This window comes from Rahnella victoriana (assembly GCF_021276285.1).
Lineage (GTDB): Bacteria > Pseudomonadota > Gammaproteobacteria > Enterobacterales > Enterobacteriaceae > Rahnella > Rahnella victoriana.
The window spans coordinates 346,028-461,370 of record NZ_CP089920.1; the positions used below are offsets into that span (position 1 = coordinate 346,028).

The 115,343-nt window shown below is 52.1% G+C and carries 97 protein-coding genes and 2 pseudogenes (1 of these 99 cut by a window edge); 43 read left to right on the top strand and 56 right to left on the bottom strand.

Translation table 11 applies throughout. From position 1 onward, the window contains the following. Nucleotides 1-16: 16 nt before the first annotated feature. Nucleotides 17-274, top strand: a complete 258-nt coding sequence (locus tag J9880_RS22935) for a biofilm development regulator YmgB/AriR family protein (protein ID WP_095925358.1) — start codon at nt 17-19, stop codon at nt 272-274. A 110-nt stretch (nt 275-384) separates the two neighbouring features. Here J9880_RS22935 and J9880_RS22940 read toward each other — a convergent pair whose 3' ends face one another. Beyond that, nucleotides 385-1,626, bottom strand: a complete 1,242-nt coding sequence (locus J9880_RS22940; RefSeq protein WP_232770895.1) for a diguanylate phosphodiesterase — start codon at nt 1,624-1,626, stop codon at nt 385-387. 196 nt (nt 1,627-1,822) lie between these two features. Here J9880_RS22940 and tehB point away from each other — a divergent pair, with 196 nt between their 5' ends. Together tehB and J9880_RS22950 are read left to right on the top strand one after the other, a co-directional pair. After that, nucleotides 1,823-2,422 carry a tellurite resistance methyltransferase TehB gene (gene tehB / locus J9880_RS22945; RefSeq protein ID WP_232770896.1) on the top strand — a complete coding sequence of 200 codons (600 nt, stop codon included), beginning with the start codon at nt 1,823-1,825 and terminating at the stop codon, nt 2,420-2,422. A gap of 82 nt (nt 2,423-2,504) precedes the next feature. Beyond that, nucleotides 2,505-2,777, top strand: coding sequence for a DUF883 family protein (locus J9880_RS22950; protein ID WP_232770897.1), 273 nt, complete (start codon nt 2,505-2,507; stop codon nt 2,775-2,777). 51 nt (nt 2,778-2,828) lie between these two features. Here J9880_RS22950 and J9880_RS22955 read toward each other — a convergent pair whose 3' ends face one another. Beyond that, entirely contained in the window at nt 2,829-3,026 is a 198-nt protein-coding gene (locus J9880_RS22955; protein ID WP_095925362.1) for a hypothetical protein, read from the bottom strand. 160 nt (nt 3,027-3,186) lie between these two features. On the opposite strand from J9880_RS22955, the gene J9880_RS22960 reads away from it, so the two are divergent. Continuing rightward, nucleotides 3,187-5,586, top strand: coding sequence for a phosphoketolase family protein (locus tag J9880_RS22960; RefSeq protein WP_232770898.1), 2,400 nt, complete (start codon nt 3,187-3,189; stop codon nt 5,584-5,586). Between the two features lie 124 nt (nt 5,587-5,710). On the opposite strand, the gene J9880_RS22965 is transcribed toward J9880_RS22960, so the two are convergent. Next, complete coding sequence (locus J9880_RS22965) at nt 5,711-6,142, bottom strand: OsmC family protein (protein ID WP_095925364.1); 432 nt, start codon at nt 6,140-6,142, stop codon at nt 5,711-5,713. 135 nt (nt 6,143-6,277) lie between these two features. On the opposite strand from J9880_RS22965, the gene J9880_RS22970 reads away from it, so the two are divergent. The 3 genes from J9880_RS22970 (at nt 6,278) to J9880_RS22980 (ending at nt 7,413) form a co-directional block, all read left to right on the top strand. Continuing rightward, a complete protein-coding gene (locus J9880_RS22970; RefSeq protein ID WP_131694342.1) occupies nt 6,278-6,457 on the top strand; it encodes a DUF2158 domain-containing protein in 180 nt (59 codons plus the stop codon). Nucleotides 6,458-6,582: 125 nt separating this feature from the next. Further along, entirely contained in the window at nt 6,583-6,918 is a 336-nt protein-coding gene (locus J9880_RS22975; protein ID WP_232770899.1) for a nuclear transport factor 2 family protein, read from the top strand. A gap of 135 nt (nt 6,919-7,053) precedes the next feature. After that, a complete protein-coding gene (locus tag J9880_RS22980) occupies nt 7,054-7,413 on the top strand; it encodes an outer membrane protein assembly factor BamD (protein WP_131694344.1) in 360 nt (119 codons plus the stop codon). A gap of 71 nt (nt 7,414-7,484) precedes the next feature. Here J9880_RS22980 and metQ read toward each other — a convergent pair whose 3' ends face one another. The 3 genes from metQ to J9880_RS22995 form a co-directional block, all read right to left on the bottom strand. Then, entirely contained in the window at nt 7,485-8,297 is an 813-nt protein-coding gene (metQ, locus tag J9880_RS22985) for a methionine ABC transporter substrate-binding lipoprotein MetQ (RefSeq protein WP_232770900.1), read from the bottom strand. A 237-nt stretch (nt 8,298-8,534) separates the two neighbouring features. After that, a complete protein-coding gene (locus J9880_RS22990; protein WP_131694345.1) occupies nt 8,535-9,746 on the bottom strand; it encodes an MFS transporter in 1,212 nt (403 codons plus the stop codon). A gap of 423 nt (nt 9,747-10,169) precedes the next feature. Next, entirely contained in the window at nt 10,170-10,505 is a 336-nt protein-coding gene (locus tag J9880_RS22995) for a DMT family transporter (protein ID WP_095925370.1), read from the bottom strand. A 281-nt stretch (nt 10,506-10,786) separates the two neighbouring features. Here J9880_RS22995 and J9880_RS23000 point away from each other — a divergent pair, with 281 nt between their 5' ends. Next, nucleotides 10,787-11,089, top strand: a complete 303-nt coding sequence (locus J9880_RS23000; protein WP_095925371.1) for a hypothetical protein — start codon at nt 10,787-10,789, stop codon at nt 11,087-11,089. After that, nucleotides 11,070-12,299: a type III PLP-dependent enzyme domain-containing protein gene (locus J9880_RS23005; RefSeq protein WP_232770901.1), complete on the top strand. Its 1,230-nt coding sequence runs from the start codon at nt 11,070-11,072 to the stop codon at nt 12,297-12,299. The genes J9880_RS23000 and J9880_RS23005 overlap by 20 nt, the downstream gene beginning before the upstream one ends. On the opposite strand, the pseudogene J9880_RS23010 reads toward J9880_RS23005, so the two are convergent. From J9880_RS23010 to J9880_RS23035, 6 genes and pseudogenes are all read right to left on the bottom strand, one after another. After that, nucleotides 12,260-12,745: pseudogene (locus J9880_RS23010) on the bottom strand (4'-phosphopantetheinyl transferase family protein); the annotation flags it as partial. The gene J9880_RS23005 and the pseudogene J9880_RS23010 overlap by 40 nt on opposite strands. Beyond that, nucleotides 12,672-13,985: a sensor histidine kinase gene (locus J9880_RS23015; protein WP_095925391.1), complete on the bottom strand. Its 1,314-nt coding sequence runs from the start codon at nt 13,983-13,985 to the stop codon at nt 12,672-12,674. The gene J9880_RS23015 and the pseudogene J9880_RS23010, both read right to left, overlap by 74 nt. Further along, complete coding sequence (locus J9880_RS23020) at nt 13,978-15,390, bottom strand: sigma-54-dependent transcriptional regulator (protein WP_095925392.1); 1,413 nt, start codon at nt 15,388-15,390, stop codon at nt 13,978-13,980. The genes J9880_RS23015 and J9880_RS23020 overlap by 8 nt, the downstream gene beginning before the upstream one ends. A 47-nt stretch (nt 15,391-15,437) precedes the next feature. After that, nucleotides 15,438-17,867: an ABC transporter permease gene (locus J9880_RS23025; protein ID WP_095925393.1), complete on the bottom strand. Its 2,430-nt coding sequence runs from the start codon at nt 17,865-17,867 to the stop codon at nt 15,438-15,440. 1 nt (nt 17,868) lies between these two features. Next, complete coding sequence (locus tag J9880_RS23030) at nt 17,869-18,585, bottom strand: ABC transporter ATP-binding protein (RefSeq protein ID WP_037033254.1); 717 nt, start codon at nt 18,583-18,585, stop codon at nt 17,869-17,871. A 58-nt stretch (nt 18,586-18,643) separates the two neighbouring features. Next, nucleotides 18,644-19,894: an efflux RND transporter periplasmic adaptor subunit gene (locus J9880_RS23035; protein WP_095925394.1), complete on the bottom strand. Its 1,251-nt coding sequence runs from the start codon at nt 19,892-19,894 to the stop codon at nt 18,644-18,646. A 431-nt stretch (nt 19,895-20,325) separates the two neighbouring features. Between J9880_RS23035 and J9880_RS23040 the strand changes: the two genes are divergently transcribed. Then, the gene (locus J9880_RS23040) at nt 20,326-20,871 is read left to right on the top strand and encodes a helix-turn-helix transcriptional regulator (protein ID WP_095925395.1); all 546 of its coding nucleotides are present in this window, start codon (nt 20,326-20,328) and stop codon (nt 20,869-20,871) included. Between the two features lie 3 nt (nt 20,872-20,874). Here J9880_RS23040 and J9880_RS23045 read toward each other — a convergent pair whose 3' ends face one another. From J9880_RS23045 to J9880_RS23100, 12 genes are all read right to left on the bottom strand, one after another. Continuing rightward, nucleotides 20,875-21,930, bottom strand: coding sequence for an alpha/beta fold hydrolase (locus tag J9880_RS23045; protein ID WP_232770505.1), 1,056 nt, complete (start codon nt 21,928-21,930; stop codon nt 20,875-20,877). Further along, a complete protein-coding gene (locus J9880_RS23050) occupies nt 21,920-23,272 on the bottom strand; it encodes an MATE family efflux transporter (RefSeq protein ID WP_095925397.1) in 1,353 nt (450 codons plus the stop codon). The genes J9880_RS23045 and J9880_RS23050 overlap by 11 nt, the downstream gene beginning before the upstream one ends. Next, the gene (locus tag J9880_RS23055) at nt 23,269-23,910 is read right to left on the bottom strand and encodes an acyl-CoA dehydrogenase family protein (RefSeq protein WP_095925398.1); all 642 of its coding nucleotides are present in this window, start codon (nt 23,908-23,910) and stop codon (nt 23,269-23,271) included. Before J9880_RS23055 ends, J9880_RS23050 begins: the two co-directional genes overlap by 4 nt. Then, entirely contained in the window at nt 23,903-24,163 is a 261-nt protein-coding gene (locus J9880_RS23060) for an acyl carrier protein (protein ID WP_095925399.1), read from the bottom strand. The genes J9880_RS23055 and J9880_RS23060 overlap by 8 nt, the downstream gene beginning before the upstream one ends. After that, complete coding sequence (locus tag J9880_RS23065; RefSeq protein ID WP_162928657.1) at nt 24,138-25,097, bottom strand: 3-oxoacyl-[acyl-carrier-protein] synthase III C-terminal domain-containing protein; 960 nt, start codon at nt 25,095-25,097, stop codon at nt 24,138-24,140. The genes J9880_RS23060 and J9880_RS23065 overlap by 26 nt, the downstream gene beginning before the upstream one ends. A gap of 181 nt (nt 25,098-25,278) precedes the next feature. Then, nucleotides 25,279-27,078, bottom strand: a complete 1,800-nt coding sequence (locus J9880_RS23070; protein WP_232770915.1) for an ABC transporter ATP-binding protein — start codon at nt 27,076-27,078, stop codon at nt 25,279-25,281. A gap of 2 nt (nt 27,079-27,080) precedes the next feature. Continuing rightward, complete coding sequence (locus tag J9880_RS23075; protein ID WP_133822395.1) at nt 27,081-27,998, bottom strand: ABC transporter permease; 918 nt, start codon at nt 27,996-27,998, stop codon at nt 27,081-27,083. Continuing rightward, complete coding sequence (locus J9880_RS23080) at nt 27,998-28,972, bottom strand: ABC transporter permease (protein WP_232770506.1); 975 nt, start codon at nt 28,970-28,972, stop codon at nt 27,998-28,000. Before J9880_RS23080 ends, J9880_RS23075 begins: the two co-directional genes overlap by 1 nt. Next, nucleotides 28,969-29,919 (bottom strand): nucleoside hydrolase, encoded by a 951-nt coding sequence (locus J9880_RS23085; protein WP_232770507.1) that lies wholly within the window; start codon nt 29,917-29,919, stop codon nt 28,969-28,971. Before J9880_RS23085 ends, J9880_RS23080 begins: the two co-directional genes overlap by 4 nt. Before the next feature lie 4 nt (nt 29,920-29,923). Then, nucleotides 29,924-30,874 carry a nucleoside hydrolase gene (locus tag J9880_RS23090; RefSeq protein WP_232770508.1) on the bottom strand — a complete coding sequence of 317 codons (951 nt, stop codon included), beginning with the start codon at nt 30,872-30,874 and terminating at the stop codon, nt 29,924-29,926. Next, nucleotides 30,871-31,755, bottom strand: a complete 885-nt coding sequence (locus tag J9880_RS23095) for a dihydrodipicolinate synthase family protein (protein ID WP_232770509.1) — start codon at nt 31,753-31,755, stop codon at nt 30,871-30,873. The genes J9880_RS23090 and J9880_RS23095 overlap by 4 nt, the downstream gene beginning before the upstream one ends. A 79-nt stretch (nt 31,756-31,834) precedes the next feature. Beyond that, nucleotides 31,835-33,400: an ABC transporter substrate-binding protein gene (locus tag J9880_RS23100; RefSeq protein ID WP_232770510.1), complete on the bottom strand. Its 1,566-nt coding sequence runs from the start codon at nt 33,398-33,400 to the stop codon at nt 31,835-31,837. 141 nt (nt 33,401-33,541) lie between these two features. On the opposite strand from J9880_RS23100, the gene J9880_RS23105 reads away from it, so the two are divergent. Both J9880_RS23105 and J9880_RS23110 read left to right on the top strand, forming a co-directional pair. Continuing rightward, nucleotides 33,542-34,429: a LysR family transcriptional regulator gene (locus J9880_RS23105; protein ID WP_232770511.1), complete on the top strand. Its 888-nt coding sequence runs from the start codon at nt 33,542-33,544 to the stop codon at nt 34,427-34,429. Nucleotides 34,430-34,809: 380 nt separating this feature from the next. Then, nucleotides 34,810-37,287, top strand: a complete 2,478-nt coding sequence (locus tag J9880_RS23110) for a membrane-bound PQQ-dependent dehydrogenase, glucose/quinate/shikimate family (RefSeq protein WP_131694352.1) — start codon at nt 34,810-34,812, stop codon at nt 37,285-37,287. A gap of 70 nt (nt 37,288-37,357) precedes the next feature. On the opposite strand, the gene J9880_RS23115 is transcribed toward J9880_RS23110, so the two are convergent. From J9880_RS23115 to J9880_RS23125, 3 genes are all read right to left on the bottom strand, one after another. After that, nucleotides 37,358-38,683 (bottom strand): type II toxin-antitoxin system HipA family toxin, encoded by a 1,326-nt coding sequence (locus tag J9880_RS23115; RefSeq protein ID WP_232770512.1) that lies wholly within the window; start codon nt 38,681-38,683, stop codon nt 37,358-37,360. A 4-nt stretch (nt 38,684-38,687) separates the two neighbouring features. After that, the gene (locus J9880_RS23120; RefSeq protein ID WP_119827398.1) at nt 38,688-38,984 is read right to left on the bottom strand and encodes a helix-turn-helix domain-containing protein; all 297 of its coding nucleotides are present in this window, start codon (nt 38,982-38,984) and stop codon (nt 38,688-38,690) included. Nucleotides 38,985-39,180: 196 nt separating this feature from the next. After that, entirely contained in the window at nt 39,181-40,206 is a 1,026-nt protein-coding gene (locus tag J9880_RS23125) for a methyltransferase (protein ID WP_456300345.1), read from the bottom strand. A gap of 414 nt (nt 40,207-40,620) precedes the next feature. Here J9880_RS23125 and J9880_RS23130 point away from each other — a divergent pair, with 414 nt between their 5' ends. Then, complete coding sequence (locus J9880_RS23130) at nt 40,621-41,331, top strand: GntR family transcriptional regulator (RefSeq protein WP_232770513.1); 711 nt, start codon at nt 40,621-40,623, stop codon at nt 41,329-41,331. Here J9880_RS23130 and J9880_RS23135 read toward each other — a convergent pair. Then, complete coding sequence (locus tag J9880_RS23135) at nt 41,328-42,527, bottom strand: enolase C-terminal domain-like protein (RefSeq protein WP_119825746.1); 1,200 nt, start codon at nt 42,525-42,527, stop codon at nt 41,328-41,330. The genes J9880_RS23130 and J9880_RS23135 overlap by 4 nt on opposite strands. A gap of 322 nt (nt 42,528-42,849) precedes the next feature. Here J9880_RS23135 and J9880_RS23140 point away from each other — a divergent pair, with 322 nt between their 5' ends. Continuing rightward, entirely contained in the window at nt 42,850-44,250 is a 1,401-nt protein-coding gene (locus tag J9880_RS23140; protein WP_232770514.1) for a PTS transporter subunit EIIC, read from the top strand. Between the two features lie 4 nt (nt 44,251-44,254). Here the strand turns inward: J9880_RS23140 and J9880_RS23145 are convergent, their stop codons facing one another. Then, nucleotides 44,255-45,127 carry a fumarylacetoacetate hydrolase family protein gene (locus tag J9880_RS23145; RefSeq protein WP_095925414.1) on the bottom strand — a complete coding sequence of 291 codons (873 nt, stop codon included), beginning with the start codon at nt 45,125-45,127 and terminating at the stop codon, nt 44,255-44,257. 158 nt (nt 45,128-45,285) lie between these two features. Between J9880_RS23145 and J9880_RS23150 the strand changes: the two genes are divergently transcribed. Further along, complete coding sequence (locus J9880_RS23150; RefSeq protein WP_133822402.1) at nt 45,286-46,209, top strand: LysR family transcriptional regulator; 924 nt, start codon at nt 45,286-45,288, stop codon at nt 46,207-46,209. A 16-nt stretch (nt 46,210-46,225) separates the two neighbouring features. On the opposite strand, the gene J9880_RS23155 is transcribed toward J9880_RS23150, so the two are convergent. The 10 genes from J9880_RS23155 to pdxR all read right to left on the bottom strand — a co-directional run bounded on the left by J9880_RS23155 (nt 46,226) and on the right by pdxR (nt 59,584). After that, nucleotides 46,226-47,191: an ABC transporter ATP-binding protein gene (locus J9880_RS23155; RefSeq protein WP_095925416.1), complete on the bottom strand. Its 966-nt coding sequence runs from the start codon at nt 47,189-47,191 to the stop codon at nt 46,226-46,228. After that, on the bottom strand, nt 47,188-48,192 hold the full coding sequence (locus J9880_RS23160) for an ABC transporter ATP-binding protein (RefSeq protein ID WP_232770515.1): 1,005 nt from the start codon (nt 48,190-48,192) through the stop codon (nt 47,188-47,190). The genes J9880_RS23155 and J9880_RS23160 overlap by 4 nt, the downstream gene beginning before the upstream one ends. Further along, nucleotides 48,189-49,136, bottom strand: coding sequence for an oligopeptide ABC transporter permease (gene opp4C, locus J9880_RS23165; protein WP_232770516.1), 948 nt, complete (start codon nt 49,134-49,136; stop codon nt 48,189-48,191). Before opp4C ends, J9880_RS23160 begins: the two co-directional genes overlap by 4 nt. After that, nucleotides 49,136-50,095 carry an ABC transporter permease gene (locus J9880_RS23170; RefSeq protein ID WP_095925833.1) on the bottom strand — a complete coding sequence of 320 codons (960 nt, stop codon included), beginning with the start codon at nt 50,093-50,095 and terminating at the stop codon, nt 49,136-49,138. The genes opp4C and J9880_RS23170 overlap by 1 nt, the downstream gene beginning before the upstream one ends. A gap of 51 nt (nt 50,096-50,146) precedes the next feature. Next, nucleotides 50,147-51,766 carry an ABC transporter substrate-binding protein gene (locus J9880_RS23175; protein ID WP_232770916.1) on the bottom strand — a complete coding sequence of 540 codons (1,620 nt, stop codon included), beginning with the start codon at nt 51,764-51,766 and terminating at the stop codon, nt 50,147-50,149. 403 nt (nt 51,767-52,169) lie between these two features. Beyond that, nucleotides 52,170-53,156 (bottom strand): replication initiation protein, encoded by a 987-nt coding sequence (locus J9880_RS23180; RefSeq protein WP_119825736.1) that lies wholly within the window; start codon nt 53,154-53,156, stop codon nt 52,170-52,172. Nucleotides 53,157-54,532: 1,376 nt separating this feature from the next. After that, nucleotides 54,533-54,742 carry a plasmid partition protein ParG gene (locus tag J9880_RS23185; RefSeq protein WP_047607115.1) on the bottom strand — a complete coding sequence of 70 codons (210 nt, stop codon included), beginning with the start codon at nt 54,740-54,742 and terminating at the stop codon, nt 54,533-54,535. Continuing rightward, nucleotides 54,739-55,365, bottom strand: coding sequence for a ParA family partition ATPase (gene parA / locus J9880_RS23190; protein ID WP_014341720.1), 627 nt, complete (start codon nt 55,363-55,365; stop codon nt 54,739-54,741). The genes J9880_RS23185 and parA overlap by 4 nt, the downstream gene beginning before the upstream one ends. 1,326 nt (nt 55,366-56,691) lie before the next feature. Next, complete coding sequence (locus tag J9880_RS23195) at nt 56,692-57,777, bottom strand: ABC transporter ATP-binding protein (RefSeq protein ID WP_232770517.1); 1,086 nt, start codon at nt 57,775-57,777, stop codon at nt 56,692-56,694. Nucleotides 57,778-58,042: 265 nt separating this feature from the next. Beyond that, the gene (gene pdxR / locus J9880_RS23200) at nt 58,043-59,584 is read right to left on the bottom strand and encodes a MocR-like pyridoxine biosynthesis transcription factor PdxR (protein ID WP_131693602.1); all 1,542 of its coding nucleotides are present in this window, start codon (nt 59,582-59,584) and stop codon (nt 58,043-58,045) included. Between the two features lie 146 nt (nt 59,585-59,730). On the opposite strand from pdxR, the gene J9880_RS23205 reads away from it, so the two are divergent. From J9880_RS23205 to J9880_RS23235, 7 genes are all read left to right on the top strand, one after another. After that, nucleotides 59,731-60,999, top strand: coding sequence for a 4-aminobutyrate--2-oxoglutarate transaminase (locus J9880_RS23205; RefSeq protein ID WP_232770518.1), 1,269 nt, complete (start codon nt 59,731-59,733; stop codon nt 60,997-60,999). A gap of 247 nt (nt 61,000-61,246) precedes the next feature. Then, nucleotides 61,247-62,275, top strand: a complete 1,029-nt coding sequence (locus tag J9880_RS23210; RefSeq protein WP_133822414.1) for an ABC transporter substrate-binding protein — start codon at nt 61,247-61,249, stop codon at nt 62,273-62,275. 169 nt (nt 62,276-62,444) lie between these two features. Then, nucleotides 62,445-63,710: an ABC transporter permease gene (locus J9880_RS23215; protein WP_232770519.1), complete on the top strand. Its 1,266-nt coding sequence runs from the start codon at nt 62,445-62,447 to the stop codon at nt 63,708-63,710. Nucleotides 63,711-63,721: 11 nt separating this feature from the next. Beyond that, the gene (locus J9880_RS23220; protein WP_408637242.1) at nt 63,722-64,561 is read left to right on the top strand and encodes an ABC transporter permease; all 840 of its coding nucleotides are present in this window, start codon (nt 63,722-63,724) and stop codon (nt 64,559-64,561) included. Between the two features lie 87 nt (nt 64,562-64,648). Further along, nucleotides 64,649-65,392, top strand: a complete 744-nt coding sequence (locus J9880_RS23225) for an SDR family NAD(P)-dependent oxidoreductase (protein ID WP_232770520.1) — start codon at nt 64,649-64,651, stop codon at nt 65,390-65,392. After that, nucleotides 65,385-66,449 (top strand): phosphotransferase, encoded by a 1,065-nt coding sequence (locus J9880_RS23230; RefSeq protein WP_232770521.1) that lies wholly within the window; start codon nt 65,385-65,387, stop codon nt 66,447-66,449. The genes J9880_RS23225 and J9880_RS23230 overlap by 8 nt, the downstream gene beginning before the upstream one ends. Before the next feature lie 11 nt (nt 66,450-66,460). Then, nucleotides 66,461-67,717 (top strand): aspartate aminotransferase family protein, encoded by a 1,257-nt coding sequence (locus J9880_RS23235; protein ID WP_232770522.1) that lies wholly within the window; start codon nt 66,461-66,463, stop codon nt 67,715-67,717. A 129-nt stretch (nt 67,718-67,846) separates the two neighbouring features. Here J9880_RS23235 and J9880_RS23240 read toward each other — a convergent pair whose 3' ends face one another. After that, nucleotides 67,847-68,521, bottom strand: coding sequence for a GntR family transcriptional regulator (locus tag J9880_RS23240; RefSeq protein WP_232770523.1), 675 nt, complete (start codon nt 68,519-68,521; stop codon nt 67,847-67,849). Between the two features lie 174 nt (nt 68,522-68,695). Further along, entirely contained in the window at nt 68,696-70,153 is a 1,458-nt protein-coding gene (locus J9880_RS23245) for a sugar porter family MFS transporter (RefSeq protein ID WP_232770524.1), read from the bottom strand. 354 nt (nt 70,154-70,507) lie between these two features. Here J9880_RS23245 and fabV point away from each other — a divergent pair, with 354 nt between their 5' ends. Continuing rightward, the gene (gene fabV, locus J9880_RS23250; RefSeq protein WP_095925434.1) at nt 70,508-71,704 is read left to right on the top strand and encodes an enoyl-ACP reductase FabV; all 1,197 of its coding nucleotides are present in this window, start codon (nt 70,508-70,510) and stop codon (nt 71,702-71,704) included. A gap of 80 nt (nt 71,705-71,784) precedes the next feature. On the opposite strand, the gene J9880_RS23255 is transcribed toward fabV, so the two are convergent. From J9880_RS23255 to J9880_RS23315, 13 genes are all read right to left on the bottom strand, one after another. Further along, on the bottom strand, nt 71,785-72,087 hold the full coding sequence (locus tag J9880_RS23255) for a TM2 domain-containing protein (RefSeq protein WP_095925435.1): 303 nt from the start codon (nt 72,085-72,087) through the stop codon (nt 71,785-71,787). Between the two features lie 216 nt (nt 72,088-72,303). After that, complete coding sequence (locus J9880_RS23260; protein ID WP_095925436.1) at nt 72,304-72,609, bottom strand: YdgH/BhsA/McbA family protein; 306 nt, start codon at nt 72,607-72,609, stop codon at nt 72,304-72,306. A 273-nt stretch (nt 72,610-72,882) separates the two neighbouring features. Next, on the bottom strand, nt 72,883-73,143 hold the full coding sequence (locus J9880_RS23265) for a helix-turn-helix domain-containing protein (RefSeq protein WP_095925437.1): 261 nt from the start codon (nt 73,141-73,143) through the stop codon (nt 72,883-72,885). A 490-nt stretch (nt 73,144-73,633) separates the two neighbouring features. After that, nucleotides 73,634-77,347, bottom strand: a complete 3,714-nt coding sequence (locus J9880_RS23270) for an autotransporter domain-containing protein (RefSeq protein WP_232770525.1) — start codon at nt 77,345-77,347, stop codon at nt 73,634-73,636. 99 nt (nt 77,348-77,446) lie between these two features. Further along, the gene (locus tag J9880_RS23275; RefSeq protein WP_232770526.1) at nt 77,447-78,484 is read right to left on the bottom strand and encodes an oxygen tolerance domain protein; all 1,038 of its coding nucleotides are present in this window, start codon (nt 78,482-78,484) and stop codon (nt 77,447-77,449) included. Next, complete coding sequence (locus J9880_RS23280) at nt 78,481-80,007, bottom strand: vWA domain-containing protein (protein ID WP_232770527.1); 1,527 nt, start codon at nt 80,005-80,007, stop codon at nt 78,481-78,483. Before J9880_RS23280 ends, J9880_RS23275 begins: the two co-directional genes overlap by 4 nt. After that, a complete protein-coding gene (locus tag J9880_RS23285; protein WP_232770528.1) occupies nt 80,004-80,981 on the bottom strand; it encodes a VWA domain-containing protein in 978 nt (325 codons plus the stop codon). The genes J9880_RS23280 and J9880_RS23285 overlap by 4 nt, the downstream gene beginning before the upstream one ends. Further along, the gene (locus J9880_RS23290) at nt 80,974-81,414 is read right to left on the bottom strand and encodes a DUF4381 family protein (protein WP_232770529.1); all 441 of its coding nucleotides are present in this window, start codon (nt 81,412-81,414) and stop codon (nt 80,974-80,976) included. Before J9880_RS23290 ends, J9880_RS23285 begins: the two co-directional genes overlap by 8 nt. Then, nucleotides 81,415-82,320 carry a DUF58 domain-containing protein gene (locus J9880_RS23295; RefSeq protein ID WP_131693588.1) on the bottom strand — a complete coding sequence of 302 codons (906 nt, stop codon included), beginning with the start codon at nt 82,318-82,320 and terminating at the stop codon, nt 81,415-81,417. After that, entirely contained in the window at nt 82,320-83,318 is a 999-nt protein-coding gene (locus tag J9880_RS23300; RefSeq protein ID WP_133822432.1) for an AAA family ATPase, read from the bottom strand. The genes J9880_RS23295 and J9880_RS23300 overlap by 1 nt, the downstream gene beginning before the upstream one ends. Continuing rightward, nucleotides 83,315-84,610, bottom strand: coding sequence for an anaerobic sulfatase maturase (locus tag J9880_RS23305; protein WP_232770530.1), 1,296 nt, complete (start codon nt 84,608-84,610; stop codon nt 83,315-83,317). The genes J9880_RS23300 and J9880_RS23305 overlap by 4 nt, the downstream gene beginning before the upstream one ends. 51 nt (nt 84,611-84,661) lie before the next feature. Beyond that, a complete protein-coding gene (locus J9880_RS23310; RefSeq protein WP_232770531.1) occupies nt 84,662-86,251 on the bottom strand; it encodes an arylsulfatase in 1,590 nt (529 codons plus the stop codon). A 340-nt stretch (nt 86,252-86,591) separates the two neighbouring features. Next, nucleotides 86,592-87,983, bottom strand: coding sequence for an aldehyde dehydrogenase family protein (locus J9880_RS23315; RefSeq protein WP_232770532.1), 1,392 nt, complete (start codon nt 87,981-87,983; stop codon nt 86,592-86,594). Between the two features lie 100 nt (nt 87,984-88,083). On the opposite strand from J9880_RS23315, the gene ptrR reads away from it, so the two are divergent. Together ptrR and J9880_RS23325 are read left to right on the top strand one after the other, a co-directional pair. Then, nucleotides 88,084-88,968 (top strand): putrescine utilization regulator PtrR, encoded by an 885-nt coding sequence (gene ptrR, locus J9880_RS23320; RefSeq protein WP_131693584.1) that lies wholly within the window; start codon nt 88,084-88,086, stop codon nt 88,966-88,968. 546 nt (nt 88,969-89,514) lie between these two features. Next, a complete protein-coding gene (locus J9880_RS23325; RefSeq protein ID WP_119824818.1) occupies nt 89,515-89,922 on the top strand; it encodes an H-NS family histone-like protein in 408 nt (135 codons plus the stop codon). 540 nt (nt 89,923-90,462) lie between these two features. Here the strand turns inward: J9880_RS23325 and J9880_RS23330 are convergent. Beyond that, nucleotides 90,463-90,981, bottom strand: a complete 519-nt coding sequence (locus J9880_RS23330) for an Hcp family type VI secretion system effector (protein ID WP_133822436.1) — start codon at nt 90,979-90,981, stop codon at nt 90,463-90,465. Between the two features lie 642 nt (nt 90,982-91,623). Between J9880_RS23330 and tssB the strand changes: the two genes are divergently transcribed. The 17 genes and pseudogenes from tssB (at nt 91,624) to J9880_RS23415 (ending at nt 112,873) form a co-directional block, all read left to right on the top strand. Then, entirely contained in the window at nt 91,624-92,121 is a 498-nt protein-coding gene (gene tssB / locus J9880_RS23335) for a type VI secretion system contractile sheath small subunit (RefSeq protein WP_133822437.1), read from the top strand. Nucleotides 92,122-92,148: 27 nt separating this feature from the next. After that, the gene (gene tssC / locus J9880_RS23340; RefSeq protein WP_200227755.1) at nt 92,149-93,630 is read left to right on the top strand and encodes a type VI secretion system contractile sheath large subunit; all 1,482 of its coding nucleotides are present in this window, start codon (nt 92,149-92,151) and stop codon (nt 93,628-93,630) included. Nucleotides 93,631-93,636: 6 nt separating this feature from the next. Further along, nucleotides 93,637-94,077, top strand: a complete 441-nt coding sequence (gene tssE / locus J9880_RS23345) for a type VI secretion system baseplate subunit TssE (RefSeq protein WP_133822439.1) — start codon at nt 93,637-93,639, stop codon at nt 94,075-94,077. Then, on the top strand, nt 94,077-95,897 hold the full coding sequence (tssF, locus tag J9880_RS23350) for a type VI secretion system baseplate subunit TssF (RefSeq protein ID WP_133822440.1): 1,821 nt from the start codon (nt 94,077-94,079) through the stop codon (nt 95,895-95,897). The genes tssE and tssF overlap by 1 nt, the downstream gene beginning before the upstream one ends. Continuing rightward, nucleotides 95,861-96,912: pseudogene (gene tssG / locus J9880_RS23355) on the top strand (type VI secretion system baseplate subunit TssG). The gene tssF and the pseudogene tssG overlap by 37 nt, the downstream one beginning before the upstream one ends. A 25-nt stretch (nt 96,913-96,937) precedes the next feature. Further along, complete coding sequence (gene tagH / locus J9880_RS23360; RefSeq protein ID WP_232770533.1) at nt 96,938-98,248, top strand: type VI secretion system-associated FHA domain protein TagH; 1,311 nt, start codon at nt 96,938-96,940, stop codon at nt 98,246-98,248. Continuing rightward, nucleotides 98,245-98,778, top strand: a complete 534-nt coding sequence (gene tssJ / locus J9880_RS23365; RefSeq protein WP_133822443.1) for a type VI secretion system lipoprotein TssJ — start codon at nt 98,245-98,247, stop codon at nt 98,776-98,778. Before tagH ends, tssJ begins: the two co-directional genes overlap by 4 nt. A 2-nt stretch (nt 98,779-98,780) precedes the next feature. Beyond that, entirely contained in the window at nt 98,781-100,127 is a 1,347-nt protein-coding gene (gene tssK, locus J9880_RS23370; RefSeq protein ID WP_133822444.1) for a type VI secretion system baseplate subunit TssK, read from the top strand. Further along, nucleotides 100,127-100,918 carry a type IVB secretion system protein IcmH/DotU gene (gene icmH / locus J9880_RS23375; protein WP_133822445.1) on the top strand — a complete coding sequence of 264 codons (792 nt, stop codon included), beginning with the start codon at nt 100,127-100,129 and terminating at the stop codon, nt 100,916-100,918. The genes tssK and icmH overlap by 1 nt, the downstream gene beginning before the upstream one ends. Further along, nucleotides 100,905-103,502, top strand: coding sequence for a type VI secretion system ATPase TssH (gene tssH / locus J9880_RS23380; protein WP_133822446.1), 2,598 nt, complete (start codon nt 100,905-100,907; stop codon nt 103,500-103,502). Before icmH ends, tssH begins: the two co-directional genes overlap by 14 nt. Then, nucleotides 103,499-104,287: a helix-turn-helix domain-containing protein gene (locus J9880_RS23385; RefSeq protein ID WP_133822447.1), complete on the top strand. Its 789-nt coding sequence runs from the start codon at nt 103,499-103,501 to the stop codon at nt 104,285-104,287. Before tssH ends, J9880_RS23385 begins: the two co-directional genes overlap by 4 nt. Next, entirely contained in the window at nt 104,284-104,952 is a 669-nt protein-coding gene (vasI, locus tag J9880_RS23390; RefSeq protein WP_232770534.1) for a type VI secretion system-associated protein VasI, read from the top strand. The genes J9880_RS23385 and vasI overlap by 4 nt, the downstream gene beginning before the upstream one ends. A 5-nt stretch (nt 104,953-104,957) precedes the next feature. Next, nucleotides 104,958-106,355 carry a type VI secretion system protein TssA gene (gene tssA, locus J9880_RS23395; protein WP_232770535.1) on the top strand — a complete coding sequence of 466 codons (1,398 nt, stop codon included), beginning with the start codon at nt 104,958-104,960 and terminating at the stop codon, nt 106,353-106,355. Between the two features lie 31 nt (nt 106,356-106,386). Beyond that, a complete protein-coding gene (gene tssM, locus J9880_RS23400; protein WP_232770536.1) occupies nt 106,387-109,917 on the top strand; it encodes a type VI secretion system membrane subunit TssM in 3,531 nt (1,176 codons plus the stop codon). A 55-nt stretch (nt 109,918-109,972) separates the two neighbouring features. After that, a complete protein-coding gene (locus J9880_RS23405) occupies nt 109,973-111,307 on the top strand; it encodes a VasL domain-containing protein (RefSeq protein ID WP_232770542.1) in 1,335 nt (444 codons plus the stop codon). Nucleotides 111,308-111,330: 23 nt separating this feature from the next. Continuing rightward, nucleotides 111,331-112,155: a DUF4225 domain-containing protein gene (locus J9880_RS23410; RefSeq protein ID WP_232770543.1), complete on the top strand. Its 825-nt coding sequence runs from the start codon at nt 111,331-111,333 to the stop codon at nt 112,153-112,155. A 400-nt stretch (nt 112,156-112,555) separates the two neighbouring features. Further along, nucleotides 112,556-112,873, top strand: coding sequence for a hypothetical protein (locus J9880_RS23415; RefSeq protein WP_133822452.1), 318 nt, complete (start codon nt 112,556-112,558; stop codon nt 112,871-112,873). A gap of 139 nt (nt 112,874-113,012) precedes the next feature. Here the strand turns inward: J9880_RS23415 and J9880_RS23420 are convergent, their stop codons facing one another. Beyond that, the gene (locus J9880_RS23420) at nt 113,013-113,492 is read right to left on the bottom strand and encodes an Hcp family type VI secretion system effector (protein WP_133822453.1); all 480 of its coding nucleotides are present in this window, start codon (nt 113,490-113,492) and stop codon (nt 113,013-113,015) included. 220 nt (nt 113,493-113,712) lie between these two features. Between J9880_RS23420 and tssI the strand changes: the two genes are divergently transcribed. Continuing rightward, a protein-coding gene (gene tssI / locus J9880_RS23425; RefSeq protein WP_232770544.1) for a type VI secretion system Vgr family protein crosses the window boundary here: on the top strand, nt 113,713-115,343 show its 5' portion. The gene runs 364 nt beyond the window's last position; only the first 1,631 of its 1,995 coding nucleotides appear in the window; the start codon lies at nt 113,713-113,715; its stop codon lies beyond the right edge, outside the window.

Below are 115,343 nucleotides of genomic sequence, written 5' to 3' on the forward strand. Positions count from 1 at the left end.
TGCGGAGGGTATTAAAATGCAAGATGTGTCTTATACTCATGTGAAATTGGCGGATTATATTCTGACGGAAGATCCGGAACTTCTGCTCGGCAATGAAACCGTCATCCGTATTTATAATAATTTAAAAAAGCATAAACAACAGGTCACCCATAAAGACATTATTCTTTGTTTAATCCAGAGAATTGAGCAGGAAAGTGACGACAGCAAGCAGAATATTTACTTAGAAGCCCTTGAATACGTGGTTTACCGCACGCCGGACGATGATACGATTTAAGCTATCAACGGCGTGGGGACAGGAATTGGTGAATCAGTCCGCAAACAGAGCCTGTTTAGCGGACTGATTTATATAATGCTACTCAGAATACCTTCATCATAATAAGGATATTACAGGTTAAGGATGCCGGACGGATATTCCGATTTAACTTCCGGCCAGGTCACCACCGGCGCGCCATTGAGCCTTGGCGCAGCAAACAACGCGCCCTGAAAATTACACACCCCTGCCGCATCGAGCCACATCCATTCTTCCGGCTTTTCTACACCCGTCGCAATCACTGAAATTTCCAATGCAGAGCAAAATCTGATTATGGCCTGTACCACGGCCTGTTTCGAACCGCTGGTGTGGATGTCACAAATCATCTCGCGATCAATCATAATTTTGTCAGGCTGGCTCTGGGTCAGCAGCAGCAACCCCGCCGATCCTGCGCCGAAGTCATCAATCGCCAGACGCATTCCTGAGGCTTTGAGCTGCTTCAGCGCACGGGTGAAACTCTCTTCGCGGGTGACGACGCCATTCTCTGTGATGGCCACCACGATTTGCTCCGGCACCAGACCATGCGCCGTGATTTCCTCAACCAAAAAATCCACCGCATCCGGCAATCGGGATAACGTCATCGGCAAAAGTTTGATGGACAGCGTGTTATCGCTGAGCCCCATCTTTTGTGCCAGCGCAAAAGCCAGTTTTTTAGATTTCAGATCGGCTTCATAAATGGTGGTGCGGGAAAGCGTGGAAAAATATTCCATCGGAGAACGCCCCCCCGGACCGCACAGATTGGCCTCCCAGGAGATAATCTCGCGGCTTAGCGGATCAACGACCGGTTGAAATGTGAAGCTGTAATCCTGCATCTCAGGAAAGAGTAACCCTGCCTCCGGTTTCAGTGGCTCATCGGCGATGAAAGACCACGTACTGGCGGGCAGGATTTCGAGATAATTTTCCTTTTCCCGCGCCTGCACAAAGGTACATAAAAATTGAAGCGCACGGTCTTCATAAGTCAGCCGATATTTGGACGTTCCTTTATCCAGAACCGCCTGCAGGACGACATCTTCGTGATGGTGTCTGAGGTCAAAAATTTCCATTCCCACATTGCCGAAGCGGCGTGAGGGCGCGTAATCGCGCATAAGAGTGACGACATTATTATGGCGCTGATCCCGGCAAATCGTCTGATATATGGCATCAACGGCCTCTTCAGGCCCTTCGAGCAACTGGAAAAAATGCGTACCATCAAAAAGCAGAATACCGGTGATGCCGGATATTTCATTTTTAACGTTGGCGCGCGACACCATATCGTCCAGCGAGGCAGGCTGCACAGACTCACTGATGTGGCTGCGATAAACGAGGGTTAAAAGCATTGAGGTTTTCCAGGACAGGCTGAGTGTTAACCTTCACGATAACAGAAATTTAACTTACGAAAAAAGCACAATGGATAAATTTTCTCTTTCCAATACGGTTATGAATAACCCGCCTGCTGATCCTTAAGAGTCATGGCGCTGACGCCAGTTTGGAGGATAATCGCGGTATTCGATTCACTTTTTAGGAAACCACGGAATGACTCAGCCACTTGCGCCAGAAGACTATTACACCGAAAAATACGGCCTGACCCGTACCCACTCTGAAATCCTCCACGCCGCACAGTATGTTCAGCCCGGCAAGGCGCTGGATCTGGGCTGTGGCAGCGGGCGTAACTCGCTGTATCTCAACCTGAAAGGCTTTGATGTCACGGGCTGGGACAACAACCCGTTAAGCGTCGCAAAAGTGAATGAGATTATTGCGGCCGAATCCCTGCAACATATCCATATCAGCGAACAGGATCTGAACACTCATCGTTTCGGCGGCGACTATGATTTTATCTTTTCCACCGTGGTGATGATGTTCCTGCAACGTGACAGCATTCCGCACATCATTGCCGATATGCATGCCGCCACCAAAACCGGCGGCTACAACCTGATTGTCGCGGCGATGGACAGCCCGGATTACCCGTGTCCGCTGCCCTTCCCGTTTACCTTCCGGCCGGAAGAATTACGTAATTATTATCAAGGCTGGGAGATTGTGAAATACAACGAAGAGGTGGGCGAACTGCATAAACGTGACGAAAACGGCGACCGCTACAAGCTGCGCTTTGCGACGTTGCTGGCAAGAAAAGTCTGATATCTGTCGGCATCCGGCTGGCAGGCCATGCAGATCCTGACTTTTCGGCTAGACTTAAATTCCACCCAAAAAGGAGCGCGATATGTCATCACAAGACTTTGATAAAGATCCTAACCGTGTGGAAGATAAAATAGAAAACACGGTTAACCAGTTCGCCGGTGAGGCACAAAAGCAATTTGGAGATTTTGTCGATTCTCCTAAACACCAGCTGAAAGGTGCTGCCCGCAAATATTCCGCGCAGGCGGGTGAAGTGGTTTCTGATGTGGCGGATAAGATCAAAGAGAATCCGCTGTCGGGACTGATTGCCGCCGGTGCGATTGGCGTGGTGCTGGGCCTGCTTTTAGGTCGCAAGTAACCTCAGCAAAGAAAGCCCTGTCCGGGCTTTCTTTGTTTCCCCCTCCGCTTTTCACAGTCCCTTACTCACCAGCAGCGCCGCCTGCACAAAAATTTCATCCTCCAGCCCGTCCCCTTTTTTGCGTCCGAGTCGTCGTAATTCCTCAACAATGCTTTCCCGGCAGATCATCGTTCTGCTGGTAATCAGTCCCATCACGGCGGCACCGATGGCCAGTCCGATTAATCCTGTTTTTTCGTTTTCGTCCTTCATTTTTACCCCGGTAAATTATTTTAGTTTTTAAGGCAATGCACAGTATCTATAGCTGATCTTGCGCGAGTTGTCAGAGTTCACACCCCCGTCAACTTGGCCGGGATCGCATTTTTCTATTAGGGTTAAAAGACACCCCCAGCAGAAAAACCGGAGGAAAACGATGACGCAACCCTCTTCACCGCAGTCCGCAGAAGCGGAACTCAGACAAGTTGACCGCTACTGGCGGGCGGCAAATTACCTCTCTGTCGGACAAATCTACCTGATGGATAACCCGCTGCTGCGGGAGCCGCTGAAACCTGAGCACATCAAACCACGGCTGCTGGGTCACTGGGGCACCACGCCGGGACTGAACTTTATCTATGCCCATCTCAACCGGGCTATCTGTCAGCGGGATCTGGATGTCATTTATATCTGCGGCCCCGGACATGGCGGACCGGGGATGGTGGCCAATACCTGGCTGGAAGGCAGCTACAGCGAGATTTACCCCGATATCAGCGAGGATGCCAGCGGCATGCAAAAACTGTTCAGGCAGTTTTCGTTTCCCGGTGGCATTCCCAGTCATGCCGCACCTGAAACCCCCGGTTCGATTAACGAAGGCGGCGAGTTAGGCTATTCGCTGTCGCATGCTTTCGGGGCGGTGTTTGATAACCCGGATCTGGTTGCCGCCTGCGTCATTGGCGACGGGGAAGCCGAAACCGGCCCGCTGGCCTCAAGCTGGCATGGGATTAAATTCCTCAATGCCGTACGCGACGGCGCGGTGCTGCCGGTGCTGCATCTTAACGGCTATAAAATCGCTAACCCGACCATTCTCGGACGCATGAGCGATGAAGATCTGCGCCAGCTGTTTTCCGGTTACGGCTACGAGCCGTTGTTCGTCAGCGGCCACGAACCGGAACAGATGCATATTCAGATGGCGCGGACGCTGAACATTGCGCTGGATATCATTAAAGATCATCAGCAGCGCGCCCGCGCCGGTACGCCGACCCAGGGCGTGCCGCGCTGGCCGATGATCGTTCTGCGCAGTCCGAAAGGCTGGACCGGGCCAAAAACTGTTGATGGCAAAAAAGTCGAAGGTTTCTGGCGTGCGCATCAGGTGCCGGTTTCCTCCTGCCGTGAAAACGACGAGCACCGTAAAATTCTTGAGGACTGGATGCGCAGCTACCAGCCTGAGGATTTATTCGATGAGCAGGGGCGGCTGCAACCGGATTTGCGCGCGCTGGCGCCACAGGGCGATAAACGCATGGGCGCATCACCTTTCGCCAACGGTGGCAGGCTGCGACGCGAACTGGTGCCTGCGGAACTGGCGAAATTCGCGGTAACGCTCACCTCGCGCGGCGAACCGCAGGTGCAATCGACGGAAATGCTCGGCCGCTATCTGGCGGATATCTTTACCCTCAATCACGATAATTTCCGCCTGTTCGGCCCGGATGAGACCGCCTCTAACCGGCTCAGCGATGTGTTTGATGTCACTGACCGCACCTGGCTGGAAGAGATCGAACCTTACGATGAGCAGCTGTCACCGGAGGGCCGGGTGATGGAAATTCTCAGTGAACATCAGTGTCAGGGCTGGCTGGAAGGGTATCTGCTCACCGGACGGCACGGGCTGTTCAACTGCTATGAAGCCTTTATTCATATCGTCGACTCGATGTTTAACCAGCACGCCAAATGGCTGAAAGTGACGCGCAAACTGCCGTGGCGACAGCCGATTTCGTCGCTCAACTATCTGCTTTCCTCCCATGTCTGGCGGCAGGATCACAACGGCTACAGCCATCAGGATCCGGGTTTTATGGATCACGTCGCTAACAAGAAAGCCGACATCGTGCGGATTTATCTGCCGCCGGATGCCAATACGCTGCTGTGGGTGGCGGATCACTGCCTGCAAACCTGGGACCGCATCAACGTGATTGTGGCCGGTAAACAACCTGCGCCGCAGTGGCTGTCAGCGGAAGAAGCCGCCGCGCATTGTGCGACCGGTATGGGCATCTGGCCGTGGGCGGGCAATGAGCAGGACGGCACCGAACCCGATGTGGTGATGGCCTGCGCGGGGGATGTGCCAACCATGGAGACGCTGGCCGCCGTCGATCTGTTGCGGGAATATCTGCCGGATCTCAGCGTGCGGGTGGTGAACGTGGTGGATATCATGGCATTGCAGACAGAGGAACAGCATCCTCACGGACTGAGCGAGGCGGCGTTCGACGATATCTTCACGCAGAACAAACCGGTGATTTTCGCCTTCCACGGCTATCCGAGCCTGATCCACCGTTTAACCTATCAGCGTAATAATCACCGCAATTTCCACGTCAGCGGTTTTATGGAAGAAGGCACCACCACCACGCCGTTTGATATGACGGTCCTCAACGAGCTGGATCGCTTCCATCTGGCGCAGGCAGCCATTGTGCATACGGAGAAACTGCAAGGCAAAGCGGACGATATTCTGGATGACTTGCAGGAGAAAATCGCCGCTCACCATCGTTACGTACGGGAATATGGCGAGGATTTACCGGAAGTCCGCAACTGGAAATGGCCGTCACAACAGGGAAGCGACGGCGCGCCGGAGTAACGGAGCTGGCCGTCATACCTTATGCATGGCGGCCTCAGCGGATTGCTTATCTGCTAATAACACAAAAGCCACGCAACGATCGCGTGGCTTTTTCTTTTTCAGAAACATATTTTCCGTTAAATCATCAGTTTTCCAGCTGGTAGGTCAGCGTGATTTCCGCTTTCAGTACCTGCGAAACCGGGCATCCGGCTTTGGCTTTTTTGATGATTTCATCAAACTTATCTTTGTCGATCCCCGGCAGCTTCACTTTGCTGTCGAGCGCGATTTTGGTGATCGCGAAGCCGCCATCCACTTTATCCAGTGAAACATCTGCGACCGTATCGATACTTTCCGGCGTGTGTCCCGCTTCGCCCAGCATCAGGGAGAGCGCCATCGAGAAGCAGGCGGAGTGCGCCGCGCCAATCAGTTCTTCCGGGTTGGTGCCGGGTTTGCCTTCAAAACGGGTGTTGAATCCATACGGCTGATCTTTCAGGGCACCACTTTCAGAAGAGATGTAACCTTTCCCGTGTTTAATATCGCCTTCCCAGTGCGCCTGTCCTTTCTTATGAATGGTCATGTTTTCCTCCGGTTTGTATTACATTGATATTAAGTATAGCTTCTCATCAGTGAACCGCGAGGATGGCCGGGCTATGCGGCCTGCACGACCCCTTTCCCAAAATTAGAAACCCATTGAAAACAGAGGAAATAAAAGATGTTTAAACCGCAAGATCTCGTTCAGTCAAAAACCGGCGGCCCGAAGATGTTGGTACTGCGTGTTGATGGTGACACCTTGTGGTGCGCCCGCGCAGACGATTTCTCCCAAAAGGAAATCGAAGTCCCTGCGGATTCCGTCGATCTCTATCATGAAGACGGTGATTTTGGCGTGTGCTGATCGCCGCATCGTTTACCTGTCAGGCTGCTACGGCGGCCTTTTTTGTTTCCCCTCGATTGCCACGCCTCTTTCTATGAATTAATATGCGTTATTAATAGATAATAATTCATAATGAGTGATGATAAATGGACGCCGTTATCCCGGTAGAAAAGCAGTTCCAGGCTTATAATCAACACGATCTGGCTGCCTTTGTGGCCTGCTACAGTGACGACTTTGTCGCATACCGAATGCCAAATTTGTCGCCTTCACTGGAAGGCAAAACGGCGCTCGAAATGTTTTATAAAAACCACCGGTTCAATAATAAGGCGTTGCGCGCTGAACTGGTTTCACGCACCGTGCTGGGCAACAAAGTCTTCGATCATGAAATGATTTACGGGATTTATGACCAGCCGGTGAACAGCATCGCTGTATTTGAAGTGGAAAATGGGCTGATTAAAACGGCGTGGTTCTACTTTGAATAAACATGCAGTTTCACGCGACTAAAATTATTCACCGGTAATGATTGATTATCTGTAATCATAATTTCCAATTATGTAAACTTCTGAATATAGTAGCCGGAATTAACTGAGAATAATCGGATGAAGGAACCGGCCATAATGAATAAGCATTTTGCGTGTCTGTCAGTGTTTCTGGCTGCGGCCTTTTTAACAGGGTGCGCGCAACCAACGGCCAGGACCGCTGAGCAGGACCCGTCAGCGCTTAACAACCGCTGCTACACTGAGTTCAAAGCGCTTCAAACGCTGGATAAACAGGCTTTCAGTGTTTATAAGCAACAATTTAGTCAGCTCAATGAGGCGTACGCCGTTTACAAAACTAATGCCTCGCTGATTAACAAAGATTCCAAAGAGATGTTTGCGCTTGAATTAAAAGATAAACAGACACTCATTTGTGCCCGTGTGAAAAGCGCCGTATTCAATAACATGAATCAGCGTTCGCAGATGTTGAACGATATCTGATAATACCCCACATTGAATCCTGGGATTTTATAATCTCAGGATTCAATGATATTGCCTCTTCCCTGCCTGACTTACCAGCCCTTCACCGCATCCCCGTGGTAGATTTCATCCGCCGCTTTGACTGTCGCGTCCGTATGATAAGCCTGAAGCAGTTCCTTTACTGTCTGGCTGTCTTTGTTGTCTTCACGCGCCACGATGATGTTCACATACGGCGAATCTTTGTCTTCCACAAACAACCCGTTTTTGCCCGGCGTCAGCCCGACCTGGCCTGAATAGGTGGTGTTGATAATCGCCAGCTCGATTTTGTCGTCGTCGATGGCGCGGGTCAGTTGTGGCGCTTCGATTTCAACTATCTTCAGGTGTTTCGGATTTTCGATGATATCCAGCGAAGTAGGCAGCAGGCCGACGCCGTCTTTCAGTTTGATCAGCCCGACTTTTTGCAGCAACAGCAGTGAACGCCCGAGATTGGTCGGATCATTTGGCACCGCCACCTGCGCGTTATCGCTTAACTGGTCGAGGGATTTAATTTTGCGGGAGTAACCGGCGATCGGATAAACGAAGGTTTTCCCCACTTCCACCAGTTTGTAGCCGCGCTCTTTGACTTGCTTATCCAGATACGGACGATGCTGGAAAGAATTGACGTCGATATCGCCACTGCTCAGCGCGGAGTTAGGTAACACGAAATCGTTGAAGGTGACCACTTCGACATCGAGGTTGTATTTGTCTTTGGCGGTTTTCTTGATGGTTTCCCACATTTGCTGATCGATACCGGCACTGATACCGACCTTGATGTGATGCTCATTAGATTTTTGATCACAACCACTCAGCGCCAGCGCGCCAACCAGAGATAACGCCAGAACTGAAAGTTTTATTGCTATGCGCATACAGGTTTACTCTTTCCGTGAATAATGAAAACGTTGAAGTCGCTTCAACAAAGACCCCAGTGTTTCAAAGCACTACACGTTGAGCAAATACGAAAAAGAAATAACCTAATGAAAAAATGGCGTTATTTACCGGCACTATGCGAAAGAGAGAGTCTGATATCAAACAAAGCCCGCAATGCGCGGGCTTCAGAAGGACAAATATTGATATGTGGAAAGATTTCCTGATCGTCCGTCAGATCATTCTTTCGCCCCGTGCAGGGTGACCGGTTGCGGGCGCGACAGGAAAATCGTGATGCCCGCCAGCAGGGTCAGTACTCCTCCCAGCAAAAAGGCGCTGCTGACACCGGCGCTGTCCGCAAGGATCCCGCCAAACAGCGCGCCCAGCGCCAGTGACGTCTGAAACACACACACCAGCAGCGCCGAACCGGTTTCAAATAAGGCAGGCGACGCCTGATACGTCCAGATATTCAGACACACCGGCAGTGCGCCAAACGCGAGTCCCCACAAAATCACCAGCGCACTGGCCAGAGGCAACGGCACGTTAAACAGCGACAGCACCAGAACCGAGAGACTGAGCAGCAGCATGTTGAGCATAAAGGCCCGCTTCACACCGAATTCCCGCACGGTAATTTCAGTGGTGAGTGTGCCGATCAGCCCGGCGACGCCGTACCCCATCAGCAGCAGAGAAATATTGCTGGCAGAGAGTTGCAGGTTGAACCGCAGCCACGGCTCGAGGTAGGTGTAGGCCGCGAAATGGCCGCCCGCCATAAAGACGCCGATGATCAGCGCATAGCGGATCCCTGCCACTTTCGTGACGCCCAGCATGGCGCGCAGGCCGATGGATTGCTGCGCCGGTAACGAAGGCAGCGCCAGCCATTGCAGAATGAAGAACACCAGCGCCAGCACGGTGTTAAGCGTAAACGCCATCCGCCAGCCGAACAGATCGCCGATAAAGGCGCCTGCCGGCACCCCCGCGACGGTGCCGACGGCCACGCCTGCGGTGATCAGCGAAATGGCGCGTGCGCCCTGCTCTTCCGCCACCAGCCGCCGTCCTGACGGAATGGCAAACGACCAGAAGCCGCCGACCCCGACGCCGAGAATAATGCGTCCGATCAGCAAAATGTTGAACGACTCCGCCATCACCGCAATCCCGTTTGCCAGGATCACCGTGGCTGAAAGCAGCAACAGCAAGGTGCGGCGATCCATTTTTTTGGCGAACAGCATAATCAGGGGGGCGGAAATCGCCGCAATGATACCGGGCAGCATGACCGCCAGCCCGGCGTGACCTTCGGTTACGCCCAGAGACTGCGCGATCGGCGAAAGCAAGCCGATCGGCAGAAATTCAGTATTAACCAGCACGAACGTGCCGCAAGCGAGTGAAAAGACCGCCAGCCAGCGGCGGAAAGCAGACGTGTCTGGCCGGGTGTCAGCTGATGTGCACTCAGTCATTTATTATCCTTATCCCCTTCATTCTTCAAATTGCAGATGCGTTGGCTGCACTTGCTCACCCGAATCACTTACTTTAGTAAGCTCATCGGGATTCACTCGCTTGCCGCCTTCCTGCAATTCGAATTATTTCGGGTATGTTGTTTTGTTATTAGAACGTAATAAACGTGATCACTATCACAGGGTCAAGGCATTTTCATAATGACTGTTAGGGTATTTCTTATCTGTCGGACGAATAAGCCAGTCCCCGCCTGCGATGCGGGCTACAGAGGCATCCGGCGCCGCAAACGAAAAAGGCACATACAGATAACGCCGATCAGAAAATCCTTCCACATTTAGGTATGTTGTAACTAAGTTGCTACGCAGTGAAGAAACCGGCCGTCAGGCCGGCAGCGATCATTTTGCGGGGAGTAATATCAGGAAATGTTAATGTGTTACCGATTTGGAACAGAGCTGAATAATGATGATGCCGATGGCGATACACGCCATGCCGATCAGCGCGGGCGTATCCAGCCGTTGTTTGTAGAAAAAGAATGACATGGCAGAGACCAGGAAAATCCCCATCCCCGCCCAGATAGCATAGGCGATACCGATATTCATCACTTTGACGACCTGAGAAAGGCCATAAAACGAGACTGAATACCCCACGACGACAATAATGCTCGGGATCAGGCGGGTAAATCCGTTGGAGGCTTTCATCATCGTGGTCGCCAGCGTTTCGGCGCAGATAGAAACGGCAAGGATGAGATATATTTTGAACATATGACCTTCTGAATATGAGATTTGAAAAATAAAGCTTTACCCCGCAGAGTCTTACATTAAATAGTCCTGACGGCAATCATGGTTGATTTTACTGTCTTCATAAAATAACCGAATACGAATTCCTCGAATCCCCCCAATTATTATGTCAGTGAGTCGTCATGACACAGGTGAACTTATCCCGTCCCTTAATTTCTTCTTTTATTGCGGATGCAATTTCAAGCAAATCTTTCTGAGTAGGCCGGATAAGATGTCGGCACGAAGTTTTTAACGTGGCGAAACTAATGACTATTTCATCGGCGACGAAAGATTTTATACTCTCCTCATTAGAAAAAGTGGGTGTTGACAATAGGAAGCTGGCAGCTATTGCAGAAGGCGCTGAAATCTACGGGCCTGAAGGGCTGCTGGATTCGATCCATCTGGTGGGTTTTATCGCAGAGATGGGCGAATGGCTGGAAGCCAGAAGCAATGCTTCTGAGAGCTTTTTCGATATCCTCGATGGCGATCTTTTCGAAAACTTCCGCAATATTCATCAGATTGAATCCCTGTTATTCCGGAGGTTTAGCGATGTCAGCTTTTCCTCCTGATAGCCAGTTTATTAGCGTAGAAAATATCGACGATATTCCTTATCAGCGTCTGGCTGACAAGGTTCCGACGCCGTTTTATGCCTACAGTGCCTCGCAAATAAAGGCAGACTTTGCAGCTTTAAAAAAATCACTTCCTGATGAGATTCATTATTTCTATTCGCTCAAAGCCAATCCCAATAAAACAATCGTTCAGTTGTTAAGCCGGGAAGGAACGGGTTGTGAAGTGTGTTCCCTGGCGGAACTGGAAACAGTAATACGTCAGGGGATCCCCGCGGGGGATATTATTTTTGTTGGTCCCGGTAAACATATTGCTGAATTAACCCAATGTTGTCGCATTGGTATTAAAGCTGTCGTCATCGAATCCATTGAAGAAATAAAGCTTCTTAATGATATCGCTGCCAGCATGGGCGTCATACAAACCATCGCCCTGCGTATCAATCCTGACTTTACTGGCGAAAAAGCCAAACTGGTGATGAGTGGCAAACCGCGGCAATTTGGCATAGATGAACAACTTTTGCCGCAGGCATTTGCCTGTGTCGGGCAGCAAAGCAATGTACGACTTGCAGGGATCCACATTTATCTCGGTACACGGATCCTCGACTGGCAGGCGCTGGCCAAAAATACGCTGAATATTCTGTCACTGGCTGAATCTTTGCAGGATATCTACAAGATCGATTTTGATTTTGTCGATGTCGGCGGCGGTTTCGGCGTCAGGTATTTCGATAAAGAAAAGCCGCTGGATATTGTTGCGCTGGGTGAGGCACTGGCTCCGGTTATCCGCAATTATCATGACAAATTTCCGCGCTGTAAGATCATCGTCGAACTGGGCAGATACCTGATTGCCCGCGCAGGCATTTTTGTCACCCGCGTTAATTATCTCAAACCCTCACGTGATGAATGGTTCGCGGTATGTGATGGCGGAGCCAACTGTCACGGCAGTGCGGCAGGCATCAACTCGCTGATCCGGCGTAATTTCCCGATGGCCCGTCTGGGTGAAACCCCTGCCGGTACACAACATCGGTATCAGGTGACCGGCCCGCTGTGTACACCCACCGATTTGTTTGTGCCTGATGCGCACCGGACACCTGCGCAATGCCGCAGTGTTGAGGGATGGCACAAAAAACCGGCCAGCGACTGCGTAAGTCCGGTTCCCCGCGCTTTGAGCCAGGCTTCCTTCACACTCCACAACCGGGTAAACCGCAGCAGGTAATCGGCCTCATCTTCTGCCAGCCAGCGCTGTTCATCTGGGTGGAAAAACCGGCGGGCGATGGCTTTTTTCACCTCCACTTTGCCGCTGACTTTTTCCAGATCGACCCCGACCTCGGCCCCGCGACACAGCACTATCGCCGCCGATGTTCCGCTGTGGGATAAGTTAAAGTGCCACTGAGGAAAATCAGGCAGCCAGGGTTTACCCTCAGGGGTTCTTGCGATAATTAACTGCGTATCGGTCACCGGTAAGCAGCTCGTCAGTATCTGACGCAGCCAGCAATGCGCCTGCTGTCGCAGCAGTTTTCCCGACAGCGAAGGCGCAAAGTGACGGATCAGGCAAAATCCTTCGCCTGTCTTCAGTTCAGGGAGGGGATCACCGTGGTAAATTGAGGGTAACACGGCAACCGGTGCGATCATGGCGATTCTCCAGAGACAGATACCCGCCATGACTTTCAGCGATTTGCCGGCACAAAATCAGTCCGATGCCACTGCCGTTGGGTTTGGTGGTATAGAAAGGAACAAACAGGTTTTTGGGGTTGGTCAGCCCGACCCCCTGGTCAAGAATAGTCACAAACAGCCGCCCTTTTTCCTCTGACCATTCAATGCAAACCGGCGCCGTGGTATCGCTCATTGCCTCATCGGCATTTTTAATCAGGTTGATGAGCAACTGGTGGATTTGCACCCGGTCGACATCCACTATCAGCGGCGCGGGGCCTTTCAGGGTAATTTTACGGTGCGCGAACAACAGCGGCAGTTCCGCAATCAGGGCGGCGACATCAAGCGGTGCTTTAACGGGCGGCGCGAGCTTGCTTAGCTGGCGGTAACTGCTGACAAACGCGATAAGCTCTTTAGCCCGGCGGTTGATAAGATCGATACCTTCCGCAAAGCCCTCCGGCAGGTTTTCTGTATGGCGGCGATAGTGCTGCTGGAGCATCTGGCTGATAGAGGCAATCGGGCTCAGTGAATTGTTTATTTCATGGCTGATCACGCGCAGCAGATTTTGCCAGGCTTTTTGTTCTTCCTGACGCAGCATGTCATCAACGTCACTGACAAACAGCAACACGTTCTGGATCCCGTCAACCATGTAGGTATCACTGGACACTTTATAACGCCCCGGACGCCCTTCATGATGAGACTCCACCGGATGTTCCCGGTTGGCATTTTGCAACAGCGTATCAAGTTGCCAGTGGCTGGATTTCTCGCCGATCAGCTTTTCCAGCGAGGTACCCAGCATCCGCGAGGCCGCATTGTTACACCAGACCAGCCGGTTATTGCCGTCAATCGCGAAAATGGCCACAGTGATATTGGAAATCACTTTTTGCAGCAGAAAATCCATTTCTCTTTGCTGCTGGCGGTGGCGTGATAACTGACCAGAAATCGCATTGATCTGTTCAATGACGCCTTCAAACACCCCTTCCCCGCTGGTCACACCGCGAAGGCTAAAATCTTCCTGCTCAACGGCTTCTAACAGGTTAGAAATCACATTGATTTTATAGAGAAGCTGCTGGAAAAAGTGATAGGAAAAATACACTAACGTGACGCACAGGATAAAGAGCGTGAGACATTTCAGGTAGAAAGACTGCTGCGGGAAACACCACAGCAGCAGATAGGCAACAACGCCCCCGAGCGGGGACAAACTGCACAGGATTAAATGACGCGTCTCAAAGGATCGAAAAAGTTTACTCATGACAGATTTTTAATTTATCCAGTCGTCGGTAAAAAGCGCTGCGACTCAGCCCTAACGATTCTGCCGCTTTCACTGCATTTCCGTCATAGTGACGCAGGCGTTGTAAAAGCACCGTTTCTTCCACTTCTGCCAGCGTGCCCGTCTCGAGTTGCGTCACCGGCTTATGCTGTAACGCATGACCCGTATTTTGCTCCTTCACCGGCAGTGGCAGGCAAAGATCCGCCAGGTCGATCGTATTATTACGGCAAAGCAATACACCTCGCTCAAGCAGATGACTCAGTTCGCGGATATTGCCCGGCCATGAATATTCATGCAGTCCTTGCCGCGCCATCGCCGATAATATCGGTTTAGGTTTATTGTACTTGCGGGCAAAGCGTTGCATGAAACGTTCGGCCAGCGGCTCAATATCTTCCTGCCGTTCACGTAGCGGCGGTAACGGAATTTGTATGACATTCAGCCGGTAAAGCAAATCCTGCCGGAATCTCCCTTCCACCACGGCTTTTTCAAGATCCGTATTGGTGGCCGCAATGATCCGGCATTGGGTGCTTTGTGTGCGCGATGAACCCACGCGTTCGAACTGCCGTTCTTCCAGGACGCGCAGTAATTTTACCTGCTGGGACAACGGCAAATTGCCAATTTCATCGAGGAATAATGTGCCTTTATCGGCCAGTTCAAAGCGGCCAATGCGGTTTTCCCGCGCATCGGTAAACGCGCCTTTCACATGTCCGAACATTTCACTTTCAAACAACTGCTCATTGATGCACCCCATGTTGACTTCAACAATGCTGTGATCACGGCGGGAGGATAACTGATGTATATAGCGGGCGAGCAGGCTTTTGCCGGTGCCATTTTCACCCAGGATCAGGATGCTGGTATCCGTAGCCGCCACCGTTTCAACCACGTTGATCAACTGTTTCATGGCCTGAGAACGGACAACCCATTCATTGCCCATGTCATCTTCAAGCGCCATTTTCAGCAGCTTATTTTCTTCTCTGAGGCAATTCCCGGAACGTCTTGCCTGACTCAATGCGATCTGTTGCTGAACAATGCTTAACAGGCGTTCGTTATCCCAGGGTTTCTGGATAAAATCCGCCGCGCCGGCCCGCATGGCGCTGACGATGATGTCAACGCTTCCCCAACCGGTCATTGCCACGGCAGGCAGGCAGTCATCAAATTTCTTTAACTCATCCAGCAGTTGCAAACCTTCCAGACCCGAGGTGGTGTCTTTCTGAAAGTTCATGTCCATCAACACCAGATCAAAGGGCTTTGCGGACAAATGTGACAATAAACGGTCAGCCTGCGTTTCCAGCGTCACGTCATACCCTTCCAGACGGAGCAGCATGTCAAGGCTGGTCAGAATGCCTGCATCATCATCAATAACAAGAATACGTTTTTTTTCGTTCATTAAAGCATCCGGCTTGTGCCGCCGCACCCGTCAGGCGCGGCGTCAAATTATTCGTAGCGAATGGCATCCGCAGGCGACATACGAATGGCGCGTCGGGAAGGCAACCACACCGCTAACGCCACAATCAAAGAGATCATAATGGCTACGCCCCAGAAGAGCAGTGCAAAGGATGTATGCCCGTTGCCCAATATACGCGTCAGCTTGGGTGCGACAAAGAAGGCCAGAGGCAGCCCGATAATCAGGCCAATGCCTAATTGCTTACTGCCCTGCAGCATCAGCATCCGCAACAGAACCCCTTCCGTGGCCCCCATGGCCATACGCACACCGATCTCCTGAATACGTTGATTTATCACATTGCGCATCACCGCATAAATACCGGTAGCGGCCAGTATTACCGCGACCACGCCAAACAGCATAAAGAGGTTAGCGATGAAATGCAGCCCGGCGGTATTTCTGGCCAGACGCTGATTTAGCGTTTGCACCTGATTGACCGACAGCGTGCTGTCAATCTGACGTACCGCATTGATCAGCGCAGGGCCTAACGTATCAGGATTCTGAGCGCCGAGCACCAGCGTTAATGAAGCCGCCGGTATTTGCGTCAGCGAGCGATAAACCGTGACCCGCTGACGAAACGCGCTGAAAGGCCGGCCATGAATAACGTTAGGCACCACACCGATAACCGTGAACCAGCGCTGATCATCCGAATCACGAAAACGCAGACGCTTACCGATCACATCCCGCTCACCGGGCCAGAACTGCTCCGCAAACGACTGGCTGACCACCACAACGGGTTGCGAGTCCTGCGTGTCACTGCTGGCAAACTCCCTTCCGGCTACCGGCGTGATGCCCATTCCCACCAGGCTTCCCGGCATCACTTGTACATCATTGACGAGAGGATAAGACCAGCGGTCTTTGCTGTTGTTACCCGACGAATCGATATCCACCTGACGGGGAACGGTAAATTGTCCGACGGCACTGGTAGTGATGGCCGTTTTTTCAACGCCTGGTATCCCGCTGAGGGACGACTGCAGTCGCTGGTAGAACAGGATCCGGCTCGCATCATCAGGATACTGGTTGGCATTGAGATTAATCTGACCGGTTAGATAGCCCTGCGTCACCACCCCGTAATCGGCCCGGGTTGCCTGGTAGACCAGCAGCGCCAGCAACGCACTGATACACAAAATGGAACAGGATAATCCGACTTCAAACGTCACCAGAATACGGGAAACCTTGCCCGCTCCGCGGCTTTGTGCGCCACGCGTTCCGTCCCGCAGCACATCGTTGAAATTGCCGTGGGTGATTTTCCAGGCAGGCAACGCACTGGTGACGACAGCGGTCATGATGACCAGCACTAAGGCATTGAGGATCATGACGTTATCCAGTGACAAGTGCCACCAGAACGGAATTTTGTTCGGCACGAAAGTCGGGAGTAATGTATTGGTGATCTCCAGTCCCCACGCCGCAAGCAGAACGGCGATGACGCCCGAGAAGGTGCAGATAAATAAGCTTTCCCACATCATTTGCATGACCAGACGACCGGAAGGTGACCCCAGGGCGACACGGATAGCGATTTCTTTTGAACGCTCTGTGGTTCTGGCCAGTAACAAGTTGCCGACATTGCAACACGCCAGCACAAGAACAAAAGCGACGGCAAAAAGCATGACGATGAATATCGGCATGGTCTCTTCACCCATGAAATTTTCCTGGAATGTCAGTACCTGAGCCGATAGCCCTTTATTGCTTTCAGGATACTCAGAGGCCAGCGACTGCATCACCTGAGCGAGATCGCGGTCAGCGTCAGCGAGCGGAACACCGGGTTTCAGGCGGGCATAAACCGACACTTCCGGCGCGCCTTTGCGCACCAGATACTGTGAGGGATCCAGCTTAGAAGGCAGCCAGAGATCATGAAAGAAGGGAAAGGCAAAATTGGCGGGCATGATCCCCACAATGCGTGTATGTATGCCATTAACCAGTACATCCCGGCCAATAAGCTGTTCATCGGCAGCAAAGTAGTTTTGCCACATACCATAGCTGATGACAGCAACAGGCGTCGCGCCAGGCTGGACATCTTCACTGTTCAGCACCCTGCCACGATAGGGCTGGACGCCAGCATAAGAAAACATCTCCGGCGTATTACGGATAGCCATATAGGAAACCGCTTTCGTACCGTCACTGATATCGGCACGTTCCGCATAAAAATAACCAACATCATTGAGCGTGGTGTTGCGCGCCTTGATGTCCTTGTAGTCCAGGAAGTTGACCCCGGAATCACTCAGACTGACGCCATTAACTGTCGGGTTAACTAACACCATGTTTTTCCCGTCCGGGTAAGGAAGTGGCGTAAACATGATGGTATTAATCACTGAAAACATATAAAGCGTCAGTGCCAGACCACAGGACATGATCAGCACCGTGATGAAGGTAAATGACGGACTTTTGAGTAGCAGGCGTAAGGCATATCGGATATCAAAAAGCATTTTATGCTTCCTTTATCAGGGTCAGTTCCCGTGCCACATGTCCGTCTCCGACGACCTGTCCGTCAGAGAGCACAATGCTGCGTTGCGCCCGTTCGGCTGAACGCGGGTCATGGGTTACGATGCAGATAGTGGCCCCTTCCTGATGCAGCTTATCGAGTATATTCAGCACCGCCTCGGCATTGTGGGAGTCCAGGTTACCCGTCGGTTCATCCGCCAGAATAATGGAAGGATTGCCCACGATAGCCCGCGCGACGGCCACACGCTGCTGCTGTCCGCCGGAAAGCTGTGAAGGATAATGCCGTCCACGGTGGGACATATTGACCTTGTCTAAAGCCTCCGCCACCCTCTGCTGTCGTTCAGTCTTAGAGATATCCTTGCGGTAAGTGAGTGGCAGGGAGACATTTTCCTCAATGGTTAAATCGCTGATGAGATTAAATGACTGGAAGATGAAGCCGATATCGCGATTTCTTACCAGAGCACGCTGCTTTTTAGAAATATTCTCTACATTATGCCCGGCCAGCTGATAAGTACCGGTAGAGGCCACATCCAGCAGCCCCAGAATCGACAACAGCGTTGATTTTCCACAGCCTGACGGCCCGGAAATCGCCACATATTCCCCTTTGGAAATGCTCAGCGTGATCTTGCTCAGGGCGTGTGTCTCAATTTCATCCGTCAAAAATATTTTATTCACATCAGTGAGTTCTACCAGTGATTCCATTATTTTTATCTCCATCGCTTTATACAGTTTGCAGGCGTCTTTTGCAGGTGAGCCGGCATCATTTAGTAATCTCAATCTGATCTGCCCCTTGCCAGGCGCTGCCGTCACTGAGAATAATTTTATCTCCCGCACGCAACCCGCTGGTCACCTGAATATAATCCGCAGATCCTTGCCCAAAGTTGACCTTCATTTTAGTAGCTGAACGTTCCTTTTCATCGAGCCGGTAAAGCATCGAAGGTAAATTATTCTGTGCGAACGGTGGGCGCTCAACGTACAGGGAATCATTAATTTTTGTCACTGCGATTAAACCATCCACGCTCAGATCAGGACGGGCTTCTTGCGGCAGCGGCTGAGTAAATGTCACATCCACTTTAACGGTGCCATTGGTCACCGCAGGGTCAACACGTGATAACACGCCGGCAAACTGGCTGCGCCCGGTGTTAATGGTCACCTGTTGCCCGACGGCAAGATCGCGGGACTGTAATTCTGGCACTTTGAGTTCAGCATAAAGTTCCTTCTCTTTCGCCAGACGGGCAATACTGGTTCCGGTGGTGACCCGCTGCCCGACCTGGACTTTCACATCCTGCAAAATTCCCTCGATGGGTGAGGTCACATTCAGCGAATCGACTTCCTGCTGGCTCAGCAGCACCAGCGATTCCAGTTTGTTAAGACGCATCGCACTGGCTTTGATATCAGCATCAATACTCAGCTTGAGCGTTTTTAATCGTTTTTCCTCAAGCACAACCTGCTGACGATATTGTTCAGTATTAATACGGGTTGTTTCGTATTCCAGCATCGGCACTGCCGCTATATATTTCTTTTGCGCAGCAAGCCGCATTGTAGAGCTGAGTAGCCGGCTTTTTGCATCCAGAACCAGCGCTTCCTGACTCAGAATTTTATTTTGTAATTCTGCATTCGTCGCATCAGTTTCAGCGCGGCGGGCATCCAGCTCGAGCCGGTTTTCCTGTAATTTCTGTTCCAGCGTAGGGTTACTCATTCTCACCAATAACTGCCCCTTACTCACCTTCATCCCGGGTTTGTAGATAACCTCTTCCACACGGGCATCAACATTGGCGGCAACCCAATTGATATCACGCGGTAACAGTACTCCGTTGCCCCTCACTTCTACCGAGAAATTTCCATATTGCACCTGTCCGACGGCGATACTCCCGCGGGAAATCTGATAAGGCGAAAACCGGTAATTATAGATTGCCGCCAGCGTGGCTAAAAAAAGTGCTCCCGCAACCAAAAATTTGCGGTATCGCTTCAGTATGAATTTATTCCCGGGTTGCGGGATTGAAATGTCCATAATAATACCTTTTCTGATAACTCCTTACTGATGAGCACAAATCGTGCCAATCTTTTAAATCTCATTAACATGCTGATTTTTATTGTTTTTTCAGGAAACCACAAAAAAGACCTTTTCCCATCATTATTTTCTATCTCATTAATGGAACGAAAAATGGGACGGCGTGGCCTGATTGTCTGTTTTTCCCTGTGTCGTCCCACTCATATCAGGTATTCCCAATAGTGGGATATTAGATCAGTTCAATTTATTAACGCGTGTCGAAAATGGGATTTTACGGTTCCCATAACAGGGATGAATAATAATATCCATTTTAAACAACAAGTTGAAACAAATAAAAACATGGCATAGTAATTGCTTTAATCCTTACGGGTACGGTATTCCACTTTTCAAAAAAATGTTCATCACTCATTAATTACGCAGAAGGGGTGTGTATGTGGGAACGCAAACTATCGAACGCTGAAAAAACGCTTTTTACACAAAAAATAACCGAGGATCTGGATAATCGTCATTTGACTGTCTATGGGAAACACGCTCATACAGAAAAAGCCTTATGCATTGTTAAGATTATTAATTATATGCTGGAGAATATTTCTGACGAGATCACACTGGAAGATCTGGAAAAAATATGTGGTAAAACCCGTTTTGATATTTGCCGTATATTCAAACATTTCTATGATGTCACTCCCATAAAGTGGATGTGGAAAGTCAGGCTGGCGCTGGCCAGAGAATTTATCCATTTAGCCCCTGAGTGGTCATTAACGGACATCAGTTATGCGTGCGGATTTTCTTCATTGCCGCATTTTTCCCGAAGTTTCAGTAAGACTTATAGCGAGTCTCCGCTCAAATTTAAGCAGAATGTCATCAGGACAATGCGTCCGGAAATTAAAAAAGAGTCGTCAGATTATGATTTCATTTTCGGGGTTCAAAGAAACAACTTTTCAAGAAGCATGTTAATCAGTAACCTGCATTGCTTATAATTATCAAAAAGATTTCTTATGCCACTTTTTATTATTCACTGCACGCAATATCAGTTTAGGCTCACGGAAAGATGAAAAGTCTTCATGCAAGGTATCTCTCAGGAAATCTGAAATATAATTAAATACAGCTGGGTCACGTAATGCGCCGTTGTGGCCCTTTCCTTCTGTAACGATTAATTCACTTTTTTTCAAAGAATGGCTCAGTATTACCGCTTCATCCAATTCAATACTGAGATCGTTTTTATCATGTAATATCATGACCGGTTGTGTTATTGACCCGATAAGCTCCGGTCCAATAACATCAGGATGAACACCATAGCGGTGCTGGTAAAGTTTTTTCATTGATCCGGCAATACGCTTTGGCAATTTATTATTGCTGACATATCTGTCCATCATTTTTCCGTAGCTGCACGGACTGCCGATTAAAATCATCCGTTTAAAAAGCAGCCCTTGCAGGGCGGCCATGCAGCCAATTAAGCCGCCGGTCGAATGACCAATAATCACCGAAAAATGGCCATAGTGGTTTTCCATTTCCATGACGGCCCGAGACAAATCATAGAAAGACACTTTTTTTCCGGGAGAAATACCATGTGCGGGAAGGTCAGGCGCAAAAACAGCATAGCCTTTTTCCTGCAACCGCTGCGCCATCTGCCGTAACATAATACTCCGGCCATCCCACCCGTGAAGGAGCAAGACTTTTTCGGCCTGCGGATCCGCCTGAGGATAAATGAAGACCTTAACAAAAGATTTACGCCAAAAAATCTCCTGCTGCACGCAGCGGCTGAGCAGCATGATTTCCCCCTGCTTATAGGGTAAAGGCCGGGTCTTTTCGAAAAGACGTAATGCGTATGATGCTGAAAGATAGGAAGACATGACATGCAGGGAATATAAATCGACTAAACTGATGAGTTTGCATGCCCTCGTATAATGTGTTGCGGGTCTTATTTTCGCTTTCATCAGTAACGTCGGACGCAATCGCATAATGACCAAAATCCGCAGGTAATTTTGGTGCACCAGCGATAGAAATAAAAGGACGGGATAAAAGAAGCTATAAAACATTTTCACTCCCTATTTTATTGGCCAGTCGCCAGTACTCCCTGCCGAACGCAATAAAGTACACCACATTAAAGACAATAATCAGATTCATGATAGTGTGCAGTTGCGAAAATTTATCCCAGCCCACCAGTAAAGTGATAACAGTCAGTAATTCAATGATTACGGTTAATACCAGTACCCGTCGGGCCTGTTCTAATTGTTCCAGTAATGCCTGAAGCGAGGCGACGAAAGAAGTCAGGAAAAACGTCGGTAACAGAATCAGTATAATCTGGCTGCTGACGTCCTGAATCACTTTGTCACCGGACAGAATTTTTATCAGGCTGGCCTCGGTGAAATAAACACCCGATGTCAGCAGAAGATAAATAATACAAATAAAGGCCAACCCCCGGTGCAGCAACCGTTTTAATTCTTCACCGCTACTGATCGCCAGCCGCTGGTTAATTAATATCGCCAGCGCGGATCCACAAGCCACAGCGGGGATGACGATAAACATTCGGATCTTGGTCACAATCAAAAAACCGGCAACATATTGCTCACCCAGCGTGCCAATTAACGGGAATATCAGCAGGGAACTGAAAAACAGCACCACCAGCGAGGCAAAAATGGGCACGCCAACCTGAAACAGAAGTCCGCTGAGACGCGGAATAAATGCCCCTGGCCGGTCATCTTGCGCATTGCAGCCTGTACGCCATACCAGCCAAAGCGCGACAGGGATAAGCAGAGACGAAGCCAGCGCGTTTGAGACAATAATCGAATTAAAACCTAATCCGTAAACCTGATAGCCGATGTAGCAGATCAGCGCATTCAGCACGATATACGCGATGACTAACAGCATGCTTAACGCGCTCTTCCCCTGCCCGCGGAGCGCGCTGTTACACATCTCAAGCTGAATAAAGGGCAGCATGGACAGGAAATAGAGCGGTAATGCTGAGGAATAAAATGCATTCCCGGCGACAGGCAGCAGGGTCTGCAACAGCGGCGCACAAAGCGCCGTCACGCCACTTAGCAGTGCCACAATCAGGATACCCAGCGTCGCCAGCAGTGAAGTCGCCGCCAGGACCTTTTGACGCGACCACAGATTCAGTGAACGGGCACTGAAAACCTGATTAGTGATAGCCAGACATTCCAGAATCGCAAGAAATAGAAAGCTGAAAGGCTGGAGCATTGACAGCACATAAATTGAACTGGTTTCTTTACCGTGCCCCAGAATCGCGGTCTGAATGTTTTGCGAAAATGAGACGGCAATGGCCACGATGATCATCGGCCAGGCTAACTTCAGCAGGTCGGCGATATCTTTGCTCAGGCTATGACGTTGTGGCAACGTCATTTCAGGTGAAGTATTCATACTCTGAGCTCCCGACGTTCCGGCAAAGCAGCCATGGCAACGGCTGCGGTTTTCCCATACAGGCTGTAAATCATCATCGAAAGGTAAGAAAGGCTGTGCGTCGAGCCGGATAAATAGCCATGTCCGCCCATCAGCTTTTCTGCCCGGTTGGTCAGCATCGTGAGCTGCCAGTGATCCGTCTCCGGATCAGCAAAGTCCTGCATCGCAATACGCATCTGCCACTGGAGCAATAACACCTCTGTTTGACTGCTCAGATCGGCGAAATCCGCCTTCACCAACTGATGTCGGGTCGTTTTTACGCCAAAGCTTTTCCTCCCGGATAAATGCTTCCAGCTCACGGCCAGGATCTGGCTCAGTAGCCCCAGGCGTGCCGCAAAAGATGCCATAAGCGGGATCGGATCGTCGGTGATGTTTTCTGTGCCTGTGTGCTGCAAAGACATGCCCAGTGACGCCAGAATACGATCAGATTCAGCATGCTGTTCCGCGCAGGTTTCACCTTCCGCAGCCAGCAACTGATACCCGCCGCAAAACACGCCGCTTGCCGTGTCGGCCCATTTCCGGCGCATCTGCCGGAAAGCTTCTGACGGCTCATAGTCCCTGAACAGAAAGTAAAGTCGGGTAAACTCTTCTTCAGACATCAGAGCTCTCCAGTTGCAGGTGCTGCTCAATCCATTGAATAAGTTTTCCGACCGTGGTGAATGCATCCTGATTGATTTGATCAGGTTCAAACATGAGGCCGGGGATTTTTTCTTCCAGGGTTAATAAGAACTGAACAAATAATACTGAATCGAGGTCCAGATCTTCATTGAAATCAGTTTCCGACGTTATGTTGATTTTTGCAGACATGACATCGTTTAAAGCATCATTAACGGCTAACAGAAGTTGTGACATGATTTACCTCATTATTTTCGTTTTTTTCAATCAGGATACAGGACATCGTTATCCCCATCCCCATAGCAACACAGAGTATTCTTTTTCCTTCGAAACGCTTTAATAACGACGACACGTTAAATAAAATATCAGAACAATAAGCATGCCCATAACCTGATATATGCTCAGTAAAAAGCTCACCCTTAAAGTTCAATTTACCGGCAATACGCCTGAGCATTGGCATATCTATATTACCCGGAACAATGGCATCTATATGGTCAATGGTAAGGTTAAACTTTTTCAGGACGTAAAGATAAAAGTCATAATAATCTTGTTCCAGTGATGAGAAAAGCTCCCGCCGTCGGGCAGCCGGAAACTCTCTGTGATTATTATAAAATGAAGGCAGATGCCGCACGGCAGTGTTGTTGATTTGCCACTGTGAATGTCCCGCATTGAGCAGCATGGCAGCAGGAATTTCCGCCATAACACTATTATCAAGCTTATTAATATCACTGTGGAAAGCCTTTTCACCGGTAATGAGGATCATTGGCAGCTGACTTTTTATTACCCTGCTCTTCAACAAATGAATCGCCGACAAAGCGGAGGCACAATGATTCAGACTCACGGTTAATTGTTCCCAGTGTCCTATTCCGCAACCGGTCGCTATCTCATCAAGCCAGCGGGCATCAAAGAAAGTATTATGGGTTTGTGTTTTTGCATAGACCAAATACCCCTGGCCTTTAGCGATATTTAGATTGCCCGCCATCAGCGTTGATAGGGTTTCCTGTAACATCTGTGTATGGTTACCCGAAAACATTCCTACTGTGCTCAGAGAGTAATAACGTTCAAGTACCTTTCGTGCGCCTGTTTTTAAATTATGAGATGATTCAAGCGTACTTAATGGCCTTAAAGAAATACGACCAGGCAACCAGCATAATTCATTAAGTGGCAACATATTTTCTCACAGGGAATTATTTTAGAGTTATTATAAACGCAGTCCATAATCCCAGAAAAAAAACGTTTTTTTTGCCTGCAATTGCTTAAAGGGCATGAATTCCCATTTTTGAATCCCAAAAATGGAATGTAAAAGCGATTTCAGTATAAAGTACCGCAAGAACACCCAATAAATGCCCCCGCTAAACCTGCACGAAATGCCCGTCACTGACTTCACGGTAATGGCGGGCTGGCGGCTGATAATTCGCTGCGCGCAGCGGGCTGGCGAGTTCTTCCGGCACCACGGTGCGTTTACGGTGAACATCCGGATCGGGCACCGGCACGGCAGCCAGCAGTTTGCGGGTGTAGGCGTGCTGCGGGTTTTCGAAAATATCCGCCCGCGAACCGATTTCGACGATTTCTCCCAGATACATCACCGCCACACGGTGGCTGATGCGTTCCACCACCGCCATGTCATGCGAGATAAACAGATACGCCAGCCCGAGTTCCTGTTGCAGATCGAGCATCAGATTGATCACCTGCGCTTTTACAGACACATCCAGCGCCGACACGGCTTCATCGGCGATGATCATTTTCGGTTCCAGCGCCAGTGCGCGGGCAATGCAGATGCGCTGCCGCTGGCCGCCGGAAAACTGATGCGGGAACCGTGTCGCCATATTGCTTTGCAATCCCACCTGTTCCAGCAGTTGCGCCACACGGCGTTTCGCGCTTTCCGCGTTGTGCAATCCGAGGCTGACCATCGGTTCGGCAATCGCCTGTCCGATACGCATTCTCGGGTTCAGGCTTTCGTAAGGATCCTGAAAAATCATCTGCGCCTGCGTGCGGATTTCCGCCAGCCGCGCGCTGTCTGCGCGGCGGATATCTTGCCCGCGGATCAGCACCTCGCCGGCGGTCGCTTCGGTCAGGCGCAAAATGGTGCGTCCGGTGGTGGATTTACCGCAGCCGGATTCGCCCACCAGCGACAGGGTTTCGCCCGGTTGCAGGCTGAATGACAGATCTTCCACCGCATGCACGCGGGCGGACACCCGCCGCAGCAGGCCGGATTTCACATCGAAACGGGTGATCAGGTTTTTCACCTCCAGCACCGGCTGACCGGGGCGCAGGGTGTCGACCGATTCTGCGACCGGTTGCGGTTGTCCGGTTTGCATGTCAGTCAGCGGGAAACGCTTCGGCAACGCCACGCCGTTCATGGCGCCGAGCCGTGGCACGGCTGACAACAGCGCCCGCGTGTAAGGCTGTTTTGGCAGATGGAAGATTTCCCGCGTGGTCGCCTGTTCAATCGCTTCGCCCCGGTGCATCACCAGCGTGCGGTCCGCCACTTCCGCCACCACGCCCATATCGTGCGTGATAAACAGAACGGACATCCCCTCTTCTTCCTGCAACGATTTAATCAGCGCCAGGATCTGCGCCTGAATGGTGACATCCAGCGCGGTCGTTGGCTCATCGGCAATCAGCAGGCGCGGATTACAGGCCAGCGCGATGGCAATCACCACGCGCTGACGCATACCGCCGGAAAAGCTCAGCGGATATTCATTGAGTCGCGAGGCAGCCGCCGGAATGCGGACTTTTTCCAGCAAACGCAGCGCTTCGGCGCGGGCGGTGGCGTCATCCATGCCGCGATGACGTTTCAGCACTTCGGTGATTTGTACGCCGATTTTCAGCACCGGATTCAGGCTGGTCATCGGCTCCTGAAAAATCATGCCGATGCGGTTGCCGCGAATGCTTTGCATCTGCGAACGGTTGAGGCTGAGTAGATCCTGACCGTCAAACTGAATGCGGCCGGAATAGCGGGTGTGCTTTTCATCCAGCAAACGCATGACAGACATCGCCGTGACACTTTTGCCGGAACCGGATTCACCCACCAGCGCCAGCGTCTCTTTCGGGCCAATCGAGAAGGAAAGATCCCGCACCACGTTCAGCCATTCGCCTTCCACGGAAAACGCGGTATTGAGTTTATCGACCTGTAACACCGGATTTTGCATCATCAATCCTTATTGCGCGGGTTGAGGATGTCGCGCAGGGCGTCACCGACTAAGTTAATTGCCACAATCAGCACCAGCAGCGTGATGCCGGGGAAGACGCTGATCCAGTAGTCGCCGGACATCAGGTAATCAAAGCCGTTGGCGATCAGCAGGCCGAGCGACGGTTCGGTGACCGGCAAACCGATGCCGAGAAACGACAGCGTGGCTTCCAGCATGATGGCGTAGGCAATGCGCATGGTCGCCACCACAATCAGCGGCGGCAGGCAGTTGGGCAGAATATGACGGAACAGAATGCGCGGGTTCGACAGCGCCATGCTGCGCGCGGCGTCCACGTAACTGCGGCGGCGTTCGAGCAGCGCCGAGCCGCGAATGGTGCGCGCGTAATACGCCCATTGCGTCACCACCAGCGCCAGAATGATTTTGTCGACGCCCTGCCCGAGCACCGCCAGCAAAATCAGCGCAATCAGGATCGGCGGGAAACTCAGCTGGATATCAACAATGCGCATGATCAGCGCATCGGTTTTGCCGCCCGCGTAGGCGCTGATAAGCCCGGCTGCCGCGCCAATCGTCAGTGCGATCAGCGCGCTGGAGACGCCGACCAGCAGGCTGGTGCGGGTGCCGTACAAAATGGCGCTCAGCAAGTCGCGCCCCTGATCGTCGGTGCCGAGCCAATAGGTCATGCCGCTCATACTGGCGGTGCCCGGTGTCAGGCGGCCATCCATGATATCGAGCTGTGATAAATCGTAAGGGTTTTGCGGCGAAATCCACGGCGCGAGTACTGCCAGCACAATGGCGATGCCTAACATGATCAGGCCGCACAGTGAGAATTTGTTACGCAGCAACGCCCGCACGGTCTGGTAAAACGCGGAGTGCGGTTTGCCCTGCACGGCGGTACGCGAGTGAACGGAATCAGACGCCATCAGTGTTCGCCCCCCAGCCGCACACGCGGATCGACCAGCACATACAGCACATCCACCAGCAGGTTAATCAGGCTGAACATCACCACGGTGATCATCAGATACGCCAGGATCACCGGGCGGTCGAGCACGGCGATGGAATCAATGATCAGTTTGCCCATCCCCGGCCAGGCGTAAATGGTTTCGGTCACCACGGCGAAGGCGATCAGCGAGCCGAGTTCCAGGCCGATAACGGTAATCAGCGGGATCAGGGTATTTTTCAATACGTGAACCAGCACGATGCGGCTTTCGGATAAGCCTTTGGCGCGGGCAAAACGAATGAAATCCTGTTGCAGACATTCGAGCACACCGGCGCGGGTCAGGCGGATGATCAGCGAGATTTTAAACAGCGCCAGATTGAAAGCGGGGAGAATGAGATGCGCGAGGCCGTCGGCGGTAAACAGGCTGAGCGGGACGCCGAAAACCTCCACCGTCGCGCCGCGTCCGGACGCCGGAAGCACACCGAGTTTCACACTGAACAGCATGACCATCATCAGCCCAATCCAGAATGTCGGCAGGCTGAAGCCTAAAATCGAGACGGTCATGATCGACTTCGATAACACGCCGTCAGGGCGCAGACCGGCATAGACGCCCAGCGGAATGCCAATCACCAGCGCCAGGACAAAGGCCACCAGCGCCAGTTCGAGCGTCGCGGGCATTCGCTGAAAAATCAGGTGCAGCGCGGGCTGATTGTAGATAAAGGAGTTGCCCATATCGCCGTGCAGCGCGTTGACCACAAACAGGCCGTATTGCTCCCACACCGGTTTATCGAGGCCAAAAGACTGGATCACGCTCAGGCGCTCAGCGGGCGTCGCGGTGGTACTGAGCAGCAAATCCACCGGATTGCCGACCAGATACACGCCGCCAAACACCAGCAGCGACATCACGAACAGCGTCAGCAGTGTCTGTCCGCAACGTCCCAGCAGGTAACGGCTCATGCCTGCGCATCGCCATAACGGGACAGCACGCGGCGCAGCAGGCTGAAGAAGCCGTATTCATCGACGGTCTGCAGGACCATCGCATTGGGCGGCGTCGCCAGTTTGTGCCAGAAATCTGCGTAGGTGTATCCGGCAGTGTTGCCGGATACCGCCACCCCGACGCGGGCGGGCTGACCGGAGAACAATCCCGGCTGCAACAGCCACGCAATGGTCGCCGCATCATGAACCGGCCCGCCTTCACGGCCAAAACGGTTGAGATCACTGCGGTCAAACGCGTTCAGCAAGGCGGCAATGGCCTTGCCCGGCAGGCCGCCGTCCTGTTTCAGTGCCTCGATATCATCCGCGCCAATCAGCGCCTGAAAGGTCAGATCCAGCGGCATGATCACCAGCGGCACGCCGCTGTTAAACACTTTTTCCGCCGCGTGCGGATCGGCATAGACGTTGAATTCCGCCCAAGGGACGCGGTGTCCGAGGGCAGTAAACGCGCAGCTCATGGTCACGATGTGTTTAATGCCGCGGGCCACGTCAGGATGCATACCCAGCGCCAGCGCGATATTGGTCATCGGGCCAATCACGCAGACCGTGACCGGATCGTTGTCTTCTGCGGCCTGTCGTAAGGTGCGCACCAGAAAATCCACCGCGTGTTCCGCCTGGGGTTGCAGATGGCTGTCCGGCACCAGTTCATCGTTAAACGCGCCGATGTGGGCGTATTTGCCGTAAACCTGTTCACGCACCAGCGGTCCCGGCGCACCGGCAAACACAGGCGTGCCGGTCTTGCCGGATAACGCGACAATTTTGCAGGCGTTTCGCACGGTATCTTTCAGCGCCACATTGCCGGCCACCACGGTGACGCCAAGGACGTCCAGTTCCGGCGAGGCCAGCGCCAGCCACAGGGCGATGGCGTCATCCACGCCGGGATCGGTATCAATAATGATGCGCTGGTTCATAAGATCATTTCCCGGCATAACGTGAAAGCAGTTCGTAAAACAGCGTGAAGACTTTAGTGGCATCCACGCGCGTAACGATATCGACATTGGGCGTCTGCCCAGACTTGCCGTACCAGTCGGCGACGGTTTGTCCCATACACAACTCGCTGTCATGTTCGACAAACACCCGCGCTTTTTCGGTGCCGAACAGTTCCGGTGCCAGCACGTAAGCCATCACCAGCGGATCGTGCAGTGGCCCGCCGCGTGAACCGTAACGGCGGACGTCGTTGCGATCCCAGAACGCCATTAGCTCGCCCAACTGCGCGGAAATCCGTCCTGAGACTTTGATGAATTTCGCCACATGTTCCGGCGTCAGGATCACCTGATGCGTGGCATCGAGCGGCAACACAGTGATGTTCAGATCCGAGGAAAACACCACATGCGCGGCGTGCGGATCGGCCAGCATGTTGAATTCGGAGGTCATGGTGCGGTTGCCCGCTTCACGGTATGCGCCGCCCATCAGCACCACGCGACCGATACCGGCGGCAATGCCCGGTTTCATGCGCAGCGCCGTCGCCAGATTGGTCAGCGGTCCGAGCACGCACAACGTCAGGGGCTGATTATTCTCTGCGGCCTGTTCGCAACTTCGTATCAAAAAGTTAACGGCATGAAGGGATTCGGCCTGTTTTTGCGGCGCGGGAAAGGCCGTATTGCCCAGACCGTTCGCGCCGTGGAACTGACCGTGGATCGGCGCGCGCAACAGCGGCTGGTGGCAACCGGCAAACACCGGGATATCCAGCCGGTAACCCAGTTCGGTGATTTGCAGCGCATTGCGGGTGGTATTCGCCAGCGGCTGATTACCGCATACGGTGCAGATGCCGAGGATATTCAGTTGCGGGGCGACGAACGCGCTGAGCAGCGCGATGGCATCGTCAATGCCCGGATCGCAGTCAATGATCACCGGTATGGTTTTCACAGCGCCCCCACAGATCGTAAAACGTCAGCGATTTCCTGACGCGCGGCATCGTTGAGCGGTACCTGCGGCGGCAGCGGATCGCCGACCTCAAAGCCCTGTAATTGCAGCGCCGCCTTGATGCACCCGGCGATGGAGTATTTGGCGAAGATTTCGTTGATGCGCCACAGCGGACGCTGCAACTCCATCGCTTTCTTCCAGTCGCCTTGTTTTGCGGCTTCATACAGCGCCAGACTTTGCTTCGGCACAATACAGGCCGGACCGGCCATCCAGCCCACGCCGCCAATCAGCATCACGCAGGCCGGGATATGCGCCGATGCGGCAAACACCTGCATCCGTCCCTGCGTGCGTTCAATGACCGACAGCAACCGGCCGGTATTGGTCGAGGCATCTTTAATATAGTTAATATTTTCCACGTGGCTCAGCCGCTCGATGACCGGCAGGCTGAGATCCGAACGCTGGAACTGCGGATTGGTGTACAGCACGACCGGCAGTTTGCCTGCGGCGGTCGCGATGGCACGGAAATAATCCTCGACGCCCTGTTCGGGCACCGGGAAGTAGGCCTCAAGTATCGCCAGAATACCGTCGACACCCAGAGCGACGTAGCGAGCGGTTTGCGCCACAGCGTCCTGAATGGTGGTGGCCGCCACTCCGGCAATAACCGGAACGCGCCCCCGTGCGGCTTCGACGACAGTTCTGACCACCTCTGTGCGCTGTTCTGCACTGAGGTATGCAAATTCACCTGTACTGCCGAGTGGCGTCAGACCCTGCACGCCGCTGTTAATCAGATGTTCAACCAGTGCGGTTAGCACCGGTTTGTCTATCTGGCCGCCGGGGGTGACCGGCGAAACCAGATAGGGATACACACCGCTAAAAGAAGTCATAGCTTCTCTCTCTTTTCTTAGAACAACCCTGGTGTTGGTGCTCTATTCCCGCCTTGGTTCGGTATGCACTCTGCGCGACTTATTGTTTCTCATGCACAAAGTACGGCAACGTGTAGCCGTCGGAGCGGCCAACGTAGGTATAAGGTGTCTTCATCGCCCAGGTGTAGGAAAGGAACAGCAACGGGATCGTGCCTTCGTCTTTCATCGCAATCTCTGTGGCGTGTTGCAGCAACTTCTCACGCTGGCCGTCGTCGAGGGTTTCCCGCGCCTGTGCCAGCGTTTTATCAAATTCAGGGTTCGAGTAACGCCCGCGATTGCCCTGTCCGCCGTTCGGCCCGAAGGTTTCGAGCAACGGCCCCAGCACGCCGGAGGCTTCCCCGGTTTCAATCGCCGCGCCGCCCATGATCAGGCTGAAATCGCGTTTAGACGCCCGTGAGAAATACACGCTGCCCGGCATGGTCACGACATCCGTTTTGATGCCGACACGGCTGAACATCTGGCCGAGCGCCTGCGCAATTTTAGAATCGTTCGGATAACGGTCGTTCGACGCATGGAAGGTCAGCGTAAAACCGTCCGGATAACCGGCCTGCGCCAGCAACTGTCTGGCTTTCACCGGATCGTACACCGGTGCGGCAATAGACGGCGTGTAACCAAAGTAGCCTTTCGGCACCAGTTGCGACGCCGGTACGCCCTGCCCGTCCATGATGCGATCCACAATCGCCTGACGGTTTATCGCCAGCGACATCGCCTCACGCACTTCACGTTTTTTCAGCGGATTGCTGCCGTCCGGCCCTTTGGCGAACGGCGACGCATCGCGGTCCTGATCCGGGTGTAAATACAAAATGCGGTTACCGGCCACGGATTCCAGATGCAGGCTGGTTTGTTTGCCCAGATCCCGTCCGTCTGCCGTCGGCACGCTTTCAATCAAATCCACGTCGCCGGAACGCATGGCGGCCACGCGGGCACTCGGGTTTTTGAACACACGCAGCGTGACCTTATCCCACTGCGCTTTCCCGCCCCAGTACTGGTCGTTGCGCGCCAGCACCACATTATCGTCGGGCGTCCAGCTGACAAACTTGAACGGGCCGGTGCCGATGACGTCTTTGCCTTCGTTCAGGGTTGGCGATCCGACGTTTTCCAGACGCGCCGGTAACATCGCGACGCGGCTTAAGTTGTTCAGCAATAAAGGTGTGGGCGCTTTGGTGACAATTCTCACCGTCAGCGGATTCACTTCGGTGACGTCAGCAATATCGTTAACGTACGGCGTATAAGCACTCGGGCTGTTTTTCGAGGCCAGCGCCACGCGCTTCACGCTGGCAATCACGTCTTTAGCGGTGAAATCGCTGCCGTCGTGGAATTTCACACCGGGGCGCAGGGCGAATTCCCAGGTGGTGTCATTAATGACTTTCCATGACACGGCGAGGGCAGGCGTAATATGTTGTTTTTCATCCTGATTCACCAGTCCGTCGAAGATGTTACGCGCCATCGCGCTGTTGGCACCGCCGACGTAAAACTGCGGATCCATTGACGTCGTTGAGGCAGCCAGGCCGATATTCAGATCAGCGGCCTGCACAGAGGGGGAAGATAAAACGAAAAATGTGGCCAGTGCCGGTGAAAGCACTCCTGCCAGAACGGACTTTCTCATGCATTTAACCCTTAATTTTTTTAGATTTTCAGGCAATGTGTGTCAGATCGTGAATTCGAGTCTAGGGGGTGGACTTCTGAATTGAAAATTGTATTTTGTGTTACATCCATAAACAAATGTTATGGATTTTGAGGATATATTATGAAAATTAATCCAAGACAGGTCGAAGCCTTTCATAAGGTGATCCTCACCGGCAGTATCACCGCAGCGGCAAATATGATGAACATCACGCAGCCCGCGGTCAGCCGGCTGATCCGTGACTTCGAATATGCCGTCGATCTGAAGCTGTTTGACCGTGACGGACGCGGGCTGATCCCGCGTGATGATGCCATCAAGTTGTACCGCGAAGTCGAGCGTTTGTATCTCGGACTTGAACATATTTCACATATCGCCGACGAAATCCGTCATTCCAAAGGCAGCGTATTGCGCATTGGCTCGGTAGCGGCGTTATCGGCGCTGTGCGTCGAGCATATTCTCCCGCCGCTGATTGAGAGTATTGGCGATATCTCGCTGTTTCTGGACATCGAAAGCACGACGCATATCACCGATGTGGTGACCGGCAATCAGTACGACGTTGGGTTCATTTTCGGCAAGCCGGATGTGAAAGGTCTGGAAGCGGAAATGCTGGCACGGGCAAAAGCGGTTGCCGTGATGTCGCCGCGCCATCCGCTGGCAAAACAGGACGTGGTCACGGCGATGGATCTGACACGTTACCGGCCGATTATTCCCGGACGCAAAACGCCGCTGCGTGAACAACTCGACCAGGTGATGAGCCGTCTCGACCTTTATATGAATAACCCGATCGAAACCTCGCTGCACAATTGCTGTGTGATGGCGGGCAATAATCTGGGGATCGGCGTGGTCGATTTCATCACCGCACGCAGCCACAAAAGCGACATCGTGCTCAAACCTTTTACGCCAGACATAAGTATTGCCTATCTCGCCGTCTTCCCGCCGCAGATCCCCAAAAGCCGTCTGGTGGAACATATCACCCGTGAAATGAAGACATTAATCGAAGGCTATCTGTAAAACGCCCCGTCAGGTTCGCGCAAATCGTACCAGTGAGTCCAAAATGTGACATTCCTGCTTTTATGCAAAAAAAGGCGTGGATGTTAAGTGCGACTTGTTAGATAAAAAACGTATATATAATCTAAAAATCATTAATATATTGAATAACACACTTTATTTTATTCTTTAAAATCAACGCATAAAAATTTCCTGCATAAAGATTAATCTAATCTATAATAATTTACCTAATTTCAAACTCTTCGTTACACATTCACAACCTCGATGAGAAGTATTACTATTTGCGCGAAATTGTTCTATTTGGTTCATTTAATAACGGGTGGTCATTAAGTGTTACCAGCTTTTCATCAACAGTTCTCTACAACTATGCAGTGAGATAAATCATGCCAACAACAAATAGCAAGTGGACCTGGCTCCTCTGGCTGCTGAGTGCGCTGATGGTCGTCATCGGTCTGACACTCGGTATCGGTGGCGCGTATCTGGCGACATTGGGAGGAAGTGTTTACTTCCTGCTGATGGGTCTGGCGCTCATCGTTTCCGCCGTTTTAATTTTCAAAGGTAAGCCTTCAGGTGCCTGGCTGTATGCCGTGGCCTTTGTGCTTTCTGTTATCTGGGCTGTCTGGGACGCAGGCTTCACGTTCTGGCCGCTGTTCTCCCGCCTGTTCACCTTCGGCGTGCTGGCGTTTCTGGTCGCTTTGGCTTATCCGCTGCTGAAAGCACGTGCAGGTCTGGTGGCGCGTAAAGGGCCAAGCTTCTCGCTGGCGGCTGTCCTGGCTGTCGCGCTGATTGCTGCTTTCGGTAACACCTTCGTGCCAACGCCAATCATCAGCGCCGACAACGATCAGGTGCCGGTGAAACCGGTAGACAAAGGTGCTGAGCAGAAGAACTGGGAAAACTGGGGTAACACCACCGCAGGCGACCGTTTTGCTGCACTGGATCAGATCAACAAATCCAACGTGGATAAACTTCAGGTTGCGTGGACTGCCCATACCGGCGATATCCCGCAGAGCAACGGCTCCGGCGCTGAAGATCAGAACACCCCGCTGCAAATCGGTGACAAGCTGTTTGTGTGTACCGCATACAGCAAAGTGATCGCCCTGAACGTTGATGACGGCAAAAAGCTGTGGTCTTACGATTCCAACTCCACCGCGCCTAACTGGCAGCGTTGCCGTGGTCTGGGCTATTACGAGAACAGCGCCGCGCCACAGGCACCCGCGGCACAACCTGCCGCCGTACCTGCTGCTGAGCCGGCAAGCCCGAACGCAGCCTCAGAAGCTGCCGCGCCAGCCACTAATGCTCCGCAAACGCCTGCTGCGACCGGCGGTACCGTCAGCGGCACCTGCGAACGTCGTCTGTTCCTGCCAACCATCGATGCGCGTCTGATCGCCATCAACGCTGACACCGGCAAGCCTTGTGCTGATTTCGGTGACAACGGCGTGGTTGATCTGAAAGTCGGCATGGGCGAAGTGAAACCTGGCTACTACCAGCAAACCTCTACCCCGCTGGTCGCGGGTAACGTGGTTGTCGTTGGCGGTCGCGTAGCGGATAACTTCTCCACCGGCGAACCTCCGGGTGTGGTACGTGCATTTGACGTGCACACCGGCGAACTGATGTGGGCCTGGGATCCGGGTAACCCGAACATCACCAAACTGCCACCGGAAGGTCAGACCTACACCCGTGGTACGCCAAACGTCTGGTCGGCAATGTCATACGATCCAAAACTGGGTCTGATTTACATGCCAACCGGTAACGCGACGCCGGACTTCTTCGGCGGCACACGTACCGAGCTGGATGACAAATACAGTTCTTCTGTTGTTGCGGTAGACGTGGCCACTGGTAAAGTCCGCTGGACCTTCCAGACCACGCATCACGACCTGTGGGACTTCGACCTGCCGTCTCAGCCGCTGCTGTATGACCTGCCGGACGGTAAAGGTGGCAGCACGCCGGTTCTGGTGCAGACCTCCAAACAAGGCATGATCTTCATGCTGAACCGCGAAACCGGCCAGCCGGTCGCGAAAGTCGAAAACCGTGAAGTACCGCAGGGTAACGTCCCTGGTGAACGCTACTCCAAAACGCAGCCTTTCTCTGTCGGTATGCCAAACATCGGCAACCAGACGCTGAAAGAGTCTGATATGTGGGGCGCGACACCAATGGATCAGCTGCTGTGCCGCATCGAGTTTAAAGGTATGCGTCACCAAGGCGTTTACACGCCTCCGGGTCTGGATCGTTCCCTGCAATTCCCGGGTTCTCTGGGCGGCATGAACTGGGGCAGCGTCTCGGTTGACCCGAACAACGCCATCATGTTCGTGAATGATATGCGTCTGGGTCTGGCGAACTACATGGTGCCGCGTGCACAGGTTCCGACCGGCGCAAGCGGTATCGAGATGGGGATGGTGCCGATGGACGGTACGCCGTACGGCGCAGTCCGCGAGCGTTTCCTGTCTCCGCTGGGCATTCCGTGCCAGAAACCCCCGTTCGGTACCATGTCTGCGGTTAACCTGAAAACCGGTAAAATCGTCTGGCAGGTGCCGGTCGGAACGGTGAAAGACACCGGTCCGCTGGGCATCAAAATGCGCATGCCAATGGAAGTCGGTATGCCAACACTGGGCGCGAGCCTGTCAACGCAATCCGGCCTGCTGTTCTTCGCCGGTACGCAGGATTTCTATCTGCGTGCGTTCGATACCGCAACCGGTAAAGAAATCTGGAAATCCCGTCTGCCGGTCGGCAGCCAGTCTGGCCCGATGACCTACGTTTCACCGAAAACCGGTAAACAGTACATCATCATCAGCGCCGGTGGCGCACGTCAGTCCGCAGAACGCGGCGACTACGTGATTGCCTACGCACTGCCTGACGAGAAGTAAGATTTAGCAGTAAATGAAAAGCCCGCCGGTGCAGACCGGCGGGCTTTTTTGTTGGAGGAGTACTTACAGGTTAAGCCTGTGCTTGCAGCCGCACCCGTTGCTGTTCCATCCCGGTAAAAATAGCGTCTGCCAGTTCAGGAGGAAACGAAGCAGGGAGCTGCCTTGCAACATTTTCAATAACGACCGGTACGAGCGCAATGATCTCATCGATCATGGTTTCTATTTGCCGTTTACCTAACCCGCTCTGCTCGCCCTGCTTAATCCAATGTCTGCGCTGGATCTTGCTGATCAGGTAATAATTACTGCTGCCACGGACGGCCATCGCCAGCTTACATTTTTGCCACGCAATCTTATTGTTTCCATGGCCGATGACCGGCCATGCTGACAAAATATCGTACAGCGGCGTCATGCAATAACGATTTTGCGGAAGATGCGCGAGGCTGAAATTTTTAGCATGACCATCAGTGGCGGCCATCAACCAGAAAATAATCTGCGCTTTGAAAAACTGAGACTGATCCTGCTGCGCCTGCTCAGACCGGCTCAATATTTCCATGATGTCCGTGATCCCAGGGCCGCCATCGGACTGATATTTCCGCAAAGGTGATACGCCCATCGCCTGACACATATCTTCCTGCGGCAGACGGATCCACCATCCACCGTCTGAAGAAAGCTTTCGGTCAAAACGTTCGACGATCAGCGCTTTCTGATCCTCAAATTGCGCAACCTGAGCTTTAGCCACCGCCAGACCAAACTGCTCAATTATCAATGAACATATCCATTCGTTTTCAACGGACGTACTCATATCTGCCTGCATATTTCCCACCAGACCCAGCGGCAATTTAAAAATATGCGTGGTTGGCGTATTGCCTTCCGGCAAACACCATTGCCCGTTGTGCCATAATAGCGCGGTTTTTTCCTGTGCACCGGCGATAGACAATCGCAAATCTTCGTCCTGATTGTTCTGGCCCGGCAACATCCCCGCCGTGTTGCGCAGCATACCGGCGATCTCCGGTTCTGAAAGCAGGCGCTGGCGAATAGTGAATATCCCAGCAGGTTGATCCCCGACATTCAGCAACTGGATTGCACCGACGCAGTCCCGCCCTAACTCTGTGAGCAAATCAAAAGGCTCGAGGCTCTCAGCATGATAACGTGCGGCCAAACGCCTGCGGATCCCTTCGCTGTCGGGCAATAAATTATCAAAATAATCACGAACCACATTGCCACGGTGTACCTGATTACCCGGCGTAAACGGCAGGGAAAGCGACAAAGGTCGCCCTTGTTGATCCTCCCTCCAGGAGGGCAAGTACTGTAAACGATCCTCACCTTTTTGCTTATCCCAGTATCCCACCGGAATACCGTTCATCCATATTGCTAAACGCTGCTGCGCACGACGCATATCATCACCATTGTTCCTTTCTGGCGGGCGTACTTAAATAATCCTGCTTAATTTCCTCCATAGAAGGCTTTTCAGGATCGGATTGTGAAGAAAATACCATCTCAATACCTAACACATTGAATACCCGAAACAGCCGGTCAAGGCTGGCAGCGGCAGGGTTTGCCTCCAGCCGGGCATACGTCTGCTGGGTCACGCCCAGTTTTTCTGACACGTCCTTTTGTGTCAGACCTTTTTCCTTACGAAATCCCACCAGGAACGGACGGAGCTGATTAAGTGTCTTCAATGGATAGACTGTCTTCATTGTTTTGGCTCTTGTATCGTGGGTCTTATACAGATTATAGGCTGTATTCAGCACTTTACACCCTAAAAGCTGTAAAAGTAAAATACAGCCTGTAAGCTGTTAACGAACAATACAGTTTACAGGCTGTAAAAAATGGGCAGTCATCACTGACTCCCCATTCTTATAGCGGCTATAAGCCGGTAAAACGTTTAAAAAATCAGTCGGCGACCGCCTCAACAATAGAAACATAACTGCCCGTTTCAATGATGCGGTTGAGTTTCAGACCGGCACCGGCGATCAGCTGTTTCAACTCTTCTTCCGTGCGCTCCCTGCCCCCGTCAAAACTTGCCATCAGTAAAATATCCATCTCTTTACCAAAATGACGCGCGTTCCCTTTTGCAATGACCGGATCCATGATCAACACCCTGCCACCCGGCAACATCGCTTTGCGGCAATTGCTCAGAATAAGGGTCGCCTTCTCATCTGACCAGTCGTGCATAATGTATTTCAGCAGATAGATATCCGCCGCCGGGCAGGATTCGAAGAAGCTGCCGGGTTTGATTTCCCAGCGGGTGTCGTCCCCCAGTTCCTGAAGGCGGTGCCGTTCCAGTACATGCGGCTGATCAAAGAGAATACCGTGGAGCGTCGGGTTGGCCTGTAATACCTGCAACAGCAACCCGCCCATTCCGCCCGCCACATCCACCAGGGTGACGTTTTCCGGAAAGTCATAGTTGTGCACCAGCACCTTGTTTTCAATTTCAGACATAGAAGACATACCGGAATGAAAATCGTAATCCTGAGCATGCGACGTTGACCAGTATTCGAAAAAGGTACAACCGTAGATTTCTTTAAAAGCGGAGCGCCCCCTGACGCTTTCAATCAGATTGCCTAAGGGCCGCCAGAATGTTTCGTCGGTAATCATCAGGACGGCCGGACGAAGCGAGTGCGGGGAAGACGTACGCAAAAATTCAGAAGGCGGATTCAGGGCGAACCTGCCGTCGTCGAGTTCGAGAAAAATATCCTTTGTCGTCAGCAGCCGCATAACACGTTGTAATTGTTGTGCGTCGACATCCAGCTCTCTGGCGAGCGTCTGCGTGGTTTTGGGACCCTCCGCCAGATTATCTGCCACGCCTAATTCAGCGGCCACACGAAGTGCAGCCTGCCAGGCATGACCCATCGTTTGTTCCAGCAAATATAATGCAGCTTGTTCATTCTTTGAATTAACAGAAGTCATCGCTTTCATGCTAATAATACCTCATGAGGTTGTGCAATCAGAGATTGAGACTTAATCACCCGGCAAAATTTCTTTCCGACGTCTTAATTTTTTGCCATGACAAGCGTGGGTTCGAAATCGCTGTTCCTCAAATTTCCTGCGTATTTAAACCGGCATCTGATTTGGCCATATAGATTGACAAGCTGAAATGCGTCAGTGTCTTATTTGCTTTAAATGTCACTATATTTCAAACAGATGTAATTATTCCCTTTTTCATCAATACCGTAATACCGTGATGTAAATAAAGGATAATAGTATTCCCATTGCCAGGGTGTACCCTTATATTGCCATTATTCCAGATTATTTTTCCCCTTGCCGTGTGGCTGGAACCGCGATGAAGAATGCGCTATAAACTGAGATCGGAATAACAAAAATCAAAGTTCAATGAAAAAAAGCGAATTTATCGCTCAGGATTTACTGAGCAAGATTTATCAGAACAGCGGATCCTTGCCGGAAAAGCTGTCACCGGAACGCCAGCTGGCAGAAGAATATGGCGTGTCACGCTTTACCGTGCGCAAGGCGCTGGAAAAAATGGTGAGCATCGGCGCGGTGCGTATCGTGCAGGGATCGGGGATTTACATTAATCCCGGCGTGAGCAGCAATCCGCTGGTGTACAACTCAATCACCGAAAAGAAATTCGCGGAGATCAGCTTCCGTATGCTGGAACTGCACAAGCGGCGGCCGGACAAAGAAGAACAACAGGTTTTCGATCTGAGCGGGGATGATTTTATCTGGGCGTTCACCCGCCTGCGGCGCATCAGCCAGCGCAATGTCCAGATTGAATATTCCCGCATGCCGGCACGGGAGTTTGGCGATCTGAGCCAGAAAACCATCGAGCATTCGATCCAGCAATATGTGCTGAGCAAAGGCTATGTGATTTCGCACTCCCTCACCCGTTATCAGGCGGTAACGGTCAGCAAGGAACAGGCACAAATTCTGGGGTGTAAAAAAGGCATTGCCGCCATGCACATTACCAACAGAGGCATTTTGCAGGGCGGCAAGGTTTATGCGTTCAGCGACATCATCGATATCGATTATTCCTGCACCTACGTCATCCCGTTTAATCAGGACAATCTGGCCTTTCGCCAGACTTAAGGCGTGTGGATCACGCCGTCGGGCAGGCGGCTTTGCGTCCATTCGTGCGGCCGGTACACCACCGGAAATTCTGCGGCGGCCTGGCTGTTAAAGCCCACACCGATCCCCGCTTCTTCTCCCGGATAAAAATAGCCGTTCTCCGGTGCCTGTGCGCCCGGAAAGACCTGCTGCGTATTGGCGGGATATGCCACGAACTCCTGGATCGCCGCATTGTGCAGATGAATATTCAGGTGCGTGTTCACTGCCGCACCAATCGGCGTCATGTCCGGCGGGCAGTGCCACGCGAGACGTACACCGAAACTCTGGCAGAAATGCGCCAGTTTCAGCGCCGGGGTGATGCCACCGATTTGCGAAACGTGGCAGCGGATAAAGTCGATCCGACGGTTGATAATCAGATCTTTCCATTCCGCCGGATTATTGAAGAGTTCGCCGGTCGCCAGCGGCACGGCGGTCTGACTGCGGATCTGCGCCAGCCATTCGTTCTGATCCGGCGGCAGAATATCTTCAATAAAATAGGGCCGGTATTGTTCGACGGCTTTGGCAAACTGTACCGCCTGCTGCGGGAATAACCGTTCGTGAACGTCGTGCAAGATATGGAACTGATGGCCGTATTTTTCACGCAGCGCTTTGAACATCGCCAGCGTGTTGTCGATGTACTGGTCCTGATCGTAATACGCCCCCGCCGTCGGTTCGCGGGTACTGTGAAAATCACGCGCATTGCCGCCATAAAAACCCAGCTGGCAGCGGATATGGCGGTAACCTTCGGCCAGCAAACGCTCCACTTCGCCATAAAGATCTTCCAGCGTTTCGCCCGCCGCATGGCTGTAGGCGGTGACCGCATCCTTCGATTTACCGCCAAACAAATGATACAGCGGCATATTCGCCAGCTTGCCTTTAATATCCCACAACGCCATATCGATGCCCGCAATCGCGTTATTGATCACCGGCCCGTTACGCCAGTAGGCGTTTACCATCATCAGTTGCCAGAGATCTTCAATGTGATTCGCATCGCGCCCCGTTAACAGCGGTTTGAGATATTCATCGACCATCAGTTTGACCGCCAGCGGGCGCTGCTGGAACGTCGCGCAGCCCAGGCCAAAAACACCACGATCGGTTTCAATTCTGACCACCACTAAATTATGGCGATCGGGGCGGGTTATCTGGCATTCGATATTGGTAATCAGCGCAGGCTGCATATTCATCCTTAATAAAAACCGTGATGCCTTTTCAAAAAAAGACGGCGGGAATATTCGTATTGCGGTTATTTCACCGTATTTTTATCCTGCTTGTAAACCTTAATTTCATGACTTTATTTTGGTTTAAAAGCAGGTCGTATTCTTCATAAAAAACAGACCAATTTAACCTTCACGCCTTTAAACACGGCCTGTCAGTGAAGATTTGTGACGCAGCTCCTATTTTATTGGTTTGTTTTTAAAAATGGGCGTCATTACACTCCCCTTCCATCTGACAATGAATAATTAACGGGTCGTCGCGGGGTTCAGGGTGAATACAGAAATAATGCAATCAGTGATAAAACTGGTGGGTGGTGCGGAGAATATTAATAAAGTCTGGCATTGCATGACCCGTCTGCGTTTCGATTTGCGCGATGAAAATAAAGTGGCCTGGGATGAGATTAAAAATCTGCCCGGCGTTCTCGGTGCGCAAAGCCAGAGTGGACAGGTGCAGATCATCATCGGCCCGAAAGTGAATGTCTGGTACGAGGCGATCGTGTCGCAGCTTGATCCGGTGTCCGGTGTTTCAGAAACAGCAACAGGAAATGTTTCCACAAAAGGACGAAAAAGCCTGGTATCGATGTTCATGGATACCGTCTCCGGCGTGTTCGGCCCGATCGTTCCAGCCATTGCCGGCGCGGGGATGATCAAAGGCTTGCTGGCCGGATTAATTGCCTTAAAGGTGATTTCGTCGAAAAGCGAAACGGTAATGATCATCGATTTGATCGCCAGCGGCGTGTTTTACTTCCTGCCGTTTTTCCTCGCGGTATCCGCAGCGAGGATCTTCAAAACCAATGAGTATCTGGCCGCTGCTGTCGCCGCCTGCCTGATGTACCCGACGCTGATGGACGCCGCGAAAGCACTCGCCAGTCATACCGCCGGAGCGCCCACCGCGCTGTATTTTATGGATGTACTGCCGGTGTCTGTCTTCAACTATTCGGCCAGCGTGATCCCGGTGATTTTCTCCGTGCTGGCGCTGAGTTACATCCACCGCTGGGTGGATAAAATCATGCCGGATGTGCTGAAAACGGTGTTTACCCCCACGCTGACCTTGTTTATTGCGGCGCTGGTGTCGCTGACGCTGATCGGTCCGGCAGGAATTTATCTCGGTAAGTTGCTGGCGTTCGGCATTCAGGGATTGTTCGACGTGTCATCGGTCTTTGCCGGATTTATTGTCGGCGCGATCCGCCCGGTGGCGATCCTTACCGGTATGCATCATGCGATGACGCCGATTGCGTTGCAGAACTTCACCGATCAGGGCTGGGATATGCTGATGCCGATGATGTTTATGGCCAACATGGCGATTGCCGGTTCGACCTTTGCGATTTACTTCCACGTTAAAACCCGCGAACAGAAATCTGTGGTGTTGTCTGCGGCAATTTCCGGCTTGCTGGGGATCACCGAACCGGCGCTGTTCGGCGTACTGACGCGCTACAAAAAAGCGTTTATTGCCACCACCCTCAGCAGCTCCGTGGCCTCGGCATTTATCGCCTTCTTTGGAGTGCGCTTGTATGGCTATATTCTGTCGAGCATTTTCAGCCTGCCCGCCTACATCGGTCCGTATTTCATCTACATTGTGATGGGCGTGATACTGTCGCTCGGGCTGTCATTCACCCTGACCTATCTGATGGTCGTTAAAAATAAAGGCACCGGAGAAACGGTGCCTTTGGTGGATGCGGTTCGTTAAGGGATCAGGCCGCTGTTCTGGAATGTGTTATCTCAGACAGCGGTGCGTTCTGAATAAGGTTGGTCAGCCGCCCGATATTTTCGATTTCCACTTCAATCTTGTCATTCTCATGCAGGAACAATGGCGGTACGCGGGTTTTACCGACGCCGCCCGGTGAGCCGGTCATGATCACGTCGCCCGGCGAAAGCTGGGTAAAGGTGCTGATGTAAGCGATCATCTGCGGAATAGTGTGGATCATGCTGGCGGTCGTATCGTCCTGCACCAGACGGTCGTTCAGCCAGGTTTTGATGCTCAGATTTTGCGGGTCACCCACTTCATCCGGCGTCACCATCCACGGGCCAAACGCGCCGGTGGAAGGCCAGTTCTTACCGGCGGTATACCATTTATGCTGCCAGTCGCGCACCGAGCCATCCATATAGCAGCTGTAACCGGCGACATAATCCAGCGCATCGTCGGCTGAAATATTGCGGCCTGTACGACCAATCACAATCGCCAGTTCGCCTTCATAATCAAACTGCTCAGAAGAGGCCGGTTTGATAATGGTGCCATTGTGGCCCACCTGGGAATCCGCGAAGCGAACAAACAATGTCGGCGCATCGCTGGTTTCATTGAATTCTTTACGTTTTTCCGCGTAGTTCATGCCCACACCGAAAATTTTCCCCGGACGGTCAATCACCGGCAGGAAAGTGATGTCGTTCAGTTGAAGATCCGCCGGAAGCCCGACATAGCGGTGCAGTTCCTCAAGCGAATGGCGTGCCATGAATTCGTTAATGTCACGGCATCCCGCATGGTATCCGACATCGATGATGCCCTCTGCCTGAAAGATGCCGAAGCTTTTGGTCTGGTCTTTATTGATGGTGAAATTAACAATTTTCATAGATGCACTTAGTTTCTTATTTTACTTAAAACAGGTGAATTCGCTGGCGTTGTCTTCGCGATGACGCCCGGGCCACCGTGAAGATCGCGAGATTATTGACCCTGCCTTTCATGCCTTCTACTATATTTTATTACCTAATCGATGAATTTCAGGAATCAATGTTAAATAACAGAGACTTAGACTATTTCGTCACCGCTGCGCAGATGATGAATTTGAGACTTGCGTCACAAAATTTAAATATAACTCAGCCTGCACTTTCGAAATCTATCACCCGTCTTGAGAAAGAACTGAACATCAAACTGTTCAAACGGGCAGGTCGCGGGCTTGAGCTGACCGAAGCGGGACGCGTGCTTTATCAGCGCGGTCTGTCGCTGCAAAGTGCCTATCTTGAAATCGGCGAAATCATGAATGAACTGAGCAGCGGCGCGGGCGGGATCGTTCGCGTGGGCGTCTCAGGTTCTGCGACGCAGTTCTTACTGCCTGAAATCTGCAAAATGCTGCAATCGCAGGTGCCGAACATGAAACTGGAAATCCAGATCGGCATGAATGACGTGCTGTTCGCCCTGCTGGAGCGCCATGCCATCGATGTGATCATCGGGCCGCTGGTGAATTACGACAGCCCGGTGGTGCAGTTGCCGGTGACCGCCGACCGGGTGATTGTTGCCGCGTCGAGCGATCATCCGCTGGCGGGCAAACCGGCCAGCCTGCGCGAACTCAGCCGTTACGGCTGGATTTTACCGGCAAAAACCGTGTCGATGCGCAAGTGGCTGGACAAGATGTTCTATGAGAATCACTGTCCGGCGCCCGACGTCAAAGTCGAAATCAGCTCGCTGGCGTCTGTGCCGGGGCTGATCGCCAAAAGCGGATTACTGAGCTTTTTATCCGAGAACATTCTGGTCGAAGAGGAGTTTATCTCGCGGCTGGTCCGTATCGATAACGATCAGTTAGTGATGGAACGGCGCGTCGGGATCACCTGGCTGGAAGGTGCGTTTTTATCTCCGGCCACGCAGAAAGTGATCGACGTGACCAAAAGCGTCGGGCAGAAAATGCAGATGGAAGCCCGCCGGATCCTGGAAGACTGAATCCGGCGGTGAGGGGTTAAACCAGATGACAGGCGACGCGGTGCCCGGGTTCAATATCACGCAGTAACGGGATTTCCGCCCGACAGCGCGCCGTGGCCTGAGGACAACGGGTGTGGAACCGGCATCCGGCAGGCGGTTTTGACGGATCCGGGATTTCCCCGCTGACCATCGCCACCGGTTCACTGTCAGGATCCAGCGTGGGTACCGCCGCCAGCAGCGCCTGCGTATACGGATGCAGGGGCCGTTGGAATAACGCATCGCGGCTGGCCGTTTCCACTAACTGGCCGAGATACATCACCGCCACGTCATCACAAAGATGCTCCACCACGCCGAGATCGTGCGAGATAAACAGAAATGTCACGCCATGATCGTCACGTAAATCCGAGAACAAATTGATGATTTGCGCCTGGATCGACACATCCAGCGCGGAAATCGGTTCGTCCGCAATAATAAAATCTGGTTGCAGGATCAGCGCACGGGCAATGCCGATACGCTGGCGCTGTCCGCCGGAAAACTCATGGGGAAAGCGGTTGTAATGCAGCGGCGACAGGCCGCAGATCTTCATTACTTCCGTCACTTTGCCGTGGAGCTGCGCCCGCGTACACAGCTTGTGTTCCAGCATCGCTTCGCCGATGGCATCGCCAATGCGGATACGCGGGTTCAGCGAACTGTACGGATCCTGAAACACCAGCTGGATTTTCGGACGCAATGCTTTCAGTTGTTTCGGCTTCAGGCCATGCAGGTCTTCACCGCGAAACATCACCCTGCCCGCCGTTTTGTCATACAGCCCCAGCAGCGTGCGCCCGACGGTGGTTTTCCCGCTGCCGGATTCGCCCACCAGCCCGAATATGGTGCCTTTGCGGATGTTAAAACTGACGCCATCCACGGCACGCAGTTGTCCGGTTTCCTGTCCGAACACGCCGTCGCGGATCGGGAAATACTTTTTCAGGCCGTCCACTTCAATCAGATAGTCAGCGTTCATGGCTGTAACTCCCTGTCATTGATCTCACCCGCCGGACTCAGTCCGCTGTAAAAACACGCCGCCTGTCGGTATTGCCCTTCCAGCGGCGGGATCCCCTGACGGCACCGGTCGGTGGCGCGGGCACAACGTTCGGTAAACGCACAGTACGGCGGCAGCGCGGCCAGATCCGGTACCTGACCGGGGATGGAATATAAGCGGCGACGGCGTTCTCCGGGGGTCGGTCTGGAGGCGATAAGCCCCTGAGTATAAGGATGCAGCGGGTTGCGCAGCACTTCCGCTGTCGCACCCTGCTCGACAATCTTACCGGCGTACATCACCACCACGTGGTCCGCCATCTGTGCGATCACCCCCAAATCATGGGTGATCAGCATCAGCGCCATATGATGTTGCTGCGCCTGATCGCGCAGTAAACGCAAGATTTGCGCCTGCACGGTGACATCCAGTGCGGTGGTCGGCTCGTCCGCAATCAGTAACTGCGGCTTACAGCTCAGCGCCATCGCGATCATGATGCGCTGCAACATTCCGCCGGAAAGCTGGTGCGGATAACTGGTCATCAGGCTGTCTGCGCGCGCCAGCCCGACTTCCGTGATCATCTGCGTCGCATGCGACCACGCGGCTTTCGCGGATTCACCGCGGTGGCGGATCAGCGGCTCGACCAGCTGTTCGCCAATGGTCAGCACCGGATTGAGCGCCGTCATCGGCTCCTGAAAAATCATCGCCAGCTGGTTACCGCGCAAATCCGCCATCCGGGATGGGCGCAGTTTAAGCAGGTCACGTCCCTGAAACAGGATTTCACCGCCATCGATACGGGCGGCCTGCGGGGGTAATAATCCCATCAGCGACATTGCCGTGACACTTTTGCCACAGCCAGATTCGCCGACAACCCCGACGGTTTGCCCGGCCTGAACGTCAAAGGTGACATCCTGCACGGCGCGGACACGGCCCTGATCGCTGGCGAAGGAAAGGGAAAGCTGATTAAAACGGATCAACGGTTGCGTCATTTTTTGCTCCGTTTCATTTTGGGATCGAGCGCGTCACGCAGGCCATCGCCCAGCACGTTAATGGCAATCACCGTAATAAAAATCGCCACGCCCGGTGGCATCCATAACCACGGACGGCGCTGGAAATCGATCAGGCTGTTGGCGGCATCCATCATGTTTCCCCATGACGGGGTCGGTGGCACCACGCCCAGCCCGAGATAACTGAGGGCGGATTCGCTGAGGATGGCGTTCGCCACCGCCATCGTGGCCATGACCACCAGAATCGGCACGGTATTTGGCAGCAGATGTCCGAACAGGCGACGCCGCGAGGACAGCCCGAGAACCCGGGTCGCCAGCATAAAATCACGTTCGCGCAGGGAGAGGATCTGCCCGCGCACCAGGCGCGCCAGTTTCGGCCACTCCAGCAGACTGAGCATCACGATCACCATGTACACCCGGGAGTCCGGTGAGAAATCCAGTTCAGACAACATTGCCCCCATCACGATCAGCAGCGGCAGGCTCGGAATGGTCATCACCAGATCGGCAAATCGCATAATGATTTTATCGGTGATGCCCCCGAGATAGCCGGACACCGCACCCATCAGATAGCCAAGCGTCACGGACAACAACATGGTCAGCATGCCGATAATCAGTGAGATGCGTCCCGCCAGCAGCAGCCGCGTATAGACATCACGGCCGAGGAAGTCGGTCCCCAGCCAGTGCTCCGCATTCGGCGCTTTGTTGATCATCAGCGCATCGGTGGCATCATCGCGCCACGGCGAATAAAACGGCCCGACAATGCACCACACCGCCATCACCAGCAGCAAAATGAGGCAAAACATCGCCAGCCGGTTCTGGCGTAACGAATGCCATGCCTGCCGTAAAGGTGACGGCGTCACATGTGCCATCGCCGGTATTTGCGCTTCGCGCAGCCGGCGGTTGGTTGAAAATAAAGAACCAAACATCACGACCTCACCCGAATGCGCGGGTCCGCCCACGCATACAACACATCAGCAATCAGGTTGCCAAGAATGGTTAATACCGCCAGAAACAGGGTGAACCCCATCAGAACCGGGTAATCACGCGCCGCCAGCGAATCAATATGAATGTGCCCCGCACCCGGCCAGTTAAAGACTTTCTCGGTGATCAGCGCCCCGGAGAACAGCCCCGGCAACTCAAACCCCAGCAACGTGATAATCGGCAACAAGGCATTTCGCAGCGCGTGTTTGAGGATGACAGTACGTTCCCGCAGGCCCTTCGCCCGTGCGGTACGGATGAAATCCATGCGCACCACATCCAGCATGCTGGCGCGAAAATATCGTGTCAGGCTGCCCGCCTGTAACATCACCAGCGCAACCACCGGCAACACCAGATGCGCGGCCACCTGCATCACCCAGGCCCAGCCGGTCGCGTCACTGCCGGTATTGGTCATCCCGCCCACCGGCAACCAGTGCAGATCCACGGCAAACCATTTGATCAGCAGCAGACACAGGAAAAACGTCGGAAAGGACATGGCGGCGAAGATCACCACGCTGACCACATGATCGAACAGGGAATAGGGTTTCATCGCCGAGACAATGCCCACCGCCAGTGCGATCCCCCAGTACAACACCATCGCAATGGTCGCCAGCAGGAAGGAATTCCAGATGTACTGATTCAGCAACTGACTGACCGGGATCTGATATTGCAGCGAAAAACCCAGATCACCCTGCAACAGGTTGCCCAGCCAGCGCAGATAACGGCTCAGCAGCGGCTGATCCAGACCGTATAAAGCTTTCAGTTCGGCGGCACGCTGTGCAGTGAGCGTGATATTGCCGTCGATAAAATCGCCCGGCGTTTTGGCAAACAGCATGAAGATAAGCAATGAAGCGAGGAACAACATCGGGATGGTTTGCAGTAAACGACGCAGAATAAAATTTCTCATGACTTTCTCATTGAAGCTGCCGGTGGAGACCGGCAGCAACGTGATTTCTGATTATTTTACGATTTTGACGTCCGGCAGACTGCCGGTCAGGCCGTTATAAATATCCGGTTTAAAACCGGTCACGCGGGCGCTGCTGGCCGAAAGAATTTTGCGGTTACCCAGCAGGATCACCGGTGGATCGTTTGCCAGCACTTTGTACAGCTCATGATAAATCGGCTTACGTTTTTCGATATCCAGCGTGGCGTTGCCTTCGTTGATCAGCTTATCCACTTCAGGATTGTTGTAGCCGGATTCCGCAGACTCTGTGCTGTAGTAATCCCATACGCCATCATGCGGATCGTTAAGCGTACTGGTGCTGAAAGACGCCAGATCGTAGTTCCCCGCTTTGCGTTGCGACATCAGCGCGTTGAAGTCCACAACCTGCGGTTTCAGCAGCACGCCGATTTTCTGGTAGTCTTCTTTGGCGATCGGGATCAGCGCGTCGTTGAGCACTTTTTTGCTGACCAGCAGCGTCAGTTCCAGACGTTTACCGTCTTTCACACGGATCCCGTCTCCGCCCGTTTTCCAGCCCGCTTCATCGAGTAATTTATTGGCCTTCGCCGGATCAAACTTGTACGGGTTCACGCCGTCGGTGTTATAAGCCCAGGAGATCGGCACGATCGGCTCAATCGCCACAGTGCCGTAACCCTGATACACCACGTCGATCAGCTTCTGGCGATCCAGACCGTAGATCAGCGCCTGACGCACTTTCACATCCTGCAAAGCCGGACGCCGGACGTTAAATTCAATCTTGCTGTAATCGCTGGATCCGTACAGGTTGATGTTGGCAAAACCGAGCATTTTCAGCTGTTCGATATCGTCCGGACGCGAGGTAAAGGCGTCATAATCGGTATCACCGGTCTGGAATAACTGGAAGTTGGTCGACGGATTGGTCACGCGATAGATAAAACGCGGAGTCGGTGGCACGCCACGGTAATAGTTTGGATTGGCGTGGAAGCGGATCTCCTGCCCCGGAATGTACTTGTCGTAGACATACGGGCCGTTACCCAGCGGTTTGCCATGCAACGTACGCAAATAATCCAGATTGCCGCGCTGATAGCCTTTGCCGTAATAGGCTTTCGACAGCACCGGACCGCCGATTTTCTGCAACGTGGTGGCGCCCGGTTGTGTGGTGGTAACCTGCAACGTCAGCGGGTCGATGACTTTCAGGCCGCTTATGCTGTCAGCTTTGCCCTGTTTGTATTCGTCACCACCGGCAATGTGTGCCAGCGTGATATCGGTGTCGCCATCGTATTTCGGGTCATACAACACCGTCAGGGTAAAAGCGACGTCTTCAGCAGTCAGCGGTGAGCCGTCACTGAATTTCAGGCCAGAACGTAATTTGATGGTATAGGTTTTACCGTCCGGGCTGACGGTCCAGCTATCTGCCAGTCCTGGCACCAGTTTTCCCTGGCTGTCCCAGTCGATCAGACGGGCAAAAATCACGTTAGTGACGTTTTCATCCCAGCCATTCACAAAGAAGTAAGGGTTAAAAATACCCTGTGGTTCGGAGATCCCGGCGATCACGGTATCCGTTCGTGATTTTGCTGCCGCAGGCACCTGACTGGCATCCGTCGCAGGTGTGATGCCTTCTTTCAGCACGTCATCCGCAAAAGTATGTGCAGAAAACATCACGGCGCTGGCCAGTAATGCTGTCTTAAAAGAGACCGCGCGACGGGCGCGATGCGTAAGCCGCCCGGAGGCAGAAGTGAGTAACGTAGCCAAGTGACATCCCTCATCAGTAAGTGTGCAATGAATTTACAAAACATGACGAAGAGTAAGGTTGCGATCCGGCCTTGTCTAACAACGAAAAAATATGGCTTATAGCTTTTAAACAGTAAGGTGGAAAAGCCGCCAAAACGGCTAATGTGGAATAATTTCCTGATCACACCCAGTAAGCACTCACTAACCACGCAGGACCTACTGTAAAAGAGATAACGTCACAGCCTCCTCTGCTTCCCTCCGATTCGGGTCAAATAAAAACGGCGTATCTCAGTGAAGATACGCCGTTCGTTTCAAAGGGGATGATGTGCGATCAGGCTGCGGTCTTTTTGCTACGTGAACTGACTTCGGCGAGGATCTCTTTTTGTTTATTCTTCTCACCGATCATCTTGTACCAGCCAGAAAGTTTACGCAGATCCGGCAGCGTGGCTTTCTCTTCGACATCGTAAGCGCTTAATTTTTCACGATACTCTTCAAAGATGGTGATACAGCGGCGCGCCCACTCGCCTTCCAGTGCTGAACCGGCGACCGCACGCGGACGACGCGGTAAGCGCGGACGCAGCGGTTTGCTGGCTTCTGGTGCGGATTCATCCACATAAGCAAACTTGATGGATACCACGGTCCTGCCCTGCTTCACCGGCTCCCAGACGACGGAGATATCGGTATTGGCGTTGATCCGGTTGATCGTCGGCTCAAGCAGTTTCTGGCGGAAGTCACGATAGTCCTCGTATTTACCCGCCAGACCGGCCTTCTCGCGCATCCAGTTGAGATCCAGCGTCACTTCGATGGCTTTACCGCTGCGACGCCCGTAGAGGTTCTTAGCTTTGATGAGCCAGCCATACAGGCGCACAGAGAACGGGGTGTCGAGTTTCGCAATGTTCGCAAAATTCAGCTTGGTAAAAGACTCTTTAAGTTCATAGAGATACGGCGCAACGTCCTGTCCGAACCGCAGCACCACCGCGCTGTGATCGTCACTGCTTACGTATTCGAGACGCGAGAACCAGGAAAGCTGGACGGTACGAACCTTGCCGGTTTTGATGTCCGGTTTGTAAATGGTGACCGGCTTTTTCATCAGGCTTTCAGCTGCTTCGCGTAACTGGCGATGGCTGCTTGTCGGGTTTACCCCGTAGATCCGCTGATAATCCTGAGGGAAAAGTCGATAAAGCGTATCTGGCTGAGGTTTCCTGCTATCAATTTGCGCCAGCGCCAGGTTAAGCAGGCGCATTTCGTCCAGAGTGACGCTGTAAGCGCCTTCAAGAAGATCATTCCCCTGAACTACGGTGAGTTTATTCAGTTCCATGTAGCAGGATCCATAAGTGGAAAGTAGGTAAATTATTCCACATAAAAAATGCTGTCGTAAAGCAAAAACAAGGGTTATTTACTCCTTTAAAATCAGTCAATTAAATAAGGATCCGAAAAGTCTGATCAGGAAAAATCTCCACATAAGGTTTTCCGCGCCATCAGGGATCCTTTTTTTAACACACTGGATCGTCAGACTTTTTACAGGAAATTACTCCACTTTAAAGCCGGAGGATCGTTGCGCCGTATTCCCCCTGAGTTTCTCTTCAACAGCGTTCCCGGATCAGAAAATCTCTCCACATATAATCGCTACCGGTGAAAAAACGCCCGAAATCCACTTTGTGATCCCCTTCTCACTTCGTCCGAGACGGTGTTTTTCCTGCCAGAGCGGATCTACAGGAAAACTTTCCACGTATCACGCCTGCGGGGATCAGAAAATGTCTCCACGTTTAGAAGCAGGCGATCAAATAAACAGGAAATCATTCCACATATGTACCGCAATCGTTCTTTCAGAAAATCTTTCCACATATATACGGATCTGGGATCAGGAAATGTCTCCACCTTAACGCCATATCGCTGTTTTCATCCTGCCGGATACCCTGAATATCAACTCTTTTGATCAGGAAATCACTCCACATATCAGTGCGTGACAATGTCACATTATTTTTAATGCATTGATTTATAGATAATAATTAAAAGCACAGGGAGTGATCAGACCGAAATAGGATCAGATAATGTTTCCACATATGGGTTTCCGGGATCAGGAAAAGTTTCCACATAGGCTTTTGCAGGTCACCCTAAATCATGCGGATCTGCCCTGCCCGTACGGATTCCAGATCCGTTATCGGAGACAAGTGACATGACGTGACGCTGTCACAGGAAATTGTTCCACATATTGGCCTGACTGGCAGGATCAGGAAATCATTCCACTTATGATAAATCCCTGTTGTGGCATGATATTTGCGGTCGTATCGCGAAAACGGGAGGCCAGACAATGAGGAGATCGTGATATCCACAGGAAATTACTCCACGCAGATAATGGATTGATCCGTAAAGAAATTATCCACAGAAAAAGACTCTACATACGACATGAAAAGGATCCACATCCAACAGGAAGGATCTCCACTTCGCGCAGGAAAAACCTCCACAATACCCGTTGTAACCTTATGATAATAAAAAGTAAAAACCGTCTCTAAAGAGAAAGATCTAAACTTAAAAAAGAAACAAAACACTATTTGATCTTGGGATCTGATTAACAACGCAGAAGATTTTTCAGGAAGGGAAAAGCGAGGGTGATTGCCTTGTCAGGCTGGGATCTTAACGGGATATCGCCGGAAACGGGTCTGTTAAGACCCGATCCCGCTCGCGATCAACGTATCAGGCGCGTTCGTTAGTGATAAGCCAGGCTTCGATCAACTCTGTCAGGACGTCTTTCATTTCACGATCCTGCAGGAAGCAGCTGGTTTTAAACCGGCGATGCAACTCTTCATCGATGTTGGTCTGTAACTTTTTCACTGATGCTGGCGGTTTAGACACAGCTTCCAGCGCTGTGGTCAGTTGCCTGTGCTGGCCAAGTTTCATTTTCATTTCAGCAACTCCGTAATTTCTTTGGTCATAATTTCAATCTCGCCCTTCGCGTTTCCGTCTGTTGTATCAAAAACGGTTCCGCCATCCATCATTGTGCGGATGTACACCTGGCGCTGGGTGGTACCGGTACGTAATGCAGGAACGCCGGTATCGGCAATGGACTCTTTCAATACTTCAAGCATTTTAGCCGATGCCACTTTTTTGGTGATCAGAAAGCGCGCAATGACGGGCTGTAAGTTTTCGCGTGCTTCAACAACGGCCAGGATAGCGCCACAGGCCGCGAAATCTAAAGGTGACGGTGTCACGGGGATCAGCACTAAATCACTGACCATAACGGCGGCTGAAGAAATGGCAGAGATTGCGGCTGCCCCATCGATCACCACGTAATCGTATTCTTTCAGTTGCTTGCGTACGGTATACACTTCTTTTTCAGAAGCGGCTTCTGCCAGGTCGAACTGGCATTTGCTTTCGTCGTACCAGTTACTGATACTTCCTTGCGGGTCGGTGTCGACCATAACGACTTTGTGTCCTTGCCGGGCAAGACAGGTTGCTATGTTTATAGACGTCGTGGTTTTCCCTACTCCGCCCTTTCCGTTCAGGAAAGAAATAATTTTCGCTGCCATGACAACCTCTGATGAAGTGTACAATGAAGATAATAGGATTCTAAAATCATAAGATTTCAGGATTCATAAAGTGTGTAATCACAGGATTCTGAGATTTTCTAATCCATGAATCACAGGATTGAGGTGCTACTATAAAGTTTGCATCCGGGGATTTCAATATTTAAGGATTATTGAATTATAATATCCCATAATTATGAAATCCTGAGATTCGGTGATTTCTCTATCTTATGAGTGTGAACGCTCTTTCTCCCATGATTTAGGGATTGCAGGATGACAAGATTACGGGATTTTATGATTTCAGGATGTTGTCATCATCGGCTTATGTCATACACAAGAGATGCGGAAAAATAAAAATGCTGAGTCATTGTTAGTCCTCATCCCCGGATTCTATAATCTCACCATCTCACCATCTCACCATCTCACCATCTCACCATCTCACCATCTTTCTATCTTTCTATCTTACAATCCCAGACTCTTTGGATTCGATGATGCCAGTGCAGATTAGTCCTGTAATTCTGTGATTATATGATTCTCCCATTACCAGAATCCTGAGATATAAGGATACGTATCAGGATTACAGCACACTTATCATCCTGGAATCCTGATGCCACGCAGTGAAGAGTATTACTGCATCCCCGAATGCTGAGATTACAAGATTTAATGATTACAGGAGGCTGATGATATCCATAACGTAGAATCCAAAGATTTTATAATCCTGTAATCCCACTCTAATTCGAGGATTCGGAGATGTCAGGATTTAAAGTTATGAGTATGATAAACCGCGTACACAAGTCGCTGGCAGCCAGATGATAAGTATCCTGAGATTATATGATGCAGAATTAATCTCAGGATTATGGGATTTTGCATCCACACAGGGATTATGTAATCCTGTAATCATACTATAATAATCATGTAGATAGGGTTATTATTTGAATGTTAAATCCTGAGATTACGGGATTCTGATCAGGGTTTCATAATCCTGGGATGGCTGACCATGATTCCTGAATCCTGAGATATTATCCTGTGATTCTGTAATCCCGGCAGGCATCCTGAGATGAGGGGATGATAAGATGCGGTACTGTACCGACCTCATCCTGTGATTACAGGATTCAAAGTGCCAGGATTCTGTAATTATTGAATTACATGATTCCCAAAGGGTAGCGAAAGAAGATACAAAGATATCAGGATGATAGGATGTAAGAATCATAAGATAATGGGATAATGGGATAATGGGATGGCAGGAGACAGTACCATGATTTAAGGATGTCAGAATCCCTGAATCCCAAGAGCAGGTAATCTCAGGATTCAGGGATTTCAGGATTTAAATCAGTGGGTGATCACATCCAGTGCGCGCAGATGTTCCGGTTGCCAGGAAAGAAGCACTTCCGCACCGGGTTGCCACTCCGGCTTCATGGCTGCTGCAGAAAGTTTGACCATGAAATTATCCTGACCAGCGACCTCAGTGATCATGCGCACATGATCACCCAGATAAACAAATTGTTTTATTCTGGCTTTAACATGTTCCATCCCCGGCTGAGGGTTATTCACACTGATACGTTCAGGACGAATCGAGAGCAAAATCTTTTTGCCCAGTGAACTTGGCCGGATTTTTACAGCACGCAGTTGGGTTCCGTCATCAAGCGAGGCGCGATAGTAATCGCCTTCCGCTGCATTGTTGGTCGCCAGCAGGCTGTTATTCTCGCCGATGAATTGTGCGACAAACGCATTATCCGGTTTTTCATAGATTACACTCGGGCTGTCCATCTGCTGTATCACGCCATCATTAAACACCGCAACCCGGTCAGACATGGTCATGGCTTCACTTTGATCGTGTGTGACATACACAATCGTCAGGTCCAGCATCTGGTGCAATTGCTTAATTTCCATCTGCATATGCTCGCGCAATTGCTTGTCCAGCGCCCCAAGCGGTTCATCCATCAGGACCAGTTTCGGCTCAAACACCAGTGCGCGTGCAAGGGCAACACGTTGTTGCTGACCACCCGACATCTGGGCAGGGTAGCGATCGGCAAGGGATTTCAGCTTGACCATGTCCAGCACGCGATCAACTTTCTCTTTGATATCCGTCTTGTTGAGGCGGCGGATGGTCAGCGGGAAGGCCAGGTTTTCAGCCACGGTCATATGCGGAAACAGCGCATAGTTCTGGAAAACCATACCGATATCACGCTGATGGGGTGGCAGATTATGCAAGGGTTTGTCACGGAGCAGGATTTCGCCCTGAGTCGGCGTTTCGAAACCTGCAAGCATCATCAGGCTGGTGGTTTTGCCGGAACCGGAAGGCCCCAGCAGCGTCAGAAATTCCCCCTCATGCACATCAAGATTAAGATTCCTGACCACCAGTTTGTCGCCGTCGTAACTCTTCTTGATATTTTTGAAACTGACATACGTTCTCATCACGGCACTCCGCAGATAAAAATGATCGAAAATGGATGGACGCGACCCGGCACAATTTGTGCATATAACATCCTGAGAAGGATCGTCTGTGTGGTGTTATTAAAAATCTTTACCACCCGCCTCAGACGCGAACAAGCATTTTCTGACAAAGCGAAGTAAAAAATAAGCCTGCGGGAAATCTCACAGGCTTATGAATTTTATTGTATTTTTTATTGTACCTTGGGTTTTTGCTAGCAGTCTGCTGAGCATGTTACGCAGGATCAGGCTAGTCACCCGGTTCATCTGGGATGTATCGTTCTGGCGCTGGCGCTGCACTGACCGGATGCAGCCGGCGTCGCAAACAGTCAACGATATGCCCGAACGCTGCCTCAATTTCTTCTTCCGGCACGCAGCCGTAACCGAGCAAAAGCCCGCGTCGCGGGGCAGGGCGCAGGTAATACGCAGAAAGCGGGCGCGTCAGAATTTTCTTTTGCTCCAGCTCGGCGCTGAGCGCCACGTCATCGATCGAATCCGGTAAGGATAAAATCAGATGCAGCCCTGCGTTGCTGTTCTCACATAAAAATTCTGTCCCTAATTCCTGTTCAATCAGCCGCGTCAGGGCGTTACGGCGTTTGCCATAAAGCAGACGCATGCGACGGATATGGGCAGCGTAATGGCCTTCACGGATAAACTCCGCCAGCGTCAGTTGCGTCAGTCCGTTACCTGCGCGATAGAGTTCGGAATGCGCAATTTTCAGGCGCGACGCCAGCGGACGCGGGAGCACGACGTAGCTTATCCGCATCGCCGGATACAATGTCTTGCTGAACGTACCGATATAAATCACCGGCGCATCGCTGCTCAGCCCCTGCAATGCGGGGATCGGATTCCCCGAATAACGGAACTCACTGTCGTAATCATCTTCCACCACCCAACTGCCTTGCTGGCTGGCCATCGTCAGGATTTTTTGTCGTCTCGCCAGGCTCATCACGGACCCGAGCGGGTAGTGATGTGACGGTGTCACGCATATCAGCTTCGGCGCACGGTCCTGCGGCGGGCTGTCGGGTGGATCCATGCCGTTTTCATCCACCGGCACCGGCTGAATTTCTACGCCGTTGATGGTCAGCACATTGCGGATCCCCCAGTAACTCGGTTCTTCAATCCACGCGACGTCACCGGGGTCGCACAGCATTTTTGCCAGTAAATCCAGCGCCTGATGGGTTCCGGCGGTGATCAGGATCTGATCTGCGGTGCAGTCTACCGAACGGGCAATCCGCAGATAATCAGCCAGCGCCTGTTGCAGTTGCGGGCAGCCGCCGTGGCGGGAGTAGGTGAGGTATTCGGGATGCAGCCGCCGGCTCAGACGATTTTGCAGTTTGCGCCAGATATCGTGAGGAAATTTTGTCACATCCGGCACGCCGGGCATAAACGCGCCCCACTGGTGCGACGCCACGCCGGTGCGCGTCAGCAGTTGCGACCCCCGTTTGGACAGCGATACGTGGCTGCGAAGCGGCGCACAACGCGGGGTGGTTTTATCGGCAATCACACCGTCTTTGGGTAAATCAGCGGTGACGAAGGTACCACTTCCGGTGCGGGTCTGAATGTACCCTTCGGCCTGCAATTGTTCGTAAGCGGCGAGCACGGTATTGCGCGAAATATCCAGTTCTTTGGCCAGGTCGCGGGAGGCGGGTAACCGGCTGCCGGGCGTGATACTGCCGTCAAAGATAGCCTGTTGTAATGCCTGATAAACCCGCTTATTCAGTGTGCCTGTTACGGCTTCTGAAAGTCCTGTCAGGCGCTGCAAAATGAGGTCAGAAAGCAATGAGCGCAAAAGTGGATCCTCAAAATAATTCAAACTGGTTCTGGATTATAGAGCCGCTGGCGGGATAAAAAACAAGAACGGATTGCTTATTCGACAAATTGTTCACCTCGCAACCGGCAGTCCAAAAACATCAACCTTCAGGGCAGGAGCGAAAGATGAGTCACAGTGAACTGGAAAAACGCCGTAAAGCCGCGACACCGCGTGGTGTTGGCGTCATGTGTGATTTCTATGCGGCGAAGGCAGAAAACGCCACGTTGTGGGATGAGCAGGGAAGGGAATACATCGACTTTACTGCCGGGATTGCGGTGCTGAATACCGGGCATCGTCACCCTAAAATCGTTGAGGCAATCCGCCGGCAGCTCGATTTATTCACCCATACCTCCTACCAGATTGTGCCTTACGCCAGCTTTGTTGAACTGGCGGAACGCATCAACGAAATCTCTCCGGTGAGCGGAACAGCGAAAACCACGTTCTTCAGTACCGGAGCGGAAGCGGTCGAAAATGCGGTGAAGATTGCCCGCTCAGCCACCGGCCGCCCTGGCATTATCACGTTCTCCGGCGCATTTCATGGCCGCACGTTGCTGACCATGGCCCTTACCGGCAAAGTCGTGCCTTACAAAGTGGGTTTCGGCCCGTTCCCTGCTTCCGTTTTTCACGCCCAGTATCCGAATGCGGTTTACGGCGTCACCACGGAAATGGCGCTCGACAGTATCGAACGTATTTTCCGCAGTGATATCAGCCCGCAGCAAGTCGCGGCCATTTTGTATGAGCCGGTGCAGGGCGAGGGGGGTTTTAATATCGCCCCGGACGATTTTGTAAAAGGGTTGCGTGAAATCTGTGACCGTCACGGCATCGTCATGATCGCCGACGAAGTCCAAAGCGGTTTTGCGCGTACCGGCAAAATGTTTGCGTCGGAATATTATCCGGATGCGAAACCGGACCTCGTCACGATGGCGAAAAGTCTGGGCGGCGGGTTGCCGATTTCCGGCGTAACAGGGCGCGCTGAACTGATGGATGCACCGGAGCCGGGTGGCCTCGGCGGCACGTACGCCGGTAACCCGCTGGCGGTGGCTTCCGCGCTGGCCGTGCTGGATATCATCCGTGAAGAAAAACTCTGCGACCGCGCCAGCCGCCTGGGCGCTGAGCTGGTGGAAGTGCTGGAAAAAGCCAAAGCGACGTGTCCGGCGCTGGTGGATGTTCGCGGTCGGGGATCGATGGTGGCGGCGGAATTTAACGATCCGGCCACCGGCAAACCTTCTGCCGACCTGACCAGACAGTATCTGCGTAAGGCACTTGATGCCGGATTGCTGATGCTGAGCTGCGGGGTGCACGGCAACGTTATCCGTTTCCTCTATCCGCTGACCATTCCTGACGCGCAGTTCCGGGACGCGCTGGCTATTTTGTCCGACGTACTGGCTGACTGAGGAAACCTATACAGTGCAGTGATGCACGAAAGCAGTGCTGATAATCAGAAACTGAAGGGTCATGAGGCATAAAAAAATCACATAACGCCTCTTTCATCCCTGTCCGCCCGCCGTGTTGTGCGTGGCGGACAGAACCAACAGGAATGGCATGGTTTATGCTTTATTATAAAATATGATGCATCATATTTTTAACAATGCCGTTCTCTTCGCGCTTTTCGACTTTTTTTGTTAACCCAGGAGTCACAGCATGTTTAAGAAAATTGCCCTTACCACTCTTCTTGCAGGGTTAGTGTTTCAGGCTCAGGCAGAATCCCTGACCGTGATCTCTTTCGGCGGCCTGAATAAGGACGCTCAGGACAAAGCCTTTTACAAACCCTTTGCCGCCACAGGAAAAGGTACGATCGAGCCGGGGGAGTACAACGGCGAAATGGCGCGTATCCGTGCCATGGTGGAAACCAAACAGGTCGGCTGGGATGTGGTTGAAGTGGAAAGCCCGGAACTGATCCGCGGCTGTGACGAAGGGCTGTTTGAACCGCTGGACTGGAGCAAACTGGGCGACAAAACGCAGTACGTGCCGGGCGCGGTCACCGAATGCGGCGCGGGGATTTTTCTGTGGTCCACCGTGCTGACCTATGACGCCAGCAAACTGAAAAAAGCACCCACCAGCTGGGCAGACTTCTGGGATGTGAAAGATTTTCCGGGCAAACGCGCCCTGCGCAAAAGCGCCAAATTCACGCTGGAAATTGCCCTGCTGGCTGACGGCGTGAAACGTGAAGACATCTATAAAGTGCTGGCGACGCCAGCGGGTGTTGAACGCGCCTTCAAAAAACTCGATCAGATCAAACCGAATATTCAGTGGTGGGAATCCGGCGCACAACCCCTGCAATGGCTGGTCTCCGGCGACGTGGTCATGACGTCTGCCTATAACGGTCGCGTCAGCGCCGCGCAGGGCGAAGGCCATGATTTCAAAATGGTCTGGGATAACAGCCTCTACGACCTCGACAGCTGGGCGATCGTTAAAGGCTCCAGACACAAAGATCTGGCAGAACAGTTTATCGCTTTCGCTAATAAGCCTGAAAACCAGAAAGTCTTCGCTGAAACCATCCCTTACGGCCCGACCGAAAAATCGGTTACCGGCATGATTGACCCGAAATATGCACAGAATCTGCCGACCGCAGAGAAAAACCTGGCAGGCGCATTGCAGGTAGATACTCACTTCTGGATTGAGCATGGTGAAGACTTAGAACAGAGGTTCAACGCCTGGGCCGCGAAGTAAGCACTTCATCCTTCGGTCTGACTCTGCGCTGGCCGCCTTCGCAGACCCCGGCCACATACTTTTGTATGTTCCCGGGGCTCTGTCTCAGTTGCCGCCTTGATTCAGACCGAATGATTTTGTGCTGAACATGGGTGAAAAATGAAACCGGAGCCCGCAGCGGGAGAAAAACATGAGCCAAACCGAAATGTTGACCACACCGGTGGCGGAAGGATCTGCGCAAGGGCCGACGCTTCGTCAGCGTTTGCGCAAAGTGGAAGCGGCATATACGCGCCGTTCATTGTTGCTGATTGCGCCGCTGTTGCTGTTTGTTATCGTCAGTTTTTTGTTCCCGATTGCGTCCATTCTCGGCAAGAGTGTGACCAATCCGGAGCTGGGGGCAACCCTGCCGGACACGGTGGCGCAGCTTGCCCGCTGGGATGGCAAAACCGTGCCGGATGAAGCCACGTTTTCCGCGCTGGTCACTGATTTGCGCAATGCCCGCAACAGCGGCCAGATGGCAACCGTCGCCAAGCGTTTAAGCTACGAAGATAACCGTTACCGCAGCCTGATCACCGGCACGTTGCGTCACGTACCGCAAGACGGCGGGGCGATCCGTGAACCGCTGATCCGGAGCATGCCGCTGTGGGGCGAACTCAGCACCTGGCAGACGCTGCAACGCGCTGCACGTCCGGTGACGTCCCTCTATTTACTGTCGGCGTTTGACCGCAAGGTGGACGTGGAGAGCGGCCACATCGTCGCACTGCCGCCGGATCAGGCGCTGTACGTCAACGTTCTGCTGCGAACGTTGTGGATGGCGCTGGTGGTCACGCTATGTTGCGTCGCGCTGGGTTATCCGCTGGCGTACTGGCTGGCGAAACAACCGGTCGGGCGCGCTAACCTGCTGATGATTCTGGTGCTGCTGCCGTTCTGGACCTCGCTGATTGTCCGCACCGCGAGCTGGATTGTGCTGTTGCAGTCAGGCGGTCTGATTAACCGTGCGCTGCTTGCCACCGGCATCATTGATCACCCGGTGGTGATGGTGTTTAACCGTCTCGGCGTGTACATCTCGATGACCCACATTATGCTGCCGTTTATCGTGCTTCCTTTATATGCCGTGATGAAGGGCATTTCACCCAACTACGTCCGCGCTGCGATTTCACTCGGTGCGCATCCTTTCTCTGCCTTCTGGCGGGTGTACGTGCCGCAAACGTATGCCGGTGTCACCGCCGGTGCCTTGCTGGTATTTATGATGGCGATCGGCTACTACATCACGCCTGCGCTGCTGGGCGGGCCGGGTGATCAGATGGTCAGTTACTTCGTGGCCTTCTTCACCAACACGACCATGAACTGGGGAATGGCCGCCGCGCTGGGCAGTCAGCTGCTGGTGATTGTGGTGCTGCTGTACATCGTTTATATCCGCGTCACGCGCACCAAAGCTGAAATTGCCGTCCATTAAGGAGCCGGAAGATGAAACACACGATGAAGCAAAAAGGGGCGTTAATACTGCGGTTGTGGCGCTGGTGTTTTAATTTCTACAGCGCGGCAATCCTGCTGTTTCTGATTGTGCCGGTGCTGATCATTGTCCCGCTGTCGTTCAACGCCGGGTCGTTTCTCAGTTATCCGCTGACCGGTTTTTCGCTGCGCTGGTATCAGACATTTTTCCATTCGGATGAATGGCTGAGCTCGCTGGGCAACAGCCTGCTGATTGCGCCGCTGGCCACTTTGCTGGCGACCGTTCTGGGTGTGCTGGCGTCGGTCGGGCTGGTGCGCGGCGAGTTTCGTGGCAAATCGCTGGTGATGGCGATCCTGATATCGCCGATGATCGCGCCGGTAGTGATTATCGCCGTGGGCATGTTCTTCTTCTTTGCCCGCGTGTCGCTGCTTAACAGCTATCTCGGGCTGGTGCTGGCGCATGCGTTGCTCGGCGTGCCGTTCGTGGTGATCACGGTCGTGGCGATACTGAAAAATTATGACCGCAATCTGTCGCGCGCGGCGGCCAGTCTCGGCGCCTCGCCGTGGACCGTATTCCGTAAGGTCACGCTGCCGCTGATTGCGCCCGGTGTGTTTTCCGGTGCGCTGTTTGCCTTTGCGGCCTCTTTCGACGAAGTGGTGGTGACCTTATTCCTCGCCAGTCCGCGCCAGCGCACGTTGCCTATTCAGATGTTTGCCGGTATCCGCGAAAACCTCGATCCGACCATTGCGGCAGCGGCATCGCTGATGGTCGGCGCATCGCTGATTTTGTTGCTGGTGATGGAACTGCTGCGCCGCCGTGGCGAACGCCTGCGTCATTCACCGGTAACACACTGACGTCACATTCATCAGAGGACTTTACAGGTCCTCTTTTTTTGATTATTCCTGATGCATCAAATATCAAAAATAACGGGAGCCATCCTCATGACCGATACAACTCAGAAAAAAACACTTTTACTGACCGGGGCAAGCCGTGGCATCGGTCACGCGACCGTCAAACATTTCTACGCCGCAGGGTGGCGGATTTTCACCGCATCGCGTCAGAACTGGGTGGATGAATGCCCGTGGGCCGAAGGGTTCCTCAACCATATTCATCTTGATCTGGAAGATATCGACAGCGTGCAGAAAGCTATACCGATGATTAAAGAACGCCTCGGCGGACGGCTGGACGCGCTGGTGGATAACGCCGGTATTTCGCCAAAAACGCCGACCGGCGGGCGTCTGGGTGTGCTCGACAGCGATTATGCCACCTGGTTACAGGTGTTTAACGTCAACCTGTTTTCAACCGCCATGCTGGCCACCGGCTTGTTTGATGAGCTGAAAGCGGCGCAGGGCAGCATTATTAATGTGACGTCGATTGCGGGCAGCAAAGTGCATCCGTTTGCCGGTGTGGCCTACGCCTGTTCCAAAGCGGCGCTCTCCACCCTGACCCGCGAAATGGCGCATGAGTTCGGTCCGCATGGCATCCGTGTCAACGCCATTGCGCCGGGAGAAATCGACACCGCCATACTCTCGCCGGGTACGCAGGAGATCGTCGAGCGCAGCGTGCCGTTGCAGCGTCTCGGCAAAGCCGAAGAAGTCGCCTCGCTGATCCATTTTCTCTGTACTTCAGGGGCGTCCTACGTCAATGGCGCGGAAATTCACGTCAACGGCGGTCAGCATGTCTGAAGCCCCTTCGCGGTTGACGGCGGGTCTGCTCACCACCGCCGTGCCACACGTCAGCACATCGCAGGCCGAACAGATTGCTGCGCAGATTTACGGGCTGGACGGCGTGGCGCAGGTGCTGGGCGGCGAGCGTGACAGCAATTTTTGCCTGACCACTCTTTCTGGTCGCGCCTATATGCTGCGCTTTGTGAATCCCGCTGAAGTCCCCGCCGAAGTGGATTTTCAGACCGCCATTCTCAGCCATCTCGCCCGGCGGGACAGCGCGTTACCGGTGCCGCGTTTACAGCAAAGCCGCAGCGGGGAACTTACGCCGCAGGTGGATGTGGCCGGACAAACGCTGACGCTGCGCGCCGTGAGTTATCTGCCGGGTACCGCGCAATATCAGGTGCCGCGCAGCAAAACGCTGATGCGGACTCTCGGCGAGACGCTGGCCCGGCTGGATATCGCACTGAGCGATTTTGAACATCCGGGGGCGGCGCGTGATTTGCTTTGGGATATCAGCGACATGTCGCGGTTGCACGGCTTGCTACCGCATCTTACTGACCCTGAACAGCGACGCACGATTGCCCGCGTGCTGGATTCGCATCAGCAAAAAGTCATGCCCGCCAGTCCACAACTTCGCCGTCAGGTGATCCACAATGACCTCAACGCCCACAATGTGCTGGTCAGCAGCGCGGACCCGCAGCGTCTGGCGGGCATTATTGATTTCGGTGATGCCCTGAGGGCGCCCCTGATTAACGAACTGGCGACGGCGCTGGCTTATCAGCTGGACGGCGAAGGCAGCGATTTATTCCACTTTTGCCACCCGATGATCGCCGCTTATACCGCCCGTCAGCCGCTGACGGAAGCAGAGCTGGAGCTGTTGCCGGAACTGGTTGCGTCGCGGCTGGCGCTGAGTTTACTGATCGCCCAGCACCGCGCCGTACTCTATCCGCAGAACCGCGACTATATCCTGCGTAATCAGACGCATGCCTGGGGAAGTTTATCGCGGCTGATGACGTTCCCCTTTTCGCAGACTGGCGAGATGTTCCGGCAGTCCTGTGCATCTGAACTGAAGTAAAGAGGATGACCATGCTCACAACGCAACAGGTATCAGAAGGCCGCCGGCAATTTCTCGGTGGCGGCTACCGGCTGTTTTATCAGGAGCCGCTGCACGTGGTGCGCGGCGAAGGCGTCTGGCTGTATGACAACGAAGGGCGCCGCTATCTTGATGCTTACAACAATGTCGCGTCCGTCGGCCATTGCCATCCGGCGGTGGTGGACGCCATTGCCACGCAGGCATCGCAGCTCAATACCCATACCCGCTATCTGAACGATGCGATTGTCGAGTTTGCAGAAGATTTTCTGACGGAGTTTCCGCCGGAACTGCGCAATCTGACCATGACCTGTACCGGCAGCGAAGCCAACGATCTGGCATTACGTGTGGCGCGGCAGATCACCGGCGGGCAGGGCGTGCTGGTGACGCGCTGGGCCTATCACGGTGTGACCAGTGCGCTGGCGGAACTTTCGCCCTCGCTCGGCGAAGGTGTTGAGCAGGGCAAAAATGTCTGGCTGATTGACGCGCCGGACACATTTCGCCATCCCGGTGAATTCGCGGCAGGCGTGGAGCGGGTGCTGGACGCGATGAAACAGGCAGGCGTAAAACCGGCGGCGCTGCTGCTGGACACAATTTTCTCCAGCGACGGCGTTTTCAGCCCCGAACCGGCGGAGATGCAACGCGCCGTGGCATGGGTACGGGCGGCGGGCGGATTGTTTATTGCCGACGAAGTCCAGCCCGGATTTGGCCGTACCGGCAGCCAGCGCTGGGGATTCGCCCGTTACGGCGTGATGCCGGATCTGGTCAGTCTCGGCAAACCGATGGGCAACGGCCATCCGGTCGCGGGACTGGTGGGCAGACCGGAACTGTTCGCCGAATTCGGCCGCCGTCAGCGTTATTTCAACACTTTCGGTGGCAATCCGGTCTCGTGCCGCGCGGCACACGCCGTGTTGCAGGTATTACGTCGTGAGGCGTTACAGCAGAACGCGCAACTGACCGGGGCACTTCTGCGGGAGGGATTACAAAAACTGGCGGCGCGTTATCCGGTCATCGGCGATGTGCGCGGTGACGGCTTGTTTATCGGCGTCGAACTGGTGAGCGATCAGCGCAATACGCCTGCGCCTGAACGCGCCGCCTGTGTGGTCAATGCCATGCGCCGGAAACAGGTCCTGATCAGCGCCACCGGTCCGGCAGCGAACGTCCTGAAAATCCGTCCACCGCTGGTCTTTAAACCGGAACACGCCGCGCTGCTACTGGACACACTGGCGGATGTGCTGGGGGAAATGGGGTGAGAGATTCGTCACGTCGAACCATTTAAGCCCTGAAAGTGTCATATTTGAACCTTTATGCCGTTCACGACGCTATTTGCGCATTCTGGCAGTAAAAATCGACATGAAAGGGTCATATTTGACACTTTCACCTCACGCTTTTTCACGTCCCACGGCCAGAAATTCCACCATCTTCTGGCTGCCGTCGAGGATATCTTCCTGAATGGCCCGCCGGGCTGCCGCGCTGTCGCCTTTACGCAGCGCGATCAAAATCTCTTCGTGATGCTCAATCGCCATGCGTTCGGAGAAATGGGCATACGCCTGCGCAATCAGCGGGCCGGTGCGCATCCATAAACTGTCGATAAAGTTGCTCAGTAACGGCATGCGCGCGCTTTGCGCCAGCATCAGGTGAAACTCACTGTTCAGGCGCAGGGCTTCGGGTAAATCTTCGTTGCTGATGGCCTGACGGTTGTTTTCGATGTTCTGCGTAATCCGCTGTAATTCGTATTCCGTCACCGACTGCGCGGCTTTTTCTGCGCCCAGCCCTTCCAGCTCCAGCCGTAAGGTACGGATTTCCTGATATTGCTGCTCATCGAGCTGCGGCACGCGGATATCTTTCGGTGTGCGCATCTCCAGCGCCTGTTCTTTTGCCAGCTGCAAAATAGCATCCCGCACGGGCGTGACGCTGGTGCCAACCTGCTCCGCCAGTTCACGGATACGCAGACGATCATTGGGTTTCAGACGACCGGTGATCAGGGCTTCGCGCAAGGTGGCGTAAACGCTGCTGCCCAGATAAGCGTGATTAATCGAACTGATGGGATAATTCAAAGGTTCACCGTAGCAATAATGTGCGCGCACCCGGAGTTGGGATAAGGGCGTGGAAACCGATTATACAACATGATGCATCAGATGTGAGGGTGGCGGGGACAGGCTTTTATCGGCTTTCATGAGCCTTTACCGGCCAGATCTCTCGCTGGCCGGTAAAGGTGAAACTATGGGAATTTAACTGCCCGCTTCCTGCGGAACTGGGTCATCCTGCAATTGTTTCTTAAAGTGTTTCTCAATCTGCTCTAAGGTTTTACCCTGCGTCTCCGGCGCGAATATCAGGGCGAATAGGCCGCCTGCGACGCCGATGGCCGCGAAACAGAAGAAGGACAGGGTCAGGCCGATGGAACTCAGCATGATCGGGAACATAAAAGCGATGGAGAAGTTGGTCATCTGCATCGCAAAGACCGACACACCGTTCGCCATCCCGCGGATACGCATCGGGAACATTTCCGACAGCAGCAGCCAGGTGACCGGCGAAAGCGCGCCCTGCTGGAAACACAGGAAAATCAGCATACCGCCTAATACCAGATAACTGCGCACCGCATCCGGATGCCCGTTGACGGTTTCCGGCATCAGCCAGGTCACCAACCCGATGGCAAGCAGCGTCAGGGTACAGCCAATCTGACCGGTCAGCAGCAGCGGACGGCGGCCGAAACGGCTGAGCAGCATGATGCCGACAAAGGTCATGATCACCGAGATCACCCCGTTGGCGATAGTTGCCATCAGAGACGCATTGGTGCTCAGCCCGGTGGCCTGCAACATAGTCGGCGCGTAGAACATAATGGTGTTCACGCCGGAAAGTTGTTGCAGCATGGCGATACCAATCCCCAGAAACACCAGGCGTTTCATCCAGACAGAAATGGTTTTCTGACGGCGGGAATGCTTCTCGCTTTTGGAACTCATGGAACTGCGGATTTCGCTCAGCTCTTTCTCTACTTTCCCTGCTTTACGGGTACGTTCCAGCACGTCACGCGCCTCGCGATAGCGGCCGTGCATGGCGTACCAGCGCGGCGTATCCGGCAGGAACAGCATCCCGACCCACAAAATCACCGCCGGAACACAGGCGACACCCAGCATCCAGCGCCAGGTGGTCTCACCGCCCCAGACTTCGTTGATCGCCGCGTTACTGGTATAGGCGATCAGCTGACCGGAGACGATCATCAGTTCCTGTAAGGTGACGAACTGCCAGCGGCGATGGGAAGGCACGATTTCGGCGATATAAATGGGCACAATCGCCGCCGCACCGCCTACCGCCAGACCCAGAATAAACCGGCAAATAATCATTATCACCACGTTGGGCGCGGTGGCACAGCCGAGTGAACCGGCCATAAAGATCACCGCCATCACCAGGATGATTTTCTTACGCCCGAAACGGTCCGCCACACGCCCGGCGCAGATTGCGCCCACGGCAGAACCCAGGATCAGGAAGCTGGTCACCATCCCCGTGGTTAACGATGTCAGATGCAAATCGTGCTTCATAAACAGCAAAGCACCCGCTATCACCCCGGTATCGTAGCCAAACAGTAAGCCACCGAGGGTGGCAATAAAGGCGATCACTTTTACCAGCGGTTCGGTCGGTTGCGAGGCTTTCACCGTCTCATTCCGATCGCCGCTGTTTATTTTCTCAGTCACAGACGCTCCCTAAATATGGCTATTATTATGGTTATTGTGTGATGCAGATCACACCGTATAACCCTAACCCAAAATGAGAATTTTGAAAGGGAAGTGGCGAAATGAAGGGAAACGGACAGCCGCTGGCGCTGATTTTTCGGAAAATACGTCACCTGCCGCAGGCACCGCGTCATAACTGAATTACACTCAGCAGAACGAATTTTTGTCTGTTTTTTCCGCTTTCTGAGCAAACTGCCCCCGAATTAGGGTCAGAGAAGTCTGTTTACGTGGCGTAGAAGCGTCAGGTTTTGCCTGAAACGGCGCAAACCTATATTCTATCGGCCAATTTACTGAGACAGTTGCAATGAGGTCTATATGATTATCAAACCACGCATCCGTGGCTTTATCTGTGTTACTGCCCATCCGGAAGGTTGCAAGGCGAACGTTAAAGAACAAATCGACTACGTGACTGCGCAAGGCAAAATCGCTGGCGGTCCGAAAAAAGTCCTGGTGATTGGCGCGTCTACCGGCTACGGCCTCGCTGCCCGCATCTCTGCTGCTTTCGGTTCTGACGCTGCCACGCTGGGCATCTTCTTCGAACGTCCGGGCGATGAGTCCAAAACCGCGACTGCGGGCTGGTACAACTCCGCCGCATTCGAAGAGTTTGCCGATGCGAAAGGCCTGTATGCAAAAAGCATCAACGGCGATGCGTTCTCTGATGAAGTGAAGCAAAAGACCATTGAGCTGATCAAACAAGATTTGGGTCAGGTCGATCTGGTGGTTTACAGCCTGGCTGCGCCGCGCCGTACCCATCCGAAAACCGGTGAAGTGTTCAACTCCACCCTGAAACCAATCGGTAAGCAAGTCACGATCCGTGGCATCAATACCGACAAAGAAACCATCAACGAAACCACGCTGGAACCGGCAACGCCTGAAGAAATCGCGGGCACCGTTGCCGTTATGGGTGGCGAAGACTGGCAGATGTGGATCGACGACCTGAAAGCCGCCGGTGTGCTGGCTGAAGGCGCGAAAACCACCGCGTTCACCTATCTGGGTGAAGAAGTGACGCAGGACATCTACTGGAACGGTTCTATCGGTGAAGCGAAGAAGGATCTGGACAAACGTGTTCTTGATATCCGAAGCACACTGGCAGAGCAGGGCGGCGACGCGCGTGTTTCCGTACTGAAAGCGGTTGTTACGCAGGCAAGTTCTGCTATCCCTGTGATGCCGCTGTACCTTTCCCTGCTGTTCAAAGTGATGAAAGAGAAAGGCACCCATGAAGGGTGTATCGAGCAGGTTTATGGTCTGTACAAAGACAGCCTGTACGGCGCTGAGCCACTGGTCGATAACGAAGGCCGTCTGCGCGCTGACCTGAAAGAGATCGCGCCAGAAGTGCAGGAAGAAGTCGGTAAACTGTGGAATGAAGTCACCAACGATAACATCCCTGAGCTGACTGATTTTGCGGGTTACAAAAGCGAGTTCATGCGTCTGTTCGGCTTTGGCCTGAACGGTGTGGATTACGCAGCCGACACCAATCCGGACGTAAAAATCAAACATCTGATCCAGATGTAATCTGATTTAACGCCAAAGATTGCTGAGAACCCACATCCGCCGAAAGGTGGGTGTGGGTTTTTTATGATTGCAATATTAACTCAGCCGTATTTCCTGGCGAAATTTTCATCTGAATCGCACAGATAAATAATGAATTCAATGAATGCAATTATTGAAGGGATAAACGTCCAGCAAAAGATGAGGTATAAGAACCCTTGCCCGATTTTACCCAAATAGAACTTATGAACACCAAAACCACCGAGGAAGAAAGCTAATAAAGCTGCTGCAACCCTGCTTTTAGTACCCTGAGGATTAATGCTTTGAGTTGCTCCACAATGAGGGCAAGATTTAGCCGACTCGTGGATCTCTTTTCCGCATCCTCTACAAAAAACCATAGATCCCATTTCTATTTCCTTACTTGTTATTATTCGGACTAATCTTACCCGTTATTATCATTTAGAAAAAGAGAATGATGACGCCTTCAGGCTTATGGGCACAGCTGTGAATACAAGGTCCGTGGGAGTAATGATTTTCCATAAACGCTATACATGAAATAAAAAAAAACGCCGCAACCCTGAAAGTCTGCGGCGTTTCTATTTCACAACTCTCTTCTCTGCACATCACCCATAAGCCACTTTGTGATTGATATGGTAAAAGGTCGCGGTGGCGGCCATGACGTGTTGCTGTTCTTTGCCCGGTTTGTGCGATTCCACATTGGTGATGTGGTAGCCGACGGCACCTGCATCCAGCGCTTTTTTAACAAATGCGTTGTTGAGTTCTTCCATGGAGGTGGCCCAGGATACCGTGGTCACGCCGACGGCTTGCAGGGAGGCGATCTCACGATGCGATAACCCTGCGCGGACCAAAACAGGCTTAACCGCTTTTGGATAGAATATAGATAAAACATCATTCACTAAGCCTTTCATGGATTTACCCCTCATCAGGTCATTTTCTAAATCGGATAGTCAGTCGCGCTGTAAATGAAAACGGGTGATTGCGCACCTGAATTATTTAGCGGGGACAAGGCTAATAAACACCTTTCCATGTAAACACCTTTAGCTTTAATTGCTAATTCATTGTTAAGCAATCTTCCGCCACAATTAACGCGAGAGTGAAAGAGGATATTTTCATCTGGTTACAGGTTCGTCATTTTTGACATGAATGCAAAAAGGGCGCATTCCGCGCCCTGATATCCGTTTCTACTTTCTGTCAGACGTTCTTACCGTCCGCTGAATAATTTCATGGGTTCGGGGATCAAAATACCGGCTTGGCCAGATCACGCCCGGATGTATTTCCAGCGCCTGCGCGATAAGCATTTCACCTTTCGGCCAGGGCCTTGCCAGCGCATTAGAAAGCGTCGAGGATTTCAAACCGGCAGCGCGGGAAACAGCCGCCAGTGTTGTGCCTTTTTTACGTAATGCCGCGATAATATCGGCCTGATGCCAGTCGTGATTATTCATGAGGGTGCGCTCCTGTTTTTGACTGTGCAGGAACGGCGATGCAGAAAGGCAGAAAGGTCGGGCTGTGGGATAGTTTCATTTTTGGAATCTCTGGTTTGTGAATTTATCCACCACCGGAGCTGCGAAACTCTTATTGGTGGTAGCTCAGACAAGGTTCGCAGTACCGGCACAAACCAGAAACCCGGCCAACCCGAAGGTTGCCCTGCCTGAGCCACCATTGAATGTGCAAACGCCATTTCTGCGTTTGACAGGTGTAAGGAAGCCCAACACATCATTATTACATATGTGTTTCTGGTGTGATATTCAGGCTGCGAAACCCGGCTGCGGATTTTGCCACAGCGGGTGCACTATAGCGTAACTGAGGGAGGTAAACCAACGGCCTTACGGCGAAAATGAGGAGTGCTTTCCAGAGAAATTTCAGGCGTTGCAGTGAGTTACATCACGCACGATGATGAAAGGCGTCCCGATATCCGCAGGACGCCTTTTTTAATCAGAAGCCGATATTCATCCGCAGCATGATCATCTGCGAGCGGCTGCGTTCCTCATCCAGTCCGAGTGTGCCCTGATAGGCGATGCCCGGAGTCATGTCATGGGGCAGAAGGAAATCCAGCCCCAGGCCGAACACCAGATTTTCCTGACTGTCGCCGTAAACATCGGCGCTAAAGCTGTCATTACCCGCATCCGCATAGCCCAGACGGGCGCGGCCGCGATCGCTGAAAGCCTGAGTGTATTCGACCCGGCTTTGCCAGCGCAGCGTTGACCACGTCAGGGGCAGGGCATATTGAGTACGAACGCCCAGCGCACCGGTCACGTCATTCAGCGTCTGTGAGGCATACGCCAGATCGTAGCCCCCGGCGTTGGATTCGGTGTAGCTGTCCAGCCGGGTGCGCGACAGTTGCAGGCGTCCGTAAGGCGAGACCAGCAGGGCGGGCAGGCGATAGTCATAACCGGACGTCACCGCGCCAAACACCTGATTACCGCCACGATCGCCGCGGGCGAAGTGGTCCATTTCAGTGACGTAACGGCGGCTGTCATAGTCCAGACGGCTGTAGCCGAGCAGGCCGTCGATAAAGAAACTGCCCGGATGATAACTGCCGTAAAGCGCCGAACTGAGGGAACGTCCGTTGCTGCGCGAGCCGCTGTCGCCGATATCGCTGACGTCCCTGCCAAAGCCCATTCCCATGCCGGCGGTAAATGTCGGCGTGAACTGGTAATCCGCGCCGGTGCTGATCCCCACCAGCGTATGGCTGAAACTTACGCCGTCTTTACCGGAATGACCAAAATCGACAAAGCCGCCAGTCCAGTAATTGATGCGGGAGTTGCCGCGGTTAAGCGTGGTCTGCGCGGAGGTTTTATCGGTCAGTTGCGGCAGTTCCGGCAACGGGCGGGTGTTCTTCCACGCGGCATTCCACAGCGTATCATCAGGGCTGCGCTCCTTTTTAGAGGTCGGCATGTTGAAGCGGATGCCGTTCATATCGCTCTGTGTGCTGGCCGGATTATGCAGGGTCTCAAGACGGTCGCTGAAATTGCGGATCTGCGCCCGCGCGAAATTTTGTGCTGACTGAACCTGCGCACTGACCAGCCCGAGCACGTCAGGGTCTTTGGACGGGTCAGGGCGCCCGGTGATGGTCAGCATCACTGTCGCAGGGGCTGATTGTGAACCGGCGGTCAGCAATACATAGCGCAGGGCCACCGTCCCGGAAGCCTGAGCCGTTGCCTGAAAATCCAGATACACACCGTTGCCGCTGTGTTCCAGTGTCGCACTGCCCAGTGTTTTTTCCGGCGAATCGAGCAGACGGGCTGCGGTAAACGGTCCACCGGTAGCGTTTTCAGTCAGGTTTACCCGCACTGATTTCCCCGCCAGTACGGATGCCGTATGGCTGACGCCGACAGGTTGCGCGCGGGTCATGTTGAGTGAATACGCGACCTGCGTAGTCACGCCGCTGGCGTCGGTGGCGGTCAGCGTGAAACTGCTGTGACCTGCGGCGGAGGGCGTGCCGCTCAGGGTATCGCCACTGAGCGTTAATCCGGCGGGCAACGCCCCGGCAATGCGGAACTGATAAGGCGCGGTGCCGCCTGTTGCACTGAACGTCTGGCGGTAAGCCGTACCTTCGCGCCCTTCGGGCAATGCGCCGCTGGCGGGTGTGACGGACAGCGTGGCCGTGGTGACATTCAGCGTGACCCTGGCCTGCGCGCTGCCGAAATTATTGGCGGCGCTGTAAATGAAACTGTCGCTGCCGGAATAGCCCGCTACCGGGGTATAGCGGATTTTCAGGTTCTGGATCCGCGCGGTGCCATGCGCGGGTTGTTGCACAATCGCCAGCGAGGTGACCGCGCCACCGGATAACACCGGCTCAATCAGGTTCTCTGTGGTATTGGCCGCCACGGTCGAGGATACCGCGCTGACCACCGGTGCCTGTCCGGCAACGGTCAGCTGATAATTCACCGTGCCGGTGATCCCGTTGCTGTCCGCTGCGCTGACCTGAATGGCATAACTGCCGGAGGCCGCGGGCGTACCTGAAATCTCGCCGGTGCTGGCACTGACGGACAGCCCCGAAGGCAATCCGGATGCGCTGTAGGTGTAAGGGGCGGTGCCGCTGCTGGCCGTTATGGTCTGTGACCACGGCGAACCTGCGGTGGCGGCGGGCAATGCACCGCCTGCCGGTGAGAAGCCAAGCGTGACACTGGCAACGTTCACATTCACAGTGGCAGGCGCTGAAGACCCCCAGTTATTGCTGGCGATGTACGTGAAACTGTCGGCACCTGAAAATCCGGGCGCAGGCGTGTAACTCAGTGAGGTTCCTGAAGCTGTCGCCGTACCATGAAGCGGTGCGGTGGTGACGGTGACTGACGCTGCGACGCCGCCTGAAAGGGCCGGAACGATGGCGTTAATGCTGCTGTTCCCGGCTACGGTGGTGCTGACTGCGCCCGCGACCGGTGCCTGCCCGGTAACGGCAAGGGTGTAGCGCTGACTGCCCGTTGCCGCGTTCGTCGTATCCTGTGCCACAACAGTAATGTTAAAACTGCCCGTTGCGGTCGGCGTGCCCGAAAGTTCGCCATTCACTGCCAGTGCTAATCCGGCAGGTAACGCATCCGCAGTAGTAAACTGATAGCTGCCCGACCCGCCCGTTGCGGTCAGTGTCTGGCTGTAGGGGGTGCCGGATGTGGCAGAAGGCAAAGTGACCGGCGAAAGGGAGATCACCGGTGCGGCGATATTCACGGTGACGGTCGCAGGGGCGGATGTGCCCCAGTTGTTGCCCGCGGTATAAGTGAAACTGTCCGCGCCGAAATAATTTTGCTGCGGTGTATAAAGGGCGGCTGATCCTGAGAACACCACTGAACCGTGAGCAGGTGACGATCCCTGCGCCACTAATGTGGCTGCGCCGCCGGAAAGCGGCAGGGTAATCGTATTATTGCTGCTGTTAAACGCCACGCTGGCGCTGGTTGAGCCGGCGACTGGCGCCAGTCCGTTGCGTTGTACCTGAACGGAATAGCCGGATGTGGTGGTGCCGTCGGCGGCCGTCACGGTGACGGTGAGGGTGTTACTGCCTTCACTTAACGGTATAGCGCCTGATGCACTGCCGGAAATGACGGAGGTCCCGTTCACTTTTACGGTTGCCGTGCTGTCGGTGGTCACTGGTGTCAGCGTAATGCTGGTCACGCTGTTAGCGACGCTTGCGTTGTAAGAGGTTGTCCCGCTGGAAAAGGTCGGGGAAAGCGAACCCGCAGAAAGTGACAGTGCCGAGAGGGTGGCGTCCGTCGATACGCTTGCCGCTGAGGTACAGGACGCCGTGACAGGACTCAGGTAACCGTGGCTGGAGGTCAGACGAAAGCGGATCCCCTCCGTTGAAAGCTGAGAACCCGTGTAGGTATAGGTATGCGTTCCTGCGCTCCCGTTATTGGCGTAGTAGCTCATATAGACGCTCTGCGCGTAATTTGTCTTACCAAAACTGTCGGTATCAACCGTATTGCTTGCGCTTCCCGTGCCGTAATCAGTAAAAGTCAGCGTCAGGGTATCCGTTGCCTCAAACTGACTGGCGGGATAAGCCTGAGCAGTAAATGACGCGGTGCTGAAGGTCTGGTTGTTCAGCGCGAGGCATCCGGCAGACTGTGCGATGGCCGGTGAGACAGTAACGAAAGACAACAGAATAAAAGCGCAGATAAAACGGGCGCTGTGCCCGGCTGCGCGGCGAAGGCGAGTCATTAAGGATCCCTGAGATTGTCTGACGTGCAGGCGTCGTTTTGTTAGTTTATTTCAGGGATGTTATAAGAATAGTCCGAAGTCAATCGCGCAAATAACCTGTCAAAAGGGCGGTAATTGTCGCGGATTCTTCTGCTGGCTGACGGTGCTGAGATCCGGCAACGGCACAGGATGCCAGAAGCGATGCCAGCGGCGAGCCAGATAGCGGCAACTGCGTGCGATCAGGCGTCGGCTGAACCACAGGAAAATCACCAGGATCACCGCCGCCACCGCCAGCAGGTAAGGGCGCCATTTTTGTTCGCCGGTGGTTCCGCGCAACGCGGCTTCGCTGCCTGCACCCCGTGCCGCCGCTACCTGAAAGGATGCGCCGGGCAGGTCGGCCAGCTGCCATTGCTGATGGCCGGTGTCCCACCATCTGAGCTGAACCGGCGGCAGGGTCACGGTACCCGCCTGTGAGGGCAGATAACGCAGGCGTTCCGTCCGCTGTGCGCCTTCCACATCTCCGCGTCCGCGGGTCAGCAACTGATTCTCCGCAGGCAGCCCCTGCGTTTCCGTGCCCGGAATGGCGTAAAGCAGGCGGGGGATCTGGTTCGCCACAATGCCTCCGGCCTGCACCGTCACCGCCCGTTCAATCACATCCCCGGCGTGAAGTTGCTGATCATCGGCAGCGTGAAACTGGGTGATTTTCTGGCTCAGGGTCAGGTGGCTGGCGGGTAAAAACCGGTCCGGTTGCCGGGTGTCCTGCGGCCAGTTCACCGGTTTTTCCAGTGCCGGAAGCGGCACGGTGACCGGCGGCTGACCGGGGGAGGTCAGCGTCACTTCGGTCGCAGGAAGCCGCAGCACGCCCTGATCCCAGGCCATCACCTGCCGTTCGAGGCGGATCCCGCTCCAGCTGGTGCCGTCTTTATGGCGGCTCAGTAACTGATTCGGTAACGGCGTGGTCAGCAGTGATCCGTTTTCAATCACAAAGGCCGGCCATTGAGGTGGCGGATTAAACCAGGTGTCAGTCCAGAAGGTCACGGCCACGCGCAGCGGTTGTCCGGGCACCACGTTATCGGGCGCGACCAGTTCGCGGGTAATGTCCATGGCGGCGCGTGCCGGTAACACGGCCAGCAGCAATATCAGCAACAGGCCTCTCATGGGGCGACCTCCTGATTTGAACGGTAGAGATTTTCCAGCAGGCCGGAAGGGGATACGTCCAGATTGTCATACCACTGACTGACCTGTGGATTCGCGCTGGCGACCGGCTGAATATCCTTCTGGTTCACGCCCTGATTTTTCTTCAGATCGTATTTGATGTCGTCGGGTTTGTAGTCCTTTTCCTTACCCTGTGCAGACTGGCGGTCACGCTCCTGCTGGCGAAGTGTCATGATGATTTTGGCAATTTTTGCCCGGTTATCCTGCGCCATTTTCCAGCCGGGGCGCAGGCTCAGTGCCTGATCGTAACTGCTGATGGCCGGTTGCCACAGCTTTTGCTGCGCGTAGCTGTTGCCGGTCCACAGCAGCACATCGGCGGTCTGCGGAGCCTGACGAAATGATGACGTGGCGGCGACAAAATTACCGGCGCGATACCAGGCAATCCCTTGCCACAGCGGATCCTGAAAACGTTCTGCCGCCTGTGAATACTGCCCTTTATCAAAGGCCCGCTGCCCCTGCATATCGGGGCTGATCCACGCATCGCGCCACGCCGCCTGTCCCTGCGGCAGATACAGCATCAACGGCAGCGCCACCACCAGCCAGCAAATCAGCTGACGTCGGCAGAACAGCAGCAACAGCAGCACCGGTATCACCAGCAGATAGCCGCTGTTTTTCCAGTGCAGGTCGGCGCGGGCATTGTTTTGGGCGGCAACGGATTGCCGGATATGGCTGGCGATCACCGAAATATCGCTGTCGTCGCTGGTGACCAGCGTCACCGGCACGCCGCCGTCGCGGGTCTCGCTGAACCGCTGAACATTGAGACGGGTATCGATGCCGCGCCCGTCATACGCCTGCGGCAGCGCACCGCCGCGCGCCGTACCCGGCACCCAGATCTGGATCGGCAGCCCGGACTCTGTCAGCCAGCGGGCATCTTCAGCCGTCAGGGAATCGGCGATCAGCAGCAAATTACGCGGCGCATCCTGTGTCGCGGGCATGTTTTTTTGCGCCAGCGCGACAGCCTGCCGCAGACCGGAGCCTTCGCCTTCCGGCAAAAGTGACGGCGTCTGTGCATGAAGAAACAACGAATAAAACGCCGGATCCTGCGTCAGCGGCGTGGTCAGCCACGTCTGCGCGTGATACACCACCAGCCCGAAACGGGTGCCCGGCGTGCGGGTCATCAGATCCATGATTTTGCTTTGCATACGCTGATGACGGCTCGGGGCCAGATCCTGCGCCATCATCGCCGGGTCCTGTTGCAGAATGACCATCATGTCACTTTGTGGTGTCAGCGCGGCCGGTAATTCCCGCTGCCAGGTGGGGCCGGAAAGGGCAATCACGCCCAGCGCCATCACCCACGGCAGGGCGCGGGTCAGGCGTTTTTGCTGCCCGATAATCAGCGCCTTCGCGAAAGGTTTATCCATAATCCGGTGCCAGGCGCTGCGCTCGCGGGTGGTGATAAACCCCAGCAGAATGCACAGCAACAGACCGGATAACCGCCACGGGTAGATGAAATGGAAATCGCTCATGCGGTTTTCTCCCGGAAATAACGCCCAAGACTGAGCAGCAACAGGAGCGCCAGCGCCAGCAGTAACGGCCACTGGAACAGCGGGATATGCCATGACCAGCCGATGGATTTCACCTGAACCGGCGTGATGGCATCGATTTCCTGCCAGACGCTGTCGAGTGACGCGCCGGAGTTGCTGGCGGTCCAGGATTTGCCGCCGGTGATCCGGGCGATATCCTGCAACAACGGCAGATCGACTTTGTCATCGCCGGTGCTGGTGACATCGCCAAAGGCAATGGTATGCACCTGAACGTGATGAGACACCGCCAGTTGCGCCGCGAGCGGCGGGGCGAGTTGCGAGGCGGTGTCATTGCCGTCGGTCAGTAAAATCGCCAGTTTGCTGGCGTCTTTGTTGGCGGTGGTATCCAGCAGTTTCACCCCGACGCCCAGCGCGTCGCCGATCGCCGTCTGTTGTCCGATCATGCCGGGCGACAGCTGATTGATCCGCGTCTGCAACGCCTGTTTATCTTCACTGACTGGCGCGAAAGGCCAGGCGTGGCTGGCAAAAATCACCAGCCCGATGCGGTCAGATTTACGCTGTGCGACAAACTTTCTCACCGACGCCTGCACGGCCTGCAAACGGGTCTCGCCGCCTGCCACATCGTTTTTTGCCATCGACCCGGAAACATCGAGGATCAGCACCACGTCGCGCATCGGTTTCTGAATATGCTGCGGCGGCGTCAGGTATTCCGGTCGGGAAAGCGCCACCACCAGCAACATCCAGATAACCCAGAACAGAATGTTGCTCAGTTTACTGCTGCGCACCGGCTGGCTGTTGAGTTCCACTTCGTCGATCAGTTCAGGCAGGAAAGGCACGCGCACCCGTTCTTTCACCTCATTGTCCCGAGGCAGGAAGTAGCGGCTGATCAGCGGCAGGAAAATCAGTAAACCGGCCCACGGCCAGGCGAAATCGAGGCGGCTCAGAAACTCAGACATGCGGCAGTTTCTCCAGCCAGGTTTTCAGTTGGGATTGCAGACGGGCATTTTGCTCACTGTCCAGTGCGTTATCCGGCTGGCAGTAGCGCACGCTGAGCTGCTGACGCAGATCCGCATCAATATCGACCTGTTGCAGGACGTGTTCCGGTGTCAGCCACTGGCTGACCGCCGCGCGGGGCTGATGCATTAACAGAATACGTTTGATCAGTGAGAGCCAGCCGTCGGCATCGTGCGCGTCACGCAACGCGGCCAGCGCCTGACGTCGCCAGAGATTTCGCCGCCAGCGGGCCAGACGATACAGCAGAAAAATCAGCAGCAGCGCGATAAGCACGCCCGCCAGAACAAACCAGCCGGGAGGAAGGGGAAACCATGAGAACCGGCCGGGCAGGGCGGGCTGAAACAAATCCGGAACGCTAAATCCTTTTTCCAGCATTCAGAGCCCCCTTTGCAGTTGCCGGAGTAAATCCTGTGTCACCACGATCTGATTGACGCGGATCCCCAGCCGGGTCAGTTTTTTCTCCTGCGCGCTGAGGCGGGCGGTGATGCTGTTTTGTATCTCATCGCGCAGCACGCCTGACAGGGAGAACGCGGCTTCATGCCCGCGATAATTGGCCGCCAGATTGCCCGAGGCAGGCAGACGAAGGTGCAGATCGTCGAGAATAACAAACGCGCTGACTTCACAGCGGCGGCGCAGGGCCGCCAGCAGGGCTTCGCATTCCGCATCCAGATCATGAAAATCACTGAGCAGCGCCACCCATGAACCGGCCGGGATCAGCCGGCGGGCATGTTGCAAGACGGCGGAAAGTGACAACGACGTGGCCGGTTCTGCCGGATAACGCGGCGGCAGCGCCTGATTATAGTCGAGTAAATCATCCAGCACATGATTGAGATTTGCAGAGGGCGCCCGGCATTTTTGCAGGGCATACCCGGCATCGCCGAACACGGCGCTCCCCAGCCGATCACCGTCGTGCCAGCTGCGCCAGGCCAGTAATCCGGCAATTTTTGCCGCCACCACCGATTTTGTCTGCCCGCGCGTGGCAAAGAACATGTCGAGCCGCTGATCGACAATCAGAAAAACCGGGCGCTCGCGCTCTTCGTTATACAGGCGTATCCACGGCGTCCGCAGGCGTGCGGTGGCCTGCCAGTCGATCAGCCGGACATCATCACCGGCCTGATAACGCCGCAGACTGTCAAAATTTAATCCGCGCCCCTGCTGGCGCGACACCCGTTCACCGGCCAGCGCACCGGGCGGGATTTGCCCCGGCGGATTCGACAACAGTTTCGCCTCTCCGGCCAGTGCCATCAGCGTGTCACGGTCAATCGCCAGCGGATTTTCCATCAGGCCACCACTGCGTCGAGCAACATGCGGATGACCTCATCCGGCGAACAGTTATCGGCATTGGCCTGATAACTGAGCATCAGGCGGTGACGCAATACGGCAGGCGCAATCTGGCGGATATCTTCCGGCAACACCGCGTCGCGGCCTTCCAGCCATGCCAGCGCACGCCCGCAGCGATCGAGCGCCAGCGTGCCGCGCGGACTGGCGCCAAAAGTAATGTAGCTGGCCAGCGTATCGCTGGCGCCCTGCGGATGGCGGGTCATTTCGACCAGATTCACAATGTAGTTTTCCACCACCGGCGCGACATAAATGGCAGAGATTTCCTGCCAGCAGGTGGCGATATCCTGTTGCGTCAGCATCAGGGTTTCCGCCTGTTCCGCAGGGGATCCTACCTCTGTCTGCTGGTATTTTTGCTGCTGTTCGGCGCGCACCAGTTGCATCACTTTTTGTTCGTTTTCCCGCGACGGATAATCCACCAGCACTTTCATCAGAAAACGGTCAAGCTGTGCTTCCGGCAGCGGCCAGGTGCCTTCCTGATCCACCGGGTTTTGCGTCGCCAGCACCATAAACACACCGGGCAACGGCCAGGTTTTTCCGGCCACGGTCACATGGCGTTCTTCCATGGCTTCCAGCAAGGCGGACTGCACTCGCGCCGAGGCACGGTTGATTTCATCGGCGAGAATAATGTTGCCGAACACCGGGCCGGGGCGGAAGCGAAACTGTTCCTCTTCGCGGGTGGCGTGCTGCTGGTAGATTTCACTGCCGGTAATGTCAGAGGGCAGGAGATCCGGCGTGAACTGAATGCGGCTGAATTCGCCTTCCACATGGCGGGCAAGCTCGCGCACGGCGCGGGTTTTTGCCAGTCCGGGCAGCCCTTCCAGCAACACATGACCATCACACAGCAGGGCGATCAGTAACATGCGCACCAGCGATTGCTGGCCGATCACCTGTTCATTCATCCGCTGTTCAAGCTGCAACAGCTTTTCTCTGTTTGTCATCGCTTTAATCCTGAAAAGTCACGTTTCACCAGCGTGGCGATCCCCACCAGTATCGGCTCGGCGTAGTTAAAGAAAGCTTTGATGCCGGGACAGAGATAGTTAAGGCCCGTTTCGCCGTCCGGGGCGCGGACGATGCGGTTTTTCGGGCATTCTCCCCAGCAAAGTTTCAGGTACGGGCAGGATTTGCAGTAGGCGGGCAGGGTGTCTTTTTTCCCCATGCCGAAGGCTTTCTGACGTTCGGAAAACGCCATGTGCGCCAGTTGCGTATCGGCAATATTTCCCAGCTGGTATTCCGGGTAGACGTAGTGGTCGCAGGAATAAATATCGCCGTTTTTCTCTACCGCCAGCCCTTTGCCGCAAAATTCAGAGGCGGTACAAATCTGCGCGGGCATCCCCATGGTCTGGGCGACGGCGGTTTCGAACAGATTGACCTGAACGCGGCCTAAATCGTTGTTCACCCATTCTTCAAACACCGCGATCAGGAACGTGCCCCAGTCGTTGGGATCGACCGACCAGTCGGTGACGACAGAGTCCAGATCGCCCGGTCTGGCGCGGCGGGAGCCGGTCACCGGGATGGTGTCATCACGCCAGAACTGGGGCGCGATGACTTTGAAATCGACGGGTTCGACGCACGGGTTAAACTGCACATAGGTTGCCCCCAGTTCCCGCGTCATAAAGCGATACACTTCCAGCGGAAAGCGGGCATTGGTCCGGTTGACCGTCACCAGTGCGTTGAAAGGCACCTTGTATTTTTTCAGCGCCGCGACGCCTTGCATGACTTTGTCGAAAGTCGGCTTGCCGCTGCGCGTGACGCGGTAGCGGTCATGAAGTTCCCGCGGGCCATCGATGGAGATACCCACCAGAAAATGGTGTTCTTTCAGAAACTCGGCCCACTTGTCATTAATCAGCACGCCGTTGGTCTGTAAATCGTTTTCGATGCGCTGACCGGGCTTCTGATACTGTTTCTGAAATTTCACTACCTTCTCAAAAAACGGCAGTCCCATTAACGTCGGCTCGCCGCCCTGCCAGGAGAACACCACCTGTTCGCCGTCCTGACCGTGAATGTACTGGCGGATAAAATTCTCCAGCACCTCATCACTCATGCCGGTGTGCCGGTCCTGATGCAGCAGATCTTCTTTACTCAGGTAAAAACAGTAGGAGCAATCGAGATTACAGGTTGAGCCGCTGGGCTTGGCCATTACGTGGAAGCGTCGCGTATATTCCGGGCCTGTACCGTCATATTTTTCTGCTGACGGTAATGCTTTAACAGGCAATGTAGTGCTGTACTTCATCGCGCCTCCTGAGGGAAGTACCGGGCAGGGGTCTGCCCGGTGGGTGACAAGTTAGTTGTTCGCGTTTGCACCTTCTTCAAGCATCGCCGACGCATCGGAAACCGTGAACGAGCCGGGTTTCTGACGTGGCGGGAACTCTTTGAAGGTATCCAGCATCTCTTTCACATATTTCTGCGCGCCACCCAGCAGGAACAGGCGGTCGTAGTACCAGGTGTTGTAGCCCATACCGTCAGAGCCTTTCTCCAGCGGATCGACGTCCAGATCGAAAATCATCGGTGCGCGCAGTATGGTGAACGGATAGCGCCACACATCCAGCCCGGTGTGTTCCTGGATCATAAAGTGGGCTTTCCAGCGGCCATAACGGATAGCCAGCAGATCGCCGTCATCGCTCCAGTAGAAGAATTCCTTACGCGGATCTTCGCCTTTGCCCTGCAGGAAATCGAGCTGGTTATAGCCGTCGAGATGAACTTTGTAGGTGATGGAAGGCGTTTTATAGCCTTTAAGGAGTTGCTCTTTGATATCCGGCACACCGGCTGCTGCCACCAGCGTCGGGAACCAGTCGTTACTGCCGAAAATATCATTGATCAGCGTGCCTGGTTTGATGTGGCCCGGCCATCGGATCATCGCCGGAACGCGGAAACCGCCTTCCCAGCCGGTGTTTTTCTCCCCACGGAACGGCGTAATCCCCGCATCCGGCCAGGTGGCCGTCATCGGACCGTTATCGGTGGTGTACAGCACGATAGTGTTATCTTCGATGCCGAGATCTTTAATCTTCTGCAACACCTCGCCGACCATCTTGTCATGCTCGACCATGCCGTCTGCGTAAGTGCCCAGCCCCGTCACACCAATACTGCCGTCTTTCAGGTGTGTTTTGTTGTGCATGCGGGTGGTGTTAAACCAGGTGAAGAACGGCTTACCGGCATGGGTCTGGCGTTCCATAAAGTCGTTGTTGGCGGCAAGGGTTTCTTCATCCACCGTCCCCATACGTTTGACGGTAAGCGGGCCGGTATCTTCGATTTTGCCATCCGCCGAGCTTTTAATGACGCCACGCGGGCCGAACTGTTTACGGAATTCCGGATCTTTCGGGTAATCCGGATTTTCAGGTTCTTCTTCGGCATTCAGGTGGTAAAGGTTACCGAGGAACTCATCAAACCCGTGCGCAGTGGGCAGAAACTCATCGCGGTCACCGAGATGGTTTTTACCAAACTGACCGGTGGCGTAACCCAGTTGTTTGAGAATATTGGCGATGGTCGGGTCTTCTTTTTGCAGGCCTTGCGGTGCACCCGGCATACCGACTTTACTCATCCCGGTACGGAACGGCATTTGTCCGGTAATAAAGGAAGATCGCCCCGCGGTGGAACTCTGCTCAGCATAATAGGAAGTAAATTTCGCACCTTCACTGGCAATACTGTCAATGTTGGGCGTTTTATATCCCATCATTCCCTGGTTATAAGTACTTAAATTCCAGTAACCGATATCATCGCCAAAAATAACCACGATGTTAGGTTTTGTCGTGTCCTGCTTGGGGGCATTTTCAGGTGAACCCGCAGCGGGCGTGGGATCTGCCGCTGCTGCGGTGCCAGACATCAGGGCGAGCATGCTGGCAACCATCGTCCGCCTGAAAGATACTTTGTTAACCATATTGGTCACTCCGTTCATTGAGGGCTGGGATTAAGTCAAATTCAGTATAGTAAAGCTTTGAAATGTCTCATTACCTTCGGAAAGAACAGGCAATAAAAGGAATGCAGGGAATAAGCGTCTGTCACGGTGTGATTTTGTAAAGATGATAACCTGATGAATTATCAATCATTAAATTGTGCCTTTTGATTTGCGCAAAGCACAATTCTGAACAGGGCAAGTGAAAAGTTTTTATCTTTTTTATGAAAAGACAAGGCTACAGCAGGGGGAAATGAGGGAATGAGCGGGATAAGAAGACAATCACAGGATTATGGTATCCTGTGATTGTCGTTGTGGTTCCTTACTACTGACGGTTGCTCCACACGGTCTGCACGTTACAGAATTCACGTAAACCGAAGTGCGATAATTCGCGGCCATAGCCACTTTTCTTCACCCCCCCAAATGCCACACGCGGATCGGACGCACTGTAACCGTTGATAAAGACACCGCCGGTTTCCAGCTCGCCGGTCATCTGTTCTGCCAGAGCAAGGTCAGCAGTGAAAATGGTCGCAGTCAGACCAAAATCGCTGTCATTCGCCAGTTCAACGGCATGTTCAGCGTTACGCGCGACACTGATCGCCGCCACCGGGCCGAACAGCTCCTGACGGAACGCGGTCATTTCCGGCGTGACGTTGCTCAGGATGGTCGGTGCGTAGAAGTTACCGTTACCGGCCATTTTTTCGCCGCCCAGTAACAGGGTTGCGCCTTCCCGCAGACTGTCCTGAACCTGCTTATCCAGTTCATCACGCAGATCGAAACGCGCCATCGGGCCGATATAGGTCGCGTCATCCAGCGGATCGCCCGTCACCAGCGCCTGAGTGGCAGCAACAAATTTCTCAGTAAAGGTTTCCAGCACGCCTTCTTCAATGATCAGACGCTTTGCCGCAGCGCAAACCTGCCCGGTATTCTGGTAGCGACCGGCAACGGCGGCTTTCACGGCGGCATCTATATCGGCATCATTGAGCACGATAAACGGATCAGAACCGCCCAGTTCCAGCACGCATTTCTTCACGGCTTTACCGGCCAGTTCAGCAATCGCAGCACCGGCACGCACGCTGCCGGTGACCGTCACGGCGACCACGCGCGGATCAGCAATCAGATCGGCTACGGCCGCATTCCCAACGTTAATCACACCAAACGCACCCGCCGGGAAACCGGCTTTCAGTGCCGCCTGTTTCACCAGATAAGTGGTGCCCATGACGTTCGGGGCGGGCTTGAGAAGGAATGTATTTCCCGCCAGCAACGCAGGCACCGCACCGCGCAAAATTTGCCAGACCGGGAAGTTCCACGGCATCACCGCCAGGATCATGCCGGAAGGGCGATAATGAATGTGCGCTTCACCGTTATCGACCTGTGTCGGTTCCGGTGCCAGCATGGCCGGGCCATTCTGGGCATACCATTCGCACAGGTTGGCTGATTTTTCGACTTCCGCACGCGCCTGTTTCACGGGTTTACCCATTTCACGGCTGATCATGCGGGCAATATCTTCGCTGGCTTCACGCAGTTCAGCGGCCAGATGCACCAGAAGTGCGGCACGTTGCGCGACATCGGTTTTGCGCCAGTGTTTAAATGCGTTGCTGCCCTGCGCAACGGTCGCTTCAAGTGCCAGCGGCGTATCGTAAGGGTATTCACCCAGGCGTTCGCCGTTGAACGGGTTCAGTGAAATGGCGTGTGTTTGTGTGCTGGCAGTGGTCATTTTTTATTCCTCATTAATCCGGTCTGTGAAGAATAGAGGCTTGCAGGGATGAATAAAAATGAATAAAAATAAGTAAACCGTTCACTTTTTGAGAAAGACTATGAATCTGTCACAACTGGAGATGTTCCGTGCCGTTGCCGAAACCGGCAGTATCAGCGCCGCCGCGCAACGTGTTCATCGTGTGCCGTCGAACCTGACCACAAGGATTAAGCAGCTGGAAGCAGAGCTGGGCGTGGAATTGTTTATCCGCGAGAACCAGCGGTTACGCCTTTCTCCGGCCGGACGTAACTTTCTCAACTACAACAACCGCATTCTGGATTTGGTCGAAGAGGCAAGAGTCTCGGTGGCGGGAACGGAACCGCAGGGCGTATTCGCTCTGGGTGCGCTGGAAAGCGCGGCGGCGGTGCGCATTCCGGCGCTGCTGGCGCGTTATCATCAGCAGTTCAGCAAAGTTGAACTGGCGCTGAGCACCGGCCCGTCCGGCGAACTGCTGGATAAATTGCTGGAAGGCGAACTGGAAGCGACCTTTGTTGACGGGCCGGTGCTGCATCCGGTGCTGGATGGCATGCCGGTATTTCAGGAAGAGATGGTTATCGTTGCACCGCGGCATCACGCGCCGGTGACACGCGGGCAGGACGTCAATGGCGAAATTGTGTATGCGTTCCGCTCAAATTGTTCATACCGGCGGCATTTCGAAAGCTGGTTTGCGGATGACGGGGCCGCGCCCGGAAAAATCTACGAAATGGAATCCTACCACGGTATGCTGGCGTGCGTGATTGCCGGAGGTGGGCTGGCGCTGATGCCGCGCAGTATGCTGGAAAGTATGCCGGGAAGCGGCACGGTAAGTCTCTGGCCGCTTGCGGATAACTACCGTTATCTCACCACCTGGCTGATGTGGCGGCGGGGAGTGTTAACACGAAACTTGTCGGAGTTTACCAGGATGGCTTCAGAAGTGACGGTCAGCCTTCCGCAACCTGCAAAATAATCTGCCAGTCCAGCGCAAGCTTTAACATCACACAGGCGGCACAGACGACGAAAATGGTTTTGAACATGGTTTACCCTGATATTTACTGTGATTCGAATCACAGTTTAAAACCATGACGGTTAAATCGCTTCTAAAATTTTGTGCCGTTAATGCCTTTTGCGCGGCATTTTAGGATTATTTTTATCGGGATGTGTAATTGAACATCAAAAAACCGCACCGGAAGATAAAGAATGTGTACGTTTTGTACATAATAGCAACATGATTTATTCACGCAGCGAGACTATTATAAAGGCGCGCAAATTTGCGTTAATAATATTTTTTTGCTTATTTTGAAGTCTGCGAAGTCGTTTGTTCGTTAAAATTTAATTTATTCAGACACAACAAGTCCTTATAAAAAAACACGAATGCCGCCCGGCAACAAGTAAAACGCTGCCACAGGAATTGTGTAATAGCGTGTAATATTATCCTTGCGCAATTGATATCATTATTTGTTTGTGTAGAATCAGGGTCACTAATTTAATGATACCCCTCTAAAGTGAGCACATCATGGACAACGCGTTAAACGTTTTGAATAATATCCGTACACTTCGGGCTCAGGCTCGTGAAATGCCACTGAGCACTCTCGAAGAAATTCTTGAGAAGCTGACCGCAGTTGTTGAAGAATCGCGCGATAATGCAAAAGCACTCAGCGCACAGCAGCAGGAACGTGACGAAAAATTACTGAAATACCGTGAAATGCTGGCTAACGATGGCATCGCCATTGATGACCTGCTGGGCCACCAGCCAGTGAAAGAAAGCACCAAAGCAAAACGTAAACCGCGTCCGGCGATTTATGCCTACACCGACACCGATGGTGAGAAGAAAACCTGGACCGGCCAGGGTCGTACTCCTTCTGCTATTAAAGCCGCTCTGGATGGCGGCGCGACACTGGAAAGCTTCCTGATCGCGCGTTAACCGAACCGCTGATGTGTTTGGATCTTGTCTGCTCTGTTTATTACAGGGCAGATAAGCTATTTGTTAACACTATTCTTTTCCCTGTTATTCATTGACGTTAAAGATCGCCTTCTCTCCTCTTTGTCCTTTCCGCCCATTCAATAATGTCTCTTAATGTGAATTTGAGTCTCAGCAAGTAAGATCAACATCACTTCGTTTACCGGAACGTCTGTACAACCCTGATATTCCCCTGCGTAAATTACGATCACTCGCGGGTGTTTGTTTTAGTACGCTGCGCGATACCCGTTGGATTAAACCTGCGTCCTGGTAAAAGGGGCGTACATACCTGAACGATTAAGAATGATGCATTACCGTCCGGAGAATTTTTAACGCAATATTACGACGGCCACCTGCGGACGATGTTTAATATCCATCTGGCGGGAAGTATGAAACCCGACCGGATATTATTGAAACAGTTAAGCATTACTCATCAATGGCCCGCGAACACGGGCCAGAGAGGGGGGCAGCAGCCTATACTTCGGCTGCTGCTTTGACGCACATTTAGGCTTCGATTGGTGCACGCCAGTCATCGGCACCAGAAGTACCCGCTGTTGTGTGTTCCCAGTTGATTTTGCGGTAAGCCAGAGATACACGCACAAGTTGAGTAAATTCTGCTTTCGTCAAATCCTGGCAGTGTGGCATTTTGCAGTCGATGTCGATAATTGTGGCGTCTTCAAGTTTCGTCGTGAAGAAGTGCTCTTGTTTCCCCTCCACAGAAGTGCGGTACCACTTCAATTCAACTTCCGGCAACATTTCACCTGAAGCCAGTGCGTTATAAAGTAACGGGACGGCTTTGTTATAGGCTACGGTAAAACGGAATGGTTTATGTGCACGCTGGCCGGAAGGCTGACCTGACTGCGGGTCAGTGGGTACAGTGACGATGTGTTCAAACTCCTGAACCAGCATCTGGTCTTCGTGACCCTGAACGTAAATATTCCCGACTGACTCGGCGGTGAAAGCACCTGCGGTAATATTGCCCTGTGTTTTCCCCTTGATAGCAATATAAGCTGGAGTTGGCATCTTTAGTTTCCTTGATAGTTAAAAACACATGATTAGTGATATTAGAATATTAAGGGGATCGCTTTACGCGAGCCTTAATACAGCGAAAATTGACACATCAATTTCCGGATGCACTATAAATCGGAAATGACCCATAACCAAGGCGAGGCAGAAAGCATTCAAATTCGGTTAGCAGGTACGGTTATAATTTTTGCAAAATCAGCATTAAATGCTGGGTAAATTCTATGGCCAGAGGTGATGGATAACAAAGCAAAGAAGTATTCATATGTTGTATGAATTAACAATTTGTTTTATAACAATATTTTATTTTTTAATGATTTTTCACATGATCGCAAATAATATTTTTAAACTGTTTTTAGAAATATAAGTAAGTCGTTTCCTTAAAAATCAGGTGAGGTTTTTTATATTTGGTTTAAAGTGGTGCATGCGGTTAAAAATAACATATGATATTGAGCTACTATCGTTTCCGGCAAAGCCTGTTATACCTGAGTCATATGTTTTGGAATAAACCATTCCTGTGATTTATGGATGTAGGGATTCCTCAGGTTTAAGCGAACGTCTTGTTTTCAATATCCCACTTATTTCTGACGCAGGAAAATACAGTATTTAGCGGCTCTATCTCAGTAACTAAAAGGACATGTTATGAGTAAAAGTAATCAAAGCAGCGTGGCACCCAAGGAAAGAATAAACATCAAGTACGTTCCCAACACAGGGGACCAGGTTGCTGAAATCGAATTGCCACTCAATTTGTTGGTCGTTGGGGATCTGAAAGGGGTTCGCGAAGAGACTCCGATTGAAGAGCGGCAGATTGTTTCAATCAATAAAAATAACTTCAACGCAGTGATGAGTGAAGCCAGCATTGACCTGACATTTAGCGTTCCCAATCGCCTGGAAGGAGAGGGGAAAGAGGATATGGCGGTCACAATAGGTATCAATTCGCTGGATGATTTTTCGCCTGACAATGTCGCCAGAAAAGTCCCTGAACTCAAAAAACTTCTCGAATTGCGCGAAGCCCTGGTGGCATTAAAGGGGCCATTAGGAAATATCCCCGCCTTCCGATCTCGCTTACAGGAGTTGCTGAGTAACGAAGAAATGCGTGAGCAACTGCTCAAAGAATTGGATGTTCTTAATCAGAAGTAATTGAGCTGAAAAGAGGGAATTTTAAGAATGGCTTTATATGAAGAAAATGCAGCTGCAGCCACTGTGGCTGGCGGTGCGACTTTTTTACTCGATGAAATTATGTCGCAAACACGCATGTTGCCCGGCAATGATGGCTACGATGTTGCAAAGCAAGGCGTAGCGGCTTTCATTAGCAGCATTTTGGATACGGGTACCAATGAAGAGCCGATTAACAAATTGTTAGTCGACAAAATGATCATTGAACTGGACAAAAAACTCAGCGTTCAGATGGATGAAATTCTCCACGCTGAGAAATTTCGTGAAATTGAATCATCATGGCGTTCCCTGAAGCTGCTGGTTGACCGTACTGATTTTCGCGAAAATATTAAAATCAATATTATCCATGCAACAAAAGCCGAGTTGCTTGAGGACTTCGAGTTCTCTCCAGAGATAATCCAGTCCGGCTTCTACAAGCATGTTTACTCAGCCGGTTATGGCCAGTTTGGTGGTGAGCCAACTGCCGCTATCATTGGCAATTACGCATTCAGTAACAACACGCCAGACATGAAGTTGCTGCAGTACGTCAGTGCTGTGGGTGCGATGGCTCATTCTCCTTTCCTTTCCAGCGTGGCGCCCGATTTCTTCGGCATCAGCAGCTTTACTGAGTTGCCCGCGATAAAAGATTTGAAATCTGTGTTTGAAGGTCCTGCACATACTAAATGGCGGGCCTTACGTGAATCTGAAGACTCCCGTTATCTTGGTTTGACGACCCCGCGTTTCCTGCTGCGCTTACCGTATTCGACGGTTGAGAACCCTATAAAGAATTTCAACTATTACGAGGATGTCAGCAAAAATCATGAGCATTTCTTATGGGGTAATACCGCCTATCTGCTGGCGTCATGTCTGACAGACAGCTTCGCTAAATACCGCTGGTGCCCGAACATTATCGGCCCGCAAAGCGGTGGCGCGGTTCATGACCTTCCGGTTCATCTTTATGAAGCAATGGGGCAAATCCAGGCAAAAATCCCTACAGAGGTTCTTATTACAGACCGTCGGGAATTTGAGCTTGCGGAAGAAGGCTTCATCACCCTCACAATGCGCAAAGGCAGTGACAATGCTGCTTTCTTCTCCGCGAATTCAGTTCAGAAACCAAAGGTCTTCCCTAATACCCGTGAAGGCAAGATGGCAGAAACCAACTACAAGTTGGGTACTCAGCTTCCTTACATGTTCATCATCAACCGCTTAGCCCACTACATCAAAGTATTACAGCGTGAACAAATTGGCTCCTGGAAAGAACGTCAGGACCTTGAACGTGAACTGAATATGTGGCTGAAGCAATATATTGCCGATCAGGAAAACCCGCCGACAGATGTACGCAGCCGTCGTCCGCTTCGCTCGGCTCAAATTCAGGTACTGGATGTCGAAGGGGATCCGGGTTGGTATCAGGTTGCGATGCAAGTGCGTCCCCACTTCAAATATATGGGTGCCAGTTTCGAATTGTCATTGGTTGGCCGTTTGGATAAGGAGTAGCAGGGCATGGCAGCACTTCTCAATTGGGAGCGTGGAAGTTCGGCCAGCTTGTTTGAGCGTATCCAGAAGGAGGGCCCCGGCCCTTCTTCACAAAGTCGTGTCCGCGAACTTTTGGGGTCGATCAAAAAGCATTTAAATGCCGTGCTTAATTCTCGTCCGGGAGGTTGTCAGAGCGCAGTGGAATTAGGGGTGATAGACCTCAATGATGCCACGGCAACCACTTCTGATTTCAGAAAGAGCATTGAGTTGGCAATCAAAAATTGCATTGAACGTTATGAACCACGAATTTCAGATGTGGTTGTTCAGTCTCTGCTTGATCAGGGCGATCCGCTGCTATTGAGCTTCCATATCAGTGCCCGGGTTAATTTTGACAATATCGGCGATGCCATCGAGTTCAACATTCAGTTAGACAGTAACCGTCGTTACTGTCTGAACAGGGAAGCATAATGTCATTTGAGAAATATTTCAGGGATGAGCTCGACTACCTGCGGCAATTGGGGCGGGATGCTGCAATTGAGCGACCGCATCTGGCCTCGTTTTTGTCCGAACAGGGCTCGGATCCTGACGTAGAGCGTTTGCTTGAAGGCTTTGCTTTTCTTACCGGTAATCTGCGTGAAAAAATTGACGATCAATTCCCAGAGCTCACGCATGGTTTGCTGAATATGCTGTGGCCAAATTACTTGCGGCCTATACCCAGCATGACAATTATTGAATATAAGCCGGATGAGGTAAGTGTCACACAGGCAACTCTTATCAAAAGAGGTAGCCAGGTGCTCAGCGTGCCGGTAGCACAAAAATCTGAACCTCCTACTTATAGCAGTGATGAACCTTCAGTCGGGCCTCAATGTGTTTTCACCTTATGTCGGGATATCTGGCTTTTCCCTATGCCAATACAAGACATTTCGGTTAATAACAGTAATGAAAAGGGAATACTTAGCGTTCATTTCGCTGCAAAAAACGAACTTAATATGCGGGAAATGCAACTGGGTAAACTACGTTTTTATCTGGGCGAGGACAATTACACCAGTACACAGCTCTATTTCTGGATAAGCCATTATTTTGAACGGGCAGAGCTGGTCGTTAATGGGATGACAATCCCTATGCCTGATTTTGATTTTCATCCTGTTGGATTTGAGCGTGAAGACGCGCTCTTGCCTTATCCAAAAAATGCGTACATGGGATACCGGATCTTGCAGGAATACTTTTGTTTTTCTGAAGGTTTTCTCTTTTTCGATGTATCCGGTTTTATTGATTTCCCGCCTCAACTGCACGCCAGTGAGTTCACGCTGAATTTCCATTTTTCTCATGCATTGCCACCTGACGCGAAGATCAGATCGACAAGTTTACGTCTTAATTGCACCCCGGCGGTGAATCTGTTTCCGCACGAAAGTGAAGCCATCGAGCTTGATGGCACTCAGGCAGAATATCCTTTATGCGCCAGTTATCATCATCCCGAACGCTATGACATTTTTTCCGTAGACCACGTCGAAAGCTGGCTTAATGAGAAGCACGCTGTTTCAGGCCGTTCGCGCGGTCATGGTCGTCAATATGATTCTTTCGAGAGTTTTCATCATCAGATTGAAAATGCGCAAGAGCATGACACGCTTTATTACCGTCTGCGCGTAAGGGAGTCTTTCTTCAGAAAAGGCTTTGAGCATTATATTTCTTTTGTGCGAAGCGATGAGTCAGAGGTGATTCTGTCGGAAGAAACGGTGGCTGTCGGGCTTACCTGCACTAACCGCGAGCTCCCGCTCACATTGCGGGTTGGTGATATCAACCAGCCAACAAAAGGAAGTCCGTCGTTTGCTTCTTTCCGCAATATTACCCGGCCTTCGGTTCCCTTATACCCGGTATTAGATGGCAGCCTGCATTGGTCACTGCTCTCCAATATGTCTCTGAATTATTTATCTTTACTCGATAAAGATGCGCTGAAACAAATTTTACACACCTATGATTTTCCAAGCCTGCACGACCGTCAGGCAGCCCGTTCATCCCAAAAGAAACTCGATGCCATTCAGCGTATCGAAACACAACCTGTCGACAGATTATTCCGTGGATTACCTGTAAGAGGGCTCCAGAGCACGCTGTGGCTGGAACAAAGTGCTTTCAGCTCGGAAGGTGAGTTGTATCTCTTCAGTACCGTACTCGCAAATTTCTTTTCACTGTATGCCAGCGTTAATGCGTTTCATCTGTTGAGAGTCATCAATCTTGATAACCAGGAATGTTACGAATGGCCGGTACAAATGGGTCAACACGCGTTGATGTAAAGACTATTGCAGGATCACTGGAAGTGCCGGTGCCGGATGTTACACGTTATAACTTTTTCCAATTGGTGAGTTGATCAATCAATGGGCGGTAGCGTGGCAAAAGCCGAAACAAGGCAATGAACTCGCCAGTGAAATCATACGTTTCAATTCTACAGCCAGTCTGGCTTTCCCTACAAGGGACGTGGTTGGCCTGAAGCGTATCGGAGAGTGCAAATTTGAACTTGAAGTCTCTTTTCTGGGTTTACATGGCAGCCAGTCGCCGCTGCCGGGTTATTACCTCGATTCTTTGGCCTGGGAAGATGCGCAGAATGAAAACCGGTTGACTGATTTTCTCAATGTTTTCAATCACAGACTGCTCACCCTTTTGCATCAAATCTGGAGAAAGTACCGCTATTACGTGTCTTTCGATAATGGAGGTATGGATCCATTTTCACAACGGATGTATGCGCTGGTGGGGCTAGGAAGCGACGTCATACGTGAAAAGCTGCAAATTAATCATGGAAAAATGCTGGCTTATGCCGGGTTATTAGCGAGCCCGGGACGGGCTTCAGAAGTGATATGCAGCCTCGTATCACATTGTTTTAATCTGGCCGATGTCACGCTAAATAGCTGGCAATTGAGAAAGGTTGCTATCCCCGTTAACCAGCAAAACCGCTTAGGTGAACGAACCAAAGAACGTGGCAAGAAGTATCCCGAAAAATCTGTTCTCGGCGTTAACTTTTCTCTCGGTGCGAAGGTCGCTGATCGAAGCGGTAAGTTTTTGCTCAGTATTAACCAGCTCACACGTGAACAGTTCTTATCTTTCTTACCAAACGGCCCTAATTATTCACCACTCGTTATGTTTGTTGCTTTCGTAATGCGCGACCAGTTTGCCTGGGATTTAAGATTGGGACTGGCTGAGCACCAGGTTGACGGCATGATCCTGGGAACGGAGCAAAATAACCTACTGGGCTGGACAAGTTTTCTCGGGCAGCCGGAAGAAAAACCCCACGTAACCATCAGCGTTATGGAATAACAACCAATATTTAGGGATAAAAAAGATGGATAAACAACAACCAACGCTTTTACTCCGGGTCGTGAATAGCGACAAGCTTGAAAGTGGTAAACAGGCTAATTGTACGTTTACGCTGCCGGGTGGGAATGTGGGGAGTGACACCAGTCATCATTGGTCCGTTCAGGATCAACATGGCAACATTAAAGGTTCACAGTTTGCCATTGAATGGCGTGATGGCGCTTTCTGCCTGCGTGTGCTGAATGACTCCGTCACCATAAATCAGTCTGTGCTGACAGCCAGTTCGGGCTTTGTTCGCCTCCAGCAGGCTGATGAACTCAATGTCGGAAATTTGCTGATAAAAGTGCGAATCGCCCTTTCTGCATCCGAGGTGGCAGACCCGTTAATGGTATCACCTGAGTCGTTGGTCTCGAGCCACAGCAATCCTATGGATGCGATGTTAGAGGGGATGTCATCGCAGGGGGCCGGGGGCTACTCGCAGGAAAGTCACCTGGCCACAACTGTTGCCAACAGATTCAGCCATGACCCTTTACGTGTTTTAGAAACAGAAAGCCTGACAACCCATGATTTGCTGACTCATGAGTCGGCGGCCGAACATTCTCTTCAACAAGATCGCTATCGTGATCCTCTTTTCACTTCCCCACTTTCAGATACAGACCGGGGCAATTCCATGGACCGGGACTTTCTCGATTTGCCAAAAATAACCGCTTTTCATACTGACATTTCGGACGACAAGAACAAACACAACATGGAACTCCAACATGTTGCGATTACTCCTTTAATGCGTGGTTTCGAGGCACAGCTGCCTATCCATAATAGTCAGGAGGCGAATGATTTTCTTGAAGAAGCGGGTAAAACCCTTAAGGCTACCATTGATGGTTTGCTGGCGTTACAACGCAGCCAACACGGACTGCGCGATAAACATTTACGGCCGATTGAAGATAACCCTTTGCGTCTGGGGATGGATTACAACACCACACTAAGCCTGATGTTTGCCGATCAAAAAAGCCCGGTGCATCTTTCTGCGCCCGCAGCGGTAGCTGAGAGCCTGCATAATTTACGCCTTCACCATCAGGCTAACCAACAGGCTATCACGCAAGCGCTGAATACGATGCTGGAAGCATTCTCACCGGAACGTTTGTGGATGCGTTTTACACAGTATCAGCGCAGTAATGAACGTCAGGAAAAAGACTCCGCCTGGGCATGGGAAATGTATAAAAACTACTATCAGGAATTGTCTTCCAGCCGACAGCAAGGCTTCGAAAAGTTGTTTGGTGAAGTTTATGAACAGGCCTATGACCATGCGCTCCGTCAGGGGATGAAGGACAGTGAACAATGAAATTCAGCAGAGGAAGGTATCTGTTTTTGATACTGGGTCTGATGTGGATTTTATCTGGATGCCAGACCACCAAAAAAATCGGCAAGGTCATCCTGGATCCTGACACCCCTGTCGGAGAAGCCAACGATCAGCCTTCAACAATTCAAATGATCTTGCTGGCAGACCCTGATACCAATCCGAACATACAGGGCGAGGCGGCACCTGTTGCTATTTCCGTGGTGTATCTCAGTGAAGATTCCAAAATGCTGGCGGCAGATTACGACCAGCTAGCCGGCGACCTGTTAGATAAAACCTTAGGCAAGAATTATATCGACCATCAGGACTATACGTTGTTACCGGATCAGTTTAAGCCATTACCCGTCATCAAACTGGAGGAAAAAAACAGCTATATCGGTGTGGTGGCCTATTACTCCGATGACAATCGGAGTGAGTGGAAAAAAATAATCAAGATCAAAGGGATAGGGCATAACTATCACGTTCTGATCCATTTGCGATCGAACGAGGTTGACTTAAAGGAAGAGGAAGAATAGCCATGCCAAGTAAAAATCGAGTGATTTGGCGCGAAGGCCTATTTATCAAGCCGCAGCACTTTCAACAACAGCAAAGACATAATGATTATCAACTGCAGCATCGCATCACAAATGTGCAGGCTTATAGTTTCGGATTCAGCACACTGGCGATTAATCAGGAGCTGTTAAAACTGGGACGCATTGGGCTGAGCACTGCCAGCGGGAATATGGCCGACGGCACAGTTTTTGATATTCCCTATCAGGATAACGTGCCAAAACCACTGGATGTTTTGAGCTGCAACGACGCCGCCAGTCGTGATATTTATCTGGCGTTGCCGATGCAAAATGACACGCTGAACGAAATCACCAGTGAACAAAGCCAGATGCCCGGTGCGGTGCGGTATTGTGAAAAAATCGATGACATTCGGGATCTGCATACGGACGGCGGAGATGTCAGCCAGCTATTACTGGCCCAGTTATCTCCGCGACTGATGCAGGGCTCCGAGGATCTCAGCGCCTGGTCTGTATTACCTCTGTGCCGAATTAAAGAAAAGCGGCAGGACGGTTCATTAATTCTGGATGACGAATTCATCACGACCTGTACCAATCTCAACGTTGCCAATCCGTTGAAAAGTTTCATGAATGAGATTGAAGGGATGCTGGTGGAAAGGGCGAGGTTGTTGGCGAAACGTATTGGTTCTCCGGGGCAGCAGGGCATCGCCGATGTGGCTGAATTCATGATGCTGCAAGTTTTTAACCGGATACAGCCTGTTTTTACCCACCTGTCTAATCAGTCAGTCATGCATCCGCAGGCTTTCTATACCTTGCTGGTACAAAGCTGCGGTGAATTGCGCACGTTTACGGATGAATCCCGACTGGCTGGGGTGTTTCCCGTCTATAACCATCACGACCTGACCAGCAGTTTTCAACCGCTATTTTCTGCCATGCGCGAGGCCCTGTGTACAGTGCTGACACCACGTGCCATTTCTATTCAGCTGCAGATGCAGGCGCATGGGATCCGCGTTGCCACTATTAATGAACGTGATTTGTTACGAAACGCAGATTTCATATTGGCGGTTCACGCCCAGATCCCTCAAGAGCAATTGCGGCGTCAGTTCGTTCAGCAAACCAAAATAACGTCCCTGGAAAAAATTCGCGATCTTGTCAGTGTGCAACTGCCCGGGGTGCCTTTGCTGGCCCTGTCTGCTGCGCCCCGTCAGTTGCCATACCACTCTGGTTATACCTACTTCATGCTGGATCAACAAAGTGCGGCATGGAAGGAAATCCAGCAAAGCAATGCCATCGCTTTCCACGTTGCCGGCGAGTTCCCTGAGTTGGATATGCAGTTCTGGGCCATCAGGAGTAACTAATGAAAAACGATATCGTTACGGATAGCGCGCTCTTCACAACTCCTGAAGCTGCCTCCGCCTATCGGCAATATCAGCTCTCGCTACGTGGGGAAAGTCTGAACCCTATGGTCGATGCGGCGACGCCCTTACTCGGAATGGTTCTGCGACTGAAAGACATGGAAAACCAGCCTTTGCCCACGCAGCTATATCAGCAGGTTGTGGCAGATGTTCGGGCTATTGAGCAGCTGTTGCAGACGAAAGGATATGAGCCCGGCGCCATTGTCTCGTTCCGCTACATGTTATGCACTTTTATTGATGAAACCGCATTAGGTCATGGCTGGAATACGCAAAACGATTGGCTACAACAGTCTTTGTTAGTGCATTTCCATAATGAAACCTGGGGAGGTGAAAAAGTCTATGTCCTTTTGGAGCGGCTGATGGGGGAACCAAAACGTTATCAGGATCTTCTGGAATTCATCTACCTCTGCTTTTGCCTGGGATATCGGGGGCGATACAAAGTCACCACCCAGCATGGGGATGATTTTGAGCGACTATTCCGGCGATTACATCAGCAGCTTACTCAGTTACGTGGCGAAATATTACCGACCGTATTACATCACAATAAAACGGGCTTCAGGGGTCACTACTTATTGACTAAGCGTTTGACAATTAAACATATTTTATGGGGTGGTTTGGTCCTGCTGATGGCGATATATCTGTTTTACGCTATTAATTTGCACAGCCAAACCCAGGATATTTTGCAGCAGCTAAACAACCTATTGAGCCAGGAAGGCACAAATGATTTACGTTGACTTGCCCACTTTGGTAAAACGCCTTAACCCTATTGCCCGTCATGCTCTGGAAGCTGCGGCCGCACATTGTGTCAGTCAGGGTGATGCTGAGATTACCGTTTCCCAGGTGTTATGCCAGATGATCTCGACGCCACTCAGCGATGTCCGGATTATCCTGAATCGTGCGGGTGTTGAGAGCGAGCAGTTGCGGGAATCGCTCGCTCACCCTGTTACGAATTATCAATCACTGAATCCGACGTACCCTAGTTTTTCCCCCCTTCTGGTTGAATGGCTACAGGACAGTTGGTTACTGGCATCAACAGAGATGGAGCATAACCAGCTGCGCAGCGGAGTGATGTTAATGACGCTATTGCTCAGCACGTCGCGTTATTTGCACCCGGCCGCCAGCCAATTGTTGTTGCCAGTGAACCGTGAATTACTTCGCCAAAATTTTGCCGACTGGACGGCCGATTCATCTGAAACGCCGGTGGTGGAGAAAAACACAGGGCACACTTTCCCGACCCATTCAGAAAGCTTACTCGCCCGTTATGCCTCCAATATGACCGAACAGGCACGTAACGGCGCACTCGATCCTGTGCTATGTCGCGATGAAGAGATTGACCTGATGATCGATATTCTCTGCCGCCGCCGTAAAAATAATCCCATTGTCGTGGGAGAGGCTGGTGTGGGGAAAAGTGCGCTGATAGAAGGTTTGGCCTTACGCATCATTGATAATCAGGTACCAGAAAAATTGCGTAACTGCGATCTGATGACGCTTGATCTCGGAGCACTTCAGGCCGGGGCCGCAGTGAAAGGGGAATTTGAAAAACGTTTCAAAGGCATTATGACTGAAATTGCCCAGTCAGCGACGCCAGTGATTCTGTTCATTGATGAAGCCCACACGTTGATTGGTGCCGGCAACCAGCAGGGGGGATTGGATATTTCCAATCTGCTTAAACCTGCGTTGGCTCGTGGCGAGCTCAAAACAATAGCGGCTACCACATGGAGCGAATACAAGAAATACTTTGAAAAAGACGCGGCGTTGTCGCGCCGTTTCCAACTGGTCAAAGTCTCTGAACCGAGTGCAGAGGAAGCCACTGTGATTATGCGTGGTCTGCGTACTGTCTATGAGCAAGCACATGGTGTTCTCATAGATGATGAGGCATTACAGGCTGCAGCGATCATGAGCGATCGCTATATTTCAGGCCGACAATTGCCGGACAAAGCCATCGATGTGCTGGACACGGCTGCTGCGCGGGTGGCTATTAACTTAACATCGGCCCCGCGGCGGGTATCTGCGCTGAAAACGCAGTTACATCAGCAAGCGATGGAAATTGAGATGCTTGAACGTGAACAGCGTCTCAGCCTGAGCGATCCGGATAAGCGTCTGCTCGCGCTAAAAAATAAACGTGAAGAAATTCAATCACAACTGACAGATTTAACGAGCGGGTGGGAAAAACAACAGCATCTTGTACGCCAAATAATCGATCTGCGTACGGCGTTGCTGGCAAAAGAAGATGACAGTTCCTGTGAAGATTCAGAAGCACTTAAGGTTCTGGGTATCGAACTGGAAGAACTTCAAAGCCATCAGTCTTTAGTTTCTCCGCATGTAGATAAGAAACAGATCGCCGCAGTTATCGCTGAATGGACGGGAGTGCCATTAAACCGCCTTTCACAAAGTGAGCTGTCTGTCGTGACAGAATTACCCGTTTACCTGAGTAAAGAGATCAAAGGTCAGGAAGCCGCAATTTATTGCCTGCATCAACATTTACTGACTGCGCGTGCTGATTTACGTCGCCCGGGCCGGCCGATGGGGGCGTTTTTGCTTGTCGGGCCAAGCGGGGTCGGCAAAACAGAAACTGTTCTTCAGATTGCCGAACTCCTTTATGGCGGACGCCAGTATCTGACGACAATCAACATGTCAGAATTTCAGGAGAAGCATACGGTTTCCCGCCTGATTGGCTCACCTCCCGGCTATGTAGGTTATGGCGAAGGTGGTGTGCTAACGGAAGCCATTCGTCAGAAGCCTTATTCTGTTGTGTTATTGGACGAAGTTGAAAAGGCACACCCTGATGTTCTGAATTTGTTCTATCAGGTGTTTGACAAAGGGGAAATGGCAGATGGTGAAGGTCGCGTAATTGACTGTAAAAATGTCGTTTTCTTCCTGACCTCGAACCTTGGCTATCAGACGATCGTCGATAATACGGCTCAACCGGGGTTGCTCAATGAGTTGCTGTATCCTGAACTCGCCGGATTCTTTAAGCCTGCCCTTTTAGCCCGAATGGAAGTCGTGCCTTACCTGCCTCTGGATAAAGATACCCTCAGCACAATTATTCATAGCAAATTAACGCGTCTCGATAATTTACTACGTCAGCGTTTTAATGCGGATGTTGTCATTGAACCTGAGGTCGTGGATGAAATCCTGCTCCGGGCTACCCGCGCTGAAAATGGTGCCCGTATGCTTGAGTCCATCATCGATGGTGCCCTTTTACCGCCTGTCTCATTGCTGCTGCTGCAAAAAATGGCAACGGGCCGGGCGATCAGCAAAATCAGAATTGCAGCAGAGGAGAATGTATTTAGTGCGCAAGTTGAGGAGGCTGTATGAGACAGCGTCTGAAGAGCTTATTAGCACTTCTGGAATCCGACTCTGTTGAACAATTGATTCACCGTTTTTTGACAGTGCATCATCACCGACAGCGTTATAACTCTCTGATTATTGCCAAATTTAACGCGGGAGAAGGGCGTCTCGATTGCAGTTGTATGCCTGCGCTTAACCAAAATGTTGAACTGAAAATGGATGTGGATATTGAAGATACCAACCATCCCTTAGTGCAGGTTCTGCGTAACGGAACCCCCGGAATATGGGATTCGTTACATCAGGGCGTGCGGATAGAAAATAAGGTTTTTCGTCGTTTTGTGCAGGAACTGCCGGTGAGTTGTGGGCTATATGCTTTACCCCTTTTCGATGTTCACGGTCAGGTTTGTGGTGTCATTGCCGTATTTGCTGCGGGGATTGGCCGCTTTGCCGATCCGCTTGGCATGTTTGGTATCTATTGTCAGGTTTTTCAGCACCGATTCAATAAATTACAGGAAATGGACACCCTGAGAACGCAACTACGACAGATCCGCACCGTGTTCAAACAACGCGAAAAACAAATGGATGATTTGTTGGCAACAATGAGTAATGCCGATACGCATACCCTTCCAGGCATGGCGCAGGACTACAGCAAAATTGATGATTTGAATGAAGCTGTGGAAAAGTTTGAATGTGCAGTGATCACTCAGCGCCTGCGATTATTGGATTGCGATAAACAACGTATTGCGAAAAGTCTGCGGATCGCGCCACGGACGCTGTCATATAAAATGTCGAAATACGGGTGTCAGCCATGAGCGTGTTTCTGTTAATCAGTGCATTGCTGTTGTCCGCCAGCCACTCCACTGCTGATTTTCTCACCTTACCCACCCGCCAGTATGATGAAGGAGAGGAAGCCCGTGCGCTGGTATCGATGAAACGTTGCAGAAATGAAGCTTCACCCTTAGTGCGACTGGATTGTTATGACAACGCGTTAAACATTCAGGGAGGTGAAACCCATCGCCAGGACAACGCGGGGCCTGCATGGCATCGCGCGATGGAGCAGGAAAAAGCGCGTCCCGACCATGCGACAACCTTTTTGGTGAATGTGGGCACGGGAGATAATCCTTCCGTGATTATTACCACCCCCGCAATTGGCGTCCCTCCTCCGAGACCGGTTTTGATGCTGAGTTGCATCGACAATATTACACGGCTTCAAATTGCGTCAGTTAACCGTGTGAAAGACGGCAATATCACACTTAACGTCGATCAGATGCAGTTTGATGTGCAATGGTTTCTGCGGGAAAACGGCTACTTGCTGGAGTCCAGCCGCGGGCTTGCAGGTATTGATGAAATCAAACGCCTGATGCCTGCAGATACTCTCACCATTGAGGGTAGGAATAACGCTGAACCGCATTTCACTTTCAATATTTCACAGCTTACACAGGTGATTAAACCCCTGCGTAATGCTTGTCATTGGTAACACTTATGGACACCTCCATTTCACAACACCCCTGGCAGGCATTGTTGCTCACACCGCTGACGACGGAACAAACAGAGCAACGACTGGTTGATAATGATCCTGAGTGGGAACGGATTGATGGACAGATGGTCAGGCTCGGCTCGCTGACGCATAACACGTTAGATATCCCGGCATTGCAACAAGTCGCACTGTCGCTTCTGGCACAGAAAAGCAAAGATTTTCGCTTACTGGTGCATTTGTTGCGGACGTTGCAACATGCGGGACAACCGGATGAACTGATGCTGGCGATTACATTGCTGACAGATTATGTGCAGCATTTCTGGAATATCGCATGGCCTCAAAATGCGCTGCATAAACGCCGCTTTGCACAGCAGATCCTTAAACGATTTGATGTTGCCAGCGGAAGTTTTTGTCAAAAAGCAACCGAGGCACAACGTGAGAACGTTCAGGGCCTGCTGGCACATCTGGCGCAAGTCTGGCATAGCGATGAAGCCGTTCTGGCGAAAGACGTGGACAGCTTACGAATTTGCTACGCACGTCAGCCTTCCCGTATCACCGAACATGCCGTTGCCGGCGAACTGCCGGCATCACCGGTGGTAACGACTCCAGCTGTGGCGACGGGGGCGGCATCACCCGCTCTGTCGATTGATGATTCAAGTGATAAAGCCTGGCGGCAAACATTGCTGAAAATGGCGGATTTGCTTTGTGAGAACCATCCGGAACTTGATATAGGTTTTCGTCTTCGCCGACATGCCATCTGGCATACCTTAACGGTGGCACCAGTGGCGCAAAGTGACGGCAAAACCCCATTGGCAGCTGTCTCTGCAGACATGGTCGCCGATTATCAGGGAAAGATAGCGAATGCCGATCCGGTTTTGTGGAAACAGGTGGAACAAAGCCTGACGCTTGCACCTTACTGGTTTGAGGGGCATGTGATTTCCGCCCAGATTGCAACCCGTCTGGGTTATGAGAACGTCACCTGCGCAATACGTGATGAACTTAATGCTTTCCTGACGCGGCTCCCGGCGTTAAAGACACTCTTATTTACCGATAAAACTCCTTTTCTGTCACCAGAGTCCGCCCAGTGGTTGCTTCAGGCCTCAGGATCACAACAGGAAAGGGATGCCGCTCTTGAACAGGAAGGAATCTGGCAATGCTATCAACAACAAGGACTGGAGGCGGCGTTATTGATGATGGACAAACAATCGCAGCAAGCCGAACCAAGGGGACGTTTCTACCATCAGTTGCTGAGTGCGCAATTATTGGAAAAAGCAGGATTAACGGCACTCGCTCAGCAGCAATATCACAGCTTATTGCAGATGGGATTGCAATTACAGCTCCGGGAATGGGAACCCGCCCTGATGGATCTTTTGTCCGAAAAACAGCGGCAATTCAACTCGTAATCACCAGGGAAAGGAACAGGAGTCAACACGCATGAAATTGCCGTCCTTTATTCGAATCGTAAAACCTGCGATTCCTCGTTTTAAAGCGTCAGTACCCGTCGTTTTGGTGCTGATGGCTTGTATTGCGCTTATCTGGCTCTGGGTTTATGGACCTCAGTGGAAGCTGAAAGATAGCCACCCGTTTGAACCCTTATTGAGCCGCTGGCTGGTAACGGCAATTCTGGTTCTCATGGGTGTTTGCTGGCTGGCTATAAAGGTGTTCAATCGCCTGCAACACTTAGAAAAGCTTCAGTTGCAGGTCAGAAAGCAAAGTGATGACCCTGTTTTCGCCGATATTGAGCAACAGAATCTTTATCTGAACAGATGGAAACAGCGTTTGCAGAACCACTTCGGGGTATCAAATTATGTGTATCGTCTGCCCTGGTACATGGTGATTGGAGCGCAAAAGAGTGGAAAAACGACCCTTATAAAAGAGGGATACAAATTGATGGAGATAGCAGGGCTTGAGAGCAGTCATATAGAAGATGCGGAGGCATTACGCGTTCACTGCTGGCTGGGAGAGCAGGCCGTCATTATCGATCCGGCGGGTGAACTCATTGAACAGCCTCCTGTGTCTGTCGCGGGCAAGTCATCTCTCAATCCCCGGTTATGGGAAAGCTTATTGTCCTGGCTGGTCGAGCAGCGTAAGCGCCAGCCCGTCAACGGGCTGATACTCGTTGTCGATCTTCATCAGTTACTGACAGCAAATAAATCGCAACGTGAAAACTATATTTCAACTATGCAGCAACGTATGCAGGACGTACGTCTGAGTTTGAATTGCCAACTGCCTCTCTATGTCGTGTTAACGAAAATGGACCTGCTCTACGGGTTTGAAGCAATGTATCAGACGTTGGATAAAGTGGCCCGCGAGGCGGTTCTCGGTGTCACTTTCACATTGACCTCTGAACCCGATGCATGGCGGCAGGAATTACAAAAATTCTGGCAGCAATGGATGATTCAACTTAATGGTGCCATGCCTGAAATGATGCTGAATAGCGTCGATGCAGGACAGCGAAGCCGGTTATTTAGTTTTACCCGCCAAATTCAGGGGCTGCAGGAATATATCGGGCAGATGCTGGAAGGAATTCTGCATAGCGGAGATCAAATACAGCCCACACTCCGCGGCGTATACCTTACTTCAGCGCAACAACGCGGTCAGATGGATGATGTTTTCACCCAGTCAGCCGCTGTGCAATATCATCTGTCCCCTCAGGCATTTCCAACCTGGCCTGTCACTGACACCATGCCTTATTTTACAAAAGAACTTTTTGGTGGGGTGCTGCTCGCAGAGCCTAATCTGGCTGGTGAAAACAGCATTTGGCTGAGAAGTACCAGAAAGCGGATGATTATTTGCTCCTTCGCCGGTGCTGCCATTGCAGCAACGTTGTGGGGCTATTGGCATTATTATCATAAGGTTAATTATCGTGCCGGAGAGGAAGTCCTGGCGCAGGCAAAAAAATTCCTTTCAATTCCGGCACCGGAAGGGAATGACATTTACGGTAATCTTGAGTTGCCACTTCTCAACCCGATCCGTGATGCCACTCTGGCTTATGGAGATTATCACGAGAAGAAGACTTTCTACGCTGATATGGGGTTATATCAGGGGGATGATATTGGTCCCTACGTCGAAAGTACCTATCTGCAACTGCTGCAGCGACGATTTATTCCCTCTTTAATGAGCGGCTTACTTCAACAGATGAATGCCGCACCGAAGGAAAGTGAACAGAAACTCGAAATCTTACGGGTAATGCGCATGCTGGACGATGGCAGTGGCCGCAATATTCCTTTGGTTGAGCAGTATATGGCGAAAATCTGGAGCCGGCAGTTTAATGGTCAGCGCGAACTACAACAGCAACTGATGAACCATCTTGATTATGCCCTCAGGCATACTGACTGGCATGCTGCGCGGGAAAAGAACGACCAGTATGCAATCAGAAGTTTCGCCCCTTATCTGAAGCCGATCAGTTCTGCACAACAAGAGCTGAGCAAACTCTCCATTTATCAGCGTGTTTATCAAAATTTGCTGGTCAAGGCCAGAGACACATTGCCTTCTTCACTTAACCTTCGCGACCAAATCGGAACCAGTTTCGACGATGTATTTGTTTCCGCGAATGATAATTTACTGGAGATCCCGCAGGTCCTCACACGTAACGGATTACAAAATTATTTTGTTAAACAAAATGATCAGCTAATCGATCTGACTGTCATGGATAGCTGGGTGCTTAATCTCAGTAAGAATGTGGAATACAGTGAAGCTGACCGCAAAGAGATCCAGCGACAGGTCACCGAACAGTATTTTGGTGATTACAATGCCACGTGGCATGCGGCGTTAAGCAATTTGTCTGTTACTGAATTTGAGGATATGTCGCAGGCAATCAAGGCCATAGAGCAGGTCATCAGTGGTGATCAGCCTTTCCGCCGGGCGTTACAAACCCTGAACGATAACACCCGCTTACCTGCCATTCAGGATGCGATTGTCGGTAAGGAACGTCAGAATTTGCTGCAAAAACCTGACTACCTGTTATTGGCGCGTATCAATCGTGAATTCGCACCAGAGACATCGGTGTTGGTCGAACATGGTGATAAAGGCAGCGAGCTGCAGAGTGTTTATCAAAAGCTCACTGAACTGCATCGCTACCTGCTGGTGATCCACAACTCACCCTCGCCGGGTAAAGCGGCGCTGAAAGCAGTGCAGATGCGACTGGAGAAAAATAGCAGTGACCCTATTTTTGAAGTTCAGCAGCAGGCCAAAAATTTGCCCGAACCTCTGAATCGTTGGGTGGGGGCTTTGGCAGAACAGGCATGGCGTGTTGTGATGATGGAAGCGATAAAGTCACTTGAAGTCGAATGGGGAGAGACAGTGGTTAAGCAGTATCAAACCTATCTGGAAGGACGTTATCCTTTTGATCCGCAATCAAAAGAAGATGTTCCATTAAGTGAATTTGAACGCTTCTTTGGCCCTAAAGGAACCCTTGATACTTTCTATCAGGAAAACCTTAAACCCTTTATTGAGAACAGTTTAACAAGTGGCAGCGACGGACAGTTATTGATACGCCCTGATGTTTTAGAACAACTTGAACAGGCGCAGAAAATCCGCGATACCTTCTTCTCCGCACAAACAGGGCTGGGCACGCAATTTGCCGTTGAGCCTGTGCAACTGAGTGGCAACAAACGCCGCAGTGTACTGAATCTGGATGGCCAGTTGCTCGATTACTCGCATGGGCGCAACAACACGGTACATCTCGTGTGGCCAAACTCTATGAGATCTGGGATAGAAAGTTCAGTCACGCTGGTACCTGACCAGACCGGAAAATCACCGCGTACCCTTAGTTTCAGTGGCCCGTGGGGACAACTTCGCCTGATCAACTCAGGGGAGCTGACTAACGTAGGCGCCGGTTCTTTCGATGTTCGTTTCAAAGTTGATGGTGGCGAAATGACTTATCGTATTTCCGTTGATGAATCTGATAATCCATTTGCAGGTGGTTTATTCAGCGAATTTAGCCTGCCTGAAACGTTATATTGATTGTGGTTTCACAACCCTGGCCATTCGGTCAGGGTTGTCTTATGGATGAGATGTTATGAGTGATATTTCCCAAAATACCTTTATCAAAACAGGGGGCGACCCACGCGCCCTGCCTGAGTTTAATGCCATCCGGGATGAAATTAATAAGGTCAATCGTCCGTCGCGCCCGGAGATAAACTGGCGACTGATCGAATCACTGGCGCTTACCTTATTCCGTAATAACGGTGTGGATCTTCAAACGGCGGTTTATTACACCTTTGCCCGTACGCAACTCAACGGATTAACCGGTTTCACGGAAGGAACTGAACTCCTGGCTGGCATTGTGGTGAGCCAATGGGAGCATCTATGGCCTGAAACACCTCAGGCCCGTTGTGAAATTCTTGAATGGTATAACGCGCGAGTAGGAGGCCTGTTGCGGCAGTATGAATTGGGCAATGATGATTTGCGTATGGTGTACCGCGCAGAGCGCGCATTGCAATTACTTGCTGACAAACTACAACAGGTGGAATTGAAGCGGGTTCCGCGAATTGAAAATTTGTTGTATCTGATGCAGAACACCGTGAAAAGGCTGGATTCTTCTGGCAAGACAGCCAAATCTCCCTCACCTGCCAATGTAAAAATGCCCCCGATGGTGTATTTATCAATTCCTGAACCGGAGACAGAGCCTCACATAACGAACTCTTCCCACACTTATCAGGAAGATGAATCCTCTGAGCCAAAAATTGAAGTAAGGTTCGCACCAACAGCGTTGCCGGTAAAACAGTCATCAGCAATCCGGGGATTTATAAGTGGTATCAGTCTGTGTCTGCTGATTATGGCCGCTGCATATTTTTTCTATTTCAGACCAATACAACAGCAACTGATTGCCTTGCAAGATAAACCCGCAGGAAGTGTTTTATTATGGTTAGCCCGACCCGACATTACGACTTATGACGAACAGATGAAACAACTGGCGGCTCTTCCTCCTTTGGAAAATCTGCGTAATGCACATCTTTCAGTTTTGATGGCTCGCCAACTTTGGCCTGCTGACCCTCGCCAGATTGCTGAAAGTTCTCGCTGGGAAAAGTCATTACAGACGCAGGCAACAGGTAGTACTACCCACAGTTACTTCATGTTGCAGGGGCAGCTACAGGCACTCTCCGATAAACTGCTTCAGCAGGAAAAAATACGGGGTGGTGTTTCTATTTCATATCTAAAAACAGCCATATACGATATGCAGACAGAGTTGACCCGCCAGACGCCGTTAGAAGAGTTGTTGCGCCAACTCAATGTTGTGGTTGGGCAAAATCAACAACCTTCACCGGTACTGCTCAGACAGATCGATGAACAACTAAATTCATTTTTGAACCAGTATTATCAGTTAACGATGCAGTCAGGGTCTGCATATTAAGAACATAAAAAGGACTTATCGCTATGCCTGGAAACTCTTACGACCCTTTTGATGAAAATCGCCACTGTCTGTATGGAGAATCTGACAGTAATAAGATTCAGGGGTTATTTAATAAAGAAAATGAACTTTTTACGCTAGCTACACAAATAGGCAATAAATTCATGCCGTTGAGTGCAGCCAAAGACTATTTTTCTCAGGAAATAGTCAGATTCGATATGAATTTAACCAGCAGGTTAAATGCAAGTGAAATAACTGTCGATGAGGCGATACAATCTATCGACAATGAAATAACCTCTTTGAAAAGACAGGATGAAGAGATAAGTCGTAAAAATGCGAGGCAGGCGATCATAGTAAAGCTTCAGAACTCAGACGGAGTGATGAATCGTAGAGAAGTGATAGATCTTGTCATCGCTGGAATTGGTTTTGTGAGTGGTGGCCTTCAATTTGTAGGTGGCGTTATGCTAATCGACACCGGAATTGGTGCCCCCCTCGGCGCTTTAATGATAGCGCATGGTGTAAATAACGTTGTCGAAAATGGTTACTATGTACTTTATCGGGAAAGTTACACAGGGCCGACACGCTTTGTATATGAAGGGGTTGGTGACTTATTTGGGCTTAGCAAGAAAAACTCGGATGTTATTTATACTGTTACGGATATAGGCATGTCAGCTAATGCCCTGCTGGGATTCAAATTAGAAGAGGATGTGGCAAGGTTATACAGGTATGTAAATGCAGATTTACTTATTGGGCTTAAACAGCAAGGACTTAAGTCAATGACGATATATGAGAAGACTACAGAATTGATAGGAGATGCAAACACTGCTTATGGCCAATACAGGGCTTATTAAATATGATATTCACGACATCTTTTGTACTCTATTGCATTGTCTCACTGCTTTCAGTTCCTGTATTGTACTCAATATTTAGCCATTTACTTTACTCACAAAATCTGTTGTTAAATGTTTTCTCTTATCTTCTTTTGATTGGTGCCTCTAAAATGCATATTGACATCGGAAGGAGCGGGGTTTTACCTTTCACTGATTATCTTATCCATGACTGTCACTCCATAACGTATGCAGTGTTTCCCCTTGCATTTTGGTTTTTATCTGTGTTTACCTTCGGCAGGGCTTATGGTAAATATTTCAGGAAGAAAAATTGACATTTTTCATTTCATAATGATGATTCACTACCTGAGTGATTGTGATGCCGGAGGCGGTGAACTCTAAATTTAATAAAAGAGGCTGTGCTATGGAAGATATAACTCCGTTATTATTTTACTGTGTTTTTTCAATATCTACAGTATTTTTGCTTTACTATGTCTTTTGTCATTTTCTGTATTCAGATAAGGTATTTCTGAATCTTGTGGCTTTTTTGCTTTTAACAGGCGGTTCAAAGTTACAAATAGATATTGGCAGAAGTGGAATCTTCCCTTTCTCAAATGTGATTGTGCTCGGTGAATCAGCCATCTATGCCATATTTCCTCTGGCCTTCTGGTTTTTATACGTATTTTCATTCGGTCGTGCTTATGTTAAGTACTACAAAAAAGATAGCAGGCGTGTACGATAAAATTGAGGTTGCAACGCATTACATTCTTTATTGTATGACACCTCGCTGGCAGCAGCGCAGAAGGAATACTCTTTATTTAACAGGCTGGCATTTAATTTAACATCCATCAGCCGAATATCCGCCGATGGATGTTGATTTATCAGTAAACGCGTTCATCCCAGATGCTGTAACCACTGGTCCCGGCAATTTTATGTTCCCAGGTGATGCTCTGATATTTGAAAGAGATCGTTTCCTCTGGTTGTGAACCTGTATGCGTAATACTGTGTGGGTGCATGGATGCCAGATCAGATATTGTTGCGCCAGTGACTTTTACAGTGAAGTATAACTCTTCAGCACCTGATTGATTAGTTCTGTAACATGAAAAGAGAAGTTCTAACATCTCGTTTTCTGAAACAGATACAGCCAGTAAAGGAGAAGCCTTGTCTATAGGTTTCTTTATCATGATTGGATGGTGATTGACATTCTGCTCTCGTGTCATTGAGTGGGATAAACTGTAAACGAATATTTGATCAAGATGTCCAGTCTGGCCTTTATTTCCAATGGAATCAATTGATCCGCACCCACCTGATATGAGGCCTTGCTTCTTTCCGTTTACAGTTAAATAAATCATATTAGCCATTTTAGTATGCGTCCTTGTGTCTATTTTGAGGAGGTATTATATGCATTATAAGTATCAAGAATGCCACTCCTTATTTAGGCTGAAGACGCATAAAGAAAATAATGCTGAATTTGCAAAAATTATAACGTGAACCGCTACCTCTTTAACAAGTTATTATCATATTTTTTATAGAAAACCCACCTAAATATATGGAATGCCCATCGGGCCAGGAAGGTAATATATGCTCTCTTCATTAACCGGACTTAATTTCTCCCTGACTGCAGGCGGTTTACCGCCCGCTACCTTTGCTGTCGCGAATTTTACGCTGACGGAATCATTTTCTACGCCTTTTAGTCTGCAGGTCAGTGTGGTGAGCACCGATCCTGCGGTGGATTTCGCTGCAGTCCTGGACACCACGGCAAAGCTCACCGTGATGGATACTGGCATTTTGCAACGTTGCATCAGCGGCGTTGTGTCTTCATTTGAGCAGGGCGATACCGGTAAAGGTCAGACCCAGTACGATATGGTGATACGCCCCGCGCTGTGGCGGGCCACGTTGCGACATAATTCGCGAATTTTTCAACTCCAGGATATTCAGACCATCCTCAGCATACTGATGAAAGAGAATGGCATCAGCAAAGTCGCCTATGCCTTTAAAAATCCCCATCCGCAGCGTGAGTTCTGTGTTCAGTTCGCCGAATCGGATTTGAATTTTATTCAGAGACTCACGGCGGAAGAAGGGATTTTTTACTTCTTCGAATTTGATGAAGGCGGTCATACGCTGGTATTCGCTGACGACGTGGCTGCTCTGGGAGCGGGGCCGGTATTGCCGTACAACGCAACGGACGCTTCCGCCTCTCCGGTCACCTGCATCAGTTCATTCCGCTGCGGCAGCCGCGTCCGCACGGCGTCGGTGACACTCAAGGATTACACCTTCAAAACGCCCGCATGGGACGCCAGATTTAACCAGATGGGTAAAGACCTGCAGAACCAGCAGGAAACGTATGAACACTATGACTACCCGGGGCGTTACAAGGATAACAGCGGTAAAAACTTTACTCAGTACCGTCTCGAGGGGCTGCGCAATGATGCCCAGCAGGGGCAGGGGCAGAGCAACGCATTTGCGCTTCAGCCCGGCGTTCGCTTTACGCTGATGGCGCATCCGCGCCCTGATTTGAACACCCGCTGGCAGCCGGTAAGCACTGTTCATACCGGTTCGCAGCCGCAGGCCCGGCTGACTTCTTCAGGGGGACAGGGCACCACGCTCACCTGTCAGTTCAATTTTGTACCGGGAAAACAGACCTGGCGACCGTCGCCGCGCAATAAACCGGTCATGGACGGCCCGCAGATAGCCAAAGTCGTCGGCCCTGCCGGGGAAGAAATCTATACCGATAACCACGGACGCGTGCGTTTGCAGTTTCCGTGGGACCGCGAGGCCAAAGGGGATGACACCAGCTCCTGCTGGGTGCGGGTCTCCCAGGCCTGGGCCGGACAGGGATGGGGGGCCATCGCCATTCCCCGCATCGGTCAGGAAGTCATTGTGGATTTTCTGGGTGGCGACCCCGATCAGCCGATAGTGACCGGTCGTACCTATCACGCCAGTAACATCGTGCCCAATAGCCTGCCGGGTAAGAAAACCCAGATGTCGATCAAATCGAAGTCCTATAAAAGTCAGGGGTTTAACGAACTGCGGTTCGAAGACGCGACCGGCGCGGAAGAGCTGTACATGCATGCGCAGAAAGATATGCGTACCGAGGTGCTGAACAACCGGAGTACGACGGTCAAGGTCAACCATGTGGAAACAGTGGGAGGGGATCAGACGGTTGCTGTGAAGAAAAATCAGGCCACGACGGTCACTGAGAATCAAAGCAA

Excerpts from the sequence above, each read along its gene's own strand:
- J9880_RS22935 (WP_095925358.1), top strand. The coding sequence starts at position 17 with ATGCAAGATGTGTCTTATACTCATGTGAAATTGGCGGATTATATTCTG.
- J9880_RS22940 (WP_232770895.1), bottom strand. The coding sequence starts at position 1,626 with ATGCTTTTAACCCTCGTTTATCGCAGCCACATCAGTGAGTCTGTGCAG.
- tehB (WP_232770896.1), top strand. The coding sequence starts at position 1,823 with ATGACTCAGCCACTTGCGCCAGAAGACTATTACACCGAAAAATACGGC.
- J9880_RS22950 (WP_232770897.1), top strand. The coding sequence starts at position 2,505 with ATGTCATCACAAGACTTTGATAAAGATCCTAACCGTGTGGAAGATAAA.
- J9880_RS22955 (WP_095925362.1), bottom strand. The coding sequence starts at position 3,026 with ATGAAGGACGAAAACGAAAAAACAGGATTAATCGGACTGGCCATCGGT.
- J9880_RS22960 (WP_232770898.1), top strand. The coding sequence starts at position 3,187 with ATGACGCAACCCTCTTCACCGCAGTCCGCAGAAGCGGAACTCAGACAA.
- J9880_RS22965 (WP_095925364.1), bottom strand. The coding sequence starts at position 6,142 with ATGACCATTCATAAGAAAGGACAGGCGCACTGGGAAGGCGATATTAAA.
- J9880_RS22970 (WP_131694342.1), top strand. The coding sequence starts at position 6,278 with ATGTTTAAACCGCAAGATCTCGTTCAGTCAAAAACCGGCGGCCCGAAG.
- J9880_RS22975 (WP_232770899.1), top strand. The coding sequence starts at position 6,583 with ATGGACGCCGTTATCCCGGTAGAAAAGCAGTTCCAGGCTTATAATCAA.
- J9880_RS22980 (WP_131694344.1), top strand. The coding sequence starts at position 7,054 with ATGAATAAGCATTTTGCGTGTCTGTCAGTGTTTCTGGCTGCGGCCTTT.
- metQ (WP_232770900.1), bottom strand. The coding sequence starts at position 8,297 with ATGCGCATAGCAATAAAACTTTCAGTTCTGGCGTTATCTCTGGTTGGC.
- J9880_RS22990 (WP_131694345.1), bottom strand. The coding sequence starts at position 9,746 with ATGACTGAGTGCACATCAGCTGACACCCGGCCAGACACGTCTGCTTTC.
- J9880_RS22995 (WP_095925370.1), bottom strand. The coding sequence starts at position 10,505 with ATGTTCAAAATATATCTCATCCTTGCCGTTTCTATCTGCGCCGAAACG.
- J9880_RS23000 (WP_095925371.1), top strand. The coding sequence starts at position 10,787 with ATGACTATTTCATCGGCGACGAAAGATTTTATACTCTCCTCATTAGAA.
- J9880_RS23005 (WP_232770901.1), top strand. The coding sequence starts at position 11,070 with ATGTCAGCTTTTCCTCCTGATAGCCAGTTTATTAGCGTAGAAAATATC.
- J9880_RS23015 (WP_095925391.1), bottom strand. The coding sequence starts at position 13,985 with ATGAGTAAACTTTTTCGATCCTTTGAGACGCGTCATTTAATCCTGTGC.
- J9880_RS23020 (WP_095925392.1), bottom strand. The coding sequence starts at position 15,390 with ATGAACGAAAAAAAACGTATTCTTGTTATTGATGATGATGCAGGCATT.
- J9880_RS23025 (WP_095925393.1), bottom strand. The coding sequence starts at position 17,867 with ATGCTTTTTGATATCCGATATGCCTTACGCCTGCTACTCAAAAGTCCG.
- J9880_RS23030 (WP_037033254.1), bottom strand. The coding sequence starts at position 18,585 with ATGGAATCACTGGTAGAACTCACTGATGTGAATAAAATATTTTTGACG.
- J9880_RS23035 (WP_095925394.1), bottom strand. The coding sequence starts at position 19,894 with ATGGACATTTCAATCCCGCAACCCGGGAATAAATTCATACTGAAGCGA.
- J9880_RS23040 (WP_095925395.1), top strand. The coding sequence starts at position 20,326 with ATGTGGGAACGCAAACTATCGAACGCTGAAAAAACGCTTTTTACACAA.
- J9880_RS23045 (WP_232770505.1), bottom strand. The coding sequence starts at position 21,930 with ATGTTTTATAGCTTCTTTTATCCCGTCCTTTTATTTCTATCGCTGGTG.
- J9880_RS23050 (WP_095925397.1), bottom strand. The coding sequence starts at position 23,272 with ATGAATACTTCACCTGAAATGACGTTGCCACAACGTCATAGCCTGAGC.
- J9880_RS23055 (WP_095925398.1), bottom strand. The coding sequence starts at position 23,910 with ATGTCTGAAGAAGAGTTTACCCGACTTTACTTTCTGTTCAGGGACTAT.
- J9880_RS23060 (WP_095925399.1), bottom strand. The coding sequence starts at position 24,163 with ATGTCACAACTTCTGTTAGCCGTTAATGATGCTTTAAACGATGTCATG.
- J9880_RS23065 (WP_162928657.1), bottom strand. The coding sequence starts at position 25,097 with ATGTTGCCACTTAATGAATTATGCTGGTTGCCTGGTCGTATTTCTTTA.
- J9880_RS23070 (WP_232770915.1), bottom strand. The coding sequence starts at position 27,078 with ATGCAAAATCCGGTGTTACAGGTCGATAAACTCAATACCGCGTTTTCC.
- J9880_RS23075 (WP_133822395.1), bottom strand. The coding sequence starts at position 27,998 with ATGGCGTCTGATTCCGTTCACTCGCGTACCGCCGTGCAGGGCAAACCG.
- J9880_RS23080 (WP_232770506.1), bottom strand. The coding sequence starts at position 28,972 with ATGAGCCGTTACCTGCTGGGACGTTGCGGACAGACACTGCTGACGCTG.
- J9880_RS23085 (WP_232770507.1), bottom strand. The coding sequence starts at position 29,919 with ATGAACCAGCGCATCATTATTGATACCGATCCCGGCGTGGATGACGCC.
- J9880_RS23095 (WP_232770509.1), bottom strand. The coding sequence starts at position 31,755 with ATGACTTCTTTTAGCGGTGTGTATCCCTATCTGGTTTCGCCGGTCACC.
- J9880_RS23100 (WP_232770510.1), bottom strand. The coding sequence starts at position 33,400 with ATGAGAAAGTCCGTTCTGGCAGGAGTGCTTTCACCGGCACTGGCCACA.
- J9880_RS23105 (WP_232770511.1), top strand. The coding sequence starts at position 33,542 with ATGAAAATTAATCCAAGACAGGTCGAAGCCTTTCATAAGGTGATCCTC.
- J9880_RS23110 (WP_131694352.1), top strand. The coding sequence starts at position 34,810 with ATGCCAACAACAAATAGCAAGTGGACCTGGCTCCTCTGGCTGCTGAGT.
- J9880_RS23115 (WP_232770512.1), bottom strand. The coding sequence starts at position 38,683 with ATGCGTCGTGCGCAGCAGCGTTTAGCAATATGGATGAACGGTATTCCG.
- J9880_RS23120 (WP_119827398.1), bottom strand. The coding sequence starts at position 38,984 with ATGAAGACAGTCTATCCATTGAAGACACTTAATCAGCTCCGTCCGTTC.
- J9880_RS23125 (WP_456300345.1), bottom strand. The coding sequence starts at position 40,206 with ATGAAAGCGATGACTTCTGTTAATTCAAAGAATGAACAAGCTGCATTA.
- J9880_RS23130 (WP_232770513.1), top strand. The coding sequence starts at position 40,621 with ATGAAAAAAAGCGAATTTATCGCTCAGGATTTACTGAGCAAGATTTAT.
- J9880_RS23135 (WP_119825746.1), bottom strand. The coding sequence starts at position 42,527 with ATGCAGCCTGCGCTGATTACCAATATCGAATGCCAGATAACCCGCCCC.
- J9880_RS23140 (WP_232770514.1), top strand. The coding sequence starts at position 42,850 with ATGCAATCAGTGATAAAACTGGTGGGTGGTGCGGAGAATATTAATAAA.
- J9880_RS23145 (WP_095925414.1), bottom strand. The coding sequence starts at position 45,127 with ATGAAAATTGTTAATTTCACCATCAATAAAGACCAGACCAAAAGCTTC.
- J9880_RS23150 (WP_133822402.1), top strand. The coding sequence starts at position 45,286 with ATGTTAAATAACAGAGACTTAGACTATTTCGTCACCGCTGCGCAGATG.
- J9880_RS23155 (WP_095925416.1), bottom strand. The coding sequence starts at position 47,191 with ATGAACGCTGACTATCTGATTGAAGTGGACGGCCTGAAAAAGTATTTC.
- J9880_RS23160 (WP_232770515.1), bottom strand. The coding sequence starts at position 48,192 with ATGACGCAACCGTTGATCCGTTTTAATCAGCTTTCCCTTTCCTTCGCC.
- opp4C (WP_232770516.1), bottom strand. The coding sequence starts at position 49,136 with ATGTTTGGTTCTTTATTTTCAACCAACCGCCGGCTGCGCGAAGCGCAA.
- J9880_RS23170 (WP_095925833.1), bottom strand. The coding sequence starts at position 50,095 with ATGAGAAATTTTATTCTGCGTCGTTTACTGCAAACCATCCCGATGTTG.
- J9880_RS23175 (WP_232770916.1), bottom strand. The coding sequence starts at position 51,766 with ATGTTTTCTGCACATACTTTTGCGGATGACGTGCTGAAAGAAGGCATC.
- J9880_RS23180 (WP_119825736.1), bottom strand. The coding sequence starts at position 53,156 with ATGGAACTGAATAAACTCACCGTAGTTCAGGGGAATGATCTTCTTGAA.
- J9880_RS23185 (WP_047607115.1), bottom strand. The coding sequence starts at position 54,742 with ATGAAAATGAAACTTGGCCAGCACAGGCAACTGACCACAGCGCTGGAA.
- parA (WP_014341720.1), bottom strand. The coding sequence starts at position 55,365 with ATGGCAGCGAAAATTATTTCTTTCCTGAACGGAAAGGGCGGAGTAGGG.
- J9880_RS23195 (WP_232770517.1), bottom strand. The coding sequence starts at position 57,777 with ATGAGAACGTATGTCAGTTTCAAAAATATCAAGAAGAGTTACGACGGC.
- J9880_RS23205 (WP_232770518.1), top strand. The coding sequence starts at position 59,731 with ATGAGTCACAGTGAACTGGAAAAACGCCGTAAAGCCGCGACACCGCGT.
- J9880_RS23210 (WP_133822414.1), top strand. The coding sequence starts at position 61,247 with ATGTTTAAGAAAATTGCCCTTACCACTCTTCTTGCAGGGTTAGTGTTT.
- J9880_RS23215 (WP_232770519.1), top strand. The coding sequence starts at position 62,445 with ATGAGCCAAACCGAAATGTTGACCACACCGGTGGCGGAAGGATCTGCG.
- J9880_RS23220 (WP_408637242.1), top strand. The coding sequence starts at position 63,722 with ATGAAACACACGATGAAGCAAAAAGGGGCGTTAATACTGCGGTTGTGG.
- J9880_RS23225 (WP_232770520.1), top strand. The coding sequence starts at position 64,649 with ATGACCGATACAACTCAGAAAAAAACACTTTTACTGACCGGGGCAAGC.
- J9880_RS23230 (WP_232770521.1), top strand. The coding sequence starts at position 65,385 with ATGTCTGAAGCCCCTTCGCGGTTGACGGCGGGTCTGCTCACCACCGCC.
- J9880_RS23235 (WP_232770522.1), top strand. The coding sequence starts at position 66,461 with ATGCTCACAACGCAACAGGTATCAGAAGGCCGCCGGCAATTTCTCGGT.
- fabV (WP_095925434.1), top strand. The coding sequence starts at position 70,508 with ATGATTATCAAACCACGCATCCGTGGCTTTATCTGTGTTACTGCCCAT.
- J9880_RS23255 (WP_095925435.1), bottom strand. The coding sequence starts at position 72,087 with ATGGGATCTATGGTTTTTTGTAGAGGATGCGGAAAAGAGATCCACGAG.
- J9880_RS23260 (WP_095925436.1), bottom strand. The coding sequence starts at position 72,609 with ATGAAAGGCTTAGTGAATGATGTTTTATCTATATTCTATCCAAAAGCG.
- J9880_RS23265 (WP_095925437.1), bottom strand. The coding sequence starts at position 73,143 with ATGAATAATCACGACTGGCATCAGGCCGATATTATCGCGGCATTACGT.
- J9880_RS23270 (WP_232770525.1), bottom strand. The coding sequence starts at position 77,347 with ATGACTCGCCTTCGCCGCGCAGCCGGGCACAGCGCCCGTTTTATCTGC.
- J9880_RS23275 (WP_232770526.1), bottom strand. The coding sequence starts at position 78,484 with ATGAGAGGCCTGTTGCTGATATTGCTGCTGGCCGTGTTACCGGCACGC.
- J9880_RS23280 (WP_232770527.1), bottom strand. The coding sequence starts at position 80,007 with ATGAGCGATTTCCATTTCATCTACCCGTGGCGGTTATCCGGTCTGTTG.
- J9880_RS23285 (WP_232770528.1), bottom strand. The coding sequence starts at position 80,981 with ATGTCTGAGTTTCTGAGCCGCCTCGATTTCGCCTGGCCGTGGGCCGGT.
- J9880_RS23290 (WP_232770529.1), bottom strand. The coding sequence starts at position 81,414 with ATGCTGGAAAAAGGATTTAGCGTTCCGGATTTGTTTCAGCCCGCCCTG.
- J9880_RS23295 (WP_131693588.1), bottom strand. The coding sequence starts at position 82,320 with ATGGAAAATCCGCTGGCGATTGACCGTGACACGCTGATGGCACTGGCC.
- J9880_RS23300 (WP_133822432.1), bottom strand. The coding sequence starts at position 83,318 with ATGACAAACAGAGAAAAGCTGTTGCAGCTTGAACAGCGGATGAATGAA.
- J9880_RS23305 (WP_232770530.1), bottom strand. The coding sequence starts at position 84,610 with ATGAAGTACAGCACTACATTGCCTGTTAAAGCATTACCGTCAGCAGAA.
- J9880_RS23310 (WP_232770531.1), bottom strand. The coding sequence starts at position 86,251 with ATGGTTAACAAAGTATCTTTCAGGCGGACGATGGTTGCCAGCATGCTC.
- J9880_RS23315 (WP_232770532.1), bottom strand. The coding sequence starts at position 87,983 with ATGACCACTGCCAGCACACAAACACACGCCATTTCACTGAACCCGTTC.
- ptrR (WP_131693584.1), top strand. The coding sequence starts at position 88,084 with ATGAATCTGTCACAACTGGAGATGTTCCGTGCCGTTGCCGAAACCGGC.
- J9880_RS23325 (WP_119824818.1), top strand. The coding sequence starts at position 89,515 with ATGGACAACGCGTTAAACGTTTTGAATAATATCCGTACACTTCGGGCT.
- J9880_RS23330 (WP_133822436.1), bottom strand. The coding sequence starts at position 90,981 with ATGCCAACTCCAGCTTATATTGCTATCAAGGGGAAAACACAGGGCAAT.
- tssB (WP_133822437.1), top strand. The coding sequence starts at position 91,624 with ATGAGTAAAAGTAATCAAAGCAGCGTGGCACCCAAGGAAAGAATAAAC.
- tssC (WP_200227755.1), top strand. The coding sequence starts at position 92,149 with ATGGCTTTATATGAAGAAAATGCAGCTGCAGCCACTGTGGCTGGCGGT.
- tssE (WP_133822439.1), top strand. The coding sequence starts at position 93,637 with ATGGCAGCACTTCTCAATTGGGAGCGTGGAAGTTCGGCCAGCTTGTTT.
- tssF (WP_133822440.1), top strand. The coding sequence starts at position 94,077 with ATGTCATTTGAGAAATATTTCAGGGATGAGCTCGACTACCTGCGGCAA.
- tagH (WP_232770533.1), top strand. The coding sequence starts at position 96,938 with ATGGATAAACAACAACCAACGCTTTTACTCCGGGTCGTGAATAGCGAC.
- tssJ (WP_133822443.1), top strand. The coding sequence starts at position 98,245 with ATGAAATTCAGCAGAGGAAGGTATCTGTTTTTGATACTGGGTCTGATG.
- tssK (WP_133822444.1), top strand. The coding sequence starts at position 98,781 with ATGCCAAGTAAAAATCGAGTGATTTGGCGCGAAGGCCTATTTATCAAG.
- icmH (WP_133822445.1), top strand. The coding sequence starts at position 100,127 with ATGAAAAACGATATCGTTACGGATAGCGCGCTCTTCACAACTCCTGAA.
- tssH (WP_133822446.1), top strand. The coding sequence starts at position 100,905 with ATGATTTACGTTGACTTGCCCACTTTGGTAAAACGCCTTAACCCTATT.
- J9880_RS23385 (WP_133822447.1), top strand. The coding sequence starts at position 103,499 with ATGAGACAGCGTCTGAAGAGCTTATTAGCACTTCTGGAATCCGACTCT.
- vasI (WP_232770534.1), top strand. The coding sequence starts at position 104,284 with ATGAGCGTGTTTCTGTTAATCAGTGCATTGCTGTTGTCCGCCAGCCAC.
- tssA (WP_232770535.1), top strand. The coding sequence starts at position 104,958 with ATGGACACCTCCATTTCACAACACCCCTGGCAGGCATTGTTGCTCACA.
- tssM (WP_232770536.1), top strand. The coding sequence starts at position 106,387 with ATGAAATTGCCGTCCTTTATTCGAATCGTAAAACCTGCGATTCCTCGT.
- J9880_RS23405 (WP_232770542.1), top strand. The coding sequence starts at position 109,973 with ATGAGTGATATTTCCCAAAATACCTTTATCAAAACAGGGGGCGACCCA.
- J9880_RS23410 (WP_232770543.1), top strand. The coding sequence starts at position 111,331 with ATGCCTGGAAACTCTTACGACCCTTTTGATGAAAATCGCCACTGTCTG.
- J9880_RS23415 (WP_133822452.1), top strand. The coding sequence starts at position 112,556 with ATGGAAGATATAACTCCGTTATTATTTTACTGTGTTTTTTCAATATCT.
- J9880_RS23420 (WP_133822453.1), bottom strand. The coding sequence starts at position 113,492 with ATGGCTAATATGATTTATTTAACTGTAAACGGAAAGAAGCAAGGCCTC.